General features: G+C 67.8%; 78 protein-coding genes. 39 read left to right on the top strand and 39 right to left on the bottom strand.

All coding sequences use genetic code 11. The features are described from left to right. Positions 1-1,681, bottom strand: a 1,681-nt coding sequence (locus MNI96_RS19470; RefSeq protein ID WP_249695841.1) for an ABC transporter ATP-binding protein, incomplete at its 3' end; no start/stop codon positions are given. 144 nt (positions 1,682-1,825) lie between these two features. On the opposite strand from MNI96_RS19470, the gene MNI96_RS19475 reads away from it, so the two are divergent. The 3 genes from MNI96_RS19475 to MNI96_RS19485 are packed head-to-tail and all read left to right on the top strand — an operon-like array spanning position 1,826 to position 4,455. Beyond that, complete coding sequence (locus MNI96_RS19475; protein WP_249695842.1) at positions 1,826-2,317, top strand: tRNA (cytidine(34)-2'-O)-methyltransferase; 492 nt, start codon at positions 1,826-1,828, stop codon at positions 2,315-2,317. A gap of 53 nt (positions 2,318-2,370) precedes the next feature. Continuing rightward, positions 2,371-3,318, top strand: coding sequence for an oxygen-dependent coproporphyrinogen oxidase (gene hemF / locus MNI96_RS19480; protein ID WP_249695844.1), 948 nt, complete (start codon positions 2,371-2,373; stop codon positions 3,316-3,318). A 21-nt stretch (positions 3,319-3,339) separates the two neighbouring features. Next, positions 3,340-4,455 (top strand): AAA family ATPase, encoded by a 1,116-nt coding sequence (locus tag MNI96_RS19485; RefSeq protein WP_249695975.1) that lies wholly within the window; start codon positions 3,340-3,342, stop codon positions 4,453-4,455. A gap of 6 nt (positions 4,456-4,461) precedes the next feature. Here MNI96_RS19485 and MNI96_RS19490 read toward each other — a convergent pair whose 3' ends face one another. From MNI96_RS19490 to MNI96_RS19505, 4 genes are read right to left on the bottom strand one after another with little or no spacing between them, the layout of a single operon-like run. Next, a complete protein-coding gene (locus MNI96_RS19490; RefSeq protein ID WP_249695846.1) occupies positions 4,462-5,721 on the bottom strand; it encodes a CCA tRNA nucleotidyltransferase in 1,260 nt (419 codons plus the stop codon). A gap of 26 nt (positions 5,722-5,747) precedes the next feature. Then, the gene (locus MNI96_RS19495) at positions 5,748-6,008 is read right to left on the bottom strand and encodes a DUF6111 family protein (protein ID WP_249695848.1); all 261 of its coding nucleotides are present in this window, start codon (positions 6,006-6,008) and stop codon (positions 5,748-5,750) included. Then, positions 6,008-6,694 (bottom strand): CoA pyrophosphatase, encoded by a 687-nt coding sequence (locus MNI96_RS19500; protein WP_249695850.1) that lies wholly within the window; start codon positions 6,692-6,694, stop codon positions 6,008-6,010. Before MNI96_RS19500 ends, MNI96_RS19495 begins: the two co-directional genes overlap by 1 nt. Next, on the bottom strand, positions 6,691-7,356 hold the full coding sequence (locus MNI96_RS19505) for a DUF1285 domain-containing protein (RefSeq protein WP_502960364.1): 666 nt from the start codon (positions 7,354-7,356) through the stop codon (positions 6,691-6,693). The genes MNI96_RS19500 and MNI96_RS19505 overlap by 4 nt, the downstream gene beginning before the upstream one ends. A 173-nt stretch (positions 7,357-7,529) precedes the next feature. Here MNI96_RS19505 and MNI96_RS19510 point away from each other — a divergent pair, with 173 nt between their 5' ends. The 4 genes from MNI96_RS19510 to MNI96_RS19525 are packed head-to-tail and all read left to right on the top strand — an operon-like array spanning position 7,530 to position 14,417. Beyond that, entirely contained in the window at positions 7,530-8,534 is a 1,005-nt protein-coding gene (locus MNI96_RS19510) for an AAA family ATPase (RefSeq protein ID WP_249695851.1), read from the top strand. Positions 8,535-8,540: 6 nt separating this feature from the next. Then, positions 8,541-9,497: a DUF58 domain-containing protein gene (locus MNI96_RS19515; protein WP_249695853.1), complete on the top strand. Its 957-nt coding sequence runs from the start codon at positions 8,541-8,543 to the stop codon at positions 9,495-9,497. Continuing rightward, positions 9,494-12,328, top strand: a complete 2,835-nt coding sequence (locus MNI96_RS19520; protein WP_249695855.1) for a DUF4159 domain-containing protein — start codon at positions 9,494-9,496, stop codon at positions 12,326-12,328. Before MNI96_RS19515 ends, MNI96_RS19520 begins: the two co-directional genes overlap by 4 nt. A 10-nt stretch (positions 12,329-12,338) precedes the next feature. Then, positions 12,339-14,417: a hypothetical protein gene (locus MNI96_RS19525; RefSeq protein ID WP_249695857.1), complete on the top strand. Its 2,079-nt coding sequence runs from the start codon at positions 12,339-12,341 to the stop codon at positions 14,415-14,417. A 26-nt stretch (positions 14,418-14,443) separates the two neighbouring features. Here MNI96_RS19525 and MNI96_RS19530 read toward each other — a convergent pair whose 3' ends face one another. Beyond that, on the bottom strand, positions 14,444-14,956 hold the full coding sequence (locus MNI96_RS19530) for a GNAT family N-acetyltransferase (protein WP_249695859.1): 513 nt from the start codon (positions 14,954-14,956) through the stop codon (positions 14,444-14,446). 417 nt (positions 14,957-15,373) lie between these two features. On the opposite strand from MNI96_RS19530, the gene MNI96_RS19535 reads away from it, so the two are divergent. Next, positions 15,374-16,351, top strand: coding sequence for a glutathione S-transferase family protein (locus MNI96_RS19535; RefSeq protein WP_249695861.1), 978 nt, complete (start codon positions 15,374-15,376; stop codon positions 16,349-16,351). 4 nt (positions 16,352-16,355) lie between these two features. On the opposite strand, the gene MNI96_RS19540 is transcribed toward MNI96_RS19535, so the two are convergent. After that, positions 16,356-16,829, bottom strand: a complete 474-nt coding sequence (locus tag MNI96_RS19540) for an NUDIX domain-containing protein (RefSeq protein ID WP_249695863.1) — start codon at positions 16,827-16,829, stop codon at positions 16,356-16,358. Between the two features lie 490 nt (positions 16,830-17,319). Between MNI96_RS19540 and MNI96_RS19545 the strand changes: the two genes are divergently transcribed. Next, a complete protein-coding gene (locus MNI96_RS19545) occupies positions 17,320-18,231 on the top strand; it encodes a metallophosphoesterase family protein (RefSeq protein ID WP_249695865.1) in 912 nt (303 codons plus the stop codon). Positions 18,232-18,302: 71 nt separating this feature from the next. Here MNI96_RS19545 and MNI96_RS19550 read toward each other — a convergent pair whose 3' ends face one another. Then, positions 18,303-18,923: a hypothetical protein gene (locus MNI96_RS19550; RefSeq protein ID WP_249695867.1), complete on the bottom strand. Its 621-nt coding sequence runs from the start codon at positions 18,921-18,923 to the stop codon at positions 18,303-18,305. Positions 18,924-19,069: 146 nt separating this feature from the next. Between MNI96_RS19550 and MNI96_RS19555 the strand changes: the two genes are divergently transcribed. Further along, positions 19,070-19,543: a YbaK/EbsC family protein gene (locus MNI96_RS19555; RefSeq protein WP_249695869.1), complete on the top strand. Its 474-nt coding sequence runs from the start codon at positions 19,070-19,072 to the stop codon at positions 19,541-19,543. A gap of 7 nt (positions 19,544-19,550) precedes the next feature. Here the strand turns inward: MNI96_RS19555 and MNI96_RS19560 are convergent, their stop codons facing one another. Beyond that, a complete protein-coding gene (locus MNI96_RS19560; RefSeq protein ID WP_249695872.1) occupies positions 19,551-20,174 on the bottom strand; it encodes a GNAT family N-acetyltransferase in 624 nt (207 codons plus the stop codon). Between the two features lie 135 nt (positions 20,175-20,309). Here MNI96_RS19560 and aguB point away from each other — a divergent pair, with 135 nt between their 5' ends. The 3 genes from aguB (at position 20,310) to MNI96_RS19575 (ending at position 22,797) form a co-directional block, all read left to right on the top strand. Further along, positions 20,310-21,215 (top strand): N-carbamoylputrescine amidase, encoded by a 906-nt coding sequence (gene aguB, locus MNI96_RS19565; protein WP_249695873.1) that lies wholly within the window; start codon positions 20,310-20,312, stop codon positions 21,213-21,215. After that, a complete protein-coding gene (gene aguA, locus MNI96_RS19570) occupies positions 21,212-22,306 on the top strand; it encodes an agmatine deiminase (protein WP_249695875.1) in 1,095 nt (364 codons plus the stop codon). Before aguB ends, aguA begins: the two co-directional genes overlap by 4 nt. 200 nt (positions 22,307-22,506) lie before the next feature. After that, positions 22,507-22,797: a hypothetical protein gene (locus MNI96_RS19575; RefSeq protein ID WP_249695878.1), complete on the top strand. Its 291-nt coding sequence runs from the start codon at positions 22,507-22,509 to the stop codon at positions 22,795-22,797. 61 nt (positions 22,798-22,858) lie between these two features. Here MNI96_RS19575 and flhA read toward each other — a convergent pair whose 3' ends face one another. The 9 genes from flhA to MNI96_RS22040 all read right to left on the bottom strand — a co-directional run bounded on the left by flhA (position 22,859) and on the right by MNI96_RS22040 (position 34,759). Then, positions 22,859-25,054, bottom strand: coding sequence for a flagellar biosynthesis protein FlhA (gene flhA, locus MNI96_RS19580; RefSeq protein WP_249695879.1), 2,196 nt, complete (start codon positions 25,052-25,054; stop codon positions 22,859-22,861). Between the two features lie 65 nt (positions 25,055-25,119). Continuing rightward, positions 25,120-26,493 carry a sigma-54-dependent transcriptional regulator FlbD gene (gene flbD / locus MNI96_RS19585; protein WP_249695882.1) on the bottom strand — a complete coding sequence of 458 codons (1,374 nt, stop codon included), beginning with the start codon at positions 26,491-26,493 and terminating at the stop codon, positions 25,120-25,122. A 17-nt stretch (positions 26,494-26,510) separates the two neighbouring features. Continuing rightward, the gene (gene fliN / locus MNI96_RS19590; protein ID WP_120266981.1) at positions 26,511-26,858 is read right to left on the bottom strand and encodes a flagellar motor switch protein FliN; all 348 of its coding nucleotides are present in this window, start codon (positions 26,856-26,858) and stop codon (positions 26,511-26,513) included. Next, positions 26,855-27,559: a FliH/SctL family protein gene (locus tag MNI96_RS19595; RefSeq protein WP_249695884.1), complete on the bottom strand. Its 705-nt coding sequence runs from the start codon at positions 27,557-27,559 to the stop codon at positions 26,855-26,857. Before MNI96_RS19595 ends, fliN begins: the two co-directional genes overlap by 4 nt. 39 nt (positions 27,560-27,598) lie before the next feature. Beyond that, the gene (fliG, locus tag MNI96_RS19600) at positions 27,599-28,663 is read right to left on the bottom strand and encodes a flagellar motor switch protein FliG (RefSeq protein WP_249695886.1); all 1,065 of its coding nucleotides are present in this window, start codon (positions 28,661-28,663) and stop codon (positions 27,599-27,601) included. Beyond that, on the bottom strand, positions 28,660-30,288 hold the full coding sequence (fliF, locus tag MNI96_RS19605; protein ID WP_249695889.1) for a flagellar basal-body MS-ring/collar protein FliF: 1,629 nt from the start codon (positions 30,286-30,288) through the stop codon (positions 28,660-28,662). The genes fliG and fliF overlap by 4 nt, the downstream gene beginning before the upstream one ends. Positions 30,289-30,806: 518 nt before the next feature. Next, positions 30,807-31,082: a CtrA inhibitor SciP gene (gene sciP / locus MNI96_RS19610; protein WP_067217848.1), complete on the bottom strand. Its 276-nt coding sequence runs from the start codon at positions 31,080-31,082 to the stop codon at positions 30,807-30,809. Positions 31,083-31,389: 307 nt separating this feature from the next. Continuing rightward, positions 31,390-32,055, bottom strand: a complete 666-nt coding sequence (locus tag MNI96_RS19615) for a flagellar hook assembly protein FlgD (protein ID WP_249695891.1) — start codon at positions 32,053-32,055, stop codon at positions 31,390-31,392. A gap of 58 nt (positions 32,056-32,113) precedes the next feature. Next, complete coding sequence (locus tag MNI96_RS22040) at positions 32,114-34,759, bottom strand: flagellar hook-length control protein FliK (protein WP_249695893.1); 2,646 nt, start codon at positions 34,757-34,759, stop codon at positions 32,114-32,116. 404 nt (positions 34,760-35,163) lie between these two features. On the opposite strand from MNI96_RS22040, the gene mnmA reads away from it, so the two are divergent. Both mnmA and MNI96_RS19630 read left to right on the top strand, forming a co-directional pair. Next, positions 35,164-36,348, top strand: coding sequence for a tRNA 2-thiouridine(34) synthase MnmA (gene mnmA / locus MNI96_RS19625; RefSeq protein ID WP_249695895.1), 1,185 nt, complete (start codon positions 35,164-35,166; stop codon positions 36,346-36,348). Then, complete coding sequence (locus MNI96_RS19630; RefSeq protein ID WP_249695896.1) at positions 36,348-37,052, top strand: class I SAM-dependent methyltransferase; 705 nt, start codon at positions 36,348-36,350, stop codon at positions 37,050-37,052. Before mnmA ends, MNI96_RS19630 begins: the two co-directional genes overlap by 1 nt. Positions 37,053-37,118: 66 nt before the next feature. On the opposite strand, the gene MNI96_RS19635 is transcribed toward MNI96_RS19630, so the two are convergent. Further along, entirely contained in the window at positions 37,119-37,940 is an 822-nt protein-coding gene (locus MNI96_RS19635) for a class I SAM-dependent methyltransferase (RefSeq protein ID WP_249695898.1), read from the bottom strand. Beyond that, positions 37,937-38,827: a metal-dependent hydrolase gene (locus MNI96_RS19640; RefSeq protein WP_249695900.1), complete on the bottom strand. Its 891-nt coding sequence runs from the start codon at positions 38,825-38,827 to the stop codon at positions 37,937-37,939. Before MNI96_RS19640 ends, MNI96_RS19635 begins: the two co-directional genes overlap by 4 nt. A 158-nt stretch (positions 38,828-38,985) precedes the next feature. On the opposite strand from MNI96_RS19640, the gene MNI96_RS19645 reads away from it, so the two are divergent. The 3 genes from MNI96_RS19645 (at position 38,986) to yghX (ending at position 42,626) form a co-directional block, all read left to right on the top strand. Beyond that, on the top strand, positions 38,986-40,893 hold the full coding sequence (locus MNI96_RS19645; protein ID WP_249695902.1) for a PhoX family protein: 1,908 nt from the start codon (positions 38,986-38,988) through the stop codon (positions 40,891-40,893). 362 nt (positions 40,894-41,255) lie between these two features. Then, the gene (locus MNI96_RS19650) at positions 41,256-41,555 is read left to right on the top strand and encodes a GNAT family N-acetyltransferase (protein ID WP_249695903.1); all 300 of its coding nucleotides are present in this window, start codon (positions 41,256-41,258) and stop codon (positions 41,553-41,555) included. 150 nt (positions 41,556-41,705) lie between these two features. Beyond that, positions 41,706-42,626, top strand: a complete 921-nt coding sequence (yghX, locus tag MNI96_RS19655) for a YghX family hydrolase (RefSeq protein WP_249695906.1) — start codon at positions 41,706-41,708, stop codon at positions 42,624-42,626. 96 nt (positions 42,627-42,722) lie between these two features. Here yghX and MNI96_RS19660 read toward each other — a convergent pair whose 3' ends face one another. The 8 genes from MNI96_RS19660 to MNI96_RS19695 all read right to left on the bottom strand — a co-directional run bounded on the left by MNI96_RS19660 (position 42,723) and on the right by MNI96_RS19695 (position 54,970). After that, the gene (locus tag MNI96_RS19660; RefSeq protein WP_249695908.1) at positions 42,723-46,388 is read right to left on the bottom strand and encodes a PLL family lectin; all 3,666 of its coding nucleotides are present in this window, start codon (positions 46,386-46,388) and stop codon (positions 42,723-42,725) included. Further along, the gene (locus MNI96_RS19665; RefSeq protein WP_249695909.1) at positions 46,366-47,325 is read right to left on the bottom strand and encodes a hypothetical protein; all 960 of its coding nucleotides are present in this window, start codon (positions 47,323-47,325) and stop codon (positions 46,366-46,368) included. Before MNI96_RS19665 ends, MNI96_RS19660 begins: the two co-directional genes overlap by 23 nt. After that, positions 47,318-48,412, bottom strand: a complete 1,095-nt coding sequence (locus tag MNI96_RS19670; protein ID WP_249695911.1) for a hypothetical protein — start codon at positions 48,410-48,412, stop codon at positions 47,318-47,320. Before MNI96_RS19670 ends, MNI96_RS19665 begins: the two co-directional genes overlap by 8 nt. Before the next feature lie 5 nt (positions 48,413-48,417). Further along, positions 48,418-50,766, bottom strand: coding sequence for a hypothetical protein (locus MNI96_RS19675; protein WP_249695913.1), 2,349 nt, complete (start codon positions 50,764-50,766; stop codon positions 48,418-48,420). 249 nt (positions 50,767-51,015) lie between these two features. Continuing rightward, on the bottom strand, positions 51,016-51,939 hold the full coding sequence (locus tag MNI96_RS19680; protein ID WP_249695915.1) for a metal ABC transporter permease: 924 nt from the start codon (positions 51,937-51,939) through the stop codon (positions 51,016-51,018). Then, positions 51,939-53,183 carry a metal ABC transporter permease gene (locus MNI96_RS19685; RefSeq protein WP_249695917.1) on the bottom strand — a complete coding sequence of 415 codons (1,245 nt, stop codon included), beginning with the start codon at positions 53,181-53,183 and terminating at the stop codon, positions 51,939-51,941. The genes MNI96_RS19680 and MNI96_RS19685 overlap by 1 nt, the downstream gene beginning before the upstream one ends. Beyond that, positions 53,183-54,016, bottom strand: coding sequence for a metal ABC transporter ATP-binding protein (locus MNI96_RS19690; RefSeq protein ID WP_283776586.1), 834 nt, complete (start codon positions 54,014-54,016; stop codon positions 53,183-53,185). The genes MNI96_RS19685 and MNI96_RS19690 overlap by 1 nt, the downstream gene beginning before the upstream one ends. A 6-nt stretch (positions 54,017-54,022) precedes the next feature. Beyond that, a complete protein-coding gene (locus MNI96_RS19695) occupies positions 54,023-54,970 on the bottom strand; it encodes a metal ABC transporter solute-binding protein, Zn/Mn family (RefSeq protein ID WP_249695918.1) in 948 nt (315 codons plus the stop codon). A gap of 320 nt (positions 54,971-55,290) precedes the next feature. On the opposite strand from MNI96_RS19695, the gene MNI96_RS19700 reads away from it, so the two are divergent. The 6 genes from MNI96_RS19700 to MNI96_RS19725 all read left to right on the top strand — a co-directional run bounded on the left by MNI96_RS19700 (position 55,291) and on the right by MNI96_RS19725 (position 61,380). Then, entirely contained in the window at positions 55,291-56,082 is a 792-nt protein-coding gene (locus tag MNI96_RS19700; protein WP_249695920.1) for a DeoR/GlpR family DNA-binding transcription regulator, read from the top strand. Next, the gene (locus tag MNI96_RS19705; protein WP_249695922.1) at positions 56,082-57,161 is read left to right on the top strand and encodes an ABC transporter ATP-binding protein; all 1,080 of its coding nucleotides are present in this window, start codon (positions 56,082-56,084) and stop codon (positions 57,159-57,161) included. The genes MNI96_RS19700 and MNI96_RS19705 overlap by 1 nt, the downstream gene beginning before the upstream one ends. A gap of 126 nt (positions 57,162-57,287) precedes the next feature. Further along, entirely contained in the window at positions 57,288-58,583 is a 1,296-nt protein-coding gene (locus tag MNI96_RS19710; protein WP_249695924.1) for an ABC transporter substrate-binding protein, read from the top strand. A 130-nt stretch (positions 58,584-58,713) separates the two neighbouring features. Continuing rightward, positions 58,714-59,628, top strand: coding sequence for a carbohydrate ABC transporter permease (locus tag MNI96_RS19715; RefSeq protein ID WP_249695926.1), 915 nt, complete (start codon positions 58,714-58,716; stop codon positions 59,626-59,628). Then, positions 59,625-60,476 (top strand): carbohydrate ABC transporter permease, encoded by an 852-nt coding sequence (locus MNI96_RS19720; RefSeq protein WP_120266958.1) that lies wholly within the window; start codon positions 59,625-59,627, stop codon positions 60,474-60,476. The genes MNI96_RS19715 and MNI96_RS19720 overlap by 4 nt, the downstream gene beginning before the upstream one ends. Positions 60,477-60,732: 256 nt before the next feature. Next, entirely contained in the window at positions 60,733-61,380 is a 648-nt protein-coding gene (locus MNI96_RS19725; protein WP_249695927.1) for an AprI/Inh family metalloprotease inhibitor, read from the top strand. Positions 61,381-61,420: 40 nt separating this feature from the next. Here the strand turns inward: MNI96_RS19725 and MNI96_RS19730 are convergent, their stop codons facing one another. Then, complete coding sequence (locus tag MNI96_RS19730) at positions 61,421-62,473, bottom strand: helix-turn-helix domain-containing protein (RefSeq protein ID WP_249695929.1); 1,053 nt, start codon at positions 62,471-62,473, stop codon at positions 61,421-61,423. 123 nt (positions 62,474-62,596) lie between these two features. Then, entirely contained in the window at positions 62,597-63,286 is a 690-nt protein-coding gene (locus MNI96_RS19735) for an MOSC domain-containing protein (protein WP_249695931.1), read from the bottom strand. A 289-nt stretch (positions 63,287-63,575) separates the two neighbouring features. On the opposite strand from MNI96_RS19735, the gene MNI96_RS19740 reads away from it, so the two are divergent. From MNI96_RS19740 to MNI96_RS19780, 10 genes are all read left to right on the top strand, one after another. Further along, on the top strand, positions 63,576-64,289 hold the full coding sequence (locus MNI96_RS19740; RefSeq protein ID WP_249695933.1) for a FadR/GntR family transcriptional regulator: 714 nt from the start codon (positions 63,576-63,578) through the stop codon (positions 64,287-64,289). Between the two features lie 16 nt (positions 64,290-64,305). After that, positions 64,306-65,304 carry an ABC transporter ATP-binding protein gene (locus MNI96_RS19745; protein WP_249695935.1) on the top strand — a complete coding sequence of 333 codons (999 nt, stop codon included), beginning with the start codon at positions 64,306-64,308 and terminating at the stop codon, positions 65,302-65,304. A gap of 62 nt (positions 65,305-65,366) precedes the next feature. Then, positions 65,367-66,065, top strand: a complete 699-nt coding sequence (locus MNI96_RS22130; protein ID WP_502960365.1) for an ATP-binding cassette domain-containing protein — start codon at positions 65,367-65,369, stop codon at positions 66,063-66,065. Further along, positions 65,947-66,453, top strand: coding sequence for an oligopeptide/dipeptide ABC transporter ATP-binding protein (locus tag MNI96_RS22135; protein ID WP_502960366.1), 507 nt, complete (start codon positions 65,947-65,949; stop codon positions 66,451-66,453). Before MNI96_RS22130 ends, MNI96_RS22135 begins: the two co-directional genes overlap by 119 nt. A 25-nt stretch (positions 66,454-66,478) precedes the next feature. After that, positions 66,479-67,990 (top strand): ABC transporter substrate-binding protein, encoded by a 1,512-nt coding sequence (locus MNI96_RS19755; RefSeq protein ID WP_249695937.1) that lies wholly within the window; start codon positions 66,479-66,481, stop codon positions 67,988-67,990. Positions 67,991-68,053: 63 nt separating this feature from the next. Continuing rightward, positions 68,054-69,001 carry an ABC transporter permease gene (locus MNI96_RS19760; protein ID WP_249695939.1) on the top strand — a complete coding sequence of 316 codons (948 nt, stop codon included), beginning with the start codon at positions 68,054-68,056 and terminating at the stop codon, positions 68,999-69,001. A gap of 26 nt (positions 69,002-69,027) precedes the next feature. Beyond that, complete coding sequence (locus tag MNI96_RS19765; protein ID WP_249695979.1) at positions 69,028-69,897, top strand: ABC transporter permease; 870 nt, start codon at positions 69,028-69,030, stop codon at positions 69,895-69,897. 50 nt (positions 69,898-69,947) lie between these two features. After that, a complete protein-coding gene (locus tag MNI96_RS19770; protein WP_249695941.1) occupies positions 69,948-71,735 on the top strand; it encodes a gamma-glutamyltransferase family protein in 1,788 nt (595 codons plus the stop codon). 15 nt (positions 71,736-71,750) lie between these two features. Further along, complete coding sequence (locus tag MNI96_RS19775) at positions 71,751-72,503, top strand: DUF1028 domain-containing protein (protein ID WP_249695943.1); 753 nt, start codon at positions 71,751-71,753, stop codon at positions 72,501-72,503. Between the two features lie 64 nt (positions 72,504-72,567). After that, on the top strand, positions 72,568-73,485 hold the full coding sequence (locus MNI96_RS19780) for a glycosyltransferase domain-containing protein (RefSeq protein ID WP_249695945.1): 918 nt from the start codon (positions 72,568-72,570) through the stop codon (positions 73,483-73,485). Positions 73,486-73,504: 19 nt separating this feature from the next. On the opposite strand, the gene MNI96_RS19785 is transcribed toward MNI96_RS19780, so the two are convergent. Genes MNI96_RS19785 through MNI96_RS19805 form a run of 5 tightly spaced genes read right to left on the bottom strand, consistent with a single transcriptional unit; the run spans position 73,505 to position 78,483 of the window. Beyond that, entirely contained in the window at positions 73,505-74,974 is a 1,470-nt protein-coding gene (locus MNI96_RS19785; protein WP_249695947.1) for an aldo/keto reductase, read from the bottom strand. Next, the gene (locus tag MNI96_RS19790) at positions 74,971-75,972 is read right to left on the bottom strand and encodes a branched-chain amino acid ABC transporter permease (protein WP_249695951.1); all 1,002 of its coding nucleotides are present in this window, start codon (positions 75,970-75,972) and stop codon (positions 74,971-74,973) included. Before MNI96_RS19790 ends, MNI96_RS19785 begins: the two co-directional genes overlap by 4 nt. Then, complete coding sequence (locus MNI96_RS19795) at positions 75,969-76,880, bottom strand: branched-chain amino acid ABC transporter permease (protein WP_249695953.1); 912 nt, start codon at positions 76,878-76,880, stop codon at positions 75,969-75,971. The genes MNI96_RS19790 and MNI96_RS19795 overlap by 4 nt, the downstream gene beginning before the upstream one ends. Then, complete coding sequence (locus MNI96_RS19800) at positions 76,877-77,653, bottom strand: branched-chain amino acid ABC transporter ATP-binding protein (protein ID WP_249695955.1); 777 nt, start codon at positions 77,651-77,653, stop codon at positions 76,877-76,879. The genes MNI96_RS19795 and MNI96_RS19800 overlap by 4 nt, the downstream gene beginning before the upstream one ends. Continuing rightward, a complete protein-coding gene (locus tag MNI96_RS19805) occupies positions 77,650-78,483 on the bottom strand; it encodes an ABC transporter ATP-binding protein (protein ID WP_249695957.1) in 834 nt (277 codons plus the stop codon). Before MNI96_RS19805 ends, MNI96_RS19800 begins: the two co-directional genes overlap by 4 nt. 287 nt (positions 78,484-78,770) lie before the next feature. Here MNI96_RS19805 and MNI96_RS19810 point away from each other — a divergent pair, with 287 nt between their 5' ends. The 5 genes from MNI96_RS19810 to MNI96_RS19830 are packed head-to-tail and all read left to right on the top strand — an operon-like array spanning position 78,771 to position 82,707. Then, positions 78,771-79,538, top strand: a complete 768-nt coding sequence (locus tag MNI96_RS19810) for a GntR family transcriptional regulator (protein ID WP_249695959.1) — start codon at positions 78,771-78,773, stop codon at positions 79,536-79,538. Beyond that, positions 79,535-79,909 carry a TIGR04076 family protein gene (locus tag MNI96_RS19815; protein WP_249695961.1) on the top strand — a complete coding sequence of 125 codons (375 nt, stop codon included), beginning with the start codon at positions 79,535-79,537 and terminating at the stop codon, positions 79,907-79,909. Before MNI96_RS19810 ends, MNI96_RS19815 begins: the two co-directional genes overlap by 4 nt. A 13-nt stretch (positions 79,910-79,922) precedes the next feature. Then, on the top strand, positions 79,923-80,975 hold the full coding sequence (locus tag MNI96_RS19820; protein WP_249695980.1) for an aldo/keto reductase: 1,053 nt from the start codon (positions 79,923-79,925) through the stop codon (positions 80,973-80,975). Then, complete coding sequence (locus MNI96_RS19825; protein ID WP_249695962.1) at positions 80,972-81,415, top strand: hypothetical protein; 444 nt, start codon at positions 80,972-80,974, stop codon at positions 81,413-81,415. Before MNI96_RS19820 ends, MNI96_RS19825 begins: the two co-directional genes overlap by 4 nt. Positions 81,416-81,432: 17 nt before the next feature. Continuing rightward, positions 81,433-82,707: an ABC transporter substrate-binding protein gene (locus MNI96_RS19830; protein ID WP_249695964.1), complete on the top strand. Its 1,275-nt coding sequence runs from the start codon at positions 81,433-81,435 to the stop codon at positions 82,705-82,707. A 96-nt stretch (positions 82,708-82,803) separates the two neighbouring features. On the opposite strand, the gene MNI96_RS19835 is transcribed toward MNI96_RS19830, so the two are convergent. The 4 genes from MNI96_RS19835 to MNI96_RS19850 all read right to left on the bottom strand — a co-directional run. Further along, positions 82,804-83,631, bottom strand: coding sequence for a 3-oxoadipate:acetyl-CoA acetyltransferase (locus tag MNI96_RS19835; protein ID WP_249695966.1), 828 nt, complete (start codon positions 83,629-83,631; stop codon positions 82,804-82,806). Between the two features lie 138 nt (positions 83,632-83,769). After that, entirely contained in the window at positions 83,770-85,800 is a 2,031-nt protein-coding gene (locus MNI96_RS19840) for a putative bifunctional diguanylate cyclase/phosphodiesterase (RefSeq protein WP_249695968.1), read from the bottom strand. A 4-nt stretch (positions 85,801-85,804) separates the two neighbouring features. After that, entirely contained in the window at positions 85,805-86,290 is a 486-nt protein-coding gene (locus MNI96_RS19845; protein ID WP_249695970.1) for a putative pterin-binding protein, read from the bottom strand. Positions 86,291-86,369: 79 nt separating this feature from the next. Next, on the bottom strand, positions 86,370-86,573 hold a 204-nt coding region (locus tag MNI96_RS19850; protein ID WP_249695972.1), incomplete at its 5' end, for a hypothetical protein.

Raw genomic sequence — 86,573 nt, forward strand, 5'->3', positions numbered from 1 at the left:
TGGCGATCACCGTCTTGCCGGCCATCAGCTCGTTGAGGCTTTCCTGGATCGCCGCCTCGACTTCGGAGTCGAGCGCCGAGGTCGCCTCGTCCAGCACCAGGATCGGCGCGTTCTTCAGCAGCACCCGGGCAATCGCGATGCGCTGGCGCTGGCCGCCGGACAGCTTCACGCCCCGCTCGCCGACCCGCGCATCGAAGCCGGTGCGGCCGCGGCTGTCGGCCAGCGCCTCGATGAACTCCAGCGCGTGCGCCCGCCGCGCCGCCTCGCGGATCGCCGCTTCGTCCGCGCCCGAAGCCCCAAGTGCAATATTGTCGCGGATCGAGCGATGCAGCAGCGAGGTGTCCTGCGTCACCATGCCGATCTGCGCCCGCAGGCTCGCCTGCGTCACGCCCGCAATGTCCTGCCCGTCGATCAGAATGCGCCCGCTCTCCACGTCGTAGAAGCGCAGCAGCAGGTTCACCAGCGTCGACTTGCCCGCGCCCGAGCGCCCGACGAGGCCCACCCGCTCGCCCGGCCGGATCGTCGTCGTCAGGTCCTCGATCACCCCGCCCTTCTTGCCATAGTGGAAGCGCACGCCCTCGAACTCGATCCGCCCGGCCTCGACCCGCAGCGCCGGGGCGTTCGGCCGGTCCGTCACGGTCACCGGCCGGGTGATCGTCTCGGCGCTGTCCTGCAACGTGCCCAGCGCCCGGAACAGCCCGTTGAGCTGGCCGAGCAGCCGGCCGAGCAGCACGTTGAGCCGCAGCACCAGGCCGAGCACCAGCGCCACGTCGCCGGTCGTCACCCGCCCCGCCTCCCAGGCGAACACCGCCAGCGCGCCGATGGCGGCGATCATCGCGCCCGACAGCAGGCTCATCAGGCTGCGCACCGCCGTCAGCGTGCGGGTGAAGCGCCGGATCGCGGCGAGGAAGGTCTGGTAGCTCTCGCGGGTGCCGATCCCCTCGCGCTGCGTGTCGCTGAACAGCTTGATCGTCTGGATGTTGCCGTAGGTGTCGACGAAGCGTCCCGTCACGCCGGACGAGGCATGGGCGCTCTCCTTCGCGGTCCGGCGGATGCGCGGCACGTAGATGACGGCAAGTCCGGCGAAGCTCGCAAGCCACAGCGCCACGACGAGGCCGAACCACGGGTCGAGCGCGCTCACCAGCGCCAGCGTCGACACCGCGAAGACGACGATGAACCATATGACCTGCAGCAGGCTGACCATGAAGTCGCCGGCCGCCTGCCCCGATTGCCAGACCTTCTGCGAGATGCGCCCCGCGAACTCGTCCTGGAAATAGGCCAGCGACTTGCCCACCACCTGCGCATGGCCCTGCATGCGCACCAGGTTGAAGAAGCCTGGCACCACGACCTGCTCCTCCACCAGCGCGGTCAGCGCGGCGATGACCGGGCGCACCACCAGCACGGTCAGGCCCATCAGGATCAGGATCGTTGCGTTCTGCGCGAGGAAATCGGCCCGCGTGCCGGCCTGCATCATGTCGACCAGATCGCCGACGAAGACGTAGAGCGCCGCCTCGATCAGGGCGGTGATGCCGCCGAGCACCAGCATGACGAGGAAGGTCGCCCGCGCCTGCGAGACGAAGAACCACAGATAGCCGAAGCCCGTGCCCGGCACCGGGCGGTCGGGCAGCGGGGTCAGCGGATCGAGACGCCCTTCGAACCAGGCGAACAGTCTTTCGAGCACGGGAGCGCGGGTCCTTTGCTGTTGCCGGGAGGGCGGGTCGCGGGCAAGAAGGGGCGCTGAGGGGATGCGGGCGCCGCCCGCACCTGCATATGGGACACCCCGCCCCGCTTCCAAGCCCCGCTTCCAAGCCCGGACGTCGCACGCATGCCAGACCTTGTGCTCTTCCAGCCCGACATTCCGCAGAACACCGGCACCATCCTGCGGCTCAGTGCCTGCCTCGGCGTCACCGTGCATGTGATCGAGCCGGCCGGCTTTCCTCTGTCCGATCACGCCCTACGCCGCGCCGGCATGGACTATCTGGAGCGCGCCGCCATGGTCCGCCATGTCGACTTTGCCGCCTTCGAGGCCTGGCGCGCAGGCGAAGGCCGGCGCCTGGTGCTGCTGACCACCTCGGGCGCGGTCTCGCATCTCGATCACGGCTTCGAGGCGTCGGACCTGCTGATGCTCGGGCGCGAATCCTCCGGCGTGCCGCAGGAAGTCCACGCCCGCGCCGATGCCCGGATCGCCGTGCCGATGGTCGCCGGCCTGCGCTCGCTGAACGTCGCGGTCACCGCCGCCATCGTGCTCGGCGAGGCGCTGCGTCAAACCGGCGCCTTTCCCCCTCTCTCCCTCGCCTCCCCTTCCACCGGGCAATGAGTTCTGCCATGAAGCGGGGACGGGACGCCCCTTCACGGACGAGGAAAGCAGGAATGAGCGCAGCGACGACGGACACCAGCGGCGAGACGCGCGGGGGCGCCATTCCGGACGGGATCGACGACAAGAAGGTCCAGGCCGAGACCTGGTTCCGCAGCCTGCGCGACCGCATCTGCGCCGCCTTCGAGGCGATCGAGGACGATGCCGCCGAGCACGCCGCCCTGCCGGGCGAGCTTGCAGACCGGCCGGCGGGCCGCTTCGAGCGCACGCCCTGGGAGCGCACCGATTCGACCGGGGCAAAGGGCGGCGGCGGCATCATGTCGATGATGAAGGGCCGGGTCTTCGAGAAGGTCGGCGTCCACATCTCCACCGTCCACGGCGAGTTCTCGCCCGAGTTCCGCGGCCAGATTCCCGGCGCCTCGGAGGATCCGCGCTTCTGGGCCTCCGGCATCTCGCTCATCGCCCACATGCACAATCCGCATGTGCCGGCGGTGCACATGAACACCCGCATGGTGGTCACCACCCGCCAGTGGTTCGGCGGCGGCGCCGACCTGACGCCGGTGCTCGATGCCCGCCGCACCCAGGAGGACGCCGACACGCGCGCCTTCCACGCGGCGATGCAGGGCGCCTGCGAAGCCCATGCGGTCGCCGACTATCCTCGCTACAAAAAATGGTGCGACGAGTATTTCTTCCTCAAGCATCGCAACGAGGCGCGCGGCATCGGCGGCATCTTCTACGACTATCTCAACTCCGGCGACTGGGACGCGGATTTCGCCTTCACCCGGGACGTCGGCCTTGCCTTCCTCGACATCTATCCGAGGCTCGTGCGCGCCAACTACCACAAGCCGTGGGGCGAGGCGGAGCGCGAGGAACAGCTGATCCGCCGCGGGCGTTACGTGGAATACAACCTGCTCTACGACCGCGGCACGATCTTCGGCCTGAAGACCGGCGGCAATGTCGCATCGATCCTGTCGTCGATGCCGCCCTTGGTGAAATGGCCGTGAGGCGAGGCTGATCCCATGTCGATGCCGCCGCTGACATCCCTGTCCGTCACCGGCTACCGTTCCTTGCGCATGCTGCACATGCCGGTCGGCGCGCTCAACGTCTTCGTCGGCCGCAACGGCACCGGCAAGACCAACCTCTACCGTGCCCTCTCCCTGCTGCAGCAGGCGGCCCTCGGCCGCATCACCCGCGCCATCGCCGAGGAAGGGGGCGTCGAGAGCGTGCTGTGGGCCGGCACCCGCAAGCGCGGCGCCCCGGTGCGGCTGATCCTCAAGGCCCGGCTCGGCGACATGACCTATTCCATCGAGGTCGGCCTGCCGAACAAGATCTCGGATGCGGCGCTGCCGCTGGAGCCGCTGGTCAAGGAGGAGAGCCTGACGCTCGCCGCCGGCGCCCGCGAGGTGACGTTGATGCAGCGCGGCGGCCCCACCGCCTGGCTGCGCGCGGCCGACGGCACGAGGCTGACCTACGAGAACGAGCTGCTCGGCTCGGAAACCGCGCTCGGCGCCTTTCGCGACGGCGCCCGCTTTCCAGAGCTCGACATCGCCCGCCGCACCTTCGCCGACTGGCGCTTCTACCACGGCTTTCGCACCGACGAGGCCTCGCCGCTGCGCCAGCCCGCCCTTGCCCTGACGACGCCGACCCTGTCGTCCGACGGAGCGGACCTTGCCGCCGTCCTCGCCACGCTGACCATGGTACGGGGCGACGCCCGCGACATGGAGGCGGCCATCGAGGATGCCTTTCCCGGCGCCCGCCTCGGGGTCGAGGTGGTCGAGGGAACCGCACGCCTGTCGCTGCGCTTTGCCGACATGCCGCGCGCCTTCTCGGCCCGCGAGCTTTCCGACGGCACGCTCAACTATCTGGCGCTTTCCGGCGCGCTGCTCGCCTACCGTCTGCCGGCCTTCGTCGCGCTGAACGAGCCGGAGGCGAGCCTGCATCCGGAGCTTCTGGCGCCGCTCGCCCGCGTCGTGGCGCGGGCTTGCGAACGCACCCAGGTCTGGATCGTCACCCATTCGCAGGACTTCGCCGACGCGCTGGCGCGCGAGGCCGGTGCCGTGCCGCGCACGATCGTGAAGACCGAAGGCGCCACCGGCATCGAGGGGCTGAAGATCACGGGCGAATTCGCCGACGACGTTTAAGCCGTCTCAGGTCCGGCCAAGCACCGCCGAGACCAGCGCCGCCCGGTCGAGCGAAAAGCCGCTGTCGATCCAGTGCGTCTCGGCGAGGCGCAATCCCTCGCCGACCTTCGGTCCCGGCGCGAGGCCGGCCTTGGTCAGGTCGCCGCCCGAGACCGGCAATCTGGGCACGTCCAACGCCGCCACCGCCGCCAGCAGCGCACGCAGGCCCGCATCGTCCGCGGCACGCCTCGCCTCCGCCGCGGCCAGCAGCACGCCGTCCGTCGCCGCCTCGCGCCCGTGGCGATAGAGCAGTTCCAGCGCAGAAAGGCGCAGGGCCTCGGGCTCCGCAGGATCCGGCTTCCCTCCCGCCAGCTTCGCGCGCGCTGCATCGGCGGCAAGACGCGCCGCCTTCATCCGTCGGCGCTCGGCATTGGAGAGCCGCAGCCGGTCGGCCAGCGCATCGAGTTCCGCTTCGCCCCCCTCGCTGAGAGCGGCTAGCGCCAGCGCCGGCTCGCGCGTGCTCGCGCAAAGGGCATCGAGCGCCCGCAGAGCCCTGAACGGCGCCAGCCCGCCATGCGGCACCAGCACCAGCGGCATGATGTCGGCGTCCAGCATCGCCTCCAGCGTGGCGACCGCACCGCGCGCGCCGACGAGCTTGCGCATTTCCGCGCCGATGCGCTCAGCCGAAAGGCCAGCGAGCCCGTCCTTCAGCCTTTCGCAGGCGGCCAGCCCCTCGGCGTCGGGCTCGCCCTCGCCATACTGGGCGTGGAAGCGGAAGAAGCGCAGGATGCGCAGATAGTCCTCGCGGATGCGCCGGTCCGCTTCGCCGATGAAGCGCACTCGCCGCGCTGCCAGATCGGGCAGCCCCCCGACCGGATCGAACAGGGTGCCGTCGCGTGCCGCATAGAGCGCGTTCATGGTGAAGTCGCGCCGCGCCGCATCGTGCTGCCAGTCGCGGCCGAAGCGCACGGTAGCGTGCCGCCCATGCGTCTCCACGTCCTCGCGCAGGGTGGTCACCTCGAAGGCCCGGCCCTCGCTGACCACCGTCACCGTGCCGTGGTCGACGCCGGTCGGCACCGCCTTCAGCCCGGCCGCCTCGACCCGCCGGATGACGGTGTCAGGCTCCGCCGTGGTGGCGATGTCGATATCGCTGACGGCAACGCCGAGCAGCGTGTTGCGCACCGCACCGCCGACCACCCGCACCGCGTCGCCCGCCTGCTCGAGCGCGTCGAACACGGCCTGCAGGGCAGGCTCGCCCAGCCAGTCGGCCTTGATCCGATCGTCCATGCGCCCCTCCCAGCGACTGCTGCCTGCTATTCGTAGCGGCCGGGGATGAACTGGCCGTCGCGCAGTTCGGCCGGGCGGTAGCTCTGGCCGTCCGGCAGCCCGCCATGGGTGGTCAGCATCACCAGCCCGCCGACGACCAAGAGGCCGCCGGCAATGACCAGCCACAGCATCGGCCCCTTGCGCCAGTTCTCCGAGGTTTGCGCCTTCTTGTTGATGAACAGCCAGATCGCGAAGCCGATGAAAGGCAACGAGAACAGCAGGAGTTGGGTGAGAATGATACGCAGCATCAGCGGCACACCGTGTCATGGAGGAGGCGGAGGATACCGGCGGTAACCCCCCAGATGTACCGTTCGCCATAGGGCATGGCGTAGAAATAACGAGGCTTTCCGGCAAAGATCCGGGATTGCCGGTGGTGGTTGACGTCGTTCATCAGGAAGCGCAGCGGAACCTCGAAGACTTCCGCAACCTCGTCCGGATTGGCGGAAATCGACGCCTGCGGCGACACCAGGCCCAGCACCGGGGCGACCCGGTAGCCCGATCCGGTCAGATAGGTCGGCAGCACCCCGACAGGGCGCACGGCCCTCGGTTCGAGGCCGATTTCCTCGTTCGCCTCGCGCAGCGCCGCGCCGATCGGGCCATCGTCCTCGGGGTCGATCTTGCCGCCCGGCAGCGAGATCTGGCCCGCATGGCTGGTCAGGTGGTCGGTGCGCCGGGTTAGGATGATCGAGGCCCCGGCCGGCCTGTCCACCACCGGGATCAGCACGGCCGCATCGCGCGGCGGGCGCTTGGCGAAGGCGAAGGGTCCCATGTCGGGATTGAGGATGTGGTCGCCCACCTCGTCCATCGCCGCCAGCGCAAGACGCAGCCGCGCCTGCTCGACAAAGGCTTCCGCGCTGTCCAGCACAGCTGCCATGTCCGACGACAGCTCCGGCGTTGTCCGCGCCTCGCGTTCCCGCTCGATCTCCAGGCTCACCCTGCCCCGCCTGTTTCCGTATCCGTCTCGCCGGCCGCAACCGCCGGAAAGAAGACGCCGCCGCTCCATACGCCGAGCATGGCGCGTCCCCCGCTCTCGTGGTCGACGTCATGTTCCTCGAAAAGCTCGGCCAGCTGATAGAGCAGCGGCCGCGCCAACAGCGCATCGAGTGCGCCGCGTACCCTGATATAGGGTTTCAGCCCGTCGGTGCCAGCTTCCCGCTCGAAGCGGAGCGGATGGTCTGCATCCGCCTTTACCACATCGCCGACATTGGTGCGCAGGGTCAGCAGCCGGTCGCGGCCCTCGCCCTGCGCATGCATCTCCACCGCGATGAAGGGCGCATCCTCGACGGCGATGCCCACCCGCTCGACCGGCGTCACCAGATAGTGCCGCCCGTCCTCGTCGCGCCGCAGCACCGAGGCGAACAGCCGCACCAATGCCTCGCGCCCGATGGGCGAGCCCATGTAGTACCAGCGGCCGTCGCTGGCTATCCGCATGTCGATGTCGCCGCAGAAAGGAGGGTTCCAGCGCTCCACCGGCGGCGTTCCGCGCGTCTTGCCGGCCCGGGCGACGAGATCGGCCAGTCCGGCGGGCATCTTGCCGGCGTCCTCGGCCTGCCTGTGCGTCATCCCTGTCGCATCTCCCATTGTCGCCGCCATCATTTGGCCCATACCCTATCATGACATGGGTTACCATCGACGGATGGCAGACTGAGTCCCGGGCCGTTTCCCGCCGCAAGACTGCAACGGGGAGGCGGCGGATGGCAACCGCGGGCCGGCCCTGGCAGAACGAGCGATGTCGCAGCTGCCGCGTGATCAGGAGGTAAGAATCGACCATGAGCGCCGTCACTTCACCGGAAGTTGATCACGAGCAGGTCGCCCGCGATGCGGAAGCGGCGATGGACAGGATCACCGCCGCCCGCACCGAAATCGCCCGCATCATCTTCGGCCAGGAAAGCGTCGTCGAACGCGCGCTGGTCACCTTGCTCGCCGGCGGCCACGGCCTGCTGGTCGGCGTGCCCGGCCTTGCCAAGACCAAGCTGGTGGAAACGCTCGGCACGGTGCTCGGCCTCGATGCCCGGCGCATCCAGTTCACGCCGGACCTGATGCCCTCCGACATTCTCGGCGCCGAGGTGATGGACCAGGCCCGCGACGGCAGCCGCGCCTTCCGCTTCATCAAGGGGCCGATCTTCTCGCAGGTCCTGATGGCCGACGAGATCAACCGCGCCAGCCCGCGCACCCAGTCGGCCCTGCTGCAGGCGATGCAGGAATACCACGTCACCGTCGCCGGCCAGAGCTACGACCTGCCGCGCCCCTTCCATGTGCTCGCGACCCAGAACCCGCTGGAGCAGGAGGGCACCTATCCCCTGCCCGAGGCGCAGCTCGACCGCTTCCTGATGCAGATCGACGTGCACTACCCCGACCGCGAGGCGGAACGGCGCATTCTCATGGAGACGACCGGCGCCCAGGACGCGAAGGCGACCGCCGTCATGTCGGCTGAGGATCTCGTCGCCTGCCAGCAGCTCGTGCGCCGCATGCCGGTCGGCGAGAGCGTCGTCGAGGCGATCCTCGAGCTCGTCCGCTCCGCCCGTCCCGGCGAGACCGACGACGAGATCACCAGCCAGATCGCCTGGGGCCCCGGACCGCGCGCCAGTCAGGCCTTGATGCTCACCGTGCGTGCCCGCGCGCTGGTCGACGGCCGTCTTGCACCGTCGGTGGACGACGTGCTGGCGCTGGCCGAGCCGGTGTTGCAGCACCGCATGGCGCTGACCTTCGGCGCGCGCGCCGACGGGCAGACGATCCGCGGGGTGATCGGTCGCATCAAGAGCCGGATCGGGTAACGGCTCATGAGCGGCCTAGGGCGCTTTTCTTTCTCCTCGCCGGGCTCCGCCGCGCAGGACGACCCACAGGGAGCCCCCTGGCCGCAGGTCGTCGCCGGCGCGCGATCGCTCGCCGAGGCCCTGCCCGACCTCCTGGTCGAAGCCCGCCAGGTAGCCATGACGATCAATGCCGGCTGGCACGGCCGCCGCCGCTCCGGCACCGGCGAGAATTTCTGGCAGTTCCGCCCCTTCATCGCCGGCGAGCCGGTGCGCCGCATCGACTGGCGCCGTTCGGCCCGCGACGATCATCTCTATGTCCGCGAGCGCGAGTGGGAGGCCGCCCACACCGTCTGGCTCTGGGCGGACCTGTCGCCCTCCATGGGCTTCCGCTCGCATCTTTCGGCAACGCTGAAGCGCGACCGCGCCCTCGTTCTGCTGCTGGCGCTCGCCGATCTACTCGCCGACACCGGCGAGCGTATCGGCCTGCCCGGCCTGCGCCGCCCCGTCGCCGACCGCCATGCGGCCGAGCGCATTGCCGATGCGCTGGGGCATCTCGCCGATCCGGTCGGCCTGCCGCCGACGGAGGATATCCGCCGCTTCTCCGAAGTCGTTCTGATCGGCGACCTGCTCGACCCGGTCGAGGAAACGCTCGCCTGGATGCGCAAGGTCGCCGCCACCGGCGCCCGCGCCCATGTGGTCATGGTCCTCGACCCCATCGAGGAGACCTTCCCCTTCACCGGCCGCACCGAGTTCCGCGACCCCGAGACCGGCTTCAAGCTCACCAGCGGCAAGGCCGAGCAGTGGCGGCGCGCCTATCGCGACCGGCTGGAGGCGCACCGCCAGGCGCTGTCGGATGCCGCCCGCCGCGCCGGCTGGACCTTCGTCGTGCATCACACCGACCGCCCGGCGTCCGAGCCGATGCTGGTGCTGCACAGCCGCCTCAGCGGCATTCCGCTCAATGGACCGGGAGGCGCCGGCAGATGACCTCCTTCCTGCCCCTCGGCTTCACCGCTCCGCTGGTGCTCACCGCCCTGCTGCTGCTGCCGGTGATCTGGTGGCTGCTGCGCCTGATCCCGCCGAGCCCGCGCCGCGTGGCCTTTCCGCCCGCCCGCCTCCTCGCCGATATCGACAAGCGCGAGGAGACGCCGGACAACAGCCCGTGGTGGCTGACCCTTCTGCGCCTGCTGCTGGCCGCCGCGATCATCCTCGCGCTGGCCGGGCCGATCTGGCGCCCGCTGGCCGATGCCCCCGCCGGCTCCGGTCCCCTGTGGATCGTCCTCGACAACGGCTGGGCCTCCTCCTCGGGCTGGGAAACCCGCCGCCGCACGGCCGAGCGCCTCGCCGAGACCGCCGCCGACACCGGCCGGCCGGTCCTGCTCGCCGCAACCGCGGAAGGCGCCGACCAGCCGCTCGTGCCCCAGAACGCCCGCCTCGCGCTGGAGCGTCTGCGCGTGCTCGAGCCGCGCTCCTGGCCCGCCAACCGGGGCGAGCTGACGCTCGGCCTGCGCAAGGCCGCGCAGGAGACCCTGCCCGGCTCGGTCGTCTGGCTCGCCGAGGATGCGGCAACTGCCGGAACTCCGCGCTTCGTCGAGGACCTGCGCGCCCTTGCCGGCGACAGCGAGCTGACCGTCATGACCGGGCTCGGCCGCCCCACTGTTCTGGCCGACGCCCGCAACGACATCGAGGCGCTGACCGTCTCCCTGCTCGCCGACACCCCCTCCTCCGAATCGCGCACCATCCGCGCGCTCGACATGCGCGGCCTTACCCTCGGCGAGGCCGACGCCGCCTTCGAGGCGGACGGCGTGACCGGCACGGCCCGGTTCGACTTCCCCGTCGAGCTGCGCAACGACGTCGCCCGGCTGGAGCTGGTCGGCCAGGACAGCGCCGCCGGCGTGCAGCTGCTCGACGACCGCTGGCAGCGCCGCACCGTCGGCATCGTCTCCGGCGCCTCCGCCGATCAGGCGCAGCCGCTGCTGTCGCCGCTCTACTATCTGGAGCGTGCGCTCTCGCCCTTTGCCGAATTGCGCCGCCCGCGCCAGGAAAACCTCGCCGAAGCCCTGCCGGATCTCATCGAACAGGGCGTCTCCGTCATCGTGCTGGCCGATGTCGGCCGCCTGCCGGAAGGCGCGACGGAGTCCGTCGCCGCCTGGGTCGAGCAGGGCGGCGTGCTGCTGCGCTTCGCCGGCCCGCGCATGGCCGGCGGCACCGACGACCTGGTGCCCGCCGCCCTTCGCGCCGGCGACCGGACGCTGGGCGGCAGCCTGTCCTGGGAGCAGCCGCAGCCGCTGGCAAGCTTTGCGGAAACCTCCCCCTTCGCCCGCCTCGACGTGCCGGCCGACGTCACGGTCAACCGGCAGGTGCTGGCCGAGCCGGGACCCGATCTTGCCGACCGCACCTGGGCCTCGCTCGCCGACGGCACGCCGCTCGTCACCGCCGCCGCGCGCGGGCGCGGCACGCTGGTCCTCTTCCATGTCACCGCCGACACCGGCTGGTCGAACCTGCCGATCTCCGGCACCTTCGTCTCCATGCTGCGGCGGATCGTGGCGCTCTCCTCCGCTTCCGGCGCAAGGGGCGAGGGCGCCGGGGCCGGTGCCGCCGCCGGCACGGTGCAGGAGCCGGCCGAGGTCCTGCTGCCCCCCGTGCGCGTGCTCGACGGGCACGGCCGCCTCGGCCCGCCGCCGGCCTCGGCCCTGCCCGTTTCGGCGCGCCAGGGCGAGGTTGCGGTCAGCCGCCGCCATCCGCCGGGCCTTTACGGCAGCGACGATGCCTTCCGCGCCATCAACCTCTTCGCCTCGCTCGACGAGGTCATGCCGCTCGACCTCGGCCCGCTCGACGGCGCCGCGACGGTCGCGACGTATCCCACCACGGAGGCGAGTGACCTCAGGCCGCTGCTCTTCCTCGCCGCGCTGCTGCTGCTCTTCGCCGATGCGATCGCGATGATGTGGCTGCGCGGCGACGCGCAGGGCCTGCGCGGCCGGCTGTCCCGCGGCGCGGCGGTGCTGCTTCTCGCCGGCCTCGCCGCGGCGCTCGCCCTGCCGCAGACGGCACGGGCGCAGGAGACGTCCGACGATCTTGCAGCGCTTGAGGCGACGCTCGACACCCGCCTTGCCTATGTGCTTACCGGTCAGCCGGACCGCGACGCCACCAGCCGCCAGGGCCTGCTCGGCCTCACCCGCTACCTCTCCACCCGCACGGCGCTGGAGCCGGAGGCCCCCGTCGGCGTCGACATTGCGACCGACGAGCTCGCCTTCTACCCCGTGCTCTACTGGCCGATCTCGGAGACGACGCCGGTTCCCTCCGCCGAGGCGCTGGCGCGCATCGACACCTATATGCGCAACGGCGGCACCATCCTGTTCGACACCGCCGACCAGCTCTCGGCCGGGATTTCCGGCTTCGGCACCTCGCCGGCGGTGCTGCGCCTGCGCCAGGTGCTCGACGGGCTCGACATCCCGCCGCTGGAGCCGGTGCCGGCCGACCACGTCCTGACCAAGGCCTTCTATCTGCTGGAGACCTTTCCGGGCCGCTATGCGGACGGCCCGCTCTGGGTCGAGGCAACGGAGACGCGGAACACCGGCGAACGCCCGGTCCGCGCCGGCGACGGCGTCTCGCCGCTGCTGATCACCGGCAACGACTTCGCCGCCGCGTGGGCGGTGGACGAGGCCGGCAACCCGCTGTTCCCGACCGTTCCGAACGATGCCGTGCAGCGCGAGTATGCCTACCGCTCCGGCGTCAACATCGTCATGTACGCCCTGACCGGCAACTACAAGGCCGACCAGGTGCACGTTCCGGCGCTGCTGGAACGGCTCGGACAATAGGAGCGCACCTGTGATCTGGTCCCTCTCCTTTGCCCCTCTCGTGCCGGTCTGGGCGCTCGCCGCCGCCGCGGTGGTCGCCCTGCTGCTGGTCGTCGGCGCCTTGGTGCTGCGCCTGCCGGCCTGGCCGTTGCGGGCGCTCGCCATGGCGCTTCTGTTGCTCGCGCTGACGGGCCCTGCGCTCGAACGCGAGGACCGCGAGCCGCTGTCCAGCGTCGTTTCCGTCATCGTCGACGAAAGCCAGAGCCAGCGCCTCGCCGACCGCACCAGCGCCGCCGCTGAAGCCTTGAGCGCGCTGGAGCAGCGCTTTTCCGGCCTGCCCGGCTACGAGGTCCGGGTGACGCGTGCCGGGCGCGGCGACGGCGCTACCGCCGACGGCACGGCGCTGTTCTCCGCGCTTGCCGACAGCCTGTCCGACGTACCGCCGGACCGTATCGGCGGCGCCGTGATGATCACCGACGGCCAGGTCCACGACATTCCCGCCCGTGCCGCGGACCTGGGCTTCAACGCCCCGCTCCACGCGCTGGTCACCGGGCGCGAGGACGAGATCGACCGCCGTCTTGCCATCGCCCGCGCCCCGAAATTCGCGCTGGTCGGGTCCGAGCAGGTCGTGACGCTGCAGTTGCAGGACCGCGGCGTGACAGGCGCCAGCGGCCGGGTGCCCATCGTGGTGCGGCGCGACGGCGAGGTCGTCTCCCAGCAGATGGCCCAACCCGGCGCCACCATCGACATTCCCGTCACCATCGCCCATGGCGGCAACAACATCTTCGAGTTTTCCGCCGAGGTGCTGGAGGGCGAACTCACCGACATCAACAACCGGGTCGTCGTCACCATCGAAGGCATCCGCGAAAACCTGCGCGTCCTGCTGGTCTCCGGCAGCCCGCATGCGGGCGAGCGCACCTGGCGCAACCTGCTGAAGTCCGACGCCTCCGTCGATCTCGTCCACTTCACCATCCTGCGTCCGCCCGACAAGCAGGACGGCACGCCGATCCACGAGCTGTCGCTGATCGCCTTCCCGACGCGCGAACTTTTCTCGGTGAAGATCGACGAGTTCGACCTGATCATCTTCGACCGCTACGAGCGGCGCGGCGTGCTGCCCCTCCTGTATTTCGACAACATCGCCCGCTATGTGCGCGAGGGCGGCGCCGTGCTCGTGGCCGGCGGCCCCGACTACGCGGAGGGCGGCAGCATCTACCGCACGCCGCTGTCGCCGGTCCTGCCGGCAGAGCCCAGCGGCACGATCTACGAGGAGCCGTTCCGCGCCGGCATCTCCGAGGTCGGCAACCGCCATCCGGTGACGCGCGACCTGCCCGGCTCGGCCTCTGAGCCGCCGGCCTGGAGCCGCTGGTTCCGCCTGGTCGATGCGGCCGTGCGCAACGGCGAAACGCTGATGACGGGCACCGAGGACAAGCCGCTCCTGGTGCTCAGCCGCGAGGGCGAGGGCCGCGTCGCCGTGCTCCTGTCCGATCACGTCTGGCTGTGGGCGCGCGGCTACGAGGGCGGCGGCCCGCATGTCGACCTGCTGCGCCGTCTCGCCCACTGGCTGATGAAGGAGCCGGATCTGGAGGAGGAGGCCCTGCGCCTCACCTCGCGCGGGGCCGAGGTCGTCGCCGAGCGCCAGACCATCGGCGAGACCGTCGGCGACATGACGCTGACCCTGCCGGGCGGCGAAACGCGCAACCTCACCCCGACCGAGGTCTCGCCCGGCCTGTGGCGCGCCACCGCGCCGGCGCCCGATCTCGGCCTTTATTCCGTCGACGACGGCACCCGCAAGGCGCTGGTCCATGTCGGCCCGCCGAACCCGCGCGAGTTCACCGACGTGCTGTCGACCGTGGAGACCCTTGCGCCGGTTGCCGGCGAAACCGGCGGCAGCGTCCGCCGCCTCGCCGGAGCGGACGACCGCATCGTCGTGCCGCGGGTGGTGCCGATGCGCCGGGCGACCAGCTTTGCCGGCGACGGCTGGATCGGCTTCCGCACGACGGAAGCCAGCATCCTGCGCGGCATCGACCGCTATCCCCTGTTCCAGGGCCTGCTCGGTCTCGCCCTGCTGCTCGGCGGCGTGTCGTTCTTGTGGTATCGCGAGGGACGCTGAGCTGCGCTATCGGCTGCGAAGACGTCTCAGGCCGCGATGGCGTCGCGGCCGCCGCGCACCTTGCCTTGCGGCATCTCGCTGCCCGGCACCAGGTTGGCGACCAGCAGCCGCGCCGGATCGACCGGCCCCGGCAGGGTGATCCGCCCCATCGGCACCGGCGCAAAGCCGAGCGGCCCGTAATAGGGCGCATCGCCGACCAGCAGCACGCTCTTCTCGCCCAGCGCCTGCGCGGTCTTCAGCGCCTGGTTGACCAGCAGCCGGCCCAGTCCCCGGTTCTTGAAGGCGGGCGCCACCGCCAGCGGGCCGAGCAGCTGCGAGGGCGCATCGCCGATGGTGATCGGCGTCAGCCACACCGAGCCGGCGAAGACGTCGCCGCTCATGCCCACGAAGCTCAGCCGCCGGTCGTGCTCGACCCCCTCGCGCAGACGGAAGGCCGTCTTGGCGAAGCGTCCCGGGCCGAAGGCTTCGGCCTGCAGGTCGAGAATGGCGGGAAGGTCGGAAGGCAGTTCGTTCCGGATAAGCCAGGACAGTGCGAGCATGGATCGGATCTCGGTGGTCGGTACGGTCAGGCGGAAACTTGCGCCTTCGATCCGCTCCGCCGGTTCATCCCCAACGCTCTAGCCGGATCTCAAGGCACACGTGTGACGACGCGCGAGGGCTGGCCTCGTCGCAAGTCTCGTCGTCGCTGCCGTTCGATCCTGTTCATCGCGTCCTGCTCTTGCGGCACGCCTTTCGGCATCCGCGGCAACCGGTCTCGGTCCGACCCGCCTCCCGCAACCGGGAAGGCTATCATGGCCGGATGGGGTCGGTATCATGCAATGCCCGGACCGTAAAGCGCTTTTAAGGCCCGGACCATCGTTCACTCACCGTGAATGGTCCATTCGCGCGGTTGAAGCCGCGCGACCCGGTCCCATCTCCTATCGTGAACGACAGCGACACGAGAGGGGAAACGCGACATGGGCATGCTGGTGGACGGAGTGTGGAAGGACGTGTGGTACGATACCAGTTCGACCGGCGGGCGGTTCGAGCGAAAGGAGTCCTCCTTCCGCAACTGGGTCACCCGCGACGGCGCCCCCGGCCCCAGCGGCAGGGGCGGTTTTTCCGCCGAAAGCGGCCGCTACCACCTCATGGTCTCCTTCGCCTGTCCCTGGGCGCACCGCACGCTGATCTTCCGCAAGCTCAAGGGCCTGGAGGACAAGATCTCGCTTGCTGCGGTCGAGCCGCTCATGCTGGAAAACGGCTGGACCTTCGCGAAGCCCGAACCCGAGACCGGCGCCGAGACCGCCTGGCAGGTCTATGTGAAGGCCGACCCGGATTACACGGGCCGCGCCACCGTGCCGATCCTCTGGGACCGCAAGACGCAGACCATCGTCTCGAACGAATCGGCGGAGATCATCCGCATGTTCAATTCCGCCTTCGACGACCTTCCCGGCGTCGAGAGCGGGCTGGACTTCTTTCCCGAAGGCCTGCGTCCCGAGATCGAGGAGGTCAACGCCCGCATCTACGACGAGGTCAACAACGGCGTCTACAAGGCCGGCTTCGCCACCACGCAGGAAGCCTATGAGGAGGCGGTGACGACCCTTTTCACCGCGCTCGACTGGCTGGAGGACCGCCTGTCGCGCCAGCGCTATCTCGTCGGCGGCCAGTTGACCGAGGCCGACTGGCGCCTGTTCACCACGCTTTTGCGCTTTGATCCGGTCTATGTCGGCCACTTCAAGTGCAACATCCGCCGCATTGCCGACTATCCGGCGCTGTCCGGCTACCTGCGCGAGCTCTACCAGCATCCCGGCGTTGCGGACACCTGCGACTTCGCCACCATCAAGCGGCACTATTACGGCTCGCACGGCACCATCAACCCGACCGGCATCGTGCCGCTCGGCCCGGTGCTCGACCTGGACCGCCCGCATGGCCGCGACGCGCTGCCGAAGGGGTGACGCCCTACCAGAACGGCGAGGGCGGGCTTTCTCCGGAAAGCTCCGCGATGCGCCGCAGCGTCGCCGGGCTGGTGTCCGGCGGCAGCGCCTCCGGCGCGAAGAACCCGGCCTCGCGGATCTCGCGATTGGGCGCCAGCGCCCCGTCCGGCACCGCCTCCACCGCCGCGCGGTAGAGCGCGACATGGTCGCGGATATGGTTGCGCCGGTTGTGATAGACGGCAAAGAGCGCCGGCTCGCCGCCGATCACGCCGGTCTCCTCGCGCAACTCGCGCAGCGCCGCCTCGGCCAGCGTCTCGCCCGCATCCACCGCTCCGCCCGGCAGGTACCAGCCGGCCAGATAGGTGTGGCGCACCAGCAGCAGTCGCCCTTCCGCGTCCGTTGCCGCAACGCGCACGCCCAGCGTCATCGCCCGCTGATAGCGGGTGAGCGACAGCGTCAGCCGCCTCAGCCCCTTCATGCCCGGCAGGCTTCGCCTCATCCCGTCCGTATCCCTTCCATCGCTGTCGGGCCCCATCCGGCCGGCAGAACCGCAAGCTTTGCTTAACCCACCATGCGCGCCCTGCATGGGAGCACTGCCCGAATCGCGCTTGTTCGTGCCCGCGATTCGGCCAATTGTGCCATCGCAGCCGAAGGAGCGGCACCCGGACGAGAGAGCTCGAAAATGCGAGCGCCGGGACGAAGCCCGTCTCCAAGCTGCCTTCTCGAAGGAGAGACCCATGTTGTCGGCCCTGTTCCCGGCTTTCGCTCGTCGTCGCTATGTGTGGCGTCCGGCGGTCGACCTGACCAACCCGCGCATCGCCGCGGTGCTGACCACGTTCAGCAGCAACTGACAGGATCCTCGGCAGGGCGCGCATCGCGCCGCCGCAGAGCCTTTGTGAGCACCGTCCGCATGGGACGGATGGAAGCGCCCGGCCCCTCCGCGGCGCTTTTTGCTTGACCGCCCGCCTTCCTGTTCCTGATGTGGGCGCATGTTTCGTCTCGCCCACCTCTCGGACCCGCATCTGGGTCCCATGCCCGATGCCAGCTTCCGCGATCTCGTGTCCAAGCGGATGCTCGGCTACGTCAACTGGCACCGCTCGCGCGCCCGCTCGATGACGGCGAGCTGGCTGGACCTGCTGCTCGACGACCTGAAGGCGCAAGTGCCGGACCACGTCACGGTCACCGGCGACCTCGTCAACATCGCTCTGGATATGGAGATTTCGGCGGCCCGCCACTGGCTCGACGCGCTCGGCTTGCCGGAAGAACTGACCGTGGTGCCCGGCAACCACGATGCCTATGTGCCCGGCGCCCTGCGCCGCGCGGTGCATGCCTGGGGTCCCTACATGACCGGCGACCTGCCGCTGCAGGACGGCTTTCCCTTCATCCGCCGCCGCGGCGGCGTCGCACTGGTCGGCGCGTCCAGCGCCCGCGCCAGCGGCCCGTGGTTCGCCACCGGCCGGCTCGGCAGCGGACAGTCCCGCCGCCTGCGCGACGAGCTCGGTCGCCTCGGCGAGGAAGGCGCCTTCCGCGTGCTGCTGATCCACCACCCCCCGCAGCGCGGCGCCACCGCCTGGAACAAGCGGCTGACGGATGCCTCGCGCGTGCGCGCCGCCGTCAAGCGCGCCGGCTGCGAACTGGTGCTGCACGGCCATACGCATCTCGCCACCCGTACCGAGATCGAGGGGCCGAACGGCCCCGTCCCGGTGATCGGCGTGCCCTCCGCCTCTAACGGCCCGGGCCGCAAGCGCCCGGCCGCCCGCTACAATCTTTTCTCGATTTCCGGAAGTCCCGGCGACTGGCACTGCGAGATGGAGGAGCGCGGCATTCCCTCGTCCGCCAGGCGCGACGAACCGGCCGAGGTCGAGCTCATCGCACGGCACAAGCTGAAGATACCCGGCTGACGCAAGGCTGCGTCCCGGGCACCGGTTTTCCGACGGCGTGTCTTGACGGCGTGTCTTCTGGTGAAGAAACGTCAGTTCAGGGGATTGGCGAACCAGGCATAGCCGATCAGCGCGGCAACGCCGACCAGGATGCCGATGGCGAAGGCCGCGAACGGTCCCCACAGCCCCCGCACCGTCGGCACGGCCGCGGTGGCCGGCGCGGCCTGCTGCGGCTGCACGGCGGCCTCGGACTGCGTCGTGCGCGGCGGCTCCTTCAGGCGCTTGTTCAGCCAGTCGCCCTCGACCGCCCGCTCGCGCTCCAGCACCCGCTCGGCGATGTATTCGGTGATGCAGTCGGCCATGTCGTCGAGCTCGGGCGTCTCGAGGATGACGGTGCGGCCGAGCCTGGTGTCCTTGACGAAGCGATAGGTGCGCTTGTCGCGGCCCATCGCCACGTGGCTGGTGATGTCGATCCACAGCCGCGGCAGGTTGCCCGGCACGATCTGGAAGGAGAACTGGTCGTCGTCCTCCGGCACTTCCTTGAAGACGTCCTGCAGCTCCTCGGCGAGGAGTTCAAGACGGGCCCGCTCCGATTCCTGCAACTCCACCACCACATCGGTGCGCTCGACTTCGGCGAACTTGACCTTCCGGATGGCGTCCCGAAGGCTGCGCACCTTGGCATGCGGTACAACATTGTCGCGCGGTCTGGTCATGCATCGTTCCGATTCGAGCGAGGTAAACGAACCCTTAATAAAATTTGTACCATAGACTCGCATTAACCGCAGCATCGTGGGCAGTCGTTCGCGAGTCGTCCACGGACAAACAACGAGTTATAGTTAACGGAGATTAAGACTTCTCCATGGCAATCAGCAGTACAGATCGGGTCCGCCAGGCCGCCGCAGAGGCCGGACTCGCCATCGAGATCCGCCAGATGCCGTCGTCCACGCGCACGGCGGAAGATGCGGCCAATGCCTGCGGCTGCTCCGTCTCCGAAATCTGCAAGTCCCTCGTCTTCCTCGGCAAGTCCAGCGGCGAGATCGTCCTGCTGCTGGTCAGCGGCTCCAACCGGGTCGATGAGGCCGCCGTTGCCCAGCGCATCGGCGAGGAGCTCGGCCGGGCCGACGGACGCACCGTGCGCGAACGCACGGGCTTTGCCATCGGCGGCGTCGCCCCGATCGGGCATCTTGCCCCGGTCAAGGTCTATCTCGACGAGGACCTTACCCGATTCGAAGGCATCTGGGCCGCTGCAGGTGCCCCCAATTCGGTGTTTGCCACAACTGCGAGCGACCTGCTGAAGGCGACCGGCGCCGCCGTCATCCGCATGACGGCCTGATCCGGCCTCACTCGCCCTCGATCACCGGCACATGGGCTGCCGCATCGCGCGGCAGCACGCCGGCAAGGCGCGGGTCGTCGGAGATCTCGATGGCCCGCTTGTAGGGCGTGAAGCCGCTCGCCCGGTAAAAGCCGAGCGCCTGCGGGCTGTCGGCGGTGCAGGTATGGACGAACAGCCGCCGCGTCTGCGGCCGCGACCACACCTGCGACAGCGCCTCGTTCATCAGCCAGCGTCCCGCGCCGTTGCCGATTTCCTCCGCCACCAGCCCGAAATAGGCGAGCTCCACATCCGCCGGGTCGGTGAAGTCCAGCTCCAGCAGGCCGACCGGCTCGCCGCCGCGGCCCTTGCGGCAGAAATAGACCTCGTGCCCCGGCCGTGTCAGCGCCGCGACGAGATCCTGGTCGCTCACCGTCAGCCGCCCGAACCACAGCCACTCGTCGCCGATCCGGCGGAACAGGGCGCGATACTCGGCCGGATCGGGGCGTTCGATCCGTTCCAGCGACAGATCGGGCCGCTCGGCCCGCCGCGCCAGCGGCCGGGCCCGCATCTCCAGATAGGTGACGATGGTCGCGACCTTGCCGGCCGGCAGGTCGGTATAGCCCGACAGGTCAACGGTGATCGACGACGTCATTCTCGCTCCTTCCGCGCTGCGATGCGGCACGGCTTGAGGTAATCCGTCCGGCTCCCGCGATCAAGCGCCCCGCGTTGGCGCCGGCCCCGCCTTGCGCTAGGCTCGAGCGAGTCCCGCCCCGCCACAGGAGCCTCGATGAGACAGGTCACCCTCGCCGCCCTGCAGATGGCCTGCAGCCCCGACCGGCAGGACAATCTCGCCCGCATGGAGCGGTTGATCCGCAAAGCGGCGGCCGGCGGCGCCAATATCGTGCTGCCGCAGGAACTGTTCGAATACCCCTATTTCTGTCAGGACGAGGCGCCCGACCTGCTGCTGCGCGCGGAACCCGCCGACGGCCACCCGGCGATCGCGCGCATGCAGGCGCTTGCCGCCGAACTCGGCATCGTCATTCCGGTGAGCTTCTACGAACTCGCCGGCCAGGCCCGGTTCAACTCCATCGCCATCGTCGATGCGGATGGCAGCACTCTCGGCCTCTACCGCAAGAGCCACATCCCGCAAGGCTCCGGCTACCAGGAGAAGTATTATTTCTCCCCCGGCGACACCGGCTTTCGCGTCTGGTCCACCCGCTTCGGGCGCATCGGCGTCGGCATCTGCTGGGACCAGTGGTTCCCGGAAACCGCCCGCGCCATGGCCTTGAAGGGCGCGGAGATGCTGTTCTTCCCAACCGCCATCGGCTCGGAACTGCTCGATCCGCAGTGGGACTCCGCCGCCCACTGGCAGCGCGTCATGCAGGGCCATGCCGGCGCCAACCTGATGCCGCTCGTCGCCTCCAACCGTATCGGCACGGAGCCGGGCCGCAACGGCACCGAGCTGACCTTTTACGGCTCCTCCTTCATCGCCGATGCCACCGGCGCCAAGGTCGCCGAAGCCGACCGCATCAGCGAAGACATCCTGCTGCACACGTTCGATCTCGACGCGCTCGCCGCCTTGCGCGCCTCCTGGGGCGTCTTCCGCGACCGCCGGCCGGAGCTCTACGGCCCGCTCGCCAGCCTCGACGGCGCCGCGCCCGGAACCTCTCGCGCCAGGCCCCCTCGTCCGTGAGCGCGCCACTCGCCTCCCTGCCGGCCGCCGGCGGCTTCCGCATGCCCGGCGAGTTCGAGCCCCATTCCGGCTGCTGGATGGCCTGGCCCGAGCGACCCGACAACTGGCGCGAGGGTGCTGCGCCCGCCCGCCGCGCCTTCGCCGCGATTGCCGCCGCGATCCATGCCAGCGATCCTGTTACCGTCACCGTTTCCTCGGCGCAGGGGCGCGAGAGCGCGCAGGCCCTGCTGCCCGCCGGCATCCGCATCCTCGATATCCCTTCCGACGACTGCTGGATGCGCGACATCGGCCCGACCTTCGTCACCGGCCCCGGCGGCGAGGTCCGCGCGGTCGACTGGCGCTTCAACGCCTGGGGCGGCGAGGCGAACGGGCTCTACGCGCCCTGGGACCGGGACGATGCCATGGCCGCGCGCATCGCCGAGGTGGAAGGGGTGGAGCGTTACCGCGCGCCCTTCGTCCTGGAGGGCGGCGCCATCCATGTCGACGGCGAGGGCACCGTCTTCACCACCGCCGAATGCCTGCTCTCCGAGGGCCGCAATCCGCAGATGACACGAGGAGAGATCGAGCAGGGGCTGAAGGACTGGCTCGGCGCGACCGCCGTCGTCTGGCTGCCGCGCGGCGTTTACCTCGACGAGACCGACGGCCATGTCGACAACCTGCTGCATGTCTGCGCGCCCGGCACCGTCGCCCTCACCTGGACGAACGACAGGGGCGACCCGCAATACGAGCGCTCCGCCGAGGCGCTGGAGCATCTCGCCTCCTGCCGCGATGCGCGCGGCCGCCGCTTGCGCGTCGTCCGCCTGCCCATGCCCGGCCCGCTCCACATGAGCGCGCAGGAAGCCGCCGGGATCGCCGCCGGCGACAACGGCATGGTGCGCAAGCCCGGCGAGAGGCTCGCCGGCAGCTACGCCAATTTCTACATCGCCAATACGCGGGTGGTGTTTCCCCTGCTCGACGAACGGCACGACGCTGAAGCCGCCGCCATCCTCGCCGGGCTTTTCCCGGGCCGCGAGATCGTCGGCGTTCCGGGGCGCGAGGTGCTGCTCGGCGGCGGCAACATCCACTGCATCACCCAGCAGGTTCCGGCCTGAGGCCGGGGCCGCCCTCGGCCTTGTCGCATTCCGCAGCAAAGTGCCGTTACGGCAGATTCGACTGATAAGGGTTTGTTAACCCGTTTGCGGCGACACTGGCTCCGAACATCCGGCACCCCCCACAGCATCAGGGACCTCGTTCCACCGCCATGCCTCTCATCGGAAAATCTTTTGGCGGCGGCTTCGGCAGTGCGAAGAAGGTGTCCGGCTATCAGCAGATCCAGCAGTGGAAGGCCAAGCAGAAGGCCCATTCCGAGAAGTTCCTGAACCAGCAGGCGGTGGCGAGCAACGTTTTCGCCGTCGGGGTCAGCGAGACCCAGACCGCGACCGAAATGCTGTTCAACAACGTTGCGGCCCGGGTGAAGAAGCAAGCTGAGGCCAAGATCGCCGAGCAGAACGAAGGCATCGACAAGGCCATCGACAGCCTCGATCTCGCCAAGAACGGCGACAAGGACACCAAGAAGACCGAAGGCGTCGACGTCACGGTCTGAACGCCCGTTCTTCAGGCCATCGATCGCGTTTTGGGCGCTCCGCTTGCGGGGCGCTTTTTCGTTACACCGATCCGACCGTCTTCAGCCTTGCACGCGGATGCACCTCGTTCTGGCTCATCACGGTCGTGTGCGCGCGGAACCGCTCGACGATGGAGCGCACGAAGGGCCGGGTCTGCGGCGAGGTCAGCAGCACCGGCACCTCGCCCAGCTGCGCCGCCTGCTCGAAGGCATCGCGCACCAGGCGGACGAACTCCTGCAGCTTCGACGGCGCCATGGCCAGCGAGCGTTCCTCGCCCTCGCCGACGATCGACTCGATGAAGGCCTGCTCCCATTGCGGCGACAGGGCGATCAAGGGCAGGTAGCCGCCCGGCGCCTGGTTCGACGCCGTGATCTGGCGCGCCAGCCGCGAGCGCACATGCTCGGCGATGGTGGCCGGGTTGCGGGTGAAGCCGGTCGCCTCGGCGATGCCTTCCAGGATCGTGCCGAGGTCGCGGATCGAGATCCGCTCGGCCAGCAGCGCCTGCAGCACGCGCTGGATGCCGGAGACGGTGATCTGCGAGGGCACGATGTCCTCCACCAGCTTCGCCTGCTCGCCGGGGATTTCCTTCAGCAGCTTCTGCACGTCCGCATAGGTGAGCAGTTCGGAGACGTTGCCGCGGATCGTCTCGGTCAAGTGCGTCGCCAGCACCGTCGCCGGATCGACCACCGTGTAGCCGCGCAGCGCCGCATCCTCGCGGTACTGCCCCTCCACCCAGGTCGCCGGAAGGCCGAAGGTCGGCTCCGTCGTATGGGTGCCCGGCAGCTTCACCTGATTGCCGCTCGGGTCCATCACCATGTAGTGGTTCGGGTAGAGCTGGCCGCTGCCGGCCGGCACTTCCTTGACCTTGATGACATAGTCGTTGGCGCCGAGCTGGATGTTGTCGAGGATGCGTACCGGCGGCATCAGGATGCCGAGATCGGCCGCCAGCTGGCGGCGCAGCGCCTTGATCTGCTCGGTCAGCTGGTCGCCTTCCGCGCTCTGGTTGATCAGGGCCAGCAGCGCATAGCCGAGCTCGATGCGCAGCTCGTCCATCTTCAGCGAATCGGTCACCGGCGGCTCGGACGGCTTCGGCGGCGCAGCCGCCGCCACCTCGGCGATGCGCACCTGTTCGGCCACCTCCTTGTGCGACCTGCTGGAGCGATAGGCGAGATAGCCGGCAAGGCCGGCGAGGCTGAGGAACGGGATCATCGGGATGCCCGGCAGCATCGCCAGCGTCGCCATCACGAAGGACGACATGCCGAGCGCCTTGGGATAGCCCGACAGCTGCTGGCCGAGCGCCTTGTCGGCCGAGCCGGCGACGCCGGCCTTCGACACCAGCAGGCCGGCCGCGGTGGAGACGATCAGTGCCGGGATCTGCGACACGAGACCGTCGCCCACCGTCAGCAGCGTGTAGGAGGCGGCCGCCTGCGAGAAGCTCAGTTCCATCTGCGCGACGCCGATGATGATGCCGCCGACGACGTTGATGAAGGTGATCAGCAGGCCGGCGATGGCATCGCCCCGCACGAATTTCGAAGCACCGTCCATGGCGCCGAAGAAGGAGCTTTCGTCCTCCAGCTCGCGGCGACGCTGGCGCGCCGTCGTCTCGTCGATCAGGCCCGAGGACAGGTCCGCGTCGATGGCCATCTGCTTGCCCGGCATCGCATCGAGGGTGAAGCGCGCCGCCACTTCCGCGATACGGCCCGAACCCTTGGTGATGACGACGAAGTTCACGATCACCAGGATCGCGAAGACGATGATGCCGATGACGAAATTTCCGCCCATCACGAAGTTGCCGAAAGCCTGGATGACCTCGCCGGCGGCATCCGTGCCCTCGTGGCCGTTGGCCAGGATCAGGCGGGTGGAGGCAAGGTTCAGCGCCAGCCGCAGCATCGTCGCGATCAGCAGCACCGTGGGAAAGGACGAGAATTCCAGCGGCTTCTGAATGAACAGGCCGGTCATCAGGATCAGCACGGAGAAGATGATCGAGATGGCCAGGAACAGGTCGAGCATCATCGCCGGCATCGGCAGGATGAGCACCACCAGGATGACCATGACGCCGAGCGCCAGCGCGATGTCGCCGCGCCGGATCGTGTCCCAGGCAGAGGCAAGGCTCAACCCGCCGAGCGAAGGGCGGAATCCGCCCCCGTCCGTGCCGCCCGGCACCGCTGCCGCAACCGGGGCCAACCCTTGGGAAAGCCCCGGGGCGCCCTTGCCCTCGCCTGCCGTCACGTCGCTCATGCCGCGCCCTTCGTCACACCTTTCGGCCCGCCCGGACCGTCAACCGAACCGTTCGCCCGCCGCCCTCAGGCGACGGCGACCCGCGCCTCGCCCGGTCCGGGGACGTCGACCCCTTCGTCGGTATACTGATTCAGCTTGTTGCGCAGCGTGCGGATGGAGATCCCGAGGATCTTCGCCGCATGGGTGCGGTTGCCGAGGCAATGGTCCAGCGTGTCGAGGATCAGATCCCGCTCCACGTCGGCGACCGTGCGCCCGACCAGGGCCCGGCTGACCGCCTCGGCGGTGGCCGCGACATCGGCGGCAAGCCGCGCATCGGGGCTGCGGCCGGGCGCGATCGGACTGCCGTCCGGCATGCGGATGGCATCGACGTCGATCTCCTCGCCGCTCGCCAGCAGCACCGCCCGGTGCATGGTGTTTTCCAGCTCGCGCACGTTGCCCGGCCAGGGATTGGCCAGCAGCATCCGCCGCGCCTCTTCCGAGATCGGGCGGCGGCGCACGCCGTTCTCGCGGGCATAGCGCTCGACGAAATGCGAGGCCAGCTCGACGATGTCCGTCGGCCGCTCGCGCAGCGGCGGCAGCTTCAGGTTCACGACATTGAGGCGGTAGAGCAGGTCCTCGCGGAACGTGCCGGCGCGCACCGCCTCGGCGAGGTCCCGGTTGGACGTGGCGATGATGCGGATGTCGACGGGCACCGGCTTGCCGCCGCCGACCCGGTCGATCACCCGCTCCTGGATCGCTCGCAGCAGCTTGGCCTGCAGCCGCACGTCCATTTCCGAGATCTCGTCGAGCAGCAGCGTGCCGCCATTGGCTTCCTCGAACTTGCCGACGCGCCGGGCGATGGCGCCGGTGAAGGCGCCCTTCTCGTGGCCGAACAGCTCCGATTCCAGCAGCTGCTCGGGGATCGCCGCGCAGTTGATGGAGATGAACGGGCGGTTGGCGCGGGACGAGCGGGCATGCACGTAGCGGGAGATCACCTCCTTGCCCGAGCCGCTCTCGCCGGTCACCAGCACCGAGGCGTCGGACGGGGCGATCTGCTCGGCCAACCGCACCACGGAGGCCATGGCCGCGTCGCGATAGATGATGCTCGACTGGTCGCGCGCCACCGCCGCCAGCACGGCGGCGATCATCTCCGGATCCGGCGGCAGCGGGATGTATTCCTTGGCGCCGGCGCGGATCGCCCCGACCGCGGCGCTCGCGTCCGTCTTGACGCCGCAGGCGACCACCGGCAGGTGGAAGCGCTCGCCCTCCAGCCGCTCGATCAGGTCGGCGATGTCCAGCCCGACATCCGCCATCACCAGGTCGGCGCCGCGCCCGGCGCGCAGCACCTTCAGCATCTCCTCGATCGTCGCCGCATGGGTGACGGAGGCGCCCCGGTCCATGGCGATCTTCGAGGCGGTGATCAGCTGGCCTTCCAGCGTGCCGACGATCAACAGTCGCATGGGTCTTCTCCTTCCGATCAGCGATCGGACTTGATGATTTCCGTCATGGTCACGCCGAGCTTGTCCTCCACCAGGACGACTTCGCCGCGTGCCACCAGCCGGTCGTTCACATAGATGTCGATTGCCTCGCCGACCTTGCGGTCGAGCTTCAGCACCGTGCCCGGCGCCAGCCGCAGCAGCTCCGACACATGCATGCGCGAGTGTCCGAGCACGGCCGAGATCTGCACCGGAACGTCGAACACCGCTTCCAGGTCGGCGGCGCTGCGGGCCTGCGAATGGTCGCGCTCGCCCTCGCGGGGCGCGTCCTGCGCTTCCATGTCGGTGAGCTGGAAGCCGGTTTCCTGCACTTCGTTGGTATCGCTCATCCGTCACTCCGCTCCTCGGCGGTCTCCTGGTTGAGGGACGCTTTGTGTCCCTTGCCGGCGCGCCGGCCCTCGAAATAGCGCTTGGCGGCCTGGTCGACCTGCCGCTCGATCGCCTTGCGGTCGCGCACGATGCCGCCGTCCGCCCATTCGATGCGGCAGTCGCCGGCGGCGATGTCCGGCTCGCCGAGCAGCACCAGCCGCCCGTCGAAACCCTTTTCCGCGACCAGCGGGTCGAGCCGCGGCTTCAGCTCGGCCAGGTCGCTGTCGCGCACCCGGATCACCAGATGCGGGGCCCGCCGCAGCGGGCCGAGACATTCCGAGATCAGCGCGATGATCTCGCCGAGCGGCTCGCGGGCGATCAGGTGGGCGCAGATCCGCCGCGCCACCAGGAAGGCCAGGGCAACGGCGTCCTTCTCGTGCCGCGCCTGCTCGACGTCGAGCTGGCCGATCAGCGCCGAAACCGATTCCGCCAGCCGCGCCGCCTCGTCGGCCAGCCGGCCTTCCTCGCTCTTCTGCTGCTCGCCGAGCGCCTCGACGCGCCCGCGCTGGAACGCCGCCTGCTCGGCGATGGCCAGCAGCGCCTTGTGCTCGGCCAGCGTGATCGTCGGCTCGACCGGCTCCACGATCTCCTCGACCTCTTCCTCTTCCGGAAGCTCGACGGCCGCGAAATTGCGATCGAAGAGGAAACGGTGAACCTTCATGTGCGCGCTCGCCATTCTTGTCGTCATTCCTCAGGCCGCTCAGTAGATGATCTCGTCGTCGCCCTTGCTCTTGGAAAGCATCAGCTCTCCCTTCGCGGCGAGATCCTTGGCCGTTGCGACCATGCCCGACTGGGCCTCGTCGACATCGCGCAGGCGGATCGGCCCCAGCGCTTCCATGTCGTCCTGCATCATCTTCGCCGCGCGCGACGACATGTTGGAGAAGAAGAACTCCCGCACCGATTCCGAGGCGCCCTTGAGCGCGATCGCGAGACGATCCTTCTCCACGTTGCGCAGCAGGGTCTGGCAGCTGCCGGCGTCGAGCTTCATCAGGTCGTCGAAGGTGAACATCAAGGTCTTGATGCGCTCGGCCGAGTCGCGGTTCTCTTCCTCGAGCGCTGCCAGGAAGCGCGCCTCGGTCTGGCGGTCGAAATTGTTGAAGATCTCGGCCATCATCTCGTGGCTGTCGCGCCGCGAGGTGTTGGTCAGGTTCGACATGAACTCGACGCGCAGCGTCTGCTCGACCTTCTCCAGCACTTCCTTCTGGATCGCTTCCATCTTCAGCATGCGCGAGATCACCTCCAGCGCCAGTTCCTCCGGCAGGATGCCGAGAACCTTGGCGGCATGGTCGGGATCGATCTTCGACAGCACCACGGCGACGGTCTGCGGGTATTCGTTCTTCAGGTAGTTGGCGAGAACGTTCTCCTGAACGTTGGAGAGCTTCTCCCACATGTTGCGGCCCGCCGGCCCGCGGATCTCTTCCATGATCAGCGACACCCGGTCGCGCGGCAGGAAGCTCGACAGCAGCCGCTCGGTGACGTCGACATTGCCGTTCAGCGCGCCGTTGCTGGAAATCTTGCGTACGAAGTCAACGAACAGCTCGTCGAGCATGTTCGGCGTCACCGGGCCCAGCCGCGACATCGCCGCGGAGACCTCGCGCACCTCCATCTCGTCCAGCTGCTCCCAGATGCGCCGGCCGTGCTTTTCGCCGAGCGCAAGCAGCAGCACGGCGACGCGCTCGACGCCGCGCAGGTCGCGCTCCTTCTCGGTCGCGCTGATCGTCAGATGACTTCCCTGACCGGCCTGGATGCTGCCTGCGATGCTCATGCTGCCTCATTCATCCAGCTGCGGATGATACCCACTGCTTCCTTGGGATATTCGTCGATCAGGGCACCGACCTTGGCGATGGTGGCGACCTGCACGGCGCCCTGCGCCTGCGCTTCCTCCAGCCACTCGATGCGCGGCGCGCCGTCGCCCTCGTCCTCGCCGGCGCCCGCCGAATGGTCGGCGAGCAGCGCCGGCTCCAGCGGCTGGCCGTCGGCGCCCAGCAGCACGGGAGCCGCCGGCTCCTCCTTGGCCAGGATCCGCTTGATCAGCGGGCGCACCGCAAAGAGCGTCAGCAGCAGGGCGATCAGGAACAGGACGCCCAACTCGACGAAGCGCATCAGGTCGGCGCGGGTGAACTCGAACAGGCCGGTTTCTTCCTCGCCCGGCAGCGCGTTCGGCGCCTGGGCGAAGCGCAGGTTGACCACCTCGACCGTATCGCCGCGCCGGTCGTCGAAGCCGACGGCCGACTGCACCAGGGTCTGGATACGCGCCAGTTCGTCGTCGGTGCGCGGGGTGTAGACCATGTCGCCGCCCGCATCCGGCGCGTAGACGCCGTCGACCAGCACCGCGACGGAGAGGCGGCGGATGCCGCCCGCTTCCACAACCTCGGTCTTCACCGACTTGGAGATCTCGTAATTGACGATCTCCTCGGACTGGTTGGCGATGTCGCGGTCGGCGGCCTCGCCCGTCTGCTGCTCGCCGCCCGGCACCTGGTTGCCGGCGGTGACGCCGCCCTGCCGCCCTTGCGTCGAGGAGTTCTCCTCGCGCGACTGGGTCGAGCGGACCACCTGGCCGTCCGGATCGAAGGTCTCCTGGGTCTCGGAGATGCGCGTGTGGTCGAGTTCGAGCGCCACCCGCACCCGCGACCGGCCGACGCCGACCACCGAGTTGAGGATCTCCTCGATCTGGTTGCGCAGCCGCGCCTCCATCGACTGGGTGCGCTCCTGCAGAGAGGAGGCGAGGTAGCCCTCGCCCTCGTCGCCCGCGCCGCTGGCCAGCAACCGGCCGGTCTCGTCGACGATGGACACGAAATTCGGCTGCAGCCCCTCGACGGCGGTCGCCACCAGGTGCTGGATCGCGCGGATCTGGCCCGGGTCCAGGTCGCCGCGCACCGACAGCGCGATCGAGGCAGACGGCGGCTGCGAGTCGCGCTGGAACAGGCGGCGCTCGGGGAGCACGAGATGCACGCGGGCCGACTTGATACGGCCGATGGAACGGATCGTGCGGGCCAGCTCGCCTTCGAGCGCCCGCGTCCGGTTGATGTTCTGCACGAAGCTGGTGGAGCCCAGCGTGTCGGCCTTGTCGAAGATCTCGTAGCCGACGGAACCGCCGAGCGGCAGGCCCTGCTCGGCCAGCCGCATGCGGGTGCGGAACACGTCGGCCTCCGGGACCAGCAGCGTCGCCCCCTCGTTCTGGATCTGGTAGGGGATCGCCAGGCTGTCGAGCTGGGAAATGATCGCCGAGGAATCCTCGAACGTCAGGTCCGTATAGAGCGGCGTCATCTGCGGCGTCGTCACCCGCAGCATGATGAAGGCGAAGACGCCCACCAGGATCGCCGCCACCGCGCCCATGGCACCGAGCCGCGCCGGGCCGAGTGTCTTCACAAGATCCGCAAGTCCGTTCACGTGCCCACCCGTCGATGCTGTCGCGGAAACCCTTTGGCGAGACCGGGCCACCCAGGGCAGCTTCTGGGGATGAGGGGATGGAAAAAAGCCACCCCGGATGGCCGGTAGGCAATTTTTGCCCGCCAGATGGTAAACGAGTGGTTAACGCGCGTTAGGAAAGGGTAAATATCTCGGGATTTCCATCGGTTATCGTCGCGAAATGCGATAGGGAACCGGCAAAATCGACCGGGTTCCGTTAACCTTTGGCCAAGCGTGATGAGTCGCGGCCGTCACCCGGCGGCATCCCGACCACCGAGACCCCCACTCCCTCAGACGAACAATCCCGGCCAAGCGCAAGCGCAGAGCCGGGACCGGCGAGCCAGGGGCCTGTCGGCGACGCGCGCAAGGCGGCACGCAACGCCCCGACGCAAACCCGCAAACGCCGAAAGGCCGGCGTTGCGGCCGGCCTTCTGGAATAACGTCTTGGGGCTTGATCTGCGTTGCAGGCCGATGCGGGGAAGCGAGCCGGCCGGATTCGTTCAGTTCCGGTATTGCTGGACGCGCGTCGCGCGCAGTCCGGCGAGGCCGTGACGGTCGATGGAACTCTGCCAGGACAGGAACTCCTCGACGGTCAGCGTATACCGCTTGCAGGCCTCGTCGAGAGACAGCAGTCCGCCACGGACGGCAGCCACCACCTCGGCCTTTCGCCGGATCACCCAGCGCCGGGTCGTCGCCGGCGGAAGATCGGCGATCGTCAACGGCGAACCGTCGGGGCCGATTACATATTTGACACGCGCACTCGCTCGGTCGGTCATTGTACACTCACACTCAACATGACCACGTTGACTGTGAATGTAACGGTTTGCCTTTAAAAATTACCTAAGCGACAAGCAACAATTCGGTAAGAATTTGAACGACTCGCGGCTCGCAAAACATGCCGCGAGCCGAGGAAAACCCTGACCTCCGGGCATGAACGGCACCAGTCGCAAAATGAGAAGGAAGGCGGGCGGGCGAAAATTTCTCAGCCCTTCGCAAGATTTCGCCGGAAAAGGAAACGCCGGGCCGGCATGTCCTGCCGACCCGGGAATCGGGCGAGAAAGAAGCGCTGGGGGAAAAGTCCGCTCAGTTGCGGTTGACCGAAAGCACCGCGCTTGCCGACACATAGACGCCGCCGATCTGCAGCACCGCGCCGGACGAGGTGAACTCGATGCCGTCGACCGTGCCGGAGATTTCGGTCGCCACCGGCACAGTCGGCCGATTGTTGGCGTCGTAGCGGGCGATGGAGATGGTGTATTCGCCTTCCGGCGCGGTCGATCCCGCCGTCGTGCGCCCGTCCCAGCTGTAGCTGTTGCGGCCGTAGGACAGGTCCGCATCCTCGGAAAACACCACCGCCCCGAGATTGTTGCGCACTTCAACGCGCGCCTTGCCCGCTTCCGGCGTGTCGTAAGTCCACTCCGCCTCGCCGTCCTTCAGGCTGGTGGTGCTGCCGGAGGCGGTGACGTTCGTGCCGAGATAGCTGACATAGCCGGAGGCGGTCGTCGCGGCCATCACCGACAGCAGGTCGCCCAGCTGGTCGTTGGTCTTGATCTGCTGTTCGACCGAGGAATACTGAACCAGCTGCTCGGTATACTGCGCGGACTCCATCGGGTTGAGCGGATCCTGGTTCTGGATCTGCGTCGTCAGGATCGACAGGAACAGCTCGTAATTGTTCGACAGCTCCGTCAGCGACGAAGAGGTCGTCGTCGCCCCGCCGCTGGTGCCGCTTCCACCGATGCCGCTCGTCGTCATGTCGTCTCACTCCTGTCGCCGCCCAGCCGTGAGCTGCGGCGCCGCCGTTCGAGCGTTTTCAGATCTGTATGTCGAGGGCGCCGCTCGCGCCGCTCACATAGGCCCGTGCTGCCGCCATCGGCAGCGTGTCGCCGTCCTCCTTCTGGAGGCCGCCCCCCTCGCCCGACGCGAAGCGGTCGTGACCGCCCTCGCCCCGTTCGAATCCGGCGAAACCATTCTGGTTTTTCAGCGACATTTCCAGTCCTCCGCTGTCCAGCTTGAGGCCGGCGGCATCCAGTGCCCTTTCCAGCCCGCGCTGGTCGCGCAGGAACATGTCCAGCGTCTCGCTCCGCTCCACGGTGAGGTGCGCCCTCACCGTGCCGTCGCGCGAGACCTTCAGTTCGACGTCCACCCGGCCGAGTTCCGGCGGGTCCATACGGATCTGGAAGCGCGTTTGCCCCTTCTGGGCAAACCTGGCGACTTCTGTCGCCAGATGAGCGCTTGCCACTGCCACGTTCTGTGGCAGCGCCGCCGTCGATCCGCGCAAGGCGGCGGTTGAAACTTGGGCCTGCGCCTCGGCGCGGCCGATCTCCATGCGTCCGTCGAAGCTGCCGTCGAGCGGCGCCTCGTTGCGTCCCGTCTCGCCGGCGCCACCGTTCATCGCCGCCGCGAAGGCGAGCGCTGCGGCGCTCACGCCCGGCCGCTGCGTGTCGGCGGTCGCCGTGCCCTGCGTCGTCTGGGCCTGCGGCTTGGCGCCGGGCAGCGGCGCGTCGCCGTCCCCCTCGCCGCCGTCCGAAAGGCTCGCGCTGAGGTCGGCAGCCGCAAGGCTCTCCGCCTCGTCCATCGCCATGGCCCGAGCCTCGGCCGAGGCCATTCCGCGCGGCAGAACTGCGGCTGCGGCAGCTTCCACGGCCGGCATTTGCGCCTGGGTTGCAATCGCCTGCGGCCGCGCCACCGACGTCTCCGTCTTTGCCGCGCCGGCCTCGTCGCCGGCATCGACCGTCACCGAGACCCTGGCCTCGGCGGGCATCTCCGCCGCCGGCGTGCTCACCGCCGCACGGGCAGCAACAGCTGCCCCCGCCGCCCGTGCCGCCGCCTCGCTGACGCTCACGGTCACAACTGCCGGCTTCGCCTGCTGGCCGGCCTCGCGGGTGGCCGTCGTTCCGGTCGCGGCCTGGTCGTCGGCCGCAAAGGTTGCCGCCATGTCGGACGCTACCGGACGCGCGGCCCCTGCCGGCGACGCGGCAGAGGATATGGCCGTGGATGTCGGGCCTGCCGTCTCCGGCGAGGGCGTGGGGGCCGACGAGGAGATCGACGGGGAAACCGACGTGGAGGCGACGGGCGCCCGCCCTGCCGCCGCCAGGGAGACCTCGGCCTGTGCCGCCGCCGATGCCTGTGCCGATGCCGTCGCTGATAGGGATGCCGATGCCGGCGCCCCCTTGGCGGCGGTCTGCTGGAGCCGCGTCCGCGCCGCATCCGCCTGCCCCTGGCTCGGGGCGACCTGGCCTGCGCCGCCTGCGGCCAGAACCTTGCCGGCCTGCGCCGAAACTGCCGGGTCGACGGTGCCGGCCTGCGCCGTCGCAGTGCCGGGCTGCGCCGCCGCCGTCTCGCCCTTGCCGGAAAGCTGCATCGGAAGGGCCGTCTCGCCCTCCGCGTCCGCCGCTATGCCTGCGGCAAGGCCGGCCGCGACCGTCGCCGGCCCACCGGCCTGCGTCTCGTGCTTGGCCGCCGCCTCGCCCGGCTGCTGGCCGCTTGCGACCGGCTGCGGGCTCGTTTCGCTGGTGGCGATGGTCTCGCCGCCGCGCTTTGCCGCCAGCGCCAGCTGCAGCGCCTGCAAGGCGGCATCGCCTTCGCCTTCGCTGCTGCCCGATGCGCTCGCCGCGGCAGTATCGATGCCGGCCCCCGCGCCTGCCGTCTTGCCGTCGGCCTTGCCGGCCGATGTCAGGTCCAGGTCCAGTTCGACGCCCGCACCCGGCAGCGTCGCGGCGAGCGAAACCGCCCCATCCGCCTTGCCGGCTCCGGCAGTTCCGTCTTGCGTGCCGGGCACCGCAGCGGCCTCGCTGCCGGCGACAGTCGCAGCACCGCCTGCGCCGACACCTGCACCCAGGGCGATCTCACCATCCGCCGCCGCGCCGGCCCCCTGGCCGGCCGGCGTCGTCGGCAGCACCTCGGCCGCCTTGCCGTTCTCGGCGATCAGCCCGGAGAGAATGCCGGCAATCCCGGTCGCGCCGCCGTCCTTGCCCCCGTCCTTGCTGTGTCCCTGACCCTGGCCGGAAATAGCCGGATCCGCAGCGCCCGCATCCGCATCGATCCCGACGGTCACCTCGCCGCCGGCGGCAAGACCCGCTGCCGGCAGTTCGGCGCCGGTTCCCGCGATCAGGCGCTGGAGAAAGTCGAGCGGCAGCATGCTGCCCGTCTCGCCGAAGTCGACGCGGCCCGCCAGGTCGCTGGAGATCGGCCGCCCGGCCGAGACCGGGACGCTGCCCGCGCCGGCCTTGCCGGTGCTGCCCGTTGCCCCGCCGCTCGTCGCCCCGCCGATCGCCGTACCGGCCGCCTGCAGCACGCCCTGCACCGCCGTCCCGCCCGGCACCGCGCCCAGCAGCGCCGCGAACGCCGACATGGCGCCGGACGTGCCGGACGCGCCGTCGCCGCTGCCGGCAAGGCCGGAGCGGGCAGCCGCCATGACGCCTGTCGCTATCGTCGGGATGTGGCCTGCGAGGTTCACGCGTGTCTCCGCAACTCTCCGGCGCCGGCAGTCGGATGTCCCGCCTCGCGCCATCTTTCGCAAGGAAGGAGAGCAAATGCCGGGCCAGATCGGAAAAGTCGCGGAAATGCTCGCCTTTTCGGTGAACGACCTCTTGCGGAATCGCCGCATGCGCCTCACATGCCGGGTAAAGTTTGCCGGGCAGGGCAAGCTTTGCCGGGCCGAAGGGGCGAAAACCGCCCTGCCGCGCGTCGGCGTCCCCTTTCCCATTGACCGGGTGATCCGCTATAGTCGCGGGCAACAGAAGCGGGCCGCCAGATACAGAGACCTCACGCGCGTCCTCCAGCGACCGTCCGCGCAGAGCCCGACCGCCGCCGCGCAGCGGCTGCCGGCCCGCATTCCGACAGGACCGCAAGGTGACATTCATGCTCAACAGTCTCGACATCCCGAAGCGACCGGAGGACACCCGCGTCGTCGTTGCCATGTCCGGCGGCGTCGATTCCTCGGTCGTCGCCGGGCTGATGCAGCGCGAGGGATACGACGTCATCGGCGTCACGCTGCAGCTCTACGACCATGGCGAGGCGGTGCACCGGGCCGGTGCCTGCTGCGCCGGCCAGGACATCCAGGACGCCCGCCGCGTCGCCGAGCGCCTCGGCATCCCGCATTACGTGCTCGACTACGAGGACCGCTTCCGCGAGAAGGTGATCGAGCGCTTCGCCGAGAGCTACATCGCCGGCGAGACGCCGATCCCCTGCGTCGCCTGCAACCAGACGGTCAAGTTCTCCGACCTGCTGGAGACCGCGCGCACCCTCGGCGCCGACGTGCTGGCCACCGGCCATTACGTCCGCTCCCGTCTCCTCGACGGTCACCGGGCGATGTTCCGCCCGGTCGATCTCGACCGCGACCAGAGCTACTTCCTCTTCGCCACCACCCAGGAGCAGCTCGACTTCCTGCGCTTCCCGCTCGGCGGACTGACCAAGCCGCAGACGCGCGAGCTCGCCCGCGAGTTCGGTCTCACCGTCGCCGAGAAGCAGGACAGCCAGGACATCTGCTTCGTGCCCCAGGGCCGCTATGCCGACGTCATCGAGCGGCTGAAGCCCAACGCCGCCGAACCGGGCGACATCGTCCATGTCGACGGCCGGGTGCTCGGCACCCACCAGGGCATCATCCACTACACGATCGGCCAGCGCCGCGGCATCGGCATCGCCACCGGCGAGCCGCTCTATGTCGTGCGCCTGGACGCGGAAGGCCGCCGCGTCGTCGTCGGCCCGCGCGAGGCGCTCGGCACCCGCGAGATCGTGTTGCGCGAGGTCAACTGGATCGGCCCCGGACGCCTTTCCGACATTCCGCCCGAAGGCATCGAGCTGCACGCCAAGGTCCGCTCCACCCGTCCGCCCAAGCCGGCGGTGCTGCGCCTCGTCGAAGGCCGCGCGGTGATCGATCTCGTCGACGGCGAGACCGGTGTCGCGCCGGGCCAGGCCTGCGTCTTCTTCGACGACGACGGCGACGGCGCCCGCGTGCTCGGCGGGGGCTGGATCGAGCGCACCATTCCCGTCAATTCCGGCCTCAGTGCCCCGCGCGCCGAGCCCGCCACCACGGTATCCCTGTAATGAGTGTCGAGTTCTTCCCCGTCAGCCGCCTGCGCCGCCTTGCCGAGCGCGTTGCCAAGCGCCTCGGCCTTGCCCGCGTGCCGGACCTGTCCACCGGTTCGGTGGAAAGCGCCTATGCCCGCTGGGCGCCGGTCTACGACTGGGTGTTCACCGCGCCGCTGGTCTTCGGCCAGCGCGCCGCCGCGCGCGAGGCCAACCGGCTGAGCGGCGAGCTGGTGGAAGTCGGCGTCGGCACGGGCCTGTCCCTGCCGCTCTACGGGGAGAACCTGACCGTCACCGGCATCGACCTGTCGAAGCCGATGCTGGAGCGCGCCCGCGAGCGCGTCCGCCGCAAGAAGCTGAAGAACGTCGCCACCTTGCGGGCGATGGACGCATCCGAAATGGATTTCGACGCGGCCCGCTTCGACATCGCCACCGTCATGTATGTGATGACCGTCGTGCCCGACCCCTCCGCCGTGCTCAAGGAGCTGGAGCGGGTGGTCAAGCCCGGCGGCACGGTGATCATCGTCAACCATTTCGCCGCCGACAAAGGTCTGCTGGCGCTGATCGAGCGCGGCCTTGCCCGCTTCGCCTCGACCCTCGGCTGGGACCCGCTGTTCCGCCGCGAGACGGTGCTCGACAACACCTCGATGGAACTGGTCCGCGAGGAACGCCTCGGCCCGCTCGGCCTCTTCACCATGATGGTCTTCCGCCGCCAGGCCTGACCGGCGACGACAGGACCGGGCGCCTGCGCCGTCGACGCCTTGCGCGTGCCTGCTTGCGGGGCCTGCCTATTGCGCGGGCTTGCGGTAACGGCGGGCAAGATAGACGACACCGCCGGACTGCAGGTTGCGATAGAGCAGCGAGCCCTTGGCGCCGGAAAATTCCTTCAGGAACCGCTGCATCAGCGCGCTCTTCTGGATACGGCTCATCTTGCGCTCGTTGACCGCGTCGAGCGCGCTGACCACGCCCGGCGACAGGTTGGTCTCGCTCTCCAGCACCAGGCCCGAGGCGCCGAGGTCCCGGTCGAGCCCCTCGATCATCGTCGCCGCGCGCATGTCGGCCCAGGTGAAGCAGCCGCCCGGCGCCAGCACCCGCGCCACTTCCCGGGCGAAGGCCGGCACGTTGGCGTAGCAGTGGGAGGACTCGATGTTGACGACGATGTCGAAGCTCGCATCCGCAAACGGCAGCTCCTCCGCATCGCCCACCTCGAAGGCAAGGTTCGCCGTGTCGTCGTTGAGCTGCCGCGCCCGGCGCACCGTCTCCGGCGAGTAGTCGAGGCCGGTCACCGCGGCCGGTGCCATGTAGCGGGCAATGTAGCGCGCCCCGCCGCCGCGGCCCGAGCCCACTTCCAGCACGCGCGCGCCCTCGACCGGGAGCCCGGCCATCGCCTGGTGGTAGAGGCCGATGAAGGCGCGCTCCGGCTCGTCCTCCGCCGTCAGGGCAAAGGCATCGCCCGCCGGCAGGTAGCCGTAGTTCATGAAACGCCAGTCGCTGTCGCGCCACAGCCGCGACAGCATGTTGTAGAGCCGCTTCCATGCCCATTTGCGGCTCTTCGGGAAGGCGCCGCGCTCGACCGCGCGCAAGATGTATCCGAAGGCGCGGCTGGTCATCGGGCGGGGATCTCCTTGGCCGGGTCGCCGGCGGCATATTCGTTGGCGAGCCAGGCCCGCCCCTTGCGGATCAGGTCGCTGTCGTCGACCTTGCGCGGATCGTAGCCCGGCATGTAGTAGCGCAGGAAGGCCAGCAGGCTCAACCGCGTGTAGCCGGGCCACACCAGCAGCAGCCAGGCGAAGCGCGACCAGAAGCGAAACCCTGTGCGGATGCCGTCGGCCTGCGCGTGCAGGCGGACATTGCGCAGAAAGATGCGGCTGAAGTGGAAGATGGTGACGTTCATCGCCGAGACCCGCAGCCCGTAGCGCTTCCAGGCCGGCATGCCGGCCGCCGCGCGCTTGTAGACGTCGAGCGCGACCGCCTTGTGTTCCAGCTCCTCCAGCGCGTGCCACATCCACAGCCGCCGATAGGCCGGATTGGCATCGGCGAAAATCTCCTGGTGGCGCAGCGTCATGGTCGAGAAATTGGCCGTCAGATGCTCGATGGCGCAGGTCACCGCCAGCCGGACCAGCGGCACGGAGACGTTTCCGAGCACGGATCTGACCGGCCGTTCCATCTCCTCGACATCGTAGCCGAGCCTTGCCATCGTCCGGTTGTAGTCTTCGTGCTCGCGGGTATGGAACGCCTCCTGCACCGCGTAACCGTTGATTTCCTTGATCAGCTCCTGGTCGCCGAGCTTGGAGGCATAGTGCTTCAGCGAACGGATGAAGAAGCGCTCGCCCTCGGGCAGGAAGATCGAGAACCCGTCGACCATCGCCGTGCGCAGCGGATCGCCGCCGAACCAGTGCCGTTCCGCATTGCCGGAAATGTCGAAACGAATGTCGCGCGGCACGATCTCGTCGTCGGCATGCTCGCCGGCCCAGCCGGGCATGGTTTCGCTCGTCATTTATACGGATCCTCTGGTCAGATGGCCGCAACGTAGATTGAGCGATGGGTCCTGACAAGCAAGGGCTTCATCGTCACACACATGAGTCACACCGGCGCTAGGGTCGAGCCCGAGGCCGCCGATGCGGCCCGCTTCCGGCCAGCGACAGGAGAGCCAGCATGGATCGCGATACTCAGCCCAGCATCGATTTCGAGGACTTTTCCTTCGACGCGTTCGACGAAGCCCGCCGGCCCGGCCCGCAGTCGACCGGCTTCGACCAGGTGGTCGAGCGCGCACTGAGCCGCCGCGGCTTTCTCGGTGTCCTGGCTTATGGCTCGGGCGCGGCCGCCATGGGGCTCGGGACCGGCGTGACCGGTCTGCTGTCGTCCGTCTCCGCCGAGGCCGCCACCTCGCGCTTCGCCTTCACGCCGATCCCGATCGCCACCGACGCCACCGTCCATGTGCCGGAAGGCTACACCTGGCAGGTGCTGGCGCGCTGGGGCGACCCGCTGTTTTCCGATGCCGGGGAGTTCGACCACGCGACCGGCGGCGATGCCGCCACCTCCGACCGCGTCTTCGGCGAGAACACCGACGGCATGGAGCTTTTCACCGTCGGCGGCCGCCAGGTGATCGCGGTCAACCACGAATACGTCAACCCGAAGCTCAACCTGCCGCAGAACGACGGCGGCACGCCGGCAAGCGCTGAGGACGTGCGCAAGCTGCAGAACCTGCAGGGCGTCACGGTGATGGAAGTGGCGGAAGGCGAAGACGGCTGGCACATCGTCGTCGACAGCCCGCTCAACCGGCGCATCGACCACAACACCGAGATGCGCCTTTCCGGTCCGGCCGCCGGCCACGACCTCCTGAAGACCGAAGCCGATTCGACCGGCACAAGCTCGCTCGGCACCTTCAACAATTGCGGCGCGGGCCGCACGCCCTGGGGCACCTACCTGACCTGCGAGGAAAACTTCAACGGCTATTTCGGCTCGACGGACGAGGCCTTCGCCCTGCCCGAGCACTACAAGCGCTACGGCATCGGCGCCAAGAGCGTCTATTCCTACGAGAAGTTCGATCCGCGCTTCGACGTCTCGAAGAACCCGAACGAGCCGCACCGCGCCGGCTACATCGTCGAGATCGACCCCTCCGACCCGGCCTCCGTGCCGGTCAAGCGCACTGCCCTCGGCCGCTTCAAGCACGAGAATGCGGCCACCGTGATCGCCCGCGACGGCCGCGTCGTCGTCTACATGGGCGACGACGAGCGCGGCGAGTTTCTCTATCGCTTCGTCTCGGACGGCATCTACACGCCGGGCGCCGACACCTCGGCCCTGCTGGACGAGGGCACGCTCTCCGTCGCCCGCTTCGCCGACGACGGCAAGGGCGAGTGGATCGCGCTGACGCCGGAGGCGACCAGCATGTCGGCCGCCGAGATCGCCGTCTTCACGCGCGTCGCCGCCTCGAAGGTCGGGGCCACCACCATGGACCGGCCGGAATGGGTCGCGGTCAACCCGGTCGCGGTCGAGGCTTACTGCGCGCTGACCAACAACACGCGCCGCGGCGTCAAGCCGAATGCCGGCGGCGACGAGACGCCGGTCGGCGGGCCGAACCCGCGCGCCGAGAACCAGTACGGCCAGATCGTGCGCTGGTATCCCGAAAACGACGACCACGCCGCCGACGGCTTCGCCTGGGACCTCTTCGTCATGGCCGGCAACCCGGCCGTGCACAAGGACGCCTATGGCGGCTCGGACAACATCAACGAGGGCAACATGTTCAATTCGCCCGACGGGATGATGTTCGATACGACCGGCCTTCTGTGGATCCAGACCGACGGCGACGACGACAACGAGGGCGACTTCGCCGGCCACGGCAACAACCAGATGCTGGCGGGCGACCCGGTGACGGGCCGCATCGAGCGCTTCCTGACCGCTCCCTACGGCGCCGAGGTGACCGGCCTCACCTGGTCGGCGGACCGGCGGACCATGTTCGTCGGCATCCAGCATCCGAAGGCGCCCTTCCCGGACGGCGAGGGCAAGCTCGCCCGCTCGAGCGTCATCGTGGTGAAGCGGGCGGACAACGCGCCGGTCGGCTGAGACCGCACGCCAACGCCCTTATCCCCGCCCTATCCCTGTATGAGGGGCGTCACGACAAGCTCCGGCGCGCTGCGAAAGCGGCGCGCCGGATTTTTGAGACGATTGCGAGCGTTTGGGAGGCCGATTCTCGAAATTTCGCAAAATTCTGCAAAATCCTGCAAGAGCGGTTTCGGGGCACCTCGCCAGCCCGTTTTTCCGGCTGCATTGCAATTCGTAGAAACAGAACGGTTTCTGAAAATCAATCGCCAAAACCGATTGATGTCGCCCACCCATGGCGCTTGCGCCGGACCATGCCTACCTGACAGGATCGCCAAGCAGCCTTTGCGCAAATGGCAGCTTTCAGCCGATCAAGGAGACAGACGATGACCGACGCGATCACCATCGAGCTCGAGCAGTCCGGCAGCAAGGGACGCTACGTCGCCCGCGTCGCGGGCCGCGACGGCGAGGCCGAGCTCACCTTCTCGGTCGCCAGCGAGACGCTCGTCATCGCCGATCACACCGGCGTGCCGGAAAGCATGCGCGGCACCGGCGTCGGCCTTGCCCTGGTCGAGCGGCTGGTCGCCGACGCCCGCGAGAAGGGCTTCCGCATCATGCCGCTCTGCCCCTTCGTCAACGCCCAGCGCAAGAAGCATCCCGAGTGGGCGGACGCCTTCAACGTCTGATTGCCGAACACGCGCACAGCTCGCCATCCCGTCGAAATCGCCGATGGAAATGGACTTTTTTCCGCCGCGCTCCATGTCATAGTCTGCAGTCTCACCACATCATGGGAGTCGGCGGCGCTGGACGGAGCCTCGCACGACGGAGGAGGACCGATGGACGAGATGTCTGGCATCGACGGTGCGCCAGCGCGACGGAAAACCGCGAAGGACTTTCCGCAGGAACTGCTGGAGCTCTACGATTTCTACGCGCACGGCCGGATCGACCGCCGCGAATTTCTCGACCGGGCCGCCAAATTCGCCGTCGGCGGCGTGACCGCGCTGGCGCTGCTTCGGCAGCTCTCGCCCGATTACGCGCTGGCCCGGCAGGTCGCCCCGGACGACCCCGCCATCGAGACGTCGCGGATCGCCTACGCCTCGCCCAACGGCCACGGCACGGTAAACGCCTACCTGGTGCGCCCGGCCGGCGTCGCCGAAAAGCTGCCTGCGGTGCTGGTGGTGCACGAGAATCGCGGTCTCAACCCGTATATCGAGGATGTCGCCCGGCGCATGGCCAAGGCCGGCTTCATGGCGCTGGCGCCCGACGGGCTGACCTCTGTCGGCGGCTATCCGGGAGACGACGACCGCGGCCGCGAGCTGCAGCGCGCGGTCGATGCGACCAGGCTGCTGAATGACTTCTTTGCCGGTTTCGAGCATCTCGCCGCCCGCGACGACTGCACCGGCAAGGTCGGCGCCGTCGGCTTCTGCTATGGCGGCGGCGTGGTCAACGCGCTGGCGGTCGCCTATCCGGAACTGGGTGCCGGCGTACCCTTCTACGGCCGTCAGGCCCCGGCCGACGGCGTGCCGTCGATCGAGGCGCCGCTGCAGCTCCACTATGCCGGGCTCGACGAGCGCATCAACACCGGCTGGCCGGCCTACGAGGCCGCGCTGCAGCAGCACGGCAAGAGCTACGAGGTGCACTTCTATCCGGGCGTCAACCACGGCTTCCACAACGACACGACGCCGCGCTACGACGAGACGGCGGCACGGCTCGCGGAAGAGCGGACCATTGCCTTCTTCCGCAAGCATCTGATTTAAAAAAGGAAAACGGGCGGACATCCGCTCCGCTTGTCCGCATCGAAGGGTCCGGGAGAAGGGCGCCGCCCCTCCTCCCGGACCGCCGCAGGCGTCGTCTCACTCGTCCTTCACCACTTCCGTGAGTTCCCAGACGGCGACGCCGGCGGAGCCGAGATTGCCGACGACGATCAGCGCCTCGCCGATGATCGCCGGGATGTAATAGGTCGCTTCCTGGATATCCGGAACGAACAGGAAGCGAGTGGCCTGACCGGGAATGACGTTGGTCAGCGCCCGAGACAGGCCGAGTTTGGCGAGCTTGTCCTTTTTCGGACTCGCCGCGTAATTCCATGAAATCATTCCGATATTGGCAAAGCCCCACAGCGTGATGGTCAGCTCCGCCGTATAGGTGCGCGCCTTGCCGCCGGGAAACGCCAGGATCAGCAGTCCGCGCGTCGGCCCTGCGATCACCTGGCAGATCCAGATGACGCCGGCAAAGCCGGGATCGCCGGCCGGACAGCTCGGCGCCGGCGAGCCGGGCCGGATCAGCCAGGGCATGGTGGCGAAGGTGGTGACGTAGCGCATCAGGACGGCAGCGAGGCCCGCAAGGTTCTTGCCCTTCGGCGTCCAGCTCTTCGAGTAATTCTTCAGCCCCTCCGGCACCTTGCTGCCCTGGTCGGGGATCGCGCCGGTGGAGCTGAGGAAGCCGGTGAGCCCGTCGGTGAAGATGCGCACGACCATGGCGGCGGCGTAGATGCCGAGCGAGACGCCGGCCACCACCTTCTCCGAGGTGCTGTCAAGCAGCACCTGCTTTTCCGTCGTCATGCCGAACTTCGACTTCACCCAGTCGACGGTGACGTAGTTCTTGTAGGCATCGAGCGAAGCCTCGTCCGGGAACGGCGCCTTGCCGGTCGCCAGCTTGTAGATCAGCGTCGCCGGGATCGCGACCAGCCACGAGGCGATCTGGCTGACGCGGATCGACAGGCTCCTGCCGGTGAAGAACTTGTAGAGCTGCGACAGAACCGGAATTTCCCATTCCGAGAACAGCACGTCGCGGAAGGATTCCACCACCTCGCGGACCAGGTCCATCAGCGTCGCGATGACGCCCTTGGCCGCGTCCAGCGCGAAAAGGGCGACGCTCTCCATCAGCTTGATGACGCCGCTCATCAACAGGTTGAGAGCGTTGTTGGGATCATCGCCGATGGCGGTGAAGAAGGTCAGCGCCTCCTCGAACGCCTCCTTGCCGTCGCCGAACTGGAAGTTGTTGGCAAGGTCCTCCATCATCGCGATCAGCCCGTCGAGCGAACTCGACAGGGCGCTGGAACTCATCAGACTGACCGCACTGCCGCCGCCCCGTTCGTCGGCCTTCCCGCCATTCTGCTCGTAGGCATTGGCGAAGAGATTGTGTTCCATCTCGTAGGCTTGGTCGTCGGTCATCTCCTGCTGCGACGAGAACTGGTCGTAGGTCGGATTGTCGTCCTTGTTGAGCTCGTCGATCATCGTGTCGACGACCGACTGGAGCGACTCCTTAAGCGTGTCGATGCCCGACAGGATCATGTCCTTGACGTGGTCGACGCCGGCGGCCGTGAAGTCGAGCAGCACCCGGGTGTTGTGTTCCACCGCCTCGGCCATGCGCTGGAAATCGCCGAGGTTGAACAGGAAGGCGAGCCATTCGAACAGCTGGCGCAGCTTGACCTTCAGCCAGTTCCAGACCCCTTGCACGAAGTCGAAGGCCTGCTGCACGAACTCGATGATCGCCTCGAACACCTTGCCGGCGATCTCGAACAGCACCCGGCCGATGCCATCGATGATCTCGACGACGATCTTGGTCAGCCCGTCGATGACGAAGTTCGCCGCGTTCTTGATGCCGTTCCACACATCGCCCCAGTCGATGCCGAGGAACCCGGCGACCTCGGCACCGTCGTCATTGGCCGCCGAGGCGCGCATGGCGGCAAGGCGCTCGCCCTTCCACTCGGCGACCTGCGCGAGCGTCATCGGCTGGTACTGCGGAAAGCCGGAGGTGAAGTCGATGGACCAGGCCGTGCCGGACATGGCGCGCAAGTCCAGCCGCGGGTCGAAGCCGCGCGCCGCCTTGCGCCGGGAGACCGTGTGGTAGACGACCCGCGCGGCCCGCGTCTCGCGCTGACCGGCGATCTCCATCGAGGCCTGGGTGATCTGCTGCAGGCTCTGCGCATATTCATCGCTGCTGCGATATTCGGCCGGCAGCAGGTAGTTGCCGGCCGCATCCTTGGCGTTCTTGATGTCTGCGACCGAAAGGCTGGCGAGCTTTTCCTGAAGCTGCAGGTTCGGTTCCACCACGATGGGCGTACCGGCCAGCGTTCCCGGCGTCTCGATATAGATCGTCGCCGCCGCGAGCGCCGTCGCCTGCTGGTAGATCACCAGCTTGCCGCCCGGTCCGGTCTGAGCAGCAACGCGGTTGAGCTGGCTGCAGCGGTAGGAGCGGCCGTCGACGAACAGGGTCACCAGGAACGAGGCCTGGATCGAGACCGGCGCGAAGGACAGCGGCATGCCGTCTTCGTCCAGCACCACCACTTCCAGCGCGTGGGTCTCCACCGGCACCATGTCGTTGTCCTGGCGCAGCAGATCGATGCGCTGGTCGAACCACTGGCGCGAGGTCGGCGACTGCCAGAAGCGGGTAAGGTCGCCGGCCGCCGACACCGTATAGGCCTCCGCATAGCCCGCCCGGTCGCGCCCGACGGTGAAGATCGTCGCCTTGGAGCCCGGATCGGACGGGATCTCGTTGCCGAGCGGAAACAGCGTCTGCCACACCGGATCGGCGCTGCGCCCGCGGCCCGGCGCCTGCCCGGCCCGCCACAGCCGTCCGTCGCTGCCGATGCCGAAGACCTGCAGCAGGTCGTCGAAGGTGACGGAGGCATAGATCTCGGTCAGCGGCACGCTCTGCGCGGGATCGACCTGGATCCAGTCGTCGAACTGCTTCACCGTGCCCGACTGGTACTTTTTCTCCTTTTTCAGCAGCAGCTTGCCGGTGCCCAGCTCGACCGCGAAGATCGCCAGCCGGTCGTTGGCATCCGCCACCACATAGAGCGCCGTCGCCTTCTTCGGCCCGAGCACCCGCAGCGCCGAAGTACGGTCGCTGGTCTCGCTGAACAGGACCGAATTGTCCTTGCCGATGGCGAAGATCGCCGATTGCACGGCGCTATTGGCCACCATGGCGATGCTCTTGACCTGGGCCTGCGTGCCGCCCGGTCCCATCACCGGCGCCCAGACCGGGCCCGCCCATTCGCTGGTGCCCGGCTTGAAGAAATTGTTGGCGAGCAGGCCGTAGTCTTCGCCCGGCACATCCAGCATGACGTTGACATAGACATTGCCGGTGATGCCGCGCGCGCCGCGGAACTGGCGGATGGTCTCGCCTGCATCGCGCGGCTTGGTTTCGCGCTGGTAGTAGCTGCCGGTGGTCGCCTGGTACTCGGCCAGCGACAGCTGCCCGGTATCGCCCAGCGTCATGATGTTGGGCGTGTCGCTGCCTTCGGTGCCGGAGGTGTAGAGGAAGAGCTGCCGGCCTCGGATATGCAGGTCGGTGTCGTCATAGGGCGCCATCGACTTCTCGCCCCGGCGCAGGCGGTAGACCTCGCCCCCGGTGCCGATGGTGTAGAGGTCGAGATCGCCGGCGGCATTCGCATAGGTGACGATATCGGTGCCGCCGAGCGCGGGCCGGGAGAGCTGGAAAGTCTCCATGTATTTGGTGCTGGCGCGCGCCGCCGGGCGCTCGCCGGCATCGAGTTCAGCAAGGACGGATCTGGGCATCGCAATCATGGAAACCTCCCGAAAATCTGGCCGGTGAAAGAGACAGGTCGAAAGGGGTCGTCGCCCGGTCGGCAAGCAGCCGGGCAAGTTGCAGGGCGGGGGCACGCCAGAGCGGGCGGCCATGGGCATTGCAATAGAGGGGACGGTCATGCGGGCGGCGGGCGGCGCGGTCGCGCGCATCCACCGGGGCGAGCGATGCGGCAAGGCCGTCGAGGCCGGGGACGCCACAGGCCCGCGCCCGCAGCGCGGCGATCGCCAGTTCCGCCGGGTGGGCATAGTAGGGGCTGAGCACGCGCATCGCCGAACGGCTGGGCGCATGCTGGGAGACGGCTGCGGAGATGCGCCCGGCCAGCCGCGGCATCAGGGCGGAAAGCGAACAGCCCGAGCGCCCTGCACCGCAAACGGCGAGCGCCGCCAGCACGTTGAGATTGACCGTCAGGTCGACGGGGCCGGGATCGCTTTCGTGGAACCAGGTGCGCAGGAGCGGCGCCCGCGCGAACGGCGGATCGCCGCGGCGCAGCGGCCCGCAGGCAAGGCGCGGCAACAGGCCGGCAAGCCGCACCAGCCCTTCGCGCGCCTCGCGGCGGCGGCCGCCGACCAGCGCCATCCAGGCGAGCGCGCTGTCGTCCGCATCCGGCGGCAGGCCGTCGATCAGGCGAGGCCCGCGTCCCCCTTGCGGATAGAAGCGGAAGGCTCCCGGCAGGCTCGCATCCTCGCACGTCTCCAGGAAGTCCAGCGCCCGCGCATGCGCGTGGATCGCCGCCTCGCTTCGGCCGAGCGCAGCAAGCAGCAGTGCCACCTGCGCGGTGACGAAGCAGCTTTCGTCGGCGACCGCCTCCGCAGGCGTTTCCACTTGCGAGGGGAAAGCCCCGGACGGGGCCTGCAAGGCCAGAAGATCGGCCAAAAGATCGACCAGACGCGGGGCAGGCTCAGCCATGGCAGGCCTCCCGGCTCTGCCCGAAGGCGGCCAGCGTTGCCGTTACGCGCGCCGAAGCCTTGCCGGCCAGCACCAGGCCGACCAGCCCGTGCCGCTGCAGCGGGGCTTCGCCGTGCGGCGCGCCGGAACCGCTGAGGGCGTGTCGGTAGGCCGCCATGTCCCAGCCGCGCACGGCGCCCTCGGCAAGCAGCGCCTCGGTCACGCGCGCGTCCGGGCCGAGCAGGGCGGCAGCGTTCGAATAGAAGGTGAAGGCCAGCGCATGGGCGCGCTGCGCCCGCCCCTCGCCCACTATCTGGAAAGCGACGGAAAAGCCGACATCGCTGGAGGGGATCTCGAAGCGGACGCTCCGCCCGGTCAACCGCTCCACCAGCCGGCGGATCTCCCGTCCGCGCGGGACAAGGCCGAACCGGCGCATCAAGGTATCGAGATCGCCGGGGAACAGCGGGTCGGTGCGATAATAGAGCTCCAGCACGCCGCCATCCGGCGTGACACCCAGCATCGTCGGCCGGACGTTCCGCCCCGTCAGCACCGGCGGAGCGCCGGCAAGGCGCTGCTCGAAACCGACCCATCGCGGGCGACCTGCGGCATCCACCGCGGGTGCCACCTCCAGATAGAGCTTGGCCGCAAGGCGGCCCGATGCGCTTTGGCGCAGGCCCGCCCAGGCGCCATAGCGCCCGCCCGCCTGCCGCTGCCAGCAGGACAGGCGCGCGACGAGCCGCGACACCTCGGGCGACGGCTCCGCGCCCGCGACCGCCCGGCAGAGCGACAGCGCAGCCTCGAGCCGGGTCCCGGGCAGCGCGCCGGGCGCCGGATCGAGACTGACGCGGGGATCGCAGCCCGGCTCGCCGTCGGCCCACACGAAGGCCGCCTCCATCGGCGCGCCGGACGGCGTCAGGTCGCTCGGTAGACGGTCGGGCGCAAGCACCGCCGGCGGCAGCAGCGGACGGATCGCGGCCAGCAGGCGGTCGAGCAGCGAGACGGCTGCAGCCGGACCGGCTCCCGCCTGCAAGGACGGGAGTGGTGCCGGGGGAGCGGCCCCCGGCCCCTGCTGCAACCGCGCGCTCCCGGAGGGGATCGGCGGGGACATGGCGATCACCCGCCCTGACGCATCCGCGCGGCCAGCGCTCCGGGCTCCATCACCTGACGTACGAGGCCCGGCGTCACGGTCGCAGGCGGCAAGGCCGGCAGTTCCACCGAGAGGCGGCCCGAGACTTCCTGGCTTTCGAGCTCGCGGGTCGTGCCGTCCTTCAGCACATAGACCGCCGTGTAGTAGAACTCGATCGTCGGCTCAGCAATCGGCCGCTGGATGCCGTAGAACCGCTCCAGGCTGTCGACGACGACGCCGGACGGCGCACCCAGCAGGCTGAACAGCATCACATTCTGCTGGGAGGCCTCTGCCTCGATCCGCTGCGCGGTCGTCATCTCGTGGCGCGGCCGCGACAGGAAGGCCGGCACGTTTTTGCCGAACTTCTCGCGGACCTGCGGCTTCAACTGGAACATGGTCAGGTTGACGCTCGCCACCTGCGTCCAGTCGACGAGGCTGCTGTCGACCTTGACGCTGTAGTTCTGCACCGTGTTGGTGACCGTCATGGTCTTGTATTCGCTCGACTGGCGGTAGCCGTCGAGGGTGAAGCTCTCGCCGTTCGAGTAGAAGATCGTGCCTGAGAGGTTGAAATAGGCATTGTTGGTGTTGTCGACCGCCTGGAAGTTCCAGCGGGGCTCGGCAAAGCTCAGGAGCCCTGTCGGCTGCCAGTTCGACCAGGTGTTCTCGGCGATCCATTTGTCGCCATTGTTGACCGGATCGAAATACTGGGCGTTGACGTCCACCAGCAGCAGCGTCGTGGTTTCCGTCGTGTAGTTGAACGCCCGTAGCGTGAACTGGGTGAACAGCCCCTTCGGATCGGCCACGAAGACGATGTCGGCATTGCCCGAGCCCGTATAGTCGGGGGCGGACGACAGGGCGCCCGGTGGTTCCGAGACGATCTCGCTGTTGTCGGCCATCTGGTAGCGCAGCCGGTAGCTGTAGTTCTGGCCGATGGGTAGATTGTAGAAACTGTCGAAACGGACCCCGTTCTCCGCACCGTTGGCGGTGAGAGTCTTGGTCTGGACGATGGCCGGGTTGCCCGCCGGCGGCGCGAAGAAGAAGTCGATATTGACCTCCCGCACCCCGGCCGGACCGGAAAACGGGATGTTCTGGCCGATGAAGGTCACTTGCCGCGTTCCGAAGACGTTCGGCGTGATGTTGACCAGCGTGTCCGTCGTGGTGATCGGATCGCTCTTGAAGGTCTTGCCGTCCTTGAAGTTGATCACATAGGTATAGGTGAATTCCGGATTGTAGCTGCCTCCAGAAAAGTCGCCCGGCGCGTCGTAGATCTTCGAGGACTGGTCGCCGTCGGTGACGATCAGCGTGAATGTGTTGTCGGTCGGCCGCGTCGGATAGGTGACGGTCACGGTGACGGTCTCGGCCACGGGGTCGTCCGTGCCGGAGCGGTTGAGCTCGCCGATCAGGTTGAACACCACCGACAGCTTACGGTTGTCGACCTTTGTGAAAACCTGCTTCCACTCGTCCGGGCTGAAGCGGCGCATGAAGCTGCTCACCGGCGTCGACCAGTCGATCACCGTGTCTTCCTGGTAAGTCTGGTTGAACGAGGTCGTCGCCGAGACCGGATTGGGACCCGTGGCCATGACGGCGGCCGCCGCCACCGTATCGGCGACCTGGTTCTCCAGCGTCGTCCAGCCCCAGTCGCGCACCCTCTGGGCCAGTTCGTCGCTGCTGCCCGGCCCGAGCTCGACCTTGACTTCGCCCGCGCCCGACTGGCGCAGCACCTGCTTGACTTCCTGCAGCACCTGCTTCTGGTTGCCCCAGGTATCGCGGACGGTCTTGTATTTCTTCTCGTACTCGATGGCCGCCTCGGCGGTGTAGATCACTGTGGCCTTGGCGCCGAGCAGCTTGGTCAGCACCTGCATCTCGTATTCGACGCGGAAGGTGGAGGCACCGCCCTCGTCGCCGCTGAAGGCGTTCTTGAAGCTGTTGACCGCTTCCGGCGTCGCCAGCTCGATCTGGAAAGCGGCGACATTGGTGCCGTAGAGCGTCGGCTCGACCGCCAGCACCTCGTTCTCGCCGGCGATGTCGTAGTAGAAATAGGCGGTACCGCCGACCCAGACGAAGCCGCCCCAGGAAATGTCGGAGCCGAGGATCTCCTCGGCCGCGCGGCGTGCCTCCAGCGGCTGCACGAGCTCCATCTCGAAGGTACAAAGACCGGCGATGCCCCCGCCATTGGAGGTGTACTCGGTCATCCCGAAGGACGGTGCCCCGTCCAGCGTCCGCAGGCGCGGCACCGGCACCATGTACCAGAGCTTGGGATTGTCGTGGTCCTGGTAGACATAGGTGACGCCGCTGGCGCCGTACTCGATCTCGCGAACGCTCGAGACGTCGAACATCACAGCCCTCCATCGAAAAAATTGAATGAACTTAAATCACACTCTATGCGCGAATTTTCGCACTGAGGGCAGGCTCACACAATCGATAGAAGCTGCAACATTGATCCTATTTTCGACATTGAACAGGCATTTCAAGTCAAAATTAAAATTACAACCTTATAAAAACTGTCATAGTTACGCAGAGGTATTTTATGAAAATAGTAAAATACATTGAAATGAAGGAACAAATCGCAATCATCGGCGAAAATATCAAGCCATAGGCTGGCCAACGCGCCGACGATGCGGAGCAAAAAGACAGGCAATGGCCAGGATGACGCCGGACACGGTGGCGATCATGCCGGCGGCGCTGACGGCGTTGATAGCACCGAACCACTGCGGCCCGTAGCCGGCCAGCACATAGCCGAGCACCGCGGAGAGTGCGGCGAAGACTGTGCTCCAGGCGACTTGGCGCTCCAGCCGTTCGGTCACCAGCCGCGCCGTCGCCGGCGGACAGATGAACATGGCGATGACGATGATCGAGCCGACCGCGTCGAAGGCCGCAACGGCGGCAACGGCGGAGGCCGCAACAAGCCCCAGGCCGATCAGCCGCACCGGCAGTCCGAGCGTCGCGGCGAAGCCCTCGTCGAAGGTGGAGAGTTTCAGCGGCCGCCAGAGCACCAGCATCAACATGGTCATGACGGCGGCGACCAGTGCGATGCGCGGCAGCTCGGGCGGCAGGCCGGCAAGCGCCGCCGGATCAAGCAGCGAGCCCCAGCCGGTCGCGTCGAACCAGATCAGGCTTTCCAGATTGCCCATGAGTGCATGCTCGACATCCAGATGCACCCCGCTGGTGTCGCTCTGCTCCAGCAGCAGCACGCCGCCGGCAAACATCGCCGTAAAGACGACGCCCATTGCGGCACCCGGCTCGATGCGGCCGAGCCGGCGGACGGTCTCGATGAGGACGACGGCAACCAGCGCGGCGCCGGCCGCGCCCAGGAGCATCGGCAGGCTGGCCAGGCTGCCGGTGACCAGGAAGGCAACGACGATGCCCGGCAGCACCACATGGCTGATCGCATCGCCGATCAGCGCCTGCCGGCGCAGGATCAGGAAATTGCCCGGTAGGGCGCAGGCAATCGCCGACAGCACGCCGATGAGGATCGGCGTCAGCGACAGCTGGACGAACTCGGCACCCATCAGCTTCCCTCCCCGCGCCGCAGCATCGCCGAAGCAGCAAGCATGCGGTCGATCTCGGCGATCTCGTCGCCCGTCATCACGGCCGTGATGGGCGTGAGCCCATCGTAGCGGTGGCTGAGCGGATCGTCCCGGTGGATCCGGCGCGCCACCTCGAAACGGCGCTCGTCGACCAGCGCGCGGCCCGCCTCGATGCGCCCGGCCTCGGTCGGCACCCGGTCGGGGCGGATCAGCCCCTCGCGGCGCAGGACCTTCAGCGTCAGCGGATCGAAGATCGGCTCGCCCCGCGCCAGCGACAGCAGGCCCTGGCGGCGATGCAGGCGCAGCTGGAAGCGGCGATGGCGAATGGCGGCAGCCAGCACGCCGCGCCCGGGCGCGAAGGCAAGGGACAGCAGGAAGAGCGAGAAGGCGACGAGCACGATGATCGGCCCCGTCGGCAGGCCCGGTGCGGCAGCGGACATGGCCGCGCCTGCATAGCCCGACACACCGCCGATAGCGCCGGCGATCAGCACCACATGGTCGGTCCGCTCGCTCCACAGCCGGGCGGCGACCGGGGGTATGATCAGCAGCGCCACCACCAGCACCAGCCCGACGATCTTCAGCCCCGTCACGGTGACGGCCAGCACCAGCAGCATCATGGCAAGATCGATGCGGCGGGTGTTGAGTCCGAGGGCGGCCGCAAAGCCCGGATCGAAGGACACCAGTGTCATCGGCCGGCGCAACGCGACCAGGGCGAGCACGGCGAGCACGCCGCCGAGCGCAATCACCATCGCGTCGGAATAGAGCATGCCCGCCGTCGAGCCGAGCAGGAAGCCTTCCAGCCCCGCCTGCCTGCCTTGCGACAGGGTCTGGATCACCGTCAGCAGCACGATGCCGAAGCCGAAGAAGACGGAGAGCACCGCGCCGATCGCCGTGTCCTCGGCAAGGCGGGTGCGGCGGGTGATCCACTCGACGCACAGGAGACCTAGCGCGGCCGACAGGGCGGAGCCGGCCAGCAGCCCGACCAGGCTGCGCCCGTCGAGCCCGAGGCCGACCATGACGAGAAAGGCGATGCCGACGCCCGGCAGCGTCGCATGGGCGATGGCGTCGCTCACCAGCGCTCTCTTGCGCAGGAACAGGAAGGTCCCCCCCGCCCCGGCGGCGATGCCGAGCAGCCCCGCGCCGATGGCGACCAGCGCCGCGTTGTAGCCGGCCTGCAGCAGGAGCGCGGAAACAAAGGCTTCCAGCGGGGGGCTCGACATAGGCATCACCCCTGCTCCGACAACCGCAATTGGTCGATATGCGCAGAGGCCAGCCGTCCGCCATAGGTTGCCTGCAGGTTCTCGGCCGTGAAGACCTCGGCGACCGGCCCTTCCGCGATGCGGCGCGTGTTGATCAGCAGCACCCGGTCGAAATAGTCGGCGACGGTCGCAAGGTCGTGATGTACGCAAACCACGGTGCGGCCCTCGCCCTTCAGTTCCTTCAGAACGTCGATGATCGCCTTCTCGGTCGCCGCGTCGACGCCTGCAAAGGGCTCGTCCAGCAAATAGAGATCCGCCCCTTGCGCCAGCGCGCGGGCAAGGAACACCCGCTGCTGCTGCCCGCCGGACAGCTGGCCGATCTGGCGCGTGGCGAAATCGGTCATGCCCACACGGGCAAGACAGGCAAGCGCCCGCTCGCGATGACTGGCCCGCACCAGGCCCAGCAGACCGAGCTCCCGGTAGAGCCCCATCATCACCACGTCGATGACGCGGGTCGGGAAGTCCCAGTCGACCGACGCGCGCTGCGGCACATAGGCCACCCGCTCGCGCGCCCGCTCCAGCGGCGTGCCGAAGACGGTGACGGTGCCGGACAGGCGCGGCACGACACCGAGCGCGGCTTTCAGCAGGGTCGACTTGCCGGCGCCATTCGGGCCGACGATGGCGACGAGGCTGTCGCGCGGGAAGGTGGCGTCGACGGAGAAGACCGCCGGGCTTTCGCCGTAGGAGACCGTAATCTCCCGCAAGGCCATAGCCGCCCGTGCGGCCTCCGCCCGTGCCGCAGCCTCGGCCTCTCGACCCTGCACCAGTTCGATCCTGTCCCGCGCCCGCATGGCCATCATGCTCCCTCAGCTTCCCACCGCCAGCCGTCCGGCCATGCCCCGCTCGGGCGCTTCGCCGCCAAGGGCGCGGGAAATGATCGTGGCGTTGTGGTCGATCATGCCCGGATAGGTGCCTTCATAGGTACCCTCCGCCCCCATCGCGTCGGAAAAAAGCTCGCCGCCGATGACGACCGTGTGCCCCCTGGACGCGGCACCCTCGATCAAGGCCCGCACCGACCGGTCGGAGACCGAGCTTTCCACGAAGACCGCGCCGATCTTGCGCTGCACCAGGATATCGACGAGTTCCGCCACCCGCTGCAGCCCGGCCTCGCTCTGGGTCGAAATGCCCTGGATGCCGAGCACCTCGAAGCCCTGGGCGCGGCCGAAATAGCTGAAGGCGTCGTGCGCGGTCACCAGAACCCGCGCGGTTTCGGGCACGCTGGCGAAGACCGTGTCCGAATAGTCGGCAAGGCGCGCCAACTCGTCCTGATAGGCCTTGGCATTCGCGGCGAAGACCTCCGCATCCTCGGGCCGAGCCGCGGCGAGCGCCTCGTGCACCGTCTCGACGGCCCGCGACCACAGGCGCGGATCCATCCACACATGCGGGTCGAACTTGTCGGAATAGTCGACATGGGAGATCAGCAGCTCGCGCGGCAGGCTCTCCGCCACCGCGACGACCGGCTTGCGGGCGCCGAGCTCCTTCATGAACTCCTCCATCTGCGCCTCGAGATAGAGCCCGTGCCACAGGACGAGATCGGCGCGGACCATGGCGGCGATGTCGGTGCGCGTCTGGCGATACGCATGCGGATCGACGCCCGGCCCCATGAGCGCACGCACGCTCACCCTGTCGCCGCCGATCTGCCGGGCCGCATCGGCGATCATGCCGGTGGTCGCGACGACCGACAGCGGCGGCTCGGCCCGCGCCCCGGCGGGCGAAAGAACGCCCAAAGCCGCCAGTGCGAGCGCACCCGCCATTGCGATCCGTCGAAGCCTGCTGAAGACCCTGCTGCACATGCGCTGCCATCCCGTGGTTCTGGTGTCGCTGCCGAGCTTGATGCGGGCCGGCAGCCTGCTTCCTTTTAATGATTATGAGAACCATTTGCAGTTTGTCAATGCAATTGCGAACCATTTGCAGAAACAAACGACACCCCCTGCGACGCGGACAGCCGGCAAAACGAGACTTCAATTTCCGCCAAGGTGAATTCTGTCATTGTATGTTCATATGAACGTTGTGCTATGTTCATATGAACGAAGTAGAGACGAAACGTCCGCATTCGGGAGGAAGACAGTCGCTCATGACCAGCGACCTGGCCATAACTGCGCGCCAGCGCGAGATCGCCGATCTGGTGCAGTCGAACGGCTTCGCCTCGGTCGAGGCGCTGGCCGAGCGGTTCGAGGTAACCACGCAGACGATCCGGCGTGACCTCACCCGGCTGTGCGAGCACGGCATTCTGCGGCGCACCCATGGCGGTGTCGAGCCCCCCGCGCCCGCCGGCAACCTTCATTACGCACGCCGGCAGATCCTGAACCTGCCGCAGAAACGGGCGATTGCCGAGACCGTCGCCCGCCATGTGCCGGACGGCGCCTCGCTGGCGTTTTCCATCGGCACGACGCCCGAGATCGTGATGCAGACGCTCGGCCGCCACCAGGGGCTACGCGTGTTCACCAACAACCTGCATGTCGCCTTCTCCGCCTCGCAGAACCCGGACTTCGAAGTGACCATCGCCGGCGGACGGCTGCGCCACGGCGACCGCGACATCCTGGGCGCCGATACCGAGCGCTTCTTCTCCGCCTACAAGGTCGATATCGGCATTTTCGGCGTCGCCGGCGTCGATGCCGACGGCACGCTGCTCGACTTCCATGAGGACGAGGTCGCCGCGCGCCAAGCGATCCTTGCCAACTGCCGACGCGCGTTCCTCGTGCTCGACGCCAGCAAGTTCGGCCGGCCCGCGCATGTGCGCGGTGGCCACATCACCGACGTTGCCACGGTCTTTTGCGACGCTGCCCTGCCCGCCTCCGTCGAGGCGCTGCTGACGGCGGCCGGACGCGAGAGCGTGGTGTGCACCAACAACAACGAGGAGCGCTGATGAACACGCCCGCGACAGACGGCCGCCCGGGGGGCCAGGAAATCCTGCTCGAGAATGTCTCGAAGGTCTGGGGCGCCCACAAGGCGGTCGACGACCTGTCGATCCGCGTGCCCGCCGGCACGTTCACAGTCCTGCTGGGCCCGTCGGGCTGCGGCAAGTCGACGACGCTGCGGATGATCGCCGGGCTGGAAAGCGCCGATGCGGGACGCATCCTGATCGGCGGGCGGGACGTCACCCACCTGCCGGCGGCCGAACGCGACCTTGCGATGGTGTTCCAGTCCTATGCGCTGTTTCCCCATCTCGACGTTGCCGAGAACATCGTCTTCGGCCTGAAGGTGCGCCGTGTGGCCAGGGACGAGCGCGAGGCGCGGCTGAAGCGCGTCGCCGACCTCCTGGGCCTGTCCGCCCTGCTCGACCGCAAGCCCTCGCAGCTGTCGGGCGGCCAGCAGCAGCGCGTGGCACTGGGGCGTGCCATCATCGCCGAGCGACCCGTCTGCCTGATGGACGAGCCGCTGTCCAATCTCGACGCCAAGCTGCGCCATGAGATGCGGGTGGAGATCCGCGCGCTGCAGAAGAAGCTCGGCTTCACCATGGTCTATGTCACCCACGACCAGGTCGAGGCCATCACCATGGCCGATCAGGTGGTGCTGCTGAACGGCGGCCGCCTGGAACAGGCGAGCGATCCGCGCGCCCTCTACCAGCGGCCCGAGACGCCGTTCGCGGCGCGCTTCATCGGCGTTCCGCCGATGAACGTGCTGCCGGGCGCGCTGCTGGCCGACCTGGACGCGGGTCTCGCCGCCCACAAGGTCGGCCTGCGGCCCGAGTCCTTAATGCTGGCGGACCGCGGCCCGCTCGCCGCACGGGTGGCGAGCCTGGAATATCTCGGCGCCGACATGCTGATCGACTGCGAGGCCGGTGGAACCATCTTTACCGTCCGCCTGCCGGGCGACCACGACATCGCCGCCGGCACGGACATCCGCCTCGGCTTCGCGCCGCAGGACCTGCACGTCTTCGACGGCACCACCGGCCATCGCCGCGACGATCTCGCGGCGGCCACGGGAGCCCGCATCGCCGGTTGAGGCGAAGGACGACATCAACAGGAGCCGCAAACGGCCTCTGCAAGAAAACGCTTCCGCGCCGCGCGCGGGACGTCAAGCCGGCAAGGACAGCGCAAAGCGGCCGGCACAACATGAGGGAAGGCAGACATGTTGAAATCGATGCTGATGAAGGCCGTCGCCACGGCGACCCTTTCGACCGGACTGGCACTCGGCACATGGGCCTCCGCCCAGGCCGTCGAGCTGCAGTTCTTCTTTCCGGTGGCTGTCGGCGGCAAGGCCGCCGAGACCATCCAGGCCCTGACCGACGAATACGTCGCGAACAACCCGGACGTGAAGATCGACGCGGTCTATTCCGGCTCGTACCAGGACACCATCGCCAAGGTGATCACCGCCTCGCGCGGCGGCACCCCGCCACAGCTGTCCATGGCCCTGTCGGCCGACATGTTCACCCTGATCGACGAGGACCTGATCGTCCCCTTCGACGACTACCTGAAGAGCGATGAGGACAAGGCCTGGCTCGAAGGCTTCTATCCCGCCTTCATGGAAAACAGCCAGACCGGCGGCAAGACCTACGGCATCCCGTTCCAGCGCTCCACCCCGGTGATGTACTGGAACAAGGAGGCCTTCAAGGAAGCCGGCCTCGACCCCGAAACACCCCCCGCGACCTGGGAAGAGCTGGTCGAATTCGGCAAGAAGCTGACCAAGAAGGACGCCAACGGCAACGTCACCCAGTGGGGCGTGCGCATCCCGAGCTCCGGCTTCCCCTATTGGCTGTTCCAGGGCCTGACGACGCAGAACGACGTCATCCTGGCCAACAGCGAGGGCAACAAGACCAATTTCGACGACCCGAAGGTCGCCGAGGCGCTGCAGTACATGGTCGACCTGTCGACCAAGCACGGCGTGATGGAGCCGGGCATCATCGAGTGGGGCGCAACGCCGAAGGCCTTCTTCGAGCGTCAGACCGCGATCATGTGGACCACCACCGGCAACCTGACCAACGTGCGCGACAATGCGCCGTTCGAGTTCGGCGTCGGCATGCTGCCCGCCAACAAGCGTCGCGGCGCGCCGACCGGCGGCGGCAACTTCTACCTGTTCAAGGGCGCGTCCGAAGAGCAGCTGACCGCGGCCGCCGACTTCGTGAAGTGGATCACCGGTCCCGAGCAGGCGGCCAAGTGGACCATCGCCACGGGTTACGTCGCACCGCGTCCGGACGCCTGGGAAACCGAGGCGATGAAGACCTACGCCGCCGACTTCCCGCCGGCCACCGTCGCCCGCGACCAGCTCGAGTTCGCCGTCGCGGAGCTCTCGACCTACCAGAACCAGCGCGTGACGACGATCTTCAACGATGCGCTGGCCGCCGCGATCACCGGCCAGAAGGACGCCGCGACCGCTCTGAAGGACGCGCAGGCCCAGGCCGACGCGATCCTCGCCGAGTATCGCTGACGCCTGACGGCAGGCCGGGCAACCGGCTCACGCCAAAAACCCAGGGGACCGGCAGCCATCGCTGCCGGTCCCCGACCCGGTCCGGGGCAGGACGGGCCGACAGGAATGCGAGGGAAGGACCAAGGGCAAGATGACGACCGCGACAGGCCGCACGAGAGTGCCGATGCTGATACGCAGCCGCGAGTGGGTGCACGCGTGGCTGTTGCTGCTTCCCGCGCTCTTCTTCCTTTTCGCCTTCACCCATGTGCCGGCGGTGATGACCCTGTGGAACAGCTTCCACTCGACCCCGCGCGGCCGGAGGCCGGCCCGCTTCATCGGCCTCGACAATTACGAGCGGATGATGGGCGATCCCATCTTCTGGAAGGTGCTCGGCAACAATCTGTGGTTCGCCTTCGGCACGATCCCGCTCTCCATCGGCATCGCCATCGTCATGGCCCTGTGGGTCAATGACCGCCTTGCGGGGCGCGGCTTCGTGCGCATGGCCTATTTCACCCCGACCGTGCTGCCGCTGATCGCCGTCGCCAATATCTGGCTGTTCTTCTACACGCCGGGCTTCGGCCTGATCGACCAGGTCGGCTCGGCCCTGTTCGGCTGGCCGCAGACCAACTGGCTCGGCGACCCGTCCACCGCACTCAACGCCGTCATCGTCGTCACGGTGTGGAAGGAAGCCGGCTTCTTCATGATCTTCTATCTTGCGGCCCTGCAGGCGATCCCGCCCTCCCTGGTGGAAGCGGCGAAGATCGAGGGCGCTGGCCGCTGGACGATCTTCTGGCGCATCACCTTCCCCCTGATGATGCCGACCACCCTCTTCGTGTCGATCAATGCGGTGATCAACTCGTTCCGCCTGGTCGACCACATCTTCATCCTGACCAATGGCGGCCCGGACAACGCCTCCTCGCTGCTGCTGTTCCACATCTACGAGACGGCCTTCAAGTACTGGGAGACCGGCTACGGCGCGACGCTGACCGTCGCGATGCTGGCGATCCTGTGTGCGCTCGCCATCGGCCAGTTCTTCTTCTTCGACCGCAGGGTGCACTACAAATGACCGCCGCAGCCGACGCCCCCGCCCGCCCGCGCCGCCGGCGCTTCGACCTCGACCGGACGCTCAACACGCTCGCCGCCTGGGTGCTGGCCCTGATGTGGATCCTGCCGCTCGCCTTCGCGATCTGGACGGCGATCCACCCCTCCGCTTACGAGGCCCGCTTCGAGTTGCTGGCGCCGCTCACTTTCGAGAATTTCGAGAAGGCCTGGGGGGCCGCGCCCTTCGCGCGCTACTTCCTCAACACCTTCATGCTGGTGACGTTGATTCTCGCCGGCCAGTTCCTGCTGTGCACGCTGGCCGCCTATGCCTTCGCGCGCTTCACCTTTCCCGGCCGTTCGATCCTGTTCACGCTGGTGCTGCTGCAGCTGCTGGTGATGCCGGACATCCTGATCGTCGAGAACTACAAGACCATGCGCATTCTCGGCCTGGTCGACACCATCCCGGCGATCGCGCTGCCCTATATCGCCTCCGGCTTCGGCATCTTCCTGCTGCGCCAGACCTTCATGACCGTGCCGCGCGAGCTCGACGAGGCCGCGCGCATCGAGGGCTCCAGCATCCTCGGCATCCTGTGGCGGGTCTACATCCCGCTCGCCAAGCCGACCTATCTCGCCTACGGCCTCGTCTCGGTCAGCCACCACTGGAACAACTTCCTGTGGCCGCTGATCGTCACCAACTCGGTCGACACGCGCCCGGTCACGGTCGGTCTCAGCGTCTTCTCGGCCATCGATTCCGGTATCGAGTGGTCGGTGATCAATGCGGCGACGCTGATGACCTCCGGACCGCTGCTGATCGCCTTCCTGCTGTTCCAGCGCCAGTTCGTGCAGAGCTTCATGCGCGCCGGCATCAAGTAAGGACGGACTTCCTTCGCGCGAATGCAAGACACCCGGCGGGCGGGCGGCCTGCCGGGGTGTCGCTTTCTGGAGCGAGAGCGCGTCCTCCTTGCACGGCGTCCGTTTTTTTCGGCGCTGCGTCCGGCAGCTGCGGATCGCGCTTGGCCGCGGGCGCGGCTGGCGACAAGAAGGAGCAGCGTGCCATCCGCCGCGTCGAGGGGGGCGATGTGGCACCGATCCCCGGACCGACTTCCAGAACGGATTTCAGGATACGCGCATGACCCTTTCCCGTACCGCACGCTCGGCTCGCGCCCAGGCGGCCACTGTCCTGCTGTTTGCCGCCGCCCTCGCCGGCTGCCAGGCTCCGGCCGGTTCAGGCCCGCCGCCACCGCCGCCGGCGTTTGCAGCGCCGAACTTCGGCTCTCCGGCCTTCGGAACCAACCAAGCCGCTTCCTCCTCGCCGATGCAACGCACCGCCACTCTCTCGTCCTCTTCGAAATCGTGGGTGACACCGGACGGCACCCGCCACACCAAGTCGTCCAGCACCACCGCTTCGGTGCGTGTCGACCCCAACGCGATGGGCAATGCCGCTGCGATGCTGTTCGGCGCGATGATGGGTCAATCGGGCACCACCCCCGCCCCCGTTACCAAGGGGCAGATCGCCGGCGACTGGAATGTCGATGTCGACGGCAAGCAGTGCCGCCTGTCGCTGCGCCCGACCGGCGCGGGCATGGGCGACTTCGCCTCCACATTCGGATGCATGGGCACCGACCTGCAGAGCGTCTCCAGTTGGTCCCTGCGGGGCAACGAGGTCGTGCTGACCGGCATGATGAGCAAGCGCGTCGCGGTGCTCGCCCTCAACGGCACCAACCGTATGGACGGTACGGCGGACGGCTCTTCGGGCAGGATCATCGCCTGGCGCTGACGCATGAGGCCGGCGCAGGACCCGTTCGGCGCCGCATCCATCAGGCACTGAGAAGCCGAATCCACTCCTCGTAGCGGCGGTCGAGATCGCGGTCGAAATCACTGCACGCCCGCTCCGCACCGACCGGAGCCGCCCGCATGTCCCGCGCCGTGGTCCCGAAGCGGGCACGGAAGGCGCGCGAAAACGCACTGTCATTGGCGAAGCCGCAATCGGCCGCGATGGCCGAGATCGGCCGTTCGGCAAAGCGATGGTCGATCAGCATACGCAGCGCCAGCCGCAACCGCTGTTCGCGGATATAGGCGAGCACCCCGCCGAAGGACTCGAACATCTCGTAAAGCCGGGTCCGCGACACGCCTGACAGCCGCGCCACCCGTGCCGGCGACAGGTCCGGATCGCGAAGATGCTCGGCGATCCGCTGGCGCGCCCGCACCAGCAACGCAAAGGCGATGCCCGCCTCTCCCTGGCCGTCGTCGCGCCGGCTTGCGTTGAGGCAGGCGGCCGTCAGCGCCACGGTCGCCGCGCTGGCCTCGGTTGCCTGCGACAGGTGCATATCCGACGCCAGCGCCTTCAGCGTCGTCATGTGATCGATCAACAGGCGAGCGAGCGGATTTCCCTGCGCCTGAATGACCTGCATGTGCCGATCGCCGGCCTGCTTGAGCTGAGGCTCGATGAGCGAGCGCGGCACGAGCAGAGACAGGTTGGTGAAGTCGCTGGTTTCCGACCGCATCTCCTGTGCCAGATCGAAGACCACCAGTGCATCCTGGCCGAAGACCTCGTCCCGGCCGCGGTGGTGGAACTCCATCCGACCCTGCTCGTAGACCTGGATCATCAGATGATCCATGCCGTCGCGGGCGATGGTTGCCGACGAGCGCGCCCAGGATTGGGCCTCGGTCCTGGTCCGGGCCAACGCCACATCGCCGATCACATGGGCATCGAGCTCCGCGCGAAATCCATGGGCACGACGCTCACGCGGCACGCCCACCTCGAAGACGCAACCGATGCTTTCGCGCCAGACCTCGAACTGGTCGGCGAGCGGAATGGCATCCAGCGAGAATACAGAATGCGGAACGCGCGAGATGTCTTCCGTCGCCAAACTTCCCTCCTCGGGATTTATGCCGAGGAATTTAGCAGGAGTTGACACCGCTGCAAGGGAACACGATGAGCCGAAGACGGCCCTTGCTCCCCAAACATGCCGCGCAAGGCCGGAATGGCTGGCTCAATCTCCGTTGAGGCGGGCCGTCGTGTCCTCGGAAAAACCGGCTTTCGACTTTTTCTCGAATGCCGCACGCCAGGACGCCGACAACGGCGCCAACGCTGCGATAGCGGCGGCCACCGACGGATCGAGGTGCGGATCGAAGCGGGCTGCAACGACCCTGTCGAGCGGCCAGTCTGGACAGGGACGGGCCGTCAGCTCCATCGTATCGCCGACTGAGATCCGCCCGCCCTCCAGCACGCGGTAGTACCAGCCGGTGCGCCCGCTCTTCTGCATCGCCATCGCCATCTCGTCGATCCGCGTGTGGGCGGGCAGTTTCCAGCAAGGCTGGCGCCCCTGACAGATCTCGACAAGCGTGGATCCGATGCGGAAACGGTCGCCGATACAGACATCCGCCTCCGCCACGCCGAGCGTCGAGATGTTTTCGCCAAAGCCCCCGGCAACAAGGCGCTCGGCGTGCTCGGGCCACCGCGCCGCCCAATAGGCATAGTGATCGGCGGGATAGTGGTGCAGCGCCTTTTCCGGCCCGCCATGCACGGCCCGGTCCGCCTGCTCGTCGTCCTCAAAGCCGTCCAAGCCGAGCTCCAGGGGACCGGGGACGGCCTCCTTGCCGATAGCCGAAGGCGGCTTGCCATCCCAGCGCTCGCGCGCCTTCCCAATGTAAAGGCCGGTCACGGTGGCAATGATCTGCATGAGGAAGCTCCGGTCGATCGGAAGGACCGGCACCTTACGCCTGCCCCGCCCACCTCTCAAGCGACCAGCTGTCGCGCGCCTTCCATTGCGAACCAATAGATGATTGGTTCGCAAGCGCGAAAGTGCTCATGCAAATGCCAAAAGCATCAAACTAAGCCGAAAATTTCATCAACTGTGCACGTTTTGCAAGCTTTGAAAAAACCTGTTCCGCACCGGCTTGCCAGCTCTTTGCTTCTGCGCCAATAATGAGACCAATAAAGTAAAAGGTACAAGGCAGGCTCGAGTTCCCGTGACCGACGAGACCCCGATACAGCGCAACTCCAGCCTCGCCCTGGAGCGCCTACGCATCATCGTCGACCAGCTGGAACGGGAAGCCCGTGACCAGCTGCCGACCGAGCGCGAACTCGCGGAGGAAATCGGCGTCGGAAGGCGGGCCGTGCGCCGCGCCCTCGACGTGCTGGAAGCGGAAGGGCGGATCTGGCGCCGCCAGGGAGCCGGCACGTTCATCTCTGCGGCCCGCAACCGGGCTGAGAACCGCATTCGCCATCTGCCCGAACTTTCCAACATGTTCGAGGTAATGGAAGTTCGACTGCGCATCGAGCCGGCGCTCGCCCGCCTCGCCGCATTGCGGGCCACCGCCGCCGACATCGCCCGCATGCGCGAAATCTCGGAAAAGGTCGCCGCGGCAACCGACATGGACAGCCGCGAGCTCTGGGACAGCTCGCTGCACCGAGCCGTTGCCATGGCCGCCGGCAACACCTTGTTCCTGGCGCTGTTCGACGTGGTCGACCGGGTCCGCCAGGACGAGAACTGGCGCCATGTGCGTGAGGCGCTGCGCACGCCCAGCTCGCAGCGCCTCTACCATTCCCAGCACGAGGAGCTGGTCGACGCGCTGGAGCGGCGCGACCCGGTCGCGGCCGAGCGGACCATGCGCAAGCACCTGCTCAGCCTGCAGGAAAGGCTGATGCTGCAGACCGTCGAGGGCCCCGCCGATGCCGAATAGCACGGGCACGCCGCCAATGTCCGCATCCCGGACGCCGGTCCTGGCCGTGGAGGACCTCGCCCTTCGTTTCGGCGGCACTTCGTCCAACGTGGTCGACGGCGTCAGCTTCGATGTCGCTGCCGGCGAGACGCTTTGCATCGTCGGCGAGAGCGGCTGCGGCAAATCGGTGACCTCGCTCGCCCTGATGGGCCTTTTGCCCATGCCCCCGGCGGAGATCGTGCGCGGCCGCGCCCTGTTCGAAGGGCGCGACCTGCTTGCTCTCTCCCGCCGGGAGATGGGGCGGATGCGCGGCGACCGAATGGCGATGATCTTCCAGGAACCGATGACCTCGCTGAATCCGGTCTACACGGTCGGCGACCAGATCGCCGAGATCGTCCGTCGGCACCGTCCGGTCGGGCGGACCGAGGCGCGGGCCCGTGCGCTGGAGATGCTGGAGCGGGTGAAGGTGCCGGCCGCACAACGCCGGCTCGACGACTATCCGCACCAGATGTCGGGCGGCATGCGGCAACGGGCGATGATCGCCATGGCGCTCGCCAACGATCCGCGCCTGCTGATCGCCGATGAGCCGACCACGGCGCTCGACGTGACCATACAGGCCCAGATCCTGGATCTGATGCGCGAGTTGCAGCGCGAAACCGGCACCGCCCTCATCCTCATTACCCATGACCTCGGCGTCGTGGCCGAGGTCGCCGACAAGGTGGCGGTGATGTATGCCGGACGGATCGTCGAAACCGGCCCCGTCGAGGCGATCTTCGACGACCCGCAGCACCCTTATACGCTCGGTCTGATCAGTTCCATCCCCTCGCTCAGTGAGCGCGGCGGCCAGCTCGCCGCGATTCCGGGCATGGTGCCAACGGTCGAGCGCATGCCGCCGGGCTGCCGTTTCGCCCCGCGCTGTCCGTTTGCCGATGCCGCGTGCCGCACGGAAGCGCCACCGCTGGCAGAGGTCGCCGCCGGCCATGCCGCCGCCTGCCTCTATGCGCCGCTGGAACGTCACTTCGGAGATGCCGCATGAACGGCGACCCGCGCGACGTGATCCTCGAGGCCCGTGGCCTTGCCAAGCGGTTCTTCGTCGGCATGAAGCTATTCGGCGAACGCCAGAGCGTGCGCGCGGTCGACGGCGTGTCGCTGAAGGTGCATCGCGGCGAGACGCTGGCGGTCGTCGGCGAAAGCGGCTGCGGCAAGTCCACCCTCGCTCGCCTGCTGCTGCGCCTGATCGACCCCAGCGAGGGCGAGGTGTTTTACGGCGGCACGAACATCGCCGCCCTGCCGAAACGAGAGATGCGGCGGCTGCGCAAGGATCTGCAATTCGTCTTCCAGGATCCGTTCTCTTCGTTGAACCCGCGCATGAGCGTCGGCGCCATCATAGAGGAGCCGATGCGCGTCCATGGCCTCGGCGATGCTGTGTGGCGCCGAGGGGAAGTTGCGCGTCTCCTGACCCGCGTCGGGCTGCGGGCCGAATTCGCCGACCGCTACCCGCACGAGTTCTCCGGCGGCCAGCGCCAGCGCATCGGCATCGCCCGGGCACTGGCATCCGGCCCGAAAGTCCTGATCGGCGACGAGCCGGTCTCCGCGCTCGACGTGTCGATCCAGGCGCAGGTGATCAACCTGCTGGAGGACCTGAAGCAGGAATACGACCNAGGCGCAGGTGATCAACCTGCTGGAGGACCTGAAGCAGGAATACGACCTGACCCTGGTGCTGATCGCCCACGACCTTGCCGTCATCCGCCACATGAGCGACCGGGTCGCCGTGATGTATCTCGGCGAGATCGTTGAGGAAGGCGACACGGCCGCCCTCTACGACGCGCCTTTCCATCCCTATACGCAGGCCCTGATGCGGGCGATCCCGATCCCCAGCCCCAGAGCCCGCAAGGCCGCTGTGAAGCTCGACGGCGACGTGCCCTCGCCGCTGTCGCCGCCCTCGGGCTGCCGCTTCCACACCCGCTGTCCGCTTGCCGACGAACGCTGTGCCGTCGAGCGGCCCGTACTTCAGGACGTGGCGTCGGGGCGCCGTGTCGCCTGCCATTACTGGCAGCGCGTGGCGGAGGAGGAGACCGCCGCCCTTGCCGAACCGGAGGCCTCGCAGGCCGCCCGCCGCCGTCTTTCGCTTTACCGGGACAGAAGCGAACGCCAGCAGAACTCCGTCCCGCAATCCGAACCATAAGAACCTGACCAGAGGAGCCTTGAGAATGCGACAGAGTCTTCTTGCTGCCCTGCTGCTGAGCGCCAGCGCCCTTATCGCGCTGCCCGCCGCCGCGGCCGACCTGAGGATCGGCCTTCAGGAGGATCCGGACGTGCTCGATCCGGATCAGTCCCGCACGTTTGTCGGCCGTATCGTCTATGCCTCGCTGTGCGACAAGCTGGTGGACATCACGCCGGACCTCGAGATCGTCCCGATGCTTGCGACGGCCTGGTCGTGGTCGGAGGACGGCACGGTCCTGACCATGGATCTGCGCGACGGCGTCACATTCCATGACGGGACCGCCTTCGACGCGGAGGCTGTGAAGGTCAACATCGAGCGCTCGAAGGGATTGCCGGAAAGCCGCCGCAAGAGCGAAGTCCAGTCGATCGAGAGCGTCGAGGTCACCGGCCCGATGCAGGTGAAGATCACCCTCGCCCAGCCGGATGCAACGCTGCTTGCCCAGCTCGCCGACCGCGCCGGCATGATGGTCTCGCCCACAGCCGCCTCCGCCGCCGGGGCCGACTTCGGCTCCAATCCTGTCTGCTCCGGCCCCTTCGCCTTCAAAGAGCGCGTCCAGCAGGACCGCATCGTCCTGACCCGCTTTGCCGACTATTGGAATGCCGACGCGATCCACTTCGACAGCGTGACCTTCCTGCCGATCCCCGACACGACCGTGCGCCTCGCCAACCTGCGCTCGGGCGATCTCGACATGTTGGAGCGGCTGGCGGCCACCGACGCGGCCTCGGTGAAGGAGGACACGGGGCTCGTCTATGCGGACGCGGTCAGCCTCGGCTACCAGGGCATTACCATCAACGTGGACAATGGCGAGCGCGGCAACAACCCATTCGGCAACGATCCGAGGCTGCGTCAGGCGTTCGAGCTGACGCTCGACCGCGACGCGATCAACCAGGTCGTCTTCGAGGGCGTGTTCGCGCCGGGCAACCAGCCGTTCCCGCCGACCAGCCCCTGGTACGACAAGGAAACGCCGATCCCGGCGCGCGACATCGCCAAGGCGAAGGAACTGATGAAGGAGGCGGGGCACGAGACCTTCGAGCTGGAGGTGCAGGTCGCCAACAATCCGGTGCAGACCCAGCTGATGCAGGTGGTGCAGTCGATGGCCGCCGAGGCCGGCTTCGTCGTCAAGCTGAAGTCGATGGAGTTCGCCAGCCTGCTCGCCGACCAGACGGCCGGCAACTATCAGGCAAGCCAGGTCGGCTGGTCGGGCCGTACCGACCCGGACGGCAACATCCACCAGTTCATGACCTGCAAGGGCGGCATCAACGACAGCAAGTACTGCAACCCGGAGGTCGATGCGCTGCTCGACAAGGCGCGTACCAGCAACGACATAGCGACCCGCAAGGCGAGCTATGACGCAGCTCGCAAGATCCTCGCGAAGGATCTGCCGATCATCTACCTCTATCACCAGACCTGGATCTGGGCGCTGGACGGCAAGGTCGAGGGCTTCGTCCCCTATCCGGACGGCATGATCCGCCTGCAAAACGTCAAGTTCAAATCCTGACGCGACAGATGCGAGGCCCGGGCGGTTCGGGCCTCGCATCCCTTCCCCGGACACGGCCCGTTCATGCTGACTTTCATCGCACGACGCCTGCTGATCGCGATCCCGACACTGCTGTTGGTGTCGGTGTTCGTGTTCACGCTGCAAAAGCTCCTGCCGGGCGATCCCGCTCTGGTTCTCGCCGGCGAGGAGCGCGACCCGGAAGTGCTCGCCTTCATCCGCGAGAAGTACCGGCTGAACGACCCGATCTTCTATCAATACGCCTACTGGCTCGGCGGGCTGGTGCAAGGCGATCTCGGCGTCTCCCTACGCACCAACCAGCCGGTGCTGCAGCTGATCCTCGACAAGCTTCCCGTAACCATCCAGCTCGCGGTGATGGCGATGATCATCGCCATGGTAATCGGCATTCCGGCCGGCATCCTGTCGGCGGTGAAGAAGGGCAGCCCCGTCGACTACATCGCCAATTTCGTGGCGCTGTCGGGCCTGTCGATCCCCAATTTCTGGCTCGGCATCATGCTGATCCTGCTGGTTTCCGTGGAACTCGGTTGGCTACCGGCCTCGGGCTACGCATCGCCTTTCGAGGACCCGGCGCGCTCCTTCCAGACCATGATCATGCCCGCCTTCGTGCTCGGCACTGCCCTTGCCGCCACCTTGATGCGCCACACGCGCTCGGCGATGCTCGGCGTGCTCAAGGCCGACTATGTGCGCACGGCCCGCGCCAAGGGCCTGGGCGAGCGCGTCGTCATCCTCAAGCATGCCTTCCGCAACGCGCTGCTGCCCATCGTTACGCTTGGCGCGCTGCTGTTCGGCGAGTTGCTCGCCGGTGCGGTGCTGACCGAGCAGATCTTCACCATTCCCGGCTTCGGCAAGCTGATCGTCGATGCGGTCTTCACCCGCGACTATGCGGTCGTCCAGGGCGTCGTGCTGTGCACCGCGGCCGGCTTCATCCTGATGAACCTCATCGCCGACGTGCTCTACTTCCTGCTCAACCCGCGCATGAGGGCGACGCTGTGACCACGCCCACCACCGCCTCCCCGCCCCTGCCCGTCGATGCCGACGACGGCGCCCTGCCCGCGCGCAGCGGCAGCCGCGCCTGGAAGAAGCTGAAGCGCAACAAGAGCGCGCTCTTCGGCTTCCTGCTGGTCGCCTTCTTCGTCGGCATCGCCGTGCTGGCTCCGATCCTGCCGATTGCCGATCCGGCCGCGACCAGCTGGTCGGCGATCCGCAAGCCGCCGTCCGAGCTCTACTGGCTCGGCAGCGACGAGATCGGCCGCGACATCCTCTCGCGCATGATCTGGGGCGCCCAGGCGTCGCTGCTCGCCGGTGTCGTCTCGGTGCTGATCGCCGTGGTCGTGGGCGTGCCCTTCGGCCTCGTCTCCGGATATTTCGGCGGCTGGACCGACCAGATCATCTCGCGCATCACCGATGCGTTGCTGGCGACGCCCTTCCTCATCCTCGCCATTGCGCTTGCCGCCTTCCTGGGTCCAAGCCTGACCAACGCGATGATCGCCATCGGCCTGTCCGCCACCCCGATCTTCATTCGCCTGACCCGCGGCCAGGTGCTGTCGGTGAAGACGGAGGATTATGTGGAGGGCGCGCGCGCCGTCGGCCTGTCGGACGTCGCCATCATGTGGCACTACATCCTGCCGAACGTCTTCGCGCCGGTGCTGGTGCAGGCGACGCTGACGGTCGCGACCGCAATCATCGCCGAGGCGAGCTTGTCCTTCCTCGGCCTCGGCCAGCAGCCGCCCGATCCCAGCTGGGGATCGATGCTGAACGTCGCCAAGAATTTCATGACCCAGGCGCCGTGGATGGCGTGGTGGCCGGGCGCCGCCATCTTCCTCGTCGTCCTCGGCTTCAACCTGCTCGGCGACGGCTTGCGCGACGCGCTCGATCCGCGCGAGAGCTGACCCCGCGCTTCGGCCCGGCAATAACACGGAAAACCCCCAAGGGAGATCGGATGTCCACCTTCACCACCAGACCGGAAATCCGCGGCACGTTCGGCGTCGTTACCTCGACCCACTGGATCGCCACGGCCGTCGGCATGAGCATCCTGGAAAAGGGCGGCAACGCCTTCGACGCGGCAGCGGCCACCGGCTTCGTGCTGCAGGTGGTCGAGCCGCATCTCAACGGCCCCGGCGGAGACCTGCCGGTGATCCTGCACGATGCGACGAGCGGCAAGATGGAGGTGATCTGCGGCCAGGCCCCGGCTCCGGCCGGCGCGACCATCGAGCACTACCGCCGCGAGGGCCTGTCGCTGATCCCCGGCGACGGGATGCTTGCCACCGTCATTCCCGGCGCCTTCGACGGCTGGATGCTGATGCTGCGCGACCATGGCCGGCTGCCGCTGCGCGATGTCCTGGAGCCGGCGATCCACTATGCCCGCAGCGGCCATCCGATGCTGGCGCGCGTTTCCGCGACCATCGCAGGCCTGGCGGGCTTCTTTGAAAAGGAATGGCCGACCTCGCATGCCACCTGGTGTCCGGGCGGCAAGGCGCCGACGACGGACGAGCTGTTCTGCAACCCCGCCCTTGCCGACACCTGGGAGCGGCTGCTGAGGGAAGCGGAGACGAGGAGCGGCCGCGAGGCGCAGATCGAGGCGGCCCGCGATTGCTTCTACCGCGGCTTCATCGCCGAGGAGATCACCGCCTTCGTCGAAAAGACCGAGGCGATGGACGCCAGCGGCACGCGTCACAAAGGGGTGCTCACAGCCGACGATCTCGCCAACTGGCGCGCGACGACGGAAACGCCGCTGACCTACGACTATCACGAGTGGACCGTCGCCAAGACCGGCCCCTGGGGCCAGGGCCCGGTGCTACTGCAGGCACTCGCCCTGCTCAAGGGCACGGCCATCGGCGAAGTCGATCCGGTCGGCGTCGACTTCGTGCATCTGGTCGCGGAGGCCATGAAGCTCGCCTATGCCGACCGCGAGGCCTATTACAGCGATCCTGCATTCACCGACGTGCCTATGGAGCACCTGCTGTCCGACGCCTACAACGCCGGACGGCGGGCTCTGATCGGCGAGACCGCTTCCTTCGACCTGCGTCCCGGCATCGTGCCGGGCCACGAGGCGCAAGTGCAAAAGGCGATGCAGGTGATCGAAGGGCTCGGGACCTCGGCGACCGGTGTCTATGAGCCGACCATGGCTCATCTGTCGGAAAAGCGCGGCGACACGGTGCATATCGACGTCATCGACCGCTGGGGCAACATGGTCTCCGCCACGCCCTCCGGCGGCTGGCTGCAATCCTCGCCGATCATTCCCGCGCTCGGCTTCTGCCTCAACTCGCGCGCGCAGATGTTCCTGCTGGAGGAAGGGCTGCCGACCTCGCTTGCTCCGGGCAAGCGGCCGCGCACGACGCTGACGCCGAGCCTTGCGCTGAAGAACGGCGTTCCCACGCTCGCCTTCGGCACCCCTGGCGGCGACCAGCAGGACCAGTGGCAGCTGTCGCTGTTCCTGCGCCTTGCCCATCACGATCTCAACCTGCAGCAAGCAATCGACCAGCCGCTGTTCCACACCACCCACTTCCCGGCGTCCTTCTATCCGCGCCAGCGCCAGCCGGGCCACATCATGGTGGAGGAGAGCTTCGGCGAGCCGGTGCTCGGCGCATTACGCGCGCGCGGGCATGCTCTCGACGTGGCGCCCGCCTGGTCCATCGGTCGTCTGACGGCCGCCCGCCGCGACCCGAACGGATTGCTGCGTGCCGCCGCAACGCCGCGGCTGATGCAGGCCTATGCGGCCGGACGCTGACGGGAGAGCGTCTGAATGACCTACTCGATTGTGGCCCGCGACGCCGCGACCGGACAGTTCGGCATTGCCGTCGCCAGCCGCTTCTTCGCGGTCGGCGCCATCGTTCCGTATATGGCCGGCGGTGTCGGCGCCATCGCCACCCAGGCTTTCATCTCGCCGCTCTACGGAACGGACGGATTGAAGATGCTGCAGTCCGGGGCTTCGGCCGAAGACGTCGTCGCGGCGATGACCGGCCGCGATGCCGGTGCCCACTCGCGGCAGCTCCACGTGATGGACGCCGCGGGGCGCAGCGCCGCCTTTACCGGCGAGAAATGCGTTGCCTGGGCAGGGCATCTCGTCGCCGACGGGGTTTCGGTCGCCGGCAACATGCTCACGGGGCCGGCGGTCCTGGAGTCAACGCTGGAAACCTATCTCCGCCACCCGGAGAAAGCGTTCGCCGACCGACTGCTCACCGCGATGGAAGCCGGCGAGGCAGCCGGCGGCGACAAGCGCGGCAAGCAGTCGGCGGCGCTCAAGATCGTCCGGGGCGAAGCCTATCCGTGGATCGACATTCGCGCCGACGACCATCCGGACCCGCTGCCTGAGTTGCGCCGACTGCTGGCGGTCGCCTCCGAGCGTTACCTGCATGTCGCCGAGACCCTGCCGACCTCCGACAATGTGTCGGGCATGCTCGACCGAACGGTCATCGACCTGAAGATCGCCCAGTTGGAGGCGAAGCGGATCAGGGAAGGGCGGCCCTCTGCCTCCTTCGCCACGCCGCTGACCTGAAAGCCGTTGCCCGGCAGCGCAGGCCGGAGTAAGCGCTGGCAATCAGTGATCGGCGGAGGGCGCGATGAACGAGCGGGACCAAGAGGGTGGGGCGAACGGGTCCGTACCGCGTTTCGTCACGCTCGCCTCGCATGAAGGGCCGGGGCTGGCCCGTTACCGCGCCTCGCTCGCCCGTTTCGGCATCACGCCGGACATCGTGTGGACCGGCAAGCCCTACCCCGGCCACCTTGCCGCCATGCAGATGCTGGCTGCGCATCTGGCAAGCCTGCCCGCCGACGAGCTCGTCGTCTATACCGATGCCTTCGACGTGGTGCTGATCCGCGATCCGGCGGAACTCGCCGTGCGCTACAGCGCCTTCGCCAGCCCCATCGTCCTCTCCACCGAGCCCGGCTTCACCTGGAAGCTGCCCGGGCGCCTTGCTGCCTCCCGCGCCTACCCGCCGGCCGGCGGCAGGAGCGGCATGTATCGCTATCTCAATTCCGGCGGTTATGTCGGGACGGCCGGCGCGCTCGCTGTCATGCTGGCGGAACTCGACTATGCCAGCGCCGTCGACTGCGATCAGTCGCTGATCAACAAGTGGTTCATGGAAAATCCCGGCCGGGCCGCGCTCGACTACGATCAAGAGATCTTCGCAAGCTCGGCCTGCCAGTCGGGACTGGAGCGCAAGCTCTACCGGTTCGACGGCGCCCACCTCGTCAACACGCGCACGGGCGGAAAGCCGTTCTTCTTCCACTTCCCGGCCGAGAACCGGTTGTGCACGAAGCATGTGCTCGACATGCTGCCCTTCGAGCTGCCCCGCCTGCCCGTTCGCCTGCGCGACCGGCGCAAATACGTGCTGAACGTGATCGAGAGCCGGCCGACCTTCTGGCTCGATCGGCCGGCCTATCCGCTGGAGGATGTCGTCGGCCTCATCGCCTTCCGGCTGCTGCCGACAGGCGTGCTCGCCGGCCTCGGCTATCTCGCCTGGCGCACCATCGGCTGAGCGCGGCCCCCCCCCCCCTCTACTGCGGGTCCAGCACCGCCTCGACCTCTATCTCCACCTCATAGCCTCCGATGAGATCGCCGACCGCAAGCATCGTGTTGGCCGGGCGGATCTCGCCGAAGACCCGGCCATGCGCGCGCGAAGGACCTTCCCAGGCGCCGACATCCTGCAGGTAGACCCGCGTGCGCACCACATCCTCCATCGAACCACCGAAGGCTGTGAGCGCGGCGGCGATCTTGTCGAGGATATAGGTGGTCTGGGCCTCGGCATCGCCCGGCGCGACGCAATGGTCGGCGCCGTGGGTGGCGGTCGTGCCGGAGACGAGAACCCGGTCGCCGATGCGCATGGCCCGGCTGAAGCCGGCAAGCGGCTCCCAGATGCTGCCCGAGGACAGCCGCCAGCGGTTGGGACGGCCCGGCACCGGCTCCGGCGTGTAGACGCTGGGGATCTGGTCGAGATGATGGCTGAGGTCGCCGGAAGCGGTGAGGAACGGCGGGCGGCGATACTCGTCGCCGCAGTCGCCGGGGATCGGCTTCATCGCGCCGAAGGCATCCTCCAGCAGGGCGCGGTCCTCGTCGTCGAGCGCAAAGCCGAAGAGACGGAGATTGTCCGCCCGGTGCTCGCTCTCGCCCACCCGCGCGCCGATAATCACGCCGGCGACGGAGGGCGTTTCCAGAACCCAACGCGTCGCGACATTGGAGAGGGAAACCCCGTGCTTCTTCGCGATGCGGTCAAGCGCCGAAAGCACACCCTGGAAGGCCTGCCAGCCGCCGGCCGTGTCGATGAAGCGCTTGTATTTCATCCGGCTCCAGTCGGCGATTTCCGTCGGCTCCGACTTGCCGAGCCAACGTTCGGACAGGAACCCGCCGCAGAGCGTGCCGTAGGCGAGAAGCCGCACGCCCCGTTCCTGGCAAAGGGCGGTGAGGGTGCCGGCGGCGCGCCGGTCAACCACCGAGAAGGATACCTGGTTGGACACGACGGGCAGGTTCTCGGCCAGTGCGATGCGCAAATGGCCGGCGTCGAAATTGGTGACGCCGATCTCACGGATGAGCCCGTCCTCGCGCAGCTTCGCAAGATGCTTGAGCGCGTCGAGCCAGCCCGGATGTTCGAAGGTCCACCAGTGGAATTGCAGCAGGTCGACGCATGCAACGCCGAGCCGGTCGAGCCGCTCCTGAACGCCGGCACGCACCACCTCCTCGGTCATCGGACCGGGCTCGGGGCACCACTTTGTGAAGGCGAGCGGGCGCCCCTCCCCCTCGCCGTGGCGCGCCAGCAACCGGCCGGCAACCAGCTCCGCATTGCCGTAGTGGTCCGCCATGTCGAAAGTGGTGAAGCCGGCAGCCGCATAGTCTGCGAGATGCCCGGCTGCCGCATCCAGATCGACGGGCGTTCCGTCCTTCTCGATGTCGGCAATCTGCCAGAGGCCGGTCAGGATGCGGCTGATCTCCAGGTCGGGGCCGAGTTTCGTCGTATCGGGACGGCTGGTCATGTGCGGTCGGATCCTGTCGTGGCGGCGGGTGTGCCGCGCCATCTGCGAAGGAAAGGCAGGCGACGACGCGCGCCGCCCGGTTCGGGAAGCAGCCCTTGCGGGCGGAAGAGAAGGATGGCGCAGAGAGCAACACCGATGATAACGGTTTGCAGCGAGGCGGCCCGCGCCTGCTCGCCGGCAGGAGCCAGCGCCTCGACCAGCGCGGACGATGCCGCCCACAGCGCCCAGACCAGCAGCGCACCGAGGATGGCGCCGCGATTGTTACCCGATCCGCCGACGATGAGCATCGCCCAAACCTGGAAGGTGAGCATCGGCAGGTAGTTCTCGGGCGCAATGAAGCCGATGAAATGCGCCTGCGCGGCACCGCCGAGACCCATGATCGCCCCGCCGAGCGCGAAAGCCTCGATGCGGAAGCGGCGCGGGCTCTTGCCGAGCGCCTCAGCCGCCATCTCATCCTCGCGGATCGCCCGAAGCGCGCGGCCCCAGGGACTTTTCGCCAGATGCTGGAGCATCAGGTAAAGGCCGAACACAACGGCGACGAGCAGCGCCAGATTGGCGAGCGAGAAGGCGAGCGACCGACCGGCGAGATCGCCGAAGGGGCGCGGGATCAGGCTGATGCCGAAGGGACCGCCCGTGACGTCCTCGAGATTGAGCACGGCAAGCTGCACGGTAACCGCGATGCCGAAGGTGGAGATCGCCAGATAGTCGGCCCGCAGGCGAATGGTCATCCAGCCGATCAGCGCCGAGAGCAGTCCGGCCGCAACGAAGGCCCCGAGCCAGCCGACGAGGATCGGCAGGTCGAGGCCGCCAAACCGCCCCTCCACCGCCGGCGATGTCAGCAGCGCCGAGACATACGCCCCGACGGCAACGAACCCGGCGACGCCGACATTGAACAGGCCCGTCTGGCCCCACTGCACATTGAGGCCGAGGACGATCACCGCATAGGTCAGCGCGACGGTTAGGAAGAAGGCGCAATAGGCAAGGAATTCCAGGCTCATGCCGCCCTCCCGAACAGGCCTGTAGGGCGCAGCACCAGCACGACGGTGATCACGGCGAACGCAACCGCCGCCCGCCATTCGGCTCCGATGGTCTGTACCGCAAGCGCCTCGCACAGCCCGACGATCAGCCCACCAAGCATGGCCCCCGGCACGGAGCCTATCCCCCCGAGGATGACGGCGGCGAACAGGGGCAGCAGCAGGTCGAAGCCCATATAGGGGCGGATCTGCACCAGCAGGCCCGACATGGTGCCTGCGGTACAGGCCAGCGCACCGCCGATGATCCACACAGCGCGCACGATCTTTGCCGTATCGATGCCGACGACACCGGCCAGCGCCGGGTTTTCGCTGACCGCGCGCATGGCGCGGCCGAGATCCGTGCGGGTGAGCAGCAGGTGAACGGCGATCACTGCCACGAAGGCGAGACCGATCAGCAACAGCTGGTCCGGCGTGGCACGGATGCCGCCGGGCAGCGGCATGGCGATCTGGAGTTCGCGGGAGTAATAGGCGGGCTTCGAGGTGTAGAGGAATTCGAGCAGGCTGCGCAGCGCCATGGACGCACCGAAGCTCGCCATCACCACGATGATCGCAGTCGCCCCGCGCCCGCGCAGCCTGGCAAACAGGAGATGGTCGACGGCCAGCGCCAGAACCGCCGTGAGCGCCATGGCCAGCAGCCCGGCAAGGATCAGCGCCGCCGATACGCTGAACGGATCGAGCGGGGCCAGGCTGGCGCCGGACACCGCACCGATGGCCAGCGACAGGCTGAGCGAGAGATAGGCGCCCCAGCTGAGCAATTCGCCATGGGCGAAATTCGCGAAGCGCAGGATCGAATAGGTAAGCGTCAGGCCGACGGCGCCAAGGCCGATCATCGCCCCGGCAAGCAGGCCCTCGAGCAGGATCTGGCCGCTCATGGTGTCCCCTCCCCGGCGAGTGCGGCGCCGTCCGCATGGGCGCCCAGGAACAGGCGCCCGATATCGGGATCGGCAGCAAGATCCGCCGCCGGAGCATCGTGGCGCAGCAGGCCGTCGACCAGGATCACGGCGCGCGAGGCAATCGCCAGTGCCGCCCGGACATTCTGCTCGACCAGGAGGATCGGCACGCCACTGCGGTTGATCTCGACCAGTCGGGCGAACATTTCCGACACCGCCTTCGGCGACAGTCCGGCAGACGGTTCGTCGAGGATCAGCACCTTCGGCTCGACCAGCAATGCGCGCGCGGTCGCCAGCATCTGGCGCTGACCGCCCGACAGACCGCCGGCGATGGCGCCCGGCCGGCTGGCAAGGTCGGGATAGGCCGCGAGCATCGCGTTAATGCGCTGCTGGCGCTCGGCCTTGGGCAGGATGGCCGCCGCCACCTGCAGGTTCTCCCGGATCGTCAGCGTGGCGAAGATGTTCTCCGTCTGCGGCACGAAGGCCAGCCCCTTGCGCACCAGCGCGTGGCGAGGCTCGTCCGTGATCTCCTCGCCGGAGAGATGCAAGGTGCCGCCATGCACCGGCACCAGTCCGGCAATCGCCTTGACGAAGGTCGACTTTCCAGCGCCGTTCGGCCCGAGCACCGTGACGAATTCGCCTGGCGCCAGGGTAAAATCGATCCCCTTGACGATGGGCAGGTCCGGCTCGTAGCCGGCGACAAGGCCTCGGGTCGCGAGCGGCGCCGACGATGCGGCGGATACAGCTGCCGTCATGTCGCCGCCTCCGGCACCACCTCGCCGAGATAGGCTTCCGCCACCTCGCGATTGGCCATGATCTCCGCAGGCGTACCGGCCGCCAGTTCCCGCCCGGACGCCATCACGACGATCCGCCCGCACAGGCGGGCGATCATGTCCATGTTGTGCTCGATGAGGAGGATGCTGACGCCCCTGCGGTTGATCTCGACGATCCGGTCGATGATGACATCGAGCAAGGCCGGATTGACGCCCGCAGCCGGCTCGTCGAGCAGGATAACCGCCGGCTCGGCCATCATCACGCGGGCAAGCTCCAGCAGCTTGCGCTGACCGCCGGACAGGACCCGGGCCGGCTGGTCGACGAGATGGCCGAGGGTCACGAACTCGATCAGCGCCCTCGCCCGCTCGCGTGCCGCACGCTCCTCCGCCCGCACTGTGCTGGGCTGCAGGAAGTTGCGCAGAATGCTCTCGCCGGTCTGATTCTGCGCCGCCGCCATGACATTGTCGAGGATACTCATACCGGCGAAGGGCCGCGGGATCTGGAACGTGCGCCCCAGCCCCATTGCCAGTCGCCGCGCGGCCGGCTGATGCTCGATCCGCTCTCCCTTGAGGAGGATTTCGCCGGTGTCCGGCACGAGACTTCCAGCGATCAAGTTGAAAAACGTGGTCTTGCCGGCGCCGTTCGGCCCGATCAGCCCGACGATCTCTCCGCCATGGAGGTCCAGCGACATGCCGTCCACCGCCCGATTGCCGCCGAACCGCCGGGCAACGCCCTTGGCCGACAGAACCGGCGGCACTCCGCCGGCCGATGTGTGCGCTGCCCCGTCCGCAGCGCTGCTGACTGACTGCAAGGATCCGCTCCTTATCCCGGCGCCCGGCAGCGGGGTCTTTTCGCCCCTGCCTGTCGTCCACCCCAAGGGCATCCGACAGCCGCCAAAGGACCGCCTCGCGATCCGTGATGTTTGATCAAACATATCTTGATCACAGATCGTGTTTGATTGTAAAGATGGTTCAGATGGGTTTTTCGGCAGTCTCTGACGGGGCTCGGACGGCCGCCTTGCAAGGCGTTTTCGTCCGCGTGTCGGCACCGGCGCGCCGCAAGACCTGCCCCCGGAGCGGGGAAGCCAAGGAGGAGGCGATGGCTGCAAGGACGGCTGGCGGATCGCTGCGTGTTGCAGGCGCCGTGCCCGATGCCGGCGACAGCGACGGCGCTCTCGCCCCGCTCAATCCGGTCGGGCGTCGCACGGTACAGGACAGCGTCTATGACGAGTTGCGCCGATCGCTGATCCAGGGCCTGTTCGATCCCGGCGAAGTCCTGCGCATCGTCGACGTTTCCAACCGCCTCGGCACCAGCACCATGCCCGTGCGCGAGGCCCTGGCCCGCCTGATCTCGGAGCAGGCGCTGGAAGCGATGCCCAACCGCTCCGTCCGCGTGCCGCTCATCTCCCGCGACCGCCTGGAAGACCTTGCCCGCGCCCGCGCGATCATCGAGAGCGAGGTCATCGGCCTTGCCATGCCGAACGTCACGGATGCGCTCGTCGGCGAACTCGTTCATCTGACCGATGCCTGCGACGCCGTGCTGGCGACCAAAGGGCGCGAGATTTCCGGCGAGGCGGCGGACCTCAACCATGCCTTCCACTTCACCCTCTACCGCGCCGCCGGATCGCAGGTGATGATTCCGATAATCGAGAGCCTGTGGCTGCAATCGGGCCCGTATCTGCGCACCTCCGCCCGGCTCTTCGATGCTGCCACCGACCGATCCGCCACCCATTTCCATCGCGAGATCGTCGAGGCGGTCACGCGCCGCGACGTCCCGGCGGCGCAGGCCGCGCTCAAGGCGGATATCGGCCGCGCTTTCGACATCCTGCGCAAGCATCTGACCGAAACCGGCGAGGAAGCCCGATGAGCACCCGCGACGACAGTTTCGATCTCTACGATCTCCGAGTCGAGGCGGTGATGCCGGAGGACGGAAGCCAAGTCTATTGCGGGGCAAGGCCGGGCGATCACTTCGAGCTGCGCGGCGAGATGCTGCACCTGCCGCCTGGCCAGGGCTTCTCGATCTACTCCATCGCCGCCGTCCTGCCGCTGCTGGCGGCAAAGCAGCGCCCCACCCATCCCAACGACTGGATGACCAGCGACGCGGATGTCGCCTGCCCCGACCCCAACTGCGCCAGCCGGCTGCGCATCACGCGGCTCGGCCTGCGCCGTTTCTCCCACGCGGCGACCACCGCCGTTCCCCTTCCAGGCGCTGCCGACAACGGCGCAAACGGCGAGTGACCCCGTGACCTCGATGGAAACCCATGTCCTGAAGGACGATCACGTCATCTCCCGCGTCGTCCGCGGCGGCTGGCAACTCGCCGGCGGGCATGGCGCGGTCGACCGCGACACGGCAATCGACGACATGATCGCTTTTGCCGATGCCGGTATCACCACCTTCGACTGCGCGGACATCTACACCGGCGTGGAAGAGCTGATCGGCGCCTTTCGCGCGCGCTACCGCGACTTGCGCGGAGAAGAGGCGCTGTCGCGGATCTGCGTCCACACCAAGCTGGTCCCGGATCTCGACCGGCTGATCGGCATCGACCGCGCACATGTGGAGGAACTGGTCGACCGATCGCTGACGCGGCTGCGCTGCGAGCGGCTGGACCTCGTCCAGTTCCACTGGTGGGACTACAACGCTCCTGGCTGGCTGGATGTCGCCCTGTGGCTCAAGGAACTGCGCCAGGCCGGAAAGATCCGCAATATCGGTGTCACCAATTTCGACAGCGATCATGTCGCCGCCATGCTGGCTGCGGGCGTACCGCTGATCTCCGCACAGGTGCAGTATTCATTGCTCGACACGCGCCCGGCCAAGCGGCTCGCCGGCATCGCCCGCGACAACGGCATGTCCTTCCTGTGCTACGGCACGGTCGCCGGCGGTTTCCTGAGCGAGAAATGGCTCGGCCAGGCGGAGCCCGTCGCCGAGCTCGAGAACCGCTCGCTGGTCAAATACAAGCTGATCATCGAGGACTTCGGCGGCTGGGATCTATTCCAGGCGCTGCTTGCCGCCCTCAAGCAGGTCGCCGACAAGCACGGCACCGACATCGCCAGCGTCGCCAGCCGCTGCGTGCTCGACCGCGACCAGGTCGGGGCGGTCATCGTCGGTGCGCGCAACCGGGCGCACCTTCCCTCCAATCTCGGCCTTTGCGAGATCGCCCTGGATGCCGACGACCGCGCGAAGATCGCGGACGTCCTTGCCTCCTCCCGCGAACTGGACGGCGATGTCTACACGCTGGAACGGGACCGCCACGGGCGCCACGGACGCATCATGAAATACAACCTCAACGACGAGAAAGCGGCATGACGGGCGCAGGCGACATCGGCGCTGCCGCCGCGCGCGAAATCGTCGCCCGGCATGCTTTCTTCGTCGACTGGTTCGCCGGCCGGCTCGAAGACGGCGCCTTCGCCGCCGCGCTCGCCGCCTTCGAACCGGACTTCCATCGCATCGGCCCGGACGGCGCCTTGCAGGATCACGCCGGCCTCACGGCGATGCTCGCCGCCTCACGAGGACGCTTTGCGGACGGCTTCGCGATCACCATCGAGGATATCGCGGTGCTGCGCGAGACCGGCGAGGAGGCCTTGATGACCTATGTGGAACGGCAGGAGCACGGCGGAAGGACCACTTTCCGCCGCGCCGGCGCGCTGTTCTCCAGGAATGCCGACGCCCCTTTGGAAGTGGCGTGGCGCTTCGTCCAGGAAACCTGGATCAATGACCGCACGGACGAACAACCGGCGGCAGAATGACGAGAAGGGGAACAGCAATGAGCAAGTTGAAATGGACTTCCGCGCTTGCCGGCGGCGTCCTCGCCGCTCTGGCGGCAGGCTCAATGGCACAGGCCTGCGAGGTCACTGTCGGCCTCGTCCTCGAACTCACCGGCCCTGCGGGCCAGTACGGCCAAGCCGGCGCCAAGTCGGTCGAGATGGCCTTCCGCGACCTCAATGACGCCGGCGGCGTTCTCGACGGCTGCAAGCTTGTGACGGATACCCGCGACAGCCAGAGCCAGGGCAATGTCGCCGTCGATCAGGCGACCCAGCTGGTCAACATCAAGAAGGTGCCGGTCGTCATCGGCGGCATCATCTCCTCGGTATCGATCCCGATCCTGACCTCGGTCACCGCGCCGGCCGGCGTCGTCCAGGTCTCCCCCGCCTCCTCCTCGCCGACGCTGACCCAACTCGCCCGCGATGGAAAGAGCGGCGGCTACTTCTTCCGCACGATCACGTCCGACGCCCTGCAGGGCACTGCGGCGGCGAAATACGCCATCGACCAGGGGCTGAAGAAGCTCGCAATCATCCATGTGAACAACGACTTCGGCGTGAACATGGTGCGCGAGTTCTCCTCCGCCTTCGAGAAGCTCGGCGGCACCATCACCTCCACGACCCCCTATAACGAGAAGCAGGCGAGCTACTCCGCCGAGGCATCCGCCGCGATGGCGGGCGAGCCGGACGCGCTCTATCTCGTCAGCTACCCCGTCGACGGGGCCACCATCGCCCGTGCCTGGATCTCGCAGGGCGGACCGCAGACCTTCCTGCTGAACGACGGCATGAACTCGACCGACTTCATCGAGAGCGTCGGCGCGAAGTTCCTGGACAATGCCTTCGGCACGTCCTCGGGCACCACGCCGACCAAGTCGACGGAGTATTTCTACGGCGCCTACAAGGACTTCTCCGGCGGCATCGAGCCGAGCGCCCCTGCCGCCGACCGCTCCTACGATGCCGGCGCCATCGTCGGTCTTGCCATCGCCAAGGCGGGCTCCGCCGAAGCCGACGCGATCAAGGCCGCCATTCCGCAGGTCGTTGCCGCCGACGGCGAGCCGATCTTCGCCGGCAAGGACGAGTTCGCCCGGGCGCTGGAGCTGATCAAGGCCGGCAAGCCGATCAAGTATGAAGGCGTCATCGGGCCGGTCGGCTTCGACGAATACGGCGACATCACCGGCCCGTTCCGTCTGTGGCGGATCTCGTCCGGCGAAGTCACGACCGTCGGCCAGATGTCGGCGGAGGACGTGATGAGCCTCAAGGACGAGTTGGCCGGCAAGTAAGCCTGCACGCTCAGAAAAGAAGGGCCCGTACCAATGCCGGTGCGGGCCCTTCCCTTTTTGGCGGATTCGCCGGGCGTCAATCGCCCTGGCCGAGCCTCATGCGGCAAGCCCGAGGAGCGCACGCGCCTCGGCAACGCTCGCCGGATGGCGGCCGTATTCCGGGCAAAGATCGACGACCCGCTGCACCAGGGCGGCGTTCGACGGGGCAAGTCGCTCCTTGTCGAGACGGACATTGTCCTCGAGGCCGGTGCGGCAATGGCCGCCGAGCTCGAGGCTCCAGCGGTTCAACTCGATCTGGTTGCGACCGATGCCGGCACCCGTCCATGTCGCCTCGGGCATCAGCCGCTTCAAGGTCTCGACATAGAACTCGAAGACCTTGCGGTCCGCCGGCATGGCGTTCTTCACCCCCATCACGAACTGGACATGCAGCGGCCCCTTGAGACGTCCGTCCTTGACCATCGAAGCCGCCTGGAACACATGCGACAAATCGAAGGCCTCGATCTCCGGCTTGACGTTGTAAGCGAGCATTTCCGAGGCCAGCCAATCCACGAGATCCGGCGGGTTCTCGTAGACGCGCGTCGGGAAATTGTTGGACCCCACCGACAGGGACGCCATGTCGGGAGCCAGCGGCAGCATGCCACCACGAGCCTTTCCGGCACCCGAGCGACCGCCGGTCGACAGCTGGATGATCATGCCGGGGCAATGCTTCTTCAGCCCCTCGACCAGCTGGGCAAACCGCTCCGGATCGGAGGTCGGCTTGCCGTCCTCCTCACGCACGTGACAATGAGCAATCGTCGCTCCCGCCTCGAACGCCTCCTGCGTGCTTTCGACCTGCTCGGCAACGGTGATCGGCACCGCCGGATTATCCGATTTCTGCGGCACGGAACCGGTTATCGCCACGCAGATGATGCAAGGGTCGGACATGGGACGCACATAACCTCCTCTGGAGAAAGATGCGGCTTGAGGCAAACCGCCACCCGGCACCCGCCCCTCCCGGACAGGCGTTTCACGGGAACCTCCGGTCTGGTTAGCAGCTTCACCGGGAATCGGCAAATGAGTGGATCAGACCAGCCCGCGCACCGGCGTCACGACGGTCTGCGAGGCCGAGTTGCCGACCCCGCCGTCCGGTCGGCATCCGCGGGCAAGCACGGCAGCAAGGTCGGAGGCCGGCACCGGAGCCCCGAACAGGAAGCCTTGCGCCACCCGGCACCCGGCGCTTGTAAGAAGCGTCACCTGCTGCTCCGTCTCGACACCCTCCACCGTCACCCCGATATCGAGCCGTGCAGCCAGTTCCAGGATCGAGGTGACGATCGACAGGCTGTGGCGGTCGGTGTCCAGCGACCGCACGAAACTGCGGTCGATCTTGAGTTCATCCCACTGGAAGCTACGCAGATAGGAAAGCGCCGAATAGCCGGTTCCGAAATCGTCTAGCGAGATCGATACGCCCAATGCCTTCAGTTTCTTCAAGGTGGCGATCGCCCGGCGCGTATCCTTCATGACGACGCTTTCGGTCACCTCCAGCTTCAGCCGCGATGCCGGCAGGCCGAAGCGCAGCAGCACATCCGCCACGGTTTCCGCAAGATCCTCGCGGGCGAGTTGCGCGACCGACAGGTTGACCGCCACCGGCAGTTCCATGGAAAGGGCGAGCGCGTCGCGGCAGGCCTGCTCCAGGATGCGCTCGCCGATCTCGACGATCCGGCCCGATGCCTCGGCGATGGGGATGAACTCGCTGGGAGGAACCCAGCCGAGCGAGGGGTGGCGCCAGCGCGCCAGCGCCTCCAGGCCGACGATGCGGCCGGTCAGCATGTCGACCTGGGGCTGGTAGTGGGTGGCGATGTCGCCGTCCTCCAGCGCCTGGGTGATGCCTTCCTCGATCTGGCGGCGGCGCGTAGCGTCCGCGCGCATGGAGACATCGTAGAGCTGCACACGGCCCTTACCGGTTGCCTTGGCATGGCTTAGCGCCAGGTCCGCGTTTTGCAGCATCGACGAGCCGCTCTCGCCGTCTTGTGCCAGGGCAACACCGATCGTCGCGTTGACCACCACGTTGCCGCCGCTCAGGGTATGGGCCTCATGCAGGCCGTCGATGAGCAGCTTGCCCCTGGCGACCGCCTCCTCCTCTCCTCCGGAAAGCCGGGTCAGGACGGTGAATTCGTCGCCGCCGAGCCGCGAGACCACATCGCGCGGGCCCCAGTCGGCAACGATCCGGCGCAACCTATCCGCCACCGAGCGCAGCAGGTCGTCGCCGGACGCATGACCTAGAATGTCGTTGACCGCCTTGAAACCGTCGAGATCCAGCGCAAGAACGGCAAGTCGACCGCCGTCGCGCGACCTTCCGGTCGATATCGCCTGCTCCAGCGCATCGTGAAAGGCGATGCGATTGGGGAGGCCAGTCAAGGGGTCATGACGGGCCGTGAACTCGAACTCCCGCGCCGTCTGCTCGGCCGTGGCTCGCGCACGGCGCAGCGAGCGGGCCTGGAACGACATGAACAGCAGCAAGACAGCACCGATTCCAATCAGAACTTCCACCAGGATGTTCTGGAGCCTCTGGCGCTCAAGCAAGGTTCCACGGATTTCGGCGGCTTCGACCAGATTGTCCATCAGCGCCTCACCGCCGATACGGTCGATGACGCCCACAGCCTTTCCCAGTACGGCGTCGATGCGGGCCAACGCCGCCCGATCGGGCAAGGCGGCATAATCGCTCTCGATCGACGCCACATCTTGCGACAACTCATCGAGCATCGCCTTGCGCCGCGGCGATGCCGAGACGAAGGCGCCGAACGCACCCGACGACCAGGTTTCGATACGGCTCGCCAGGATGTTGTAAAAGAGCCAAGCTTCTTCTGCGTCCGACACGCGGCCGGTCGCTGCGTACTGCGAGATGCGCTGCCGTGCCGTTACCGCATCGACACGCCCATTGAGCCCGGACATGGCAATGTCGTAGCGCATGGACTTGTCGACCGCTCCCCCGGTCGTCAAGACCGCCTCGGCATGCAACAGAACCGCCAGCACCAGAACCACCAGGACCGTAATGGCCAAATGGCGGAAGCGGTCGCCGACGGATGTTGCGCGCTTGAGGAGGATCGACAGGGTCATCGGCTCACTTCAACTTGATGCGACGCAACTGCCAGATCGAGCGGGAGTAATAGAGTTCGTTTCTCAGCTCCGGGAAACGGTCGAAGGGATAGATGACGAAAAGCGGCCCCTTGTCCCGGACGCCCAAATAGGCGCCGTCCGCCTTGAAGGCGAGAAGGATGTCGTAAGCCGTCGCATCGGACACAGGGATTTCGGTGTAGAAATTGTTGAGCGCAACGCCCTCGATCATCTCGCCCTTGCTACCGACTTTCTCCAGGAGGTCCGACAGGAGGATTCCTTCGAAGGTTACCACCTTGTCGTGCCACGGCGTCGAGGTTGTGACCTTGCTGACCCCCATTGCCTCCAGATCGGCGATGGTGAAGTCGCGAGGGGCGCTGCCGTCGATATTGCCCTCCACCGTCAGGACGACAGGACCGGACGCATGGGCGGCGGGGACGGCAAGCAGCCACACGCCTGCAACAAGTGACAGAAAGAACCGTGCAAGTGACATAACCGCTCTCCGTTATTTTACCTATTATTCAATCGAAAGTCGCGGATTGTTTCTTGATGCGCGACGTCGCCGCTTCGATTCAAGCCACACTATAGTACGATAAGGAGGCGAATTTTGGATTAATTACTTTGCACTGCTGTGGAAGATTTACAGTTTTTAAACCATATCGCCCCTTCAGCGCGAAGGTATCAGCGCAAACATAAGTTCGTCGGAGATATTGCAGCGGGTTGATCCGTTCTGGGCCCTTGAAACACCGACAGCCCGGATGGTTTTCATCCGGGCT

Origin of the sequence: Stappia sp. WLB 29 (genome assembly GCF_023507705.1) — a bacterium.
Classification (GTDB): domain Bacteria; phylum Pseudomonadota; class Alphaproteobacteria; order Rhizobiales; family Stappiaceae; genus Stappia.

Bases quoted from the DNA above. Each gene is read 5' to 3' on its own strand.
- MNI96_RS19475 (WP_249695842.1), top strand. From the start codon at position 1,826: ATGCCAGACCTTGTGCTCTTCCAGCCCGACATTCCGCAGAACACCGGC.
- hemF (WP_249695844.1), top strand. From the start codon at position 2,371: ATGAGCGCAGCGACGACGGACACCAGCGGCGAGACGCGCGGGGGCGCC.
- MNI96_RS19485 (WP_249695975.1), top strand. From the start codon at position 3,340: ATGCCGCCGCTGACATCCCTGTCCGTCACCGGCTACCGTTCCTTGCGC.
- MNI96_RS19490 (WP_249695846.1), bottom strand. From the start codon at position 5,721: ATGGACGATCGGATCAAGGCCGACTGGCTGGGCGAGCCTGCCCTGCAG.
- MNI96_RS19495 (WP_249695848.1), bottom strand. From the start codon at position 6,008: ATGCTGCGTATCATTCTCACCCAACTCCTGCTGTTCTCGTTGCCTTTC.
- MNI96_RS19505 (WP_502960364.1), bottom strand. From the start codon at position 7,356: ATGATGGCGGCGACAATGGGAGATGCGACAGGGATGACGCACAGGCAG.
- MNI96_RS19510 (WP_249695851.1), top strand. From the start codon at position 7,530: ATGAGCGCCGTCACTTCACCGGAAGTTGATCACGAGCAGGTCGCCCGC.
- MNI96_RS19515 (WP_249695853.1), top strand. From the start codon at position 8,541: ATGAGCGGCCTAGGGCGCTTTTCTTTCTCCTCGCCGGGCTCCGCCGCG.
- MNI96_RS19520 (WP_249695855.1), top strand. From the start codon at position 9,494: ATGACCTCCTTCCTGCCCCTCGGCTTCACCGCTCCGCTGGTGCTCACC.
- MNI96_RS19530 (WP_249695859.1), bottom strand. From the start codon at position 14,956: ATGCTCGCACTGTCCTGGCTTATCCGGAACGAACTGCCTTCCGACCTT.
- MNI96_RS19535 (WP_249695861.1), top strand. From the start codon at position 15,374: ATGGGCATGCTGGTGGACGGAGTGTGGAAGGACGTGTGGTACGATACC.
- MNI96_RS19540 (WP_249695863.1), bottom strand. From the start codon at position 16,829: ATGAGGCGAAGCCTGCCGGGCATGAAGGGGCTGAGGCGGCTGACGCTG.
- MNI96_RS19545 (WP_249695865.1), top strand. From the start codon at position 17,320: ATGTTTCGTCTCGCCCACCTCTCGGACCCGCATCTGGGTCCCATGCCC.
- MNI96_RS19550 (WP_249695867.1), bottom strand. From the start codon at position 18,923: ATGACCAGACCGCGCGACAATGTTGTACCGCATGCCAAGGTGCGCAGC.
- MNI96_RS19555 (WP_249695869.1), top strand. From the start codon at position 19,070: ATGGCAATCAGCAGTACAGATCGGGTCCGCCAGGCCGCCGCAGAGGCC.
- MNI96_RS19560 (WP_249695872.1), bottom strand. From the start codon at position 20,174: ATGACGTCGTCGATCACCGTTGACCTGTCGGGCTATACCGACCTGCCG.
- aguB (WP_249695873.1), top strand. From the start codon at position 20,310: ATGAGACAGGTCACCCTCGCCGCCCTGCAGATGGCCTGCAGCCCCGAC.
- flhA (WP_249695879.1), bottom strand. From the start codon at position 25,054: ATGAGCGACGTGACGGCAGGCGAGGGCAAGGGCGCCCCGGGGCTTTCC.
- flbD (WP_249695882.1), bottom strand. From the start codon at position 26,493: ATGCGACTGTTGATCGTCGGCACGCTGGAAGGCCAGCTGATCACCGCC.
- fliN (WP_120266981.1), bottom strand. From the start codon at position 26,858: ATGAGCGATACCAACGAAGTGCAGGAAACCGGCTTCCAGCTCACCGAC.
- MNI96_RS19595 (WP_249695884.1), bottom strand. From the start codon at position 27,559: ATGAAGGTTCACCGTTTCCTCTTCGATCGCAATTTCGCGGCCGTCGAG.
- fliG (WP_249695886.1), bottom strand. From the start codon at position 28,663: ATGAGCATCGCAGGCAGCATCCAGGCCGGTCAGGGAAGTCATCTGACG.
- sciP (WP_067217848.1), bottom strand. From the start codon at position 31,082: ATGACCGACCGAGCGAGTGCGCGTGTCAAATATGTAATCGGCCCCGAC.
- MNI96_RS19615 (WP_249695891.1), bottom strand. From the start codon at position 32,055: ATGACGACGAGCGGCATCGGTGGAAGCGGCACCAGCGGCGGGGCGACG.
- mnmA (WP_249695895.1), top strand. From the start codon at position 35,164: ATGCTCAACAGTCTCGACATCCCGAAGCGACCGGAGGACACCCGCGTC.
- MNI96_RS19630 (WP_249695896.1), top strand. From the start codon at position 36,348: ATGAGTGTCGAGTTCTTCCCCGTCAGCCGCCTGCGCCGCCTTGCCGAG.
- MNI96_RS19635 (WP_249695898.1), bottom strand. From the start codon at position 37,940: ATGACCAGCCGCGCCTTCGGATACATCTTGCGCGCGGTCGAGCGCGGC.
- MNI96_RS19640 (WP_249695900.1), bottom strand. From the start codon at position 38,827: ATGACGAGCGAAACCATGCCCGGCTGGGCCGGCGAGCATGCCGACGAC.
- MNI96_RS19645 (WP_249695902.1), top strand. From the start codon at position 38,986: ATGGATCGCGATACTCAGCCCAGCATCGATTTCGAGGACTTTTCCTTC.
- MNI96_RS19650 (WP_249695903.1), top strand. From the start codon at position 41,256: ATGACCGACGCGATCACCATCGAGCTCGAGCAGTCCGGCAGCAAGGGA.
- yghX (WP_249695906.1), top strand. From the start codon at position 41,706: ATGGACGAGATGTCTGGCATCGACGGTGCGCCAGCGCGACGGAAAACC.
- MNI96_RS19660 (WP_249695908.1), bottom strand. From the start codon at position 46,388: ATGCCCAGATCCGTCCTTGCTGAACTCGATGCCGGCGAGCGCCCGGCG.
- MNI96_RS19665 (WP_249695909.1), bottom strand. From the start codon at position 47,325: ATGGCTGAGCCTGCCCCGCGTCTGGTCGATCTTTTGGCCGATCTTCTG.
- MNI96_RS19670 (WP_249695911.1), bottom strand. From the start codon at position 48,412: ATGTCCCCGCCGATCCCCTCCGGGAGCGCGCGGTTGCAGCAGGGGCCG.
- MNI96_RS19675 (WP_249695913.1), bottom strand. From the start codon at position 50,766: ATGTTCGACGTCTCGAGCGTTCGCGAGATCGAGTACGGCGCCAGCGGC.
- MNI96_RS19680 (WP_249695915.1), bottom strand. From the start codon at position 51,939: ATGGGTGCCGAGTTCGTCCAGCTGTCGCTGACGCCGATCCTCATCGGC.
- MNI96_RS19685 (WP_249695917.1), bottom strand. From the start codon at position 53,183: ATGCCTATGTCGAGCCCCCCGCTGGAAGCCTTTGTTTCCGCGCTCCTG.
- MNI96_RS19690 (WP_283776586.1), bottom strand. From the start codon at position 54,016: ATGATGGCCATGCGGGCGCGGGACAGGATCGAACTGGTGCAGGGTCGA.
- MNI96_RS19695 (WP_249695918.1), bottom strand. From the start codon at position 54,970: ATGGCGGGTGCGCTCGCACTGGCGGCTTTGGGCGTTCTTTCGCCCGCC.
- MNI96_RS19700 (WP_249695920.1), top strand. From the start codon at position 55,291: ATGACCAGCGACCTGGCCATAACTGCGCGCCAGCGCGAGATCGCCGAT.
- MNI96_RS19705 (WP_249695922.1), top strand. From the start codon at position 56,082: ATGAACACGCCCGCGACAGACGGCCGCCCGGGGGGCCAGGAAATCCTG.
- MNI96_RS19710 (WP_249695924.1), top strand. From the start codon at position 57,288: ATGTTGAAATCGATGCTGATGAAGGCCGTCGCCACGGCGACCCTTTCG.
- MNI96_RS19715 (WP_249695926.1), top strand. From the start codon at position 58,714: ATGACGACCGCGACAGGCCGCACGAGAGTGCCGATGCTGATACGCAGC.
- MNI96_RS19720 (WP_120266958.1), top strand. From the start codon at position 59,625: ATGACCGCCGCAGCCGACGCCCCCGCCCGCCCGCGCCGCCGGCGCTTC.
- MNI96_RS19725 (WP_249695927.1), top strand. From the start codon at position 60,733: ATGACCCTTTCCCGTACCGCACGCTCGGCTCGCGCCCAGGCGGCCACT.
- MNI96_RS19735 (WP_249695931.1), bottom strand. From the start codon at position 63,286: ATGCAGATCATTGCCACCGTGACCGGCCTTTACATTGGGAAGGCGCGC.
- MNI96_RS19745 (WP_249695935.1), top strand. From the start codon at position 64,306: ATGTCCGCATCCCGGACGCCGGTCCTGGCCGTGGAGGACCTCGCCCTT.
- MNI96_RS19755 (WP_249695937.1), top strand. From the start codon at position 66,479: ATGCGACAGAGTCTTCTTGCTGCCCTGCTGCTGAGCGCCAGCGCCCTT.
- MNI96_RS19760 (WP_249695939.1), top strand. From the start codon at position 68,054: ATGCTGACTTTCATCGCACGACGCCTGCTGATCGCGATCCCGACACTG.
- MNI96_RS19770 (WP_249695941.1), top strand. From the start codon at position 69,948: ATGTCCACCTTCACCACCAGACCGGAAATCCGCGGCACGTTCGGCGTC.
- MNI96_RS19775 (WP_249695943.1), top strand. From the start codon at position 71,751: ATGACCTACTCGATTGTGGCCCGCGACGCCGCGACCGGACAGTTCGGC.
- MNI96_RS19780 (WP_249695945.1), top strand. From the start codon at position 72,568: ATGAACGAGCGGGACCAAGAGGGTGGGGCGAACGGGTCCGTACCGCGT.
- MNI96_RS19785 (WP_249695947.1), bottom strand. From the start codon at position 74,974: ATGACCAGCCGTCCCGATACGACGAAACTCGGCCCCGACCTGGAGATC.
- MNI96_RS19790 (WP_249695951.1), bottom strand. From the start codon at position 75,972: ATGAGCCTGGAATTCCTTGCCTATTGCGCCTTCTTCCTAACCGTCGCG.
- MNI96_RS19795 (WP_249695953.1), bottom strand. From the start codon at position 76,880: ATGAGCGGCCAGATCCTGCTCGAGGGCCTGCTTGCCGGGGCGATGATC.
- MNI96_RS19800 (WP_249695955.1), bottom strand. From the start codon at position 77,653: ATGACGGCAGCTGTATCCGCCGCATCGTCGGCGCCGCTCGCGACCCGA.
- MNI96_RS19810 (WP_249695959.1), top strand. From the start codon at position 78,771: ATGGCTGCAAGGACGGCTGGCGGATCGCTGCGTGTTGCAGGCGCCGTG.
- MNI96_RS19815 (WP_249695961.1), top strand. From the start codon at position 79,535: ATGAGCACCCGCGACGACAGTTTCGATCTCTACGATCTCCGAGTCGAG.
- MNI96_RS19820 (WP_249695980.1), top strand. From the start codon at position 79,923: ATGGAAACCCATGTCCTGAAGGACGATCACGTCATCTCCCGCGTCGTC.
- MNI96_RS19825 (WP_249695962.1), top strand. From the start codon at position 80,972: ATGACGGGCGCAGGCGACATCGGCGCTGCCGCCGCGCGCGAAATCGTC.
- MNI96_RS19830 (WP_249695964.1), top strand. From the start codon at position 81,433: ATGAGCAAGTTGAAATGGACTTCCGCGCTTGCCGGCGGCGTCCTCGCC.
- MNI96_RS19835 (WP_249695966.1), bottom strand. From the start codon at position 83,631: ATGTCCGACCCTTGCATCATCTGCGTGGCGATAACCGGTTCCGTGCCG.
- MNI96_RS19840 (WP_249695968.1), bottom strand. From the start codon at position 85,800: ATGACCCTGTCGATCCTCCTCAAGCGCGCAACATCCGTCGGCGACCGC.
- MNI96_RS19845 (WP_249695970.1), bottom strand. From the start codon at position 86,290: ATGTCACTTGCACGGTTCTTTCTGTCACTTGTTGCAGGCGTGTGGCTG.